Source organism: Pseudomonas sp. EA_105y_Pfl2_R69 (assembly GCF_963970915.1).
Lineage (GTDB): Bacteria > Pseudomonadota > Gammaproteobacteria > Pseudomonadales > Pseudomonadaceae > Aquipseudomonas.
Map to the genome: position 1 here is coordinate 111,001 of NZ_CAXAOO010000003.1, position 112,273 is coordinate 223,273.

General features: G+C 62.1%; 108 protein-coding genes (1 of these 108 cut by a window edge). 50 read left to right on the top strand and 58 right to left on the bottom strand.

Annotated features, from left to right (window positions below):
- Window positions 1-217 precede the first annotated feature (217 nt).
- On the top strand, window positions 218-1,183 hold the full coding sequence (locus AACY13_RS09850; RefSeq protein ID WP_339461118.1) for a hypothetical protein: 966 nt from the start codon (window positions 218-220) through the stop codon (window positions 1,181-1,183).
- A gap of 34 nt (window positions 1,184-1,217) precedes the next feature.
- On the opposite strand, the gene umuC is transcribed toward AACY13_RS09850, so the two are convergent.
- Window positions 1,218-2,492, bottom strand: a complete 1,275-nt coding sequence (gene umuC / locus AACY13_RS09855) for a translesion error-prone DNA polymerase V subunit UmuC (RefSeq protein WP_339461119.1) — start codon at window positions 2,490-2,492, stop codon at window positions 1,218-1,220.
- Window positions 2,485-2,922, bottom strand: a complete 438-nt coding sequence (locus AACY13_RS09860; protein ID WP_339461120.1) for a LexA family protein — start codon at window positions 2,920-2,922, stop codon at window positions 2,485-2,487. The genes umuC and AACY13_RS09860 overlap by 8 nt, the downstream gene beginning before the upstream one ends.
- A 371-nt stretch (window positions 2,923-3,293) precedes the next feature.
- Between AACY13_RS09860 and AACY13_RS09865 the strand changes: the two genes are divergently transcribed.
- Window positions 3,294-4,004 carry a hypothetical protein gene (locus tag AACY13_RS09865; RefSeq protein WP_339461122.1) on the top strand — a complete coding sequence of 237 codons (711 nt, stop codon included), beginning with the start codon at window positions 3,294-3,296 and terminating at the stop codon, window positions 4,002-4,004.
- Complete coding sequence (locus AACY13_RS09870; protein WP_339461123.1) at window positions 4,001-4,663, top strand: hypothetical protein; 663 nt, start codon at window positions 4,001-4,003, stop codon at window positions 4,661-4,663. The genes AACY13_RS09865 and AACY13_RS09870 overlap by 4 nt, the downstream gene beginning before the upstream one ends.
- Before the next feature lie 50 nt (window positions 4,664-4,713).
- On the opposite strand, the gene AACY13_RS09875 is transcribed toward AACY13_RS09870, so the two are convergent.
- From AACY13_RS09875 to AACY13_RS09890, 4 genes are all read right to left on the bottom strand, one after another.
- Window positions 4,714-5,721, bottom strand: coding sequence for a helix-turn-helix transcriptional regulator (locus AACY13_RS09875; RefSeq protein ID WP_339461124.1), 1,008 nt, complete (start codon window positions 5,719-5,721; stop codon window positions 4,714-4,716).
- A gap of 63 nt (window positions 5,722-5,784) precedes the next feature.
- Entirely contained in the window at window positions 5,785-6,456 is a 672-nt protein-coding gene (locus AACY13_RS09880; protein WP_339461126.1) for a hypothetical protein, read from the bottom strand.
- A gap of 9 nt (window positions 6,457-6,465) precedes the next feature.
- Window positions 6,466-6,852, bottom strand: coding sequence for a hypothetical protein (locus tag AACY13_RS09885; protein ID WP_339461128.1), 387 nt, complete (start codon window positions 6,850-6,852; stop codon window positions 6,466-6,468).
- 151 nt (window positions 6,853-7,003) lie between these two features.
- Complete coding sequence (locus tag AACY13_RS09890; protein WP_339461130.1) at window positions 7,004-7,879, bottom strand: WYL domain-containing protein; 876 nt, start codon at window positions 7,877-7,879, stop codon at window positions 7,004-7,006.
- A gap of 218 nt (window positions 7,880-8,097) precedes the next feature.
- Between AACY13_RS09890 and AACY13_RS09895 the strand changes: the two genes are divergently transcribed.
- The 9 genes from AACY13_RS09895 (at window position 8,098) to AACY13_RS09935 (ending at window position 21,426) form a co-directional block, all read left to right on the top strand.
- Window positions 8,098-8,796 carry a hypothetical protein gene (locus AACY13_RS09895; RefSeq protein ID WP_339461132.1) on the top strand — a complete coding sequence of 233 codons (699 nt, stop codon included), beginning with the start codon at window positions 8,098-8,100 and terminating at the stop codon, window positions 8,794-8,796.
- Window positions 8,797-8,839: 43 nt separating this feature from the next.
- On the top strand, window positions 8,840-9,454 hold the full coding sequence (locus AACY13_RS09900; protein WP_339461134.1) for a hypothetical protein: 615 nt from the start codon (window positions 8,840-8,842) through the stop codon (window positions 9,452-9,454).
- 41 nt (window positions 9,455-9,495) lie between these two features.
- On the top strand, window positions 9,496-9,765 hold the full coding sequence (locus AACY13_RS09905) for a hypothetical protein (RefSeq protein WP_339461135.1): 270 nt from the start codon (window positions 9,496-9,498) through the stop codon (window positions 9,763-9,765).
- Window positions 9,766-10,288: 523 nt separating this feature from the next.
- Window positions 10,289-12,439 carry an NERD domain-containing protein gene (locus tag AACY13_RS09910; RefSeq protein WP_339461137.1) on the top strand — a complete coding sequence of 717 codons (2,151 nt, stop codon included), beginning with the start codon at window positions 10,289-10,291 and terminating at the stop codon, window positions 12,437-12,439.
- Between the two features lie 177 nt (window positions 12,440-12,616).
- The gene (locus AACY13_RS09915; RefSeq protein WP_339461138.1) at window positions 12,617-14,101 is read left to right on the top strand and encodes a type I restriction-modification system subunit M; all 1,485 of its coding nucleotides are present in this window, start codon (window positions 12,617-12,619) and stop codon (window positions 14,099-14,101) included.
- Entirely contained in the window at window positions 14,098-15,282 is a 1,185-nt protein-coding gene (locus AACY13_RS09920; protein WP_339461140.1) for a restriction endonuclease subunit S, read from the top strand. The genes AACY13_RS09915 and AACY13_RS09920 overlap by 4 nt, the downstream gene beginning before the upstream one ends.
- 97 nt (window positions 15,283-15,379) lie before the next feature.
- Window positions 15,380-17,269 carry a DEAD/DEAH box helicase gene (locus AACY13_RS09925; protein WP_339461142.1) on the top strand — a complete coding sequence of 630 codons (1,890 nt, stop codon included), beginning with the start codon at window positions 15,380-15,382 and terminating at the stop codon, window positions 17,267-17,269.
- Between the two features lies 1 nt (window position 17,270).
- Window positions 17,271-20,747, top strand: a complete 3,477-nt coding sequence (locus tag AACY13_RS09930; RefSeq protein ID WP_339461143.1) for a DEAD/DEAH box helicase family protein — start codon at window positions 17,271-17,273, stop codon at window positions 20,745-20,747.
- A 427-nt stretch (window positions 20,748-21,174) separates the two neighbouring features.
- A complete protein-coding gene (locus tag AACY13_RS09935) occupies window positions 21,175-21,426 on the top strand; it encodes a hypothetical protein (RefSeq protein WP_339461145.1) in 252 nt (83 codons plus the stop codon).
- Between the two features lie 70 nt (window positions 21,427-21,496).
- Here the strand turns inward: AACY13_RS09935 and AACY13_RS09940 are convergent, their stop codons facing one another.
- The 6 genes from AACY13_RS09940 to AACY13_RS09965 form a co-directional block, all read right to left on the bottom strand.
- The gene (locus tag AACY13_RS09940; RefSeq protein ID WP_339461146.1) at window positions 21,497-22,282 is read right to left on the bottom strand and encodes a hypothetical protein; all 786 of its coding nucleotides are present in this window, start codon (window positions 22,280-22,282) and stop codon (window positions 21,497-21,499) included.
- Between the two features lie 45 nt (window positions 22,283-22,327).
- Window positions 22,328-22,558, bottom strand: coding sequence for a hypothetical protein (locus AACY13_RS09945; protein ID WP_339461148.1), 231 nt, complete (start codon window positions 22,556-22,558; stop codon window positions 22,328-22,330).
- Between the two features lie 53 nt (window positions 22,559-22,611).
- Complete coding sequence (locus AACY13_RS09950) at window positions 22,612-23,508, bottom strand: recombination directionality factor (protein WP_339461150.1); 897 nt, start codon at window positions 23,506-23,508, stop codon at window positions 22,612-22,614.
- Window positions 23,509-23,598: 90 nt separating this feature from the next.
- The gene (locus tag AACY13_RS09955) at window positions 23,599-24,606 is read right to left on the bottom strand and encodes a YqaJ viral recombinase family nuclease (RefSeq protein ID WP_339461151.1); all 1,008 of its coding nucleotides are present in this window, start codon (window positions 24,604-24,606) and stop codon (window positions 23,599-23,601) included.
- Window positions 24,607-24,679: 73 nt separating this feature from the next.
- Window positions 24,680-25,648 carry a DUF932 domain-containing protein gene (locus AACY13_RS09960; protein WP_339461153.1) on the bottom strand — a complete coding sequence of 323 codons (969 nt, stop codon included), beginning with the start codon at window positions 25,646-25,648 and terminating at the stop codon, window positions 24,680-24,682.
- Window positions 25,649-25,741: 93 nt separating this feature from the next.
- Window positions 25,742-26,071: a hypothetical protein gene (locus tag AACY13_RS09965; protein ID WP_339461154.1), complete on the bottom strand. Its 330-nt coding sequence runs from the start codon at window positions 26,069-26,071 to the stop codon at window positions 25,742-25,744.
- 490 nt (window positions 26,072-26,561) lie between these two features.
- Between AACY13_RS09965 and AACY13_RS09970 the strand changes: the two genes are divergently transcribed.
- The 6 genes from AACY13_RS09970 (at window position 26,562) to AACY13_RS10000 (ending at window position 32,678) form a co-directional block, all read left to right on the top strand.
- On the top strand, window positions 26,562-27,605 hold the full coding sequence (locus tag AACY13_RS09970) for a hypothetical protein (protein ID WP_339461156.1): 1,044 nt from the start codon (window positions 26,562-26,564) through the stop codon (window positions 27,603-27,605).
- A gap of 1 nt (window position 27,606) precedes the next feature.
- A complete protein-coding gene (locus tag AACY13_RS09975; RefSeq protein WP_339461158.1) occupies window positions 27,607-28,785 on the top strand; it encodes a hypothetical protein in 1,179 nt (392 codons plus the stop codon).
- Complete coding sequence (locus AACY13_RS09980; protein WP_339461160.1) at window positions 28,782-29,468, top strand: hypothetical protein; 687 nt, start codon at window positions 28,782-28,784, stop codon at window positions 29,466-29,468. The genes AACY13_RS09975 and AACY13_RS09980 overlap by 4 nt, the downstream gene beginning before the upstream one ends.
- Window positions 29,469-29,756: 288 nt before the next feature.
- Entirely contained in the window at window positions 29,757-31,289 is a 1,533-nt protein-coding gene (locus tag AACY13_RS09985) for an AAA family ATPase (RefSeq protein ID WP_339461162.1), read from the top strand.
- Window positions 31,286-32,143: an HNH endonuclease gene (locus AACY13_RS09990; RefSeq protein WP_339461163.1), complete on the top strand. Its 858-nt coding sequence runs from the start codon at window positions 31,286-31,288 to the stop codon at window positions 32,141-32,143. Before AACY13_RS09985 ends, AACY13_RS09990 begins: the two co-directional genes overlap by 4 nt.
- 247 nt (window positions 32,144-32,390) lie before the next feature.
- Window positions 32,391-32,678: a hypothetical protein gene (locus tag AACY13_RS10000; protein ID WP_339461164.1), complete on the top strand. Its 288-nt coding sequence runs from the start codon at window positions 32,391-32,393 to the stop codon at window positions 32,676-32,678.
- Between the two features lie 98 nt (window positions 32,679-32,776).
- On the opposite strand, the gene AACY13_RS10005 is transcribed toward AACY13_RS10000, so the two are convergent.
- The 3 genes from AACY13_RS10005 to AACY13_RS10015 form a co-directional block, all read right to left on the bottom strand.
- Window positions 32,777-33,982, bottom strand: a complete 1,206-nt coding sequence (locus tag AACY13_RS10005) for a tyrosine-type recombinase/integrase (RefSeq protein WP_339461166.1) — start codon at window positions 33,980-33,982, stop codon at window positions 32,777-32,779.
- 201 nt (window positions 33,983-34,183) lie between these two features.
- Complete coding sequence (gene ppa, locus AACY13_RS10010; protein ID WP_339461167.1) at window positions 34,184-34,711, bottom strand: inorganic diphosphatase; 528 nt, start codon at window positions 34,709-34,711, stop codon at window positions 34,184-34,186.
- A gap of 78 nt (window positions 34,712-34,789) precedes the next feature.
- The gene (locus tag AACY13_RS10015; protein ID WP_339461168.1) at window positions 34,790-35,629 is read right to left on the bottom strand and encodes a M90 family metallopeptidase; all 840 of its coding nucleotides are present in this window, start codon (window positions 35,627-35,629) and stop codon (window positions 34,790-34,792) included.
- Between the two features lie 111 nt (window positions 35,630-35,740).
- Here AACY13_RS10015 and AACY13_RS10020 point away from each other — a divergent pair, with 111 nt between their 5' ends.
- Window positions 35,741-37,336, top strand: coding sequence for a protein kinase (locus AACY13_RS10020; RefSeq protein ID WP_339461169.1), 1,596 nt, complete (start codon window positions 35,741-35,743; stop codon window positions 37,334-37,336).
- A 96-nt stretch (window positions 37,337-37,432) separates the two neighbouring features.
- Here the strand turns inward: AACY13_RS10020 and AACY13_RS10025 are convergent, their stop codons facing one another.
- The 3 genes from AACY13_RS10025 to AACY13_RS10035 form a co-directional block, all read right to left on the bottom strand.
- Window positions 37,433-37,900 carry a GNAT family N-acetyltransferase gene (locus AACY13_RS10025; RefSeq protein WP_339461171.1) on the bottom strand — a complete coding sequence of 156 codons (468 nt, stop codon included), beginning with the start codon at window positions 37,898-37,900 and terminating at the stop codon, window positions 37,433-37,435.
- A 128-nt stretch (window positions 37,901-38,028) separates the two neighbouring features.
- On the bottom strand, window positions 38,029-38,853 hold the full coding sequence (eutC, locus tag AACY13_RS10030) for an ethanolamine ammonia-lyase subunit EutC (protein ID WP_339461172.1): 825 nt from the start codon (window positions 38,851-38,853) through the stop codon (window positions 38,029-38,031).
- A gap of 14 nt (window positions 38,854-38,867) precedes the next feature.
- On the bottom strand, window positions 38,868-40,262 hold the full coding sequence (locus AACY13_RS10035; protein WP_339461174.1) for an ethanolamine ammonia-lyase subunit EutB: 1,395 nt from the start codon (window positions 40,260-40,262) through the stop codon (window positions 38,868-38,870).
- 260 nt (window positions 40,263-40,522) lie between these two features.
- On the opposite strand from AACY13_RS10035, the gene mpl reads away from it, so the two are divergent.
- The 3 genes from mpl to AACY13_RS10050 are packed head-to-tail and all read left to right on the top strand — an operon-like array spanning window position 40,523 to window position 42,836.
- On the top strand, window positions 40,523-41,875 hold the full coding sequence (mpl, locus tag AACY13_RS10040) for a UDP-N-acetylmuramate:L-alanyl-gamma-D-glutamyl-meso-diaminopimelate ligase (RefSeq protein WP_339461175.1): 1,353 nt from the start codon (window positions 40,523-40,525) through the stop codon (window positions 41,873-41,875).
- A gap of 3 nt (window positions 41,876-41,878) precedes the next feature.
- Window positions 41,879-42,511 (top strand): flavin prenyltransferase UbiX, encoded by a 633-nt coding sequence (gene ubiX, locus AACY13_RS10045; protein ID WP_339461176.1) that lies wholly within the window; start codon window positions 41,879-41,881, stop codon window positions 42,509-42,511.
- A 49-nt stretch (window positions 42,512-42,560) separates the two neighbouring features.
- Window positions 42,561-42,836, top strand: a complete 276-nt coding sequence (locus AACY13_RS10050; RefSeq protein WP_445262559.1) for a YceK/YidQ family lipoprotein — start codon at window positions 42,561-42,563, stop codon at window positions 42,834-42,836.
- An 86-nt stretch (window positions 42,837-42,922) separates the two neighbouring features.
- On the opposite strand, the gene AACY13_RS10055 is transcribed toward AACY13_RS10050, so the two are convergent.
- The 5 genes from AACY13_RS10055 to AACY13_RS10075 form a co-directional block, all read right to left on the bottom strand.
- Window positions 42,923-43,789: an MBL fold metallo-hydrolase gene (locus AACY13_RS10055; protein ID WP_339461179.1), complete on the bottom strand. Its 867-nt coding sequence runs from the start codon at window positions 43,787-43,789 to the stop codon at window positions 42,923-42,925.
- 206 nt (window positions 43,790-43,995) lie between these two features.
- Entirely contained in the window at window positions 43,996-45,174 is a 1,179-nt protein-coding gene (locus tag AACY13_RS10060) for an acetyl-CoA C-acetyltransferase (RefSeq protein WP_339461181.1), read from the bottom strand.
- A gap of 126 nt (window positions 45,175-45,300) precedes the next feature.
- The gene (locus AACY13_RS10065) at window positions 45,301-47,073 is read right to left on the bottom strand and encodes an acyl-CoA dehydrogenase C-terminal domain-containing protein (protein WP_339461183.1); all 1,773 of its coding nucleotides are present in this window, start codon (window positions 47,071-47,073) and stop codon (window positions 45,301-45,303) included.
- A 69-nt stretch (window positions 47,074-47,142) separates the two neighbouring features.
- Complete coding sequence (locus tag AACY13_RS10070) at window positions 47,143-48,516, bottom strand: solute carrier family 23 protein (RefSeq protein WP_339461185.1); 1,374 nt, start codon at window positions 48,514-48,516, stop codon at window positions 47,143-47,145.
- Window positions 48,517-48,693: 177 nt separating this feature from the next.
- The gene (locus AACY13_RS10075) at window positions 48,694-50,316 is read right to left on the bottom strand and encodes an acyl-CoA synthetase (RefSeq protein WP_339461187.1); all 1,623 of its coding nucleotides are present in this window, start codon (window positions 50,314-50,316) and stop codon (window positions 48,694-48,696) included.
- 244 nt (window positions 50,317-50,560) lie between these two features.
- Between AACY13_RS10075 and AACY13_RS10080 the strand changes: the two genes are divergently transcribed.
- Complete coding sequence (locus AACY13_RS10080; RefSeq protein ID WP_339461188.1) at window positions 50,561-52,864, top strand: PAS domain-containing sensor histidine kinase; 2,304 nt, start codon at window positions 50,561-50,563, stop codon at window positions 52,862-52,864.
- Window positions 52,861-53,511, top strand: coding sequence for a response regulator transcription factor (locus AACY13_RS10085; protein WP_339461189.1), 651 nt, complete (start codon window positions 52,861-52,863; stop codon window positions 53,509-53,511). Before AACY13_RS10080 ends, AACY13_RS10085 begins: the two co-directional genes overlap by 4 nt.
- Window positions 53,512-53,556: 45 nt before the next feature.
- On the opposite strand, the gene AACY13_RS10090 is transcribed toward AACY13_RS10085, so the two are convergent.
- The 6 genes from AACY13_RS10090 to AACY13_RS10115 all read right to left on the bottom strand — a co-directional run bounded on the left by AACY13_RS10090 (window position 53,557) and on the right by AACY13_RS10115 (window position 60,291).
- Complete coding sequence (locus tag AACY13_RS10090) at window positions 53,557-56,151, bottom strand: EAL domain-containing protein (protein WP_339461190.1); 2,595 nt, start codon at window positions 56,149-56,151, stop codon at window positions 53,557-53,559.
- 140 nt (window positions 56,152-56,291) lie between these two features.
- Window positions 56,292-56,903, bottom strand: a complete 612-nt coding sequence (locus AACY13_RS10095) for a class I SAM-dependent methyltransferase (RefSeq protein ID WP_339461191.1) — start codon at window positions 56,901-56,903, stop codon at window positions 56,292-56,294.
- A 16-nt stretch (window positions 56,904-56,919) separates the two neighbouring features.
- Window positions 56,920-57,246, bottom strand: a complete 327-nt coding sequence (locus tag AACY13_RS10100; protein WP_339461192.1) for a DUF5629 family protein — start codon at window positions 57,244-57,246, stop codon at window positions 56,920-56,922.
- A gap of 26 nt (window positions 57,247-57,272) precedes the next feature.
- On the bottom strand, window positions 57,273-57,914 hold the full coding sequence (locus tag AACY13_RS10105) for an oxidoreductase (RefSeq protein WP_339461193.1): 642 nt from the start codon (window positions 57,912-57,914) through the stop codon (window positions 57,273-57,275).
- An 83-nt stretch (window positions 57,915-57,997) separates the two neighbouring features.
- Window positions 57,998-59,731: a C13 family peptidase gene (locus AACY13_RS10110; protein ID WP_445262560.1), complete on the bottom strand. Its 1,734-nt coding sequence runs from the start codon at window positions 59,729-59,731 to the stop codon at window positions 57,998-58,000.
- Window positions 59,732-59,835: 104 nt separating this feature from the next.
- On the bottom strand, window positions 59,836-60,291 hold the full coding sequence (locus tag AACY13_RS10115) for a MaoC family dehydratase (protein ID WP_339461196.1): 456 nt from the start codon (window positions 60,289-60,291) through the stop codon (window positions 59,836-59,838).
- A gap of 222 nt (window positions 60,292-60,513) precedes the next feature.
- Here AACY13_RS10115 and AACY13_RS10120 point away from each other — a divergent pair, with 222 nt between their 5' ends.
- From AACY13_RS10120 to AACY13_RS10130, 3 genes are read left to right on the top strand one after another with little or no spacing between them, the layout of a single operon-like run.
- On the top strand, window positions 60,514-60,873 hold the full coding sequence (locus AACY13_RS10120) for a CidA/LrgA family protein (protein ID WP_339461198.1): 360 nt from the start codon (window positions 60,514-60,516) through the stop codon (window positions 60,871-60,873).
- 2 nt (window positions 60,874-60,875) lie between these two features.
- Window positions 60,876-61,586: an LrgB family protein gene (locus tag AACY13_RS10125; protein WP_339461795.1), complete on the top strand. Its 711-nt coding sequence runs from the start codon at window positions 60,876-60,878 to the stop codon at window positions 61,584-61,586.
- 10 nt (window positions 61,587-61,596) lie between these two features.
- Window positions 61,597-62,193, top strand: coding sequence for an LON peptidase substrate-binding domain-containing protein (locus AACY13_RS10130; protein WP_339461200.1), 597 nt, complete (start codon window positions 61,597-61,599; stop codon window positions 62,191-62,193).
- On the opposite strand, the gene AACY13_RS10135 is transcribed toward AACY13_RS10130, so the two are convergent.
- Complete coding sequence (locus AACY13_RS10135) at window positions 62,187-63,503, bottom strand: bifunctional DedA family/phosphatase PAP2 family protein (RefSeq protein WP_339461202.1); 1,317 nt, start codon at window positions 63,501-63,503, stop codon at window positions 62,187-62,189. The genes AACY13_RS10130 and AACY13_RS10135 overlap by 7 nt on opposite strands.
- On the bottom strand, window positions 63,500-64,216 hold the full coding sequence (locus AACY13_RS10140) for a DNA-3-methyladenine glycosylase (protein WP_339461204.1): 717 nt from the start codon (window positions 64,214-64,216) through the stop codon (window positions 63,500-63,502). Before AACY13_RS10140 ends, AACY13_RS10135 begins: the two co-directional genes overlap by 4 nt.
- 341 nt (window positions 64,217-64,557) lie before the next feature.
- Here AACY13_RS10140 and AACY13_RS10145 point away from each other — a divergent pair, with 341 nt between their 5' ends.
- Entirely contained in the window at window positions 64,558-65,406 is an 849-nt protein-coding gene (locus AACY13_RS10145) for a class I SAM-dependent methyltransferase (protein ID WP_339461206.1), read from the top strand.
- A gap of 139 nt (window positions 65,407-65,545) precedes the next feature.
- On the opposite strand, the gene AACY13_RS10150 is transcribed toward AACY13_RS10145, so the two are convergent.
- Window positions 65,546-66,775: an alpha/beta fold hydrolase gene (locus tag AACY13_RS10150; protein ID WP_339461207.1), complete on the bottom strand. Its 1,230-nt coding sequence runs from the start codon at window positions 66,773-66,775 to the stop codon at window positions 65,546-65,548.
- 294 nt (window positions 66,776-67,069) lie between these two features.
- On the opposite strand from AACY13_RS10150, the gene AACY13_RS10155 reads away from it, so the two are divergent.
- The 11 genes from AACY13_RS10155 (at window position 67,070) to lipB (ending at window position 77,297) form a co-directional block, all read left to right on the top strand.
- Window positions 67,070-68,338 (top strand): glutamate-5-semialdehyde dehydrogenase, encoded by a 1,269-nt coding sequence (locus AACY13_RS10155; RefSeq protein WP_339461208.1) that lies wholly within the window; start codon window positions 67,070-67,072, stop codon window positions 68,336-68,338.
- A gap of 2 nt (window positions 68,339-68,340) precedes the next feature.
- Window positions 68,341-69,015 carry a nicotinate-nucleotide adenylyltransferase gene (nadD, locus tag AACY13_RS10160; RefSeq protein ID WP_339461210.1) on the top strand — a complete coding sequence of 225 codons (675 nt, stop codon included), beginning with the start codon at window positions 68,341-68,343 and terminating at the stop codon, window positions 69,013-69,015.
- Window positions 69,016-69,052: 37 nt separating this feature from the next.
- Complete coding sequence (gene rsfS, locus AACY13_RS10165; RefSeq protein ID WP_339461797.1) at window positions 69,053-69,424, top strand: ribosome silencing factor; 372 nt, start codon at window positions 69,053-69,055, stop codon at window positions 69,422-69,424.
- A gap of 12 nt (window positions 69,425-69,436) precedes the next feature.
- Window positions 69,437-69,904 (top strand): 23S rRNA (pseudouridine(1915)-N(3))-methyltransferase RlmH, encoded by a 468-nt coding sequence (gene rlmH / locus AACY13_RS10170; protein ID WP_339461211.1) that lies wholly within the window; start codon window positions 69,437-69,439, stop codon window positions 69,902-69,904.
- Between the two features lie 24 nt (window positions 69,905-69,928).
- Window positions 69,929-71,818 carry a penicillin-binding protein 2 gene (gene mrdA, locus AACY13_RS10175; protein WP_339461212.1) on the top strand — a complete coding sequence of 630 codons (1,890 nt, stop codon included), beginning with the start codon at window positions 69,929-69,931 and terminating at the stop codon, window positions 71,816-71,818.
- A gap of 38 nt (window positions 71,819-71,856) precedes the next feature.
- Window positions 71,857-72,960: a rod shape-determining protein RodA gene (rodA, locus tag AACY13_RS10180; RefSeq protein WP_339461799.1), complete on the top strand. Its 1,104-nt coding sequence runs from the start codon at window positions 71,857-71,859 to the stop codon at window positions 72,958-72,960.
- A 17-nt stretch (window positions 72,961-72,977) separates the two neighbouring features.
- A complete protein-coding gene (mltB, locus tag AACY13_RS10185) occupies window positions 72,978-73,988 on the top strand; it encodes a lytic murein transglycosylase B (RefSeq protein ID WP_339461214.1) in 1,011 nt (336 codons plus the stop codon).
- The gene (locus AACY13_RS10190) at window positions 73,988-74,995 is read left to right on the top strand and encodes a septal ring lytic transglycosylase RlpA family protein (RefSeq protein WP_339461215.1); all 1,008 of its coding nucleotides are present in this window, start codon (window positions 73,988-73,990) and stop codon (window positions 74,993-74,995) included. Before mltB ends, AACY13_RS10190 begins: the two co-directional genes overlap by 1 nt.
- 124 nt (window positions 74,996-75,119) lie before the next feature.
- On the top strand, window positions 75,120-76,295 hold the full coding sequence (locus tag AACY13_RS10195; protein WP_339461217.1) for a D-alanyl-D-alanine carboxypeptidase family protein: 1,176 nt from the start codon (window positions 75,120-75,122) through the stop codon (window positions 76,293-76,295).
- Between the two features lie 73 nt (window positions 76,296-76,368).
- On the top strand, window positions 76,369-76,644 hold the full coding sequence (locus tag AACY13_RS10200) for a DUF493 domain-containing protein (protein ID WP_339461219.1): 276 nt from the start codon (window positions 76,369-76,371) through the stop codon (window positions 76,642-76,644).
- On the top strand, window positions 76,644-77,297 hold the full coding sequence (gene lipB, locus AACY13_RS10205) for a lipoyl(octanoyl) transferase LipB (RefSeq protein ID WP_339461220.1): 654 nt from the start codon (window positions 76,644-76,646) through the stop codon (window positions 77,295-77,297). Before AACY13_RS10200 ends, lipB begins: the two co-directional genes overlap by 1 nt.
- Window positions 77,298-77,358: 61 nt before the next feature.
- Here the strand turns inward: lipB and lipA are convergent, their stop codons facing one another.
- Window positions 77,359-78,411, bottom strand: a complete 1,053-nt coding sequence (lipA, locus tag AACY13_RS10210) for a lipoyl synthase (protein ID WP_339461221.1) — start codon at window positions 78,409-78,411, stop codon at window positions 77,359-77,361.
- Between the two features lie 80 nt (window positions 78,412-78,491).
- A complete protein-coding gene (locus tag AACY13_RS10215) occupies window positions 78,492-79,199 on the bottom strand; it encodes a winged helix-turn-helix transcriptional regulator (RefSeq protein ID WP_339461222.1) in 708 nt (235 codons plus the stop codon).
- A gap of 123 nt (window positions 79,200-79,322) precedes the next feature.
- Between AACY13_RS10215 and AACY13_RS10220 the strand changes: the two genes are divergently transcribed.
- Entirely contained in the window at window positions 79,323-80,285 is a 963-nt protein-coding gene (locus tag AACY13_RS10220; protein ID WP_339461223.1) for a carbon-nitrogen hydrolase family protein, read from the top strand.
- Window positions 80,278-80,712, top strand: coding sequence for a GFA family protein (locus tag AACY13_RS10225; RefSeq protein ID WP_339461225.1), 435 nt, complete (start codon window positions 80,278-80,280; stop codon window positions 80,710-80,712). Before AACY13_RS10220 ends, AACY13_RS10225 begins: the two co-directional genes overlap by 8 nt.
- 15 nt (window positions 80,713-80,727) lie before the next feature.
- On the opposite strand, the gene AACY13_RS10230 is transcribed toward AACY13_RS10225, so the two are convergent.
- From AACY13_RS10230 to leuS, 5 genes are all read right to left on the bottom strand, one after another.
- Window positions 80,728-82,026, bottom strand: a complete 1,299-nt coding sequence (locus AACY13_RS10230) for a lytic murein transglycosylase (protein WP_339461226.1) — start codon at window positions 82,024-82,026, stop codon at window positions 80,728-80,730.
- Window positions 82,027-82,096: 70 nt separating this feature from the next.
- Window positions 82,097-82,255, bottom strand: coding sequence for an alternative ribosome rescue factor ArfA (arfA, locus tag AACY13_RS10235; protein ID WP_339461227.1), 159 nt, complete (start codon window positions 82,253-82,255; stop codon window positions 82,097-82,099).
- A 192-nt stretch (window positions 82,256-82,447) separates the two neighbouring features.
- On the bottom strand, window positions 82,448-83,494 hold the full coding sequence (gene holA / locus AACY13_RS10240; RefSeq protein WP_339461229.1) for a DNA polymerase III subunit delta: 1,047 nt from the start codon (window positions 83,492-83,494) through the stop codon (window positions 82,448-82,450).
- Between the two features lie 40 nt (window positions 83,495-83,534).
- Complete coding sequence (locus tag AACY13_RS10245; protein WP_339461231.1) at window positions 83,535-84,152, bottom strand: LPS-assembly lipoprotein LptE; 618 nt, start codon at window positions 84,150-84,152, stop codon at window positions 83,535-83,537.
- A 43-nt stretch (window positions 84,153-84,195) separates the two neighbouring features.
- Window positions 84,196-86,802 (bottom strand): leucine--tRNA ligase, encoded by a 2,607-nt coding sequence (leuS, locus tag AACY13_RS10250; protein WP_339461232.1) that lies wholly within the window; start codon window positions 86,800-86,802, stop codon window positions 84,196-84,198.
- A gap of 204 nt (window positions 86,803-87,006) precedes the next feature.
- Between leuS and AACY13_RS10255 the strand changes: the two genes are divergently transcribed.
- Both AACY13_RS10255 and AACY13_RS10260 read left to right on the top strand, forming a co-directional pair.
- Window positions 87,007-87,447, top strand: a complete 441-nt coding sequence (locus tag AACY13_RS10255) for a hypothetical protein (RefSeq protein WP_339461234.1) — start codon at window positions 87,007-87,009, stop codon at window positions 87,445-87,447.
- Between the two features lie 26 nt (window positions 87,448-87,473).
- Window positions 87,474-88,241: a YdcF family protein gene (locus AACY13_RS10260; protein ID WP_339461236.1), complete on the top strand. Its 768-nt coding sequence runs from the start codon at window positions 87,474-87,476 to the stop codon at window positions 88,239-88,241.
- A gap of 102 nt (window positions 88,242-88,343) precedes the next feature.
- Here AACY13_RS10260 and lnt read toward each other — a convergent pair whose 3' ends face one another.
- From lnt to miaB, 5 genes are all read right to left on the bottom strand, one after another.
- The gene (lnt, locus tag AACY13_RS10265; RefSeq protein ID WP_339461238.1) at window positions 88,344-89,864 is read right to left on the bottom strand and encodes an apolipoprotein N-acyltransferase; all 1,521 of its coding nucleotides are present in this window, start codon (window positions 89,862-89,864) and stop codon (window positions 88,344-88,346) included.
- A 166-nt stretch (window positions 89,865-90,030) separates the two neighbouring features.
- Window positions 90,031-90,870: an HlyC/CorC family transporter gene (locus tag AACY13_RS10270; RefSeq protein ID WP_339461239.1), complete on the bottom strand. Its 840-nt coding sequence runs from the start codon at window positions 90,868-90,870 to the stop codon at window positions 90,031-90,033.
- Between the two features lie 41 nt (window positions 90,871-90,911).
- Window positions 90,912-91,385: an rRNA maturation RNase YbeY gene (gene ybeY, locus AACY13_RS10275; RefSeq protein WP_339461241.1), complete on the bottom strand. Its 474-nt coding sequence runs from the start codon at window positions 91,383-91,385 to the stop codon at window positions 90,912-90,914.
- The gene (locus AACY13_RS10280; RefSeq protein WP_339461242.1) at window positions 91,378-92,382 is read right to left on the bottom strand and encodes a PhoH family protein; all 1,005 of its coding nucleotides are present in this window, start codon (window positions 92,380-92,382) and stop codon (window positions 91,378-91,380) included. Before AACY13_RS10280 ends, ybeY begins: the two co-directional genes overlap by 8 nt.
- Window positions 92,383-92,581: 199 nt before the next feature.
- Window positions 92,582-93,910, bottom strand: a complete 1,329-nt coding sequence (gene miaB, locus AACY13_RS10285; RefSeq protein WP_339461243.1) for a tRNA (N6-isopentenyl adenosine(37)-C2)-methylthiotransferase MiaB — start codon at window positions 93,908-93,910, stop codon at window positions 92,582-92,584.
- 135 nt (window positions 93,911-94,045) lie between these two features.
- On the opposite strand from miaB, the gene AACY13_RS10290 reads away from it, so the two are divergent.
- Complete coding sequence (locus AACY13_RS10290) at window positions 94,046-94,369, top strand: DUF1820 family protein (RefSeq protein ID WP_339461245.1); 324 nt, start codon at window positions 94,046-94,048, stop codon at window positions 94,367-94,369.
- 107 nt (window positions 94,370-94,476) lie between these two features.
- On the opposite strand, the gene AACY13_RS10295 is transcribed toward AACY13_RS10290, so the two are convergent.
- From AACY13_RS10295 to AACY13_RS10315, 5 genes are all read right to left on the bottom strand, one after another.
- A complete protein-coding gene (locus AACY13_RS10295; protein WP_339461247.1) occupies window positions 94,477-95,028 on the bottom strand; it encodes a tetratricopeptide repeat protein in 552 nt (183 codons plus the stop codon).
- 91 nt (window positions 95,029-95,119) lie between these two features.
- The gene (locus AACY13_RS10300; RefSeq protein WP_339461248.1) at window positions 95,120-95,776 is read right to left on the bottom strand and encodes a hypothetical protein; all 657 of its coding nucleotides are present in this window, start codon (window positions 95,774-95,776) and stop codon (window positions 95,120-95,122) included.
- Window positions 95,776-97,065 (bottom strand): glutamate-1-semialdehyde 2,1-aminomutase, encoded by a 1,290-nt coding sequence (hemL, locus tag AACY13_RS10305; protein ID WP_339461249.1) that lies wholly within the window; start codon window positions 97,063-97,065, stop codon window positions 95,776-95,778. The genes AACY13_RS10300 and hemL overlap by 1 nt, the downstream gene beginning before the upstream one ends.
- A gap of 54 nt (window positions 97,066-97,119) precedes the next feature.
- Window positions 97,120-97,746: a thiamine phosphate synthase gene (gene thiE / locus AACY13_RS10310; protein ID WP_339461250.1), complete on the bottom strand. Its 627-nt coding sequence runs from the start codon at window positions 97,744-97,746 to the stop codon at window positions 97,120-97,122.
- 27 nt (window positions 97,747-97,773) lie between these two features.
- Complete coding sequence (locus tag AACY13_RS10315; protein WP_339461251.1) at window positions 97,774-98,568, bottom strand: hydroxymethylpyrimidine/phosphomethylpyrimidine kinase; 795 nt, start codon at window positions 98,566-98,568, stop codon at window positions 97,774-97,776.
- 234 nt (window positions 98,569-98,802) lie between these two features.
- Between AACY13_RS10315 and AACY13_RS10320 the strand changes: the two genes are divergently transcribed.
- From AACY13_RS10320 to AACY13_RS10330, 3 genes are all read left to right on the top strand, one after another.
- The gene (locus tag AACY13_RS10320) at window positions 98,803-101,184 is read left to right on the top strand and encodes a hybrid sensor histidine kinase/response regulator (RefSeq protein ID WP_339461252.1); all 2,382 of its coding nucleotides are present in this window, start codon (window positions 98,803-98,805) and stop codon (window positions 101,182-101,184) included.
- 128 nt (window positions 101,185-101,312) lie between these two features.
- Window positions 101,313-101,954: a TetR/AcrR family transcriptional regulator gene (locus AACY13_RS10325; RefSeq protein ID WP_339461254.1), complete on the top strand. Its 642-nt coding sequence runs from the start codon at window positions 101,313-101,315 to the stop codon at window positions 101,952-101,954.
- Window positions 101,951-103,603 carry an acyl-CoA dehydrogenase family protein gene (locus tag AACY13_RS10330; protein ID WP_339461256.1) on the top strand — a complete coding sequence of 551 codons (1,653 nt, stop codon included), beginning with the start codon at window positions 101,951-101,953 and terminating at the stop codon, window positions 103,601-103,603. The genes AACY13_RS10325 and AACY13_RS10330 overlap by 4 nt, the downstream gene beginning before the upstream one ends.
- A 26-nt stretch (window positions 103,604-103,629) precedes the next feature.
- Here AACY13_RS10330 and AACY13_RS10335 read toward each other — a convergent pair whose 3' ends face one another.
- A complete protein-coding gene (locus AACY13_RS10335) occupies window positions 103,630-104,361 on the bottom strand; it encodes a hypothetical protein (RefSeq protein ID WP_339461258.1) in 732 nt (243 codons plus the stop codon).
- A gap of 109 nt (window positions 104,362-104,470) precedes the next feature.
- Between AACY13_RS10335 and AACY13_RS10340 the strand changes: the two genes are divergently transcribed.
- Window positions 104,471-104,806 carry a DUF3703 domain-containing protein gene (locus AACY13_RS10340; RefSeq protein ID WP_339461259.1) on the top strand — a complete coding sequence of 112 codons (336 nt, stop codon included), beginning with the start codon at window positions 104,471-104,473 and terminating at the stop codon, window positions 104,804-104,806.
- Window positions 104,807-104,880: 74 nt separating this feature from the next.
- Window positions 104,881-106,353, top strand: a complete 1,473-nt coding sequence (amn, locus tag AACY13_RS10345) for an AMP nucleosidase (RefSeq protein WP_339461261.1) — start codon at window positions 104,881-104,883, stop codon at window positions 106,351-106,353.
- 4 nt (window positions 106,354-106,357) lie between these two features.
- Here amn and AACY13_RS10350 read toward each other — a convergent pair whose 3' ends face one another.
- Both AACY13_RS10350 and ahr read right to left on the bottom strand, forming a co-directional pair.
- A complete protein-coding gene (locus tag AACY13_RS10350) occupies window positions 106,358-106,798 on the bottom strand; it encodes a GNAT family N-acetyltransferase (protein WP_339461262.1) in 441 nt (146 codons plus the stop codon).
- A 56-nt stretch (window positions 106,799-106,854) separates the two neighbouring features.
- Window positions 106,855-107,889, bottom strand: a complete 1,035-nt coding sequence (gene ahr, locus AACY13_RS10355) for an NADPH-dependent aldehyde reductase Ahr (protein WP_339461263.1) — start codon at window positions 107,887-107,889, stop codon at window positions 106,855-106,857.
- Window positions 107,890-108,360: 471 nt separating this feature from the next.
- Between ahr and AACY13_RS10360 the strand changes: the two genes are divergently transcribed.
- Entirely contained in the window at window positions 108,361-108,930 is a 570-nt protein-coding gene (locus tag AACY13_RS10360) for a pseudouridine synthase (protein ID WP_339461801.1), read from the top strand.
- On the opposite strand, the gene AACY13_RS10365 is transcribed toward AACY13_RS10360, so the two are convergent.
- The 6 genes from AACY13_RS10365 to AACY13_RS10390 form a co-directional block, all read right to left on the bottom strand.
- Window positions 108,931-109,323, bottom strand: a complete 393-nt coding sequence (locus AACY13_RS10365) for a globin (protein WP_339461264.1) — start codon at window positions 109,321-109,323, stop codon at window positions 108,931-108,933.
- 84 nt (window positions 109,324-109,407) lie between these two features.
- Window positions 109,408-109,626: a DUF2788 domain-containing protein gene (locus tag AACY13_RS10370; RefSeq protein ID WP_304866600.1), complete on the bottom strand. Its 219-nt coding sequence runs from the start codon at window positions 109,624-109,626 to the stop codon at window positions 109,408-109,410.
- A 135-nt stretch (window positions 109,627-109,761) separates the two neighbouring features.
- Window positions 109,762-110,241, bottom strand: a complete 480-nt coding sequence (locus AACY13_RS10375) for an Lrp/AsnC family transcriptional regulator (RefSeq protein ID WP_339461266.1) — start codon at window positions 110,239-110,241, stop codon at window positions 109,762-109,764.
- 326 nt (window positions 110,242-110,567) lie between these two features.
- Complete coding sequence (locus AACY13_RS10380) at window positions 110,568-110,990, bottom strand: MAPEG family protein (protein WP_339461268.1); 423 nt, start codon at window positions 110,988-110,990, stop codon at window positions 110,568-110,570.
- Between the two features lie 69 nt (window positions 110,991-111,059).
- A complete protein-coding gene (locus AACY13_RS10385; RefSeq protein ID WP_339461803.1) occupies window positions 111,060-111,938 on the bottom strand; it encodes a cation diffusion facilitator family transporter in 879 nt (292 codons plus the stop codon).
- A gap of 94 nt (window positions 111,939-112,032) precedes the next feature.
- Window positions 112,033-112,273, bottom strand: the 3' portion of a protein-coding gene (locus AACY13_RS10390) for a polyribonucleotide nucleotidyltransferase (protein WP_339461269.1). Its footprint extends 179 nt past the window's final position; only the last 241 of its 420 coding nucleotides appear in the window; the start codon falls outside the window, past its right edge; the stop codon is at window positions 112,033-112,035.

Genomic DNA, 112,273 nt, shown 5'->3' on the forward strand with positions numbered 1-112,273 from the left:
CCGGCTCGGCAATGTTGCTCCCCATTGCCCGGTCTGGTCGGGACGGTCGGTTATGGGCAGGGCTGCATCTATTGATATAGCTATTAACTATCTACTATGCCTATCCAATAGTAATAATCACTACCTATCACCACTGACTACCGCCAGAGGGAAAGAAGACCAGTAAAAAGAAACAGAACACGTACCTCGTATGACAACAATCCATCAGGTACTCACCATGAACAACCGCAAGCTCAACACCCACCTCTCCCAGTCCGACATAGCCCTGCAGATCGAATCACTAGTCCAGGCCATCGAAAAGTCCGACACACCGGCATTTCGCATAACGCAAAGCCGCTCAGGTTACGAGCACGTCGAGCAGACCAGACTCTCCCGGCATTTCAGCAACATTCAACAGATGATCGACCTTTTTGATGATCGCGTTGAGTACCGCTACAGCGAGCACCTACAGGCGTTCAAGGAGGCTTGCCAGGACGTAGGCCTTGTGCGTGATCTTGATGGTCCTGCCTGTCTGAATGAACGGGGTACGGCTTATCTCGACCACCACCACAGCATGAACGTCCTAGTCGCACGGATTCGTCAATTGACCCGTCAGCGGTGGTATCAGCGTAGGCCTGGGGATCTTAGCTGTGACGCCCGTAAGCAGGAGAGGGAGATCGTGGAGTATACGGATGCTCTAATGAGTCTTTACTCGCGCACAACGATCATCCGGCTGAACTTCTACTACCGCCCTGAAGCTCAGGTCAGGCAGCGTGTTGAGCACGTCTTTGATGATCTGGATGCACTAATCAAGAAGCACAGCCGTCATCCGACGTTCGAACATCTCATCGGGCACATCTACTCAGTGGAGCAGGGAGACCGCAATGGCGGGAGGGGCTACCACATCCATGCAGCCTACTTCTTCAATGGCAACCAGGTATGTCGAGATGTCTGGAAAGCCATCGAGATAGGGGTGTTGTGGGAAGTGGTCACGCGTGGCCAGGGTTACATGGAAAGCTGCAACCATGACAAGGGGCAATACGGCGATGAGTGCGGCATTGGCCATATCCGGAGAGAGGATCAAGCGACCCGGCCTCATACGCACAAGGCGATGAAATACTTGGTCAAGGATGCCCAGCACCTGCGCTTGAAACCTGCGGGGGCTCGATGCCTGCGTAAGGGCAATCTGAAACGTCTCCGTTGATGGAGAGTATGGCTGCATACTTCTAGCGGCAATGCTACTTGGCCTTTGCTACCAGCAGGCCTGTCCACTGAGTCGTATACGCAGGTGAAAGCATTTCCCTGCGCATGCCCCAATCAGTGGGCTTGGTTATCCGGCCAGGCTGCAGTGTTCCGCGCCCCCAGCGTCCATTGATCGCATCTAGCGCGCTCATTAGTCGCTCAGTTTTCACTGGTTGTTCGGGGGCAAAGAGATCCTGGGTGTACTCATCCCGTCGGCACAGATCCAGAAGCAATACCTGGGCTTTGGCGTAGCTAAATCCATCCCGGTACAGCCGGCTTATGCCTTCTCGGGCTGCTGCAATAATTAGGCGCGTGTCGTCGGTCGGGTAGGGCAGTTGGCAAAGTAGGCCATTGGCATATTTGGCCTCAGTGGGGTTGAACATGCCGGTGCGCAGGCTGACGCGAATCTGCCGGCACAGTGAGCCCTGCTGGCGCAGTTTCTCAGCAGCCCTTGTGGCGTAAGCTGTGGCGGCTTCCTGAATTGGCTCGATGGTCTTCAAACGCTTGCCAAACGATCTACTGCAGCAGATTTCCTGCTTGGCCGGCGCGGCCTCTTCAAGTTCTAAGCAGGCAGTACCGCGCAGCTCGCGTGCGGTTTTCTCGATGATCACGTTGAAACGCTTGCGCAGTTCCCAAGCGTCGCAGCTGGCCAAATCCCAAGCAGTTTTAATACCGAGTGCGTTGAGATGAACCTGCATACGTCTGCCGATGCCCCACACATCTTCTACAGGCATAACCTTGAGCAATTTGTCGCGGCGGACAGGGTCTCGTAGATCAACCACACCGCCAGTTTGTCGTTGCCAGCGTTTGGCAGCATGATTGGCTAGTTTGGCCAAGGTTTTAGTGCCGGCGATACCGATGCCCACGGGTATGCCGGTTTTCTGTTTGATCTCGTTTTGCAGTGTTCTGGAAAGATGTTCCAGTGATTCCGGCATGCCGGTCAGGTCGGCAAACGCCTCATCAATGCTGTACACCTCAAGTGCAGGCACGCGTGCCTCAATGATGCTCATCACACGCTCGCTCATATCGCCGTAAAACGCATAGTTGCTGCTGAACGCCACTACACCCTGGCGCTTGAGGTCGCCGCGAATCTCGTGGAATAGCGCGCCCATCTTCACGAAAGGCTTGGCGTCTGCTGACCGAGCGATCACACAGCCATCGTTGTTACTCAGCACGACGATCGGCGTGCGCTGTAGATCGGGCCGGAATACACGCTCGCAACTGGCGTAGAAGCTGTTGCAGTCAATTAGGGAAAACACAGGCTCAGGCATGTGAACGGTGATTCCGCAGGCTGTGGCTCACGACGCCCCAAATCATCAGTTCGTCATCGTCCAGCACGTAGCGCGGCGCATAGTCCGGGTGCTCGGACTGCAGCACATAGGACTTCTGGCACTGGCCCAAGCGTTTGACGAATACATCACCGTTTAAGCACGCCACCACGACATCGCCTGGCTTTGCTTCCAGCGCACGACTGACGATCAGGTGGTCACCATCGAAGATACCCGCCCCGGTCATGCTGTCACCGCTGACCAGCACGACGTAGGTGTGCGGTGCATTGATATCTAGCAGCTCGTCCAGGGACAGCTTGTGTTCCATGTGATCCAGTGCCGGGCTGGGGAAGCCGGCCGGTATGTGCGCGTCAAAGAAAGGGAGGCGTATGCTGCTGGCGTGGAGTGCGCCAAGGATCAGGGCGTTGCTCATGAGTAATTGCCGTTAGCTGTATTTATGTACAGTATCCGGCAATTTTGAGATCCAGCAAGGCGCGTCCGTCGGTGTAGATAGGCATGTGCTCTAAATGTTTACGGGTGAAAAGTTTACGTATCGCCTTCAACGTTACAGGTGCCTATGGTTGATTCATCTCAACCCGAGGAGGTTTGCCATGATCATGCTGAGTTCGCTGACTGAACATCTTGTGCTGATAGCTGCTTTAACCCTGATGCTGGGTTTGGCCCGTGTTGCGTATGGCGGTCGGGCTAGTTGATGTTGTAGAAGCTAATTCAGGGTTTGCTGAAGTAGTTGCCCAATAGCCTCATCTGTAGTTCCTCTAAGCAGTCGACCAAACGAGGTAAATCATGCTGCATGCATTCAGTCACAAAAAGTCGAGGCTCTATCGCCGCTACTTAGGTCACCGGGATGACGTCACTGAGCGGCGAGTGGCTGAGGAGGACGAGATTACCTCCATCATCATGGGGCCGCTCGCGTTTCTCTCACCTGCTGCAATCGGTGCCTTCTGGGTAGGCTTGGTTCATTTGCGCAACCCCGAGCATGAGTTTCCTAATGGCTTGCCCACACAGGCGCAGATGCATTTCTGGCCACGCCGGTGCGGAATCGAACCTGATTTGCGCGTCGATTTAGCCTGGGGCTGCGAGACTCGAACTCTTCTGGTCGAGTTCAAATGGCGTGCGCCGTTGAGCGGTGAGCGACAATTGCACGAGCAATGGGGCACCTACATGAAAGAAGAGCAAGATCATGGCCTTCATCTTTTTATTGGATTGGAAACCAGTGCAGCCAGCTACGCTCAGGCTTGCGACGATATCTGGAACGGCAAACTCCTGATGCGATCATGGTTTGATGTGTTGAATACACTGCCGACACTCAAGACCGGGGCTGGGCTTGAGTTGAAACGATGGGGTGAGCAGGTAGGAGAATTCCTGAATCTTCTTGCAGTTCGACCGTTCCACGGCTTTCAAGAGTTGCCAGCTAGCGTTATTGCAGATGTGTCAGTTCCCATTTTCTTTTTCGCAGAGCCAGATCAGTCAACCGTGCGGAGTTCAGAGCAATGAGTAATGTTGGACAAGCGATATCCAAAGGCCTCGAATTCGCATCAAAAGTAGGTCAGGAGTGCGAAGCGCTAAGCCTGTTGTTGAGACAGGAAATCAATCATCTGCTGGAGTATCCTTCGCTGTCGCAGATCTACATGCCGGGTGATAAGTGGTCCCATAGCTACCAGACAGACGACAAAGGCTGGGTCTATACGGGCGTAGCTTGGTCTTTGGAACTCACTCCAAAAAACAAGCAAGACGTTACCCGTTACCTGTCGTTCCAGATTGCGCTGCTGTGTGATAACCCCGAAGGCGGCATGTGTTCGGAGCCGTTATTGCACATCAATTTCTGGAGTGACCCCATCAATTACGCGGGCGACTGTTACATGGGGTTCGAGATGCACGGTATCGCCCCTGCCTGCTTGGCTCTCTTGAAAGAAGGTAAAGCGCGACTCTTTCGCTGGGCGGATAACGAAGGTGGTGCCGGTCAATGGACTTATTCTCTACGCCTTGCGGACGTTAGAGGGCTAGACGATCTTCGTGCATTGATTGCTCGCCCTGTGGAGCAACTGCTGATCGAGCCTGACGAAGATAAGGAACCCTTTGCGCAGCTAGATAAGGTGGTTGTTTATTCGTCTGTGGACGACATGCCTGACTATTATCGGGTTGTTTCGAATTGAGCCGCTGACATTCCCGATTGTGTTTCTCCGCCCGCTGATCTGGAGCAGGCTTAGTCTGCATGCAGCTCCAGAGCAGCCTGGAGTCGGTGCGTGATCTCATCACGTAAATGCTTGGGTTTACGAATCTGAATTGAGCCGGCATGAGAAAGAACCCACCATTTAAATTCCCAACTGTCATTCACAGTGGCAGTCAGACTTGATCCCTGATCTTCTTCAACCAGCAGCATGTCATCTGACAGGGGGGCTTCTTGCAGAAGACGAGCAAGCCCTTCGCTTACCCAGGCCTTGAGCTGAATTTTTTGATGGGTGCCGAATTGCATGGCTCCATTAGCGACATAGCACTGCAGGCTGAAGCCGTCGGGCATTAAACAGGGACTTGTCAGCAGATGTGCCTCTTCAAATCGATGAGCCACGAACTGGCGGACGTCAGCGAACGGTTCGGCTGTAGCAATGAGATAAGTGGTGTGGGCGCGTTGAATTAAGCCCAGCGGGTTAAGGGTGAAACTGTGGAATTGATTCTTGTGTGCTGAGTAGTAGCGGCAGCTGAGCTGGGTGTCGTTCATCAGCGCATGCTGAATGACATCCAGTAGATCCCCTCTGATTTGCGGATGGATCTGTGTCAGTTCTGGTTGAACGCTGGATACCTTATCCAGCCAACGTGCTGACGGGTTCTCTTGGTTCATGGCCTCCAGCTTCTGCCGAGCTAGGTTAAAGCGCGCTTCCAGCGTTTTGAGCATTACCGCGGGTATCAATGGCCGAATGCTGTCTTCAACCAAGCGCAAGGTAAGGGCTTCGCTCAGACTTACCCCCGGTAATTCTGCAGAGCTACCGGGTATCCAGTACCAGCCGTAAGGGGTGCCTTTATCGTTACATTGCAGTGGGAAAATCTGCGACAGCTCAACCAAGTCACGCTCAATCGTGCGTTTAGTCGAATCATGACCTGCATCGCGAAGGCGATTTTGCAGGTCGAGTGCGGTCAGCCCAGGCCCACGATTGGGTAACAGCTTGAGCAGCTCCCACTGACGGGTCAAAGTGCGGCGTGTGGAGTTGGCGGGCAAACGGGGCTTCCTTGTCATGCCGAGGGCAAATGCAGGATGCCGGTTTTTTATATCTGCCGGCAACTAAGGGCAACAGAGATTGCGTTGTGAGTCTTCAGTCTCCCCTAGCAGCATCACCATAGGCGGTTCGCAGGGGTAAATCTTCATCCCTGATTTCAAAACGCTGAGGTTCGGGTTGGCTGCTTCTATAGTCTCGGTCAGCTCGGTCCACATGGTCAGTGAGAGATCGGTCGCGCCGAAGAGAATGGCGAACAAGGTCTTGAACCTGATTTTTTCGAGCTTCGAGTAAGGCACCTGCCATGGGTGATCGTAAGCAATCAGCTCATAGCGCAATAGTCGACTTCGGCTGGTTTTGAGTACCTGTAGAAAGTCAGCAAAATCAGTGCAAACCAATCCAGTACCGAATAGCGACTCACGAAGGAACTGCATCGTGTGCTGAGTCCAGTCGAGAAAGGTATCCGCCCAAGGGCTTGGCGTATACACCAGTTGATAGCCATGCTCCGGCAGCTCTCGCGGATAGGGTTCCGGATCGAGATAGATTAGTGCAGAAGCCTGTATATCCCTGCCGGAATAGCCCAGTGGCGCATTAAGCGCAAAGCAGATATCGCTCTGGCCCAGTTCCGGGGGCGCATTGGTATCCCTTTCTAGACTGGTATGAATGGACTCAATTAGCAGGCTGAAGTCCATTACGTGCATGCGCAAGCTTGCCGGAGTGTGCATCCCTGATTCGTTCATGGAGCTTCCTCAGTCAATCGTCTTCAGGCGGATGATCTTGCGTGTCTGCGCCTGTTTTACCAGCCAGGCAATAAGCTCGGCATAGTTGATGTCTTCGGTTTCGCGGATGGCTTTTCGCGACTCCTCCAGGCTACTGATCATTGATTGAATCGCATGCACGTCGATGAGGTGCGTCAGGCCTGCGCGGGCCATAAGTGTCACGGGCTCCAGCAGGGCATCGAAGGCATCTTGTTGAATCAGTAAACGCGAGAGACGATTGAGTTGTTCGCGAATGGTGGCGGGAGGCTCGCCTGAGCTAAGGAAGCCAGCGAGATTAATAATGCGTCTACCCAAGCGTTTGCTGTGCGAAGCATCTTGCAAAAGAGCTTCGAGGTTTTCTTTGATCAGGCGGTCCATGACAGGCTTCCAGTCGTGTTGATGACCGGAAGCATGGTGGAGCTACGCGACGAAATACGTCGCGATGAGCGCAGGGTAAACTGTTAGGCATAAAGGTCGTGGGGCTAGGCGCAGATGTTTGGATAGCCGAGTCGCCGTTCAGCCCCGGTTTTCAGTGATACAACCACCCTTGCAGCTCATCCAGATTCACCACCACAATCTGCTGCGCCGTCGCCTTGGCGTGCACCTTGGTTGTATCGATTTGATAGCGCTGCAACACGTACTGCACCAGCGCACCGCGAGTTTCGATAACCAGGCGACCGTTCTGCATGCCGTAGTCGGTTTCGATGATGGCTTGCTGCTCGGGTTTCAGGCGTGAGTCCGGCTCGATGATGACCTGCACTTGGCTGGACCAGCCCGGATCTTGCTCGCGGGTATGTTCGGTCTTGTCGTCCATCAGCTCGGGCACGCCACGAAAGCGGCTGAGGACGAAGTCGCGGTAGTCTTTGTTCTTCTCACAATACGCGCGCACGTGCCAGCGCATGCCGGTGTAAATCAGTGTGTGTGGTGCGATCAAGCGGGTCTCCGCGTCCGGCGTGGTGAAGGACACGTACTCGCACTCAAGGCGAAGCCCCTCGCGGCAGGCGCGCAGAAGAGGGCGCAGCAGTTCCGCGCGCACGGTGCGGTCCGGCACTTGCAGTACTTCGGTATGCGCGTAGGCCAGCGCCAAGCCCTCGATATGTGGGGCACGATCATGGTTTTGATTGACCAGGTGCAGATAAGCGCTAGCGCTGTCACCGATAAACAGTGGCGTGAACTGTTTGCTCGGCACATACCCCTTCAGATACTTGTCATATTCCAAGTTCTTCGGCGCGTGCTCGTTGATGTAGGTGTTGATGTCTTTTGAGGCCTGCTGGCGGCTAATGCCAAAGCTCTGCATCAGGTGGTTGGTAGTCAGGCGACCTTCCCACCATACGACTGTCTCGATTAGGCGATAGCGTAGGGCCAAATCCCAGCGTACGGACTCGATCGACTGCATGCGCTTCATCGTGGATTCACCTGCTTTAAAAATTTACCTGTACAGGTAACCACTGTGGATGTGTCTGGTAAAGCGACATATTCTCTCATCCAGTCAACCTCCAGTCTTCCTAGAGCGGCTGCTTGCGAAAAGAACAGTTTTTATGGCCTATCGAAATTGGCTCATAAGCGGACGATCTACGCTGTACGTAGACACTGGAACCTACCGTTGAAGGTAAGAAGTGACACATGAAACGAGTGCATAAATCGAGTCGCGCTATTTTGGTTTTGGAGTGTCCCTGGCATCTCGATGCAACTGACTCCAATCGTTCCAGCGTTCTGCCATTTGTTGAGGGCATCGCTAAGTTTGCCGGGGACGTGGAGGTTTACCACGCCAACTTTTATGACAAGGCCAGCTTGGGTAAGGCGCTGAGTTTCCTTTGTACCCCCCGCGATGGGAACACCTTGGTCTATGTGGCTGCTCACGGGCTTAACCGGAAGGTGGGAGGCGTGGATGTGGGGGAGGTACTGTATGCGGTGGGTGAGTACTCGCAGAGCTGCAATATAACGGGTGTGATGCTGGGCTCATGCTTCGTGGGCAAGCATACGGCGACGCTAGAGGCTTTCTTGCAGGAAACTAATCTACGGTGGTGTGCTGGCTATAGCAGCGAAAGTGACTGGCTCGTAGGTGCAATGATTGATTGCTCCATCCTCGGTCGAATGATTGATCTGGATGACGATGACCTGGCTTGTAAAGAAACTCTGATTGAGCGTTTAGGTGAGGCACTGCAGCCTTTCGCCGCTGACTTCATTATTGGTAACGACAGTCGCGCGCGACCGGTAGCACTGAAAGACTCTATTCAGTTTGTAGTGCAGCCCAAAGGTAAGGGGCAGCGAGCAAAAACGGTCACGGCGGAAGTCTTGGCTTACCCAGGAAATCAAGCCTGAGGCAACGTTTCAGTTTGCGTATTAATTAAGGGAGTAACAATTGATGAGTCTCAGCCAAGCAATGTCCATTGCTAGTGCCTACGAGAGGCGGCGGCAGCTCTTTGACCTACAGCATGAGGTGTTGTCGAAGCTATTCGCAGGAACCGACTTGGTTGCAGATATGCGTGTACTGAAAGAGAAGGTTGCCGACGCTCGGCAGTTCAACGTGGACGCTGGCTGGTTGTCTGTTGAGGATGAGGACGATTACTTCGTATCGATGATCAAGCGCGACTATCAAGGACACCAGATCAAGTCATTGGCAGACGTACCTCAAGCCTTGACGCGTGAGTATGCAGATCTAGATGAGGGCGGTTTTCAAGCGTATATCAAGGAGCAACGTGAGCAATGCCGTCTGGCGTATGAGGAAATGCCGGTTCTATGCGCGAGTCTAGAACACGTGCTAACTGGGGAAGTTTTTTTCGATAATTTGAGAGATCTGACAGACAAGAAAAAAGCATCGGCTATGGAGGCCAGATCGATCGAAACGCTATTGGATAACCTTGAAAGCCTATGGGCAGCCTACAAGCTGCTGGCCATTAGCCTAATGCAAATGGCCAATGAGCCGGCTGATGGCGATTTCGATCCTACATTCATGACAGCCATGTTGTTCAATGAGTGAGCGGCGGTGGCGGTTTAGCTCATCGCGCATGGAGAGAAGCTATGGCACTCATCAGCGATGAAATTCAGCAGGCTGCACGAAGACTTCTTGGTGAAGGTTTTGACACGGCTTTGGATGTTGAAGCCATTTGTGATCGATTCAGCGGTGCTTTCTTGGCTGGTCAGCTACCAGGCGATGCTTGTGAGGCCGATATTGAGTTATTGCTGGATATATCGACCCGCCTCTATTTGGAAATGGAGGTGCCGGAATACCCGGGTGATTCAACCCCCTTTGGCGGTCGTAAAATGCCAGCCTTTTTGAAACCGTGGTGAATGGTCTTGCCGCTTATCGTGAAAATAAGCTGCGCGTTGCGGAGCCTGACCGCCATTACTAAGACGAATATCAATACAGGTGCGGTGAAGTGCTATGCATGCCCAGCAAACGCGGCTCAAGGAAATTGAGCAAATACTCAGGCGATACTTCGAACCGCAAGAGAGTGGGGGGGAGAGTGACTTGAATCGTGTCCTGGCGCTGCTTATCGGGCAGGACGATCTCTTCTTTATGCGTGTAGCAAAAGTTGCTGCGCCTCTTGAGCGGGCAATGTGCTTACAAGTGCCCCACCCACGGCCTGGTAGAGTTCAGCGGATGCTGGCCTATTCCCATATACGGCATTTCTTTCATAACTTTGCAGCTAACTATTCCCTGCAGGAACGGGACTGCCTTCTAAGGGAGTGGGTGGCTGAGTGCGAACTACGGTCGGCAGACTGTGCTGAGCCCTAGCGAGGCGTCTGTAGAGTCCTGGCCTACCGATGGTTTAGGCTCCACCCAGGAATCTATGACTGAAGGGATTCTGGGGTGACAGAAAAAGGAGAACGATGCCGACAGCATTACCAGTCGGTATATGAACGGAATCAGCCAGAACTCAGCAAGGGCCGTGCTCTTGATGAATGCCTGCATCATTTCCTTGATCAACGCCCCGCAGGTAAGAACCTATCTGCCATTGACCGAGCGGCTGGTCTGGCTTCGGCAGAGTGCTGGCTCGATGTTGAGGCAGTGGCCAGTTCGGAGCTCGCCAGCCTGGCCCTTAGCAGGGTGCTGCATTTCGATAGTGCAGTCAGTATCGAGCTACTGTTGCACCTCGCTAGGCATAACCCGGAAACCCTCAGATGGGCGATTCGCTACGCGAAGCTGTTTGAACGTACCCAATCGCCTCTCTGGCTTGCGCTGCGTGCGGCGCTCGCCGGGGATGAGTGGCAAGTTTTCTTTGGTGTCTGTGATCGCTTGCTTGATCAGCTCAAGCCCTTTGATGAGCTGATTGCCAGTGCTGAAAAACAACTCAAGCATTTATCCCTGCTTGAGCTGTTTTCCTACCTCAGCGTACTGGCCTATCAGGCATTGTCCGAAGATGGCTCGAATGACCATTCTGGACAGCAGTGGAAGGTCTACAACCGCATTATCTTGAACAAGCTCCGGATTTGCCCGGAAGAAGATTTCCGTCTGAGCGAGTCACGGCTCGGGCAATCGCTGAAACGTCACCTATCACCAATTATCTTTCCTGAATCCAGTAATTCTGAGGTGGTGGCATGTCGTCAAAACCTCGAATCGTTAGCCGTTCTTATTGGGGCAACCCAAGAACGGATCGACTACGAAGGCTCAATCGACTGGTTCTGCTTCGACCCTGAGTGTCGTTACCAGCTGAAACCCGGTGAACCGGTTATCTATAACCAGTCGGAGGCGGGAACAGAACGGTGGCAGCGAACCGGGCGTAAGAGCGATCTGCTTTGGCACTATTGGATGAACCGTGCCGTGCAAGCATTTATCGACTCCGGCATGGCTGAACAAATCATCGGCTTACCTGAGAATCATGAGCTAAACCAGTTGGCCTATATAAAGGCGGTTCGCAGCAAGTTGCAGTTACAACAGATATACGGCCTGGATGAGCACGTATTGCTCAATGATGGCTCCCAGGTTCATCTTCACCACGTCTTGCTGGCCAGCGAGTTGACTTCGGTTTTCTTTCAGAAAGAGTTTATCCAGCCATTCCAGAGTCATCTGCGCGAATCGGGTGTGCTTGCCCAGGCACTAGGGCGCTTAGCTATGAATGGCATGCTGTCCGGTGAAAACCGGTTCCCCATGACCTGGTCCGAAGAGCAAGAAAAGATCCGCAAGATCACAGGCTGGACTGTTTGCGACGAATACCCGAAAGGCAGCGCCGATTCAGCCAAGGCAATCCTCACGTTCTGGACCAGCGACCTCAAGGCGCTATCACAGCAATTGAGGCAGCAGCCACGCACGCCTGCGCCGCGCATATACGAGCAGCCTTTCTACAAAATAGGCCGCTACAGCTTTCAGTTTCCTTGGGTTGGCGCCCAGCAAAACAACCTGACGGCAGCCATCAATAACCTGCGGCGCGTGAATGCGCGTCGGGCCGATATGCAGGCTGAAACCCAGCGGGTAGAACTCGCGCTAGCCGAGAGCCTTAGGCAGCGTGGCTTTGCTGTTGAAGTGGGCTATCGGCCATTGGCTACCGAAGAGGACGATGCCGGTGAGGTGGATCTGATCTGCCACCAGGATGGCGTAGTGCTGCTTCTGGAGGTCAAGTCGGGGTATATCCGCTCTTCATCCCATGAGGTCTGGCTCCATCGAACCAACACCTTGCGTAAAGCTGCCTGGCAGTTGCGGCGCAAGCAGGTTGCAGTGGCCAGTGCACTAATGACTGATCAAGAGCTGCGCGCCAGATTGGGCTATCAGGGCCTAGAGCCTGAAACGGATATGCGTGCTTGGATCGTCGATACATCTATTGAGCTCGATGGGCAGACAATCGATGGCTTCAGGGTGGTATCCCGTGAAGCGCTTGAGGTCATTCTGCGTGATGAGCAGCATCTTCTCCGGTCGTTAGACCAGCTTGATGAGGATGATCAAAGCTCATTGTTCCCTGATGGGTTTTCAGCCGAGCGTTTCGTTAAGGTCGTCGAGTCCGACCAGCTTTGGCATGGCATCTGTTAGCAGTACACGACTGTGTCCAGCAGCCCCCGCCAAAGTACGGCATACCTGACCAGTCATACTGGCTATTGGTTACACTGCGCACACCTTGTCAGGCCGGCGTTATCGGCTTGGCCTATTGCCCTCAGCTCATCGCAGCCGGGCAATACACCCATTATTTAATTCAGGCAGTCATACACAGTGATTACAGGCGCTATCAAATCCCAAGTTGACCAGATCTGGAACGCGTTCTGGAGCGGCGGTATTTCCAACCCCATGGAGGTCATCGAACAGATGACCTACCTGTTGTTTATCAAGCGCCTCGACGAGTTGCAGACGGTTAAAGAGCGCAAGGCCGCGCGCACTGGGCAGCCGATTGAAAAGCCGATATTCAGTCCCTACCAGGCGCATTTGCGTTGGGCCGCGTTCAAGGCGTTGGGTGATCCGGCCAGTCTGTACGCGCTGATTGCCGACAAGGTGTTCCCCTTTATCAAAACCCTCGGCGGTGAGGATGGCCAGTCCACCTACGCCGCGCACATGAAGGATGCGCGTTTCACCATTCCCAACCCGGCGCTGCTGGCCAAGGTGGTGGACATGCTCGACGCCATCCCCATGGAAGATCGCGACACCAAGGGCGACCTCTACGAATACATGCTTGGTAAGATCGCCAGTGCCGGGCAGAACGGTCAGTTCCGCACGCCACGGCACATCATCAAACTGATGGTCGAGATGATGGCGCCCAAGCCATCGGACACCATTTGCGATCCAGCTTGCGGCACCGCTGGCTTTCTCGTGACGGCTGCTGAATACCTCAACACCCACCACAGCCATGAGCTGTATCAGGATGCGGTCAGCGCCAAGCGCTTTAACCACGACACCTTTCACGGCTTCGACTTCGACAGCACCATGCTGCGTGTCGGTTCGATGAATATGCTGCTGCACGGCGTGGAAAACCCGGCGATTGAAAATCGCGACTCGCTCAGCGAAGGCCATGCCGGTGTGGAGGGGCAATTCAGTTTGATTCTGGCCAACCCGCCGTTTGCCGGCAGCCTGGATTACGAGGCCTGCGCCAAAGACTTGCAGCAAATCGTTAAAACCAAAAAGACCGAGCTGCTGTTTCTCGCCCTGTTTCTGCGCCTGATGAAGGCCGGCGGCCGCGCGGCGGTGATCGTCCCTGACGGCGTGCTGTTCGGCTCCAGCAAGGCGCACAAAGCGCTACGGCAAATGCTGGTGGAAGAGCACAAGCTGGACGGCATCGTCTCCATGCCCTCCGGTGTGTTTCGCCCCTATGCCGGGGTATCCACCGCTATTTTGCTGTTTACCAAAACCAACTCCGGCGGCACCGACCACGTTTGGTTCTACAACATGCAGGCCGACGGCTACTCGCTGGACGACAAGCGCAACGAGCTGGACGCCAGCAAGCACGAAACCAACAACCTGCCCGATATCATCAAACGCTGGCACAACCGCAGCACCACTGCCGGCCTGGACCGCACCGAACAAAGCTTTCTGGTGCCCAAGGCCGAGATTGTCGGCAACGACTACGACCTGTCGATCAACCGCTACAAGCAGGTGGTGTACGAGCAGGTGCAGCACGAAGCACCGCAGAAAATTCTGGCCGAGTTAAAGGCGCTGGAGGCGGAGATTATGCGGGGGATGGATGAGTTGGAGGGGATGCTTTCGTGACCCCTGTAATGAAGCGTTTTTCTGAGGTGGCAAGAGTCGTAACGGGAAAAACTCCATCTACAGCCAATGAGTTGTTTTTTGGCGGCCATATTCCATTTGTGACTCCCGGAGACCTTGATGGCGAAGCCCCTATTGTCGCTACCAAGACGCAACTGACTACCGAAGGAGCTGGCGAAGTCAACCGACTACCGAAAGGAAGTGTGCTTGTGTCATGTATCGGCACACTTGGAAAGGTTGGAATAGCTGGGGTTGAGGTTTGTACCAACCAGCAGATCAATGCGCTGGTGTTTGATGAGTCGTTGGTTGAGCCACGATATGGATATCACTTCTGCAAGACTCTCAGGCCCTATCTGGAGGGGATTGCCCCAGCTACAACACTGCCGATAATCAACAAATCACGCTTCTCTGAAGTTGAGATGCCGCTCCCGCCACTCCCCGAACAACGCCGTATCGCGGCGATTCTGGACAAGGCCGACGCGCTGCGCGCCAAGCGCCGCGAAGCCATCGCCAAGCTCGATCAACTGCTGCAATCCGTGTTTCTGGAAATGTTCGGCGACCCGCTTCTAAATCCCAAGGGTTTTCCGATAAGAAAATTATCGGAGTTCTACGTCAGCCCGCGCGATGGAACAAAGTGTGGTCCATTCGGAAGCGCTCTTAAAAAAGAAGAATTTGTCGATAATGGTGTGCCGGTTTGGAACATGGACAACATCAGCCTAGACGGTCGAATGGTTTTACCGTTTCGGATGTGGATAACCGAGGATAAATATTCTGACCTTGGCATGTATTCTGTTCGCGATGGAGACATCGTTATTTCACGCGCAGGAACTGTCGGGAAAATGTGTGTGGCACGCATGAACGGCAAACCGGCAATTATCAGTACCAATCTGATCCGGCTCAGGCTAAACGACCATTTGCGACCTTTGTATTTTGTTTCGCTGATGCTTTATTGCAAAGGGCGGGTTGGTCGCTTGAAGACGGGGGCAGATGGTACGTTTACACATATGAACACTGGCGTATTGGACTCTCTTGAGTTCCCTTGTCCGCCCATTGAACTTCAGGATCGGTTCATTACGATCACTGATGAAGTTGAACGTATTAAAAGGCGTTGTCAGGAAAGCCTGAACAATATCGAAAACCTTTTTGGTGCGCTTAGCGCGCAAGTTTTTGATATTCACGGCTAGCCCAGCAAGCAAGTAGGGTGGATCACGCTTCACCGATCCACCCTACAAAATCGGTCATAACCAGTGCCCCCGGCACGCCAAGGAACAGGCGATTCACATGGCTCAATTCTTCCCCACTCGCACCACCTGCCGCTTCGACACCCCTGGCGAACGCCGGCTGGCCGACCGTTTGGATAAGAAGCTCGAAGACGACTATCTGTGCTGGTTCAATATCCCGGTGGGGCCAAAGGCCTTGCAGCCGGATTTTGTGCTGATGCATCCGCTGCGCGGGGTGCTGGTGCTGGAGGTCAAGGACTGGAAGCTGGACACCATCCAGAGCATGGATAGAGGCCAGGCGAAGATCTTTGCCGATGGCCTGCTGAAAACCCAGAAGAACCCGATGATGCAGGCGCGGGCCTACGCCATGGAAGTCGTGATGATGCTGCAGAAGGACCCAGCGTTAAAACAGCCCGTCGGCTCGCCACGTGCCGGCAACCTGATCATGCCGTTTGGCTGGGGCGTGGTAATGACCGCGATCACCCGCAAACAGTTCGAGGGCACTGACCTGGCCGAGGTGCTGAACCCGCAGCAGGTGCTGTTTCAGGATGAAATGACCGAGACGGTAGACGCCGAAGCCTTCCAGCAGCGGCTGTGGGACATGTTTCACCATGTTTTCCCGTGCCACTTGAGCCTGCCGCAGATCGACCGCGTGCGTTATCACCTGTACCCCGAGGTGCGGGTAAATGTGCTGCCGGGGCAGTTCGGTTTGTTCGCCGAACAGGACGCGCCGCTGCCAAGCCTGATCAAGGTCATGGACTTGCAGCAGGAGCAACTGGCGCGTTCGCTGGGCGAGGGGCATCGGGTGATTCACGGCGCGGCTGGCAGCGGCAAAACCATGATCCTCGGCTATCGCTGTGCCCACCTAGCGCAGGTGTCGAGCAAACCGGTGTTAGTGCTGTGCTACAACAAATCCTTGGCCGGGCGCCTGCAACAAGTGCTGGCCGAGCGTGGCCTGAGCGAAAAGGTGGTGGTACGCAATTTCCACGCTTGGTGCTCGGACATGCTCACCGCCTTTAACGTTGACCGCCCAGATCAAAAGTTGTCGATCAACGCCAAGATGGCGCAGATGGTGGAGAACACCATCGATGGCGTCGACCGTGGGCAAATCCCCCGCGCCCAATACGCGGCGGTACTGATCGACGAGGGCCATGACTTCCAGCCCGAGTGGTTCAAGCTGGTGGTGCAGATGATCGACCCCGAGAGCAATTCACTGCTGGTGCTCTACGACGATGCGCAGTCGATCTATCGCGGCAAGGGCGGTAAAAGCTCGCTGGATTTCAGCTTCGCCAGTGTCGGCGTGCAGGCCCAGGGCCGCACTACCATTCTGCGTTTGAATTACCGCAATACCGTGGAGGTGTTGTCGGTGGCGCGGGCCTTTGCCATCGAGCTGCTGACCGCCCGCGATGCCGCCGAGGATGGCGTTCCCATCGTTGCACCACAAAGCGCCGGCCGGCGTGGCGCTTTCCCGGAGCTGCTGCGCTGTGAGTCGGATTGGCAGGAACACAACTGCATCGTTGAACGCATTCGTGACGAACAAGGCCAGGGCCGTGCTTTGGATGACATGGCGGTGATCTACCGCAGCACCGCCCAGGCCCAACGTATTGAGCGGGCCTTGAGCGAGGCCGGCATCGCCTTTGCCTCGGGCCAGTCGGCCAAAGGCCGTGGCACGTTGTATGGCAGCGAGGATGCGGTCAAGATCGTCAGCATGCATTCGAGTAAGGGCTTGGAGTTCGGTCTGGTGCTGATCCCCAACCTGGGTGAAATGCCGAAGAAAGGTGAAGACGAAGCCGACGAGGCGCGCTTGCTGTACGTGGCCATGACTCGCGCGATTGATCGGCTGGTAATGACCTATCGCGAGCCTTCCAGCTTTACCCGCAGGATTCAGGACTCAATCGGTAACGTGCGTCAGCACCTGGACGAAATGGACTCACAGAAGGCAGTCGGTTGATATGAGCAACTTTGAATTTCTTATCCCCGAATTCAAAACCCTATCTGAGCCGGCCAAGGGCGCGGAACAGTTGGTGTACTCCGACCCGCGTGCATGCTGCATGCGCACCCGCCATGCCCTGGAACAAGCGGTGCATTGGTTGTACGAGCATGACCGCGACCTGCGCATGCCTTACGACAATGGCCTTAACCTGCTACTGACTCAGATTGAGTTCGTGCGCCTGCTGCCGCCGCAGATCCATCAGAAGGCGCGGCTGATTCAGAAATTTGGCAACCAAGCGGTGCACGCCAATCAGCCGATTAGCTCCAGCGATGCGATGAAGCTGGTGCGCGAGCTGTTTCATCTGTTGTTCTGGCTGGCGCGAACCTACACCCGCGCCAGCGACCCGAAGAGTATCGACGCGGCGTTCGACGAACAGTGCGTGCCGAAACTGGTCAGCGTTAGCGATGCGGCGGCCTTTACCCGTGAAGAGCTGAAGAAACAGGAAGCCAAGTTCCAGCAACAGATTGTCGCCCAGCACGGCACCCTTGAAGCCCGCGAGGCGGCGATTGCTGAGCAGGCCGCAAGCTTAAGCGAGCGTGAAGCGCTGCTGGCCAAGCTGGATGCTGAGCTGGTTGCCACCCGTGCGGCGCTGGCCCAAGCCAAGGCCGCCAATATCGCCGTGCCGGACAGCCATGATTACGACGAGGCCGACACCCGCCGTTTGTTTATCGACGTGCTGCTGCGTGAGGCCGGTTGGGAGCTGGGCAAAAACGCCGACGCCGAAGTGCCGGTCAGCGGTATGCCCAACGCGCAGGGCGAGGGTTTTGTCGATTACGTGCTGTGGGGTGCCAACGGCAAACCGCTGGCGGTGGTGGAAGCCAAACGCAGCCTGAAAGACCCAGACGTGGGGCAGCAACAAGCCAAGTTGTACGCCGATTGCCTAGAGGCCGAGAAGGGCCAGCGACCGCTGATTTTTTACACGAATGGCAACCACACCTGGCTGTGGGACGACCGCCGTGCGCCGCCACGCGAAGTACAGGGTTTTTATACCCGCGATGAGCTTGAGTTGGCGATTCAGCGGCGCAGCCTGCAAAACAAGCTGAACGAGCTGCCGATCAATAGCGAGATTGTTGAGCGCACTTATCAGCACCGGGCGATTCGGGCGATGACTGAATCCCTCAGTCAGGGCCGCCGCGCGGGTTTGCTGACCATGGCCACCGGCACCGGCAAAACGCGGATGTCGATTGCCCTAATTGAGCTATTGATGCGCGGCAACTGGGTTAAGCGTGTGCTGTTTTTGGCTGATCGGGTGGCCTTGGTTAATCAGGCAACCGGCGAATTCAAAAAGCATTTGCCGGACTCCAGCCCAGTCAACTTGGTGACCGACAAGAACGGCCAGGGCCGGGTGTACCTGTGTACCTACCCGACCATGATGGGCTTGATTGAGCAGATGGAAGGCGACCGTCGTAAGTACGGCGTTGGCCACTTTGACTTGATCGTGATCGACGAGGCGCACCGCAGCGTATACCAGAAGTACGGCGCGATCTTCCGTTACTTCGACAGTTATCTGGTCGGCCTGACCGCCACTCCACGTGACGAAGTAGATCGCGACACTTATCACCTGTTTGGCCTGGAAACCGGTGTGCCGACTGATGCCTACGGCCTGAATGAGGCGGTGGAAGATGGCTATCTGGTGCCACCGACGGCGTATTCGGTGCCGATCAAGTTTGTTCGCGAAGGCATCCGTTACGACCAGCTCAGCGATGATGAAAAAGAGCACTGGGAGTCGCTGGATTGGGGCGACTACAGCGCCGAGGGTGATGCGCCCACCGAGGTGCTGGCGTCTGAGGTCAACAAGCAACTGTTCAACGAGCCAACCGTCGACCTGATGCTCAAACACTTGATGCAGAATGGCCTGAAGGTAGAGGGCGGCGACAAACTCGGCAAGACCATTATTTTTGCGGTGAATCAAAAGCACGCCGAATTTATCGCCCGACGCTTTAATCATCACTACCCGCACTTTAATGGTGAGTTTGCGCGGGTTATCACCCATGCCGTGAGCTATGCGCAGACCCTGATCGATGACTTCAGCAGCAAGCTCAACAAGCTGCCGCAGATCGCCATTTCAGTGGACATGCTCGACACCGGCATCGACGTGCCGCAGGTGCTGAATCTGGTGTTCTTCAAAGCGGTGCGCTCGAAGGTGAAGTTCCTGCAGATGATCGGCCGTGGCACGCGGCTGTGCCCGAACTTGTTTGCGCCAGGCGAGGACAAGCGTGAGTTCGCCATCTTCGATTTCTGCGCCAACTTCGAATACTTCAACGAAAACCCCAAGGGCGCATTGGGTGGCGTGGCCGAGCCGCTGGGCAAACGCTTGTTCAAGGCGCGGTTGGATCTGCTGGCGTTGTTGGCCTCGAAGAACGTTCGCGAGCCTGGGGTGCTGGCGGAAACCAGCGGTCAGTACGATGCCTTTGTCGAGATGCGCACGGAAATAACAAACGAGTTGCACGACGAAGTCGCAGCGATGAACCAGGACAACTTCATCGTACGTACCGAGCTTGAACACGTGAGCCGCTTTGCCGAGCGTGACGTGTGGAATGCACTGGATGAGGCGGCGCTGGGCGATCTGCGTAGCCACGTCGCCGGCTTGCCGAGTGAGCGCGCGGCTGAGCACATCACCGCCAAGCTGTTTGATCTGGTCTGCTTGAACCTGCAACTGGCGTTGTTGCGTTCGACCAGCGACTTCATCACCTATCGCGACAAGGTGGTCGAGCTGGCCAGCCAGTTGGAGGTGATGGAGAGCATTCCGGCGGTGCATGCCGAGCTGGCGTTACTGCAGGACGTGCAAACCGATGAATACTGGCAGGACATCCGTTTGCCGATGCTTGAGCAACTGCGCCGGAAAATGCGCGAGCTGATCAAGTTTATCGAGCGCCGCCCAAGTAACCCGGTGTACAGCGTGCTGAGCGATGAGATTGGTGAGCCGACGGTGGTCAATCTGAAAGACTTCAACACCGGTATCAACCTGGAGCAGTACCGGAAAAAGGTCGAAGCCTATATCCGCGCCAACGAGAACCATGTGGCCATCGCTAAGCTCAAATTCAACCGACCGCTGACTCCGAGCGACCTGAGCGAGCTGGAGCATTTTGTCTACGAGTCGGAGCCGGTACAGAGCCGCGAACAGTTCGAGCAGTGCTATGGCGCTGACCAGCCGCTGACCTTGCTGATCCGCTCATTGGTAGGCTTGGACCGCAACGCTGCCAAAGAGGCTTTCGGCCAATTCCTCGACGAGAACCGCTACAGCAGCCAGCAAATCCGCTTTGTTGAAATGATCATCGAACGCCTCACCCGGCAGGGCGTGATGGAGGCCGGGCAACTCTACGAGCCGCCGTTTACTGCGCTGCACCACGAAGGATTGGACGGTGCGTTTGGCGACGCTGATGCCAACGCGATTGTTGCGGTGATCGCCGCTATCAAACGCAGTGCGGCTGCGTGATGGTGAGCAAGGCACACTTCCAGGCTGTTTATTATTTTTATGTTGAGCTTTCTGCACGGTGCGATTCTGAATCGCCCCCTCAAGTCACCCCCTAAGTCGCGGAGCTGCTCAAACGTCCATGAGCCGGTCAGACAAACCAAGCAGCGGTCTGTAGTGCTACTAGCTGACGGTGCTGGGTATTCATGCAAAAAATAAAGGACCGAGTCCAATGTGAGCTTTCACATTGGACTCGGTCTGAACGTTAGTGGCCAAACAGATAGGCACTTGGTTTTAAGGCTTGCTTCAGTAGCTATCCAAGTAGCGCACAAGCCAAAGCTGCGGGCAAAAGTGCGTTTCCAAAAAGCCTAGATACCGCGTCAAGCCGGGTGGCTAGGATGCGACTTCCTAACCACCCTGCAGGACTGACACCAACCAGGTGGCCTTAGCCGTGCATGTGTCCGAGAAGCTCCGCGTCAATAATGTGCTGATGGCCCAGGTACAGAACAACACCATGGAACAGGCGATGAAAGCAGACCTACCCGCACGCGCGATTCAGGCCATTGCCGGGGCGATGAGCAGCCACACCAGCATGGCGACCAAACTACTCAGCGATGAGTCGACGCGGGGTGTGTTCTTGATGGTGGTGTATGAGTTGTTGAAAAGGGATGTAGGGGCGGAGTTGTTCAGCTCAGCTAGGTGACGTCGCCTGTTACGACCCCAAAAATAGTTGCTCATAGGGAAGACGAAGCGTCTCTATGAGCATGGTTATCTCAGTGACCCTCGCGAATACCGACCGGTTTATAGTTCGCGTCGTAGCAAATCGGATATTCGCATGTTCCTCCGTCGGCTTCGACCTCGCTGGGATCTAACGCTGGCAGATACTTGCCCAGTTCAGCCACGGGGACCTTTTTGCCATTGATAGAACAGTCGTCATCCATTCGCGGGTTGCACCATGCTTCTTTTATATCTCCGTTGATTTTGGGCGGAGTGCCGACCGTCGCAGATACGTCCTTCTTCCATTGCGCAAAGCCACCGTGGTAGCGGTTGTCCATTTCCTGAGCAATGTACTGGTCAGGGAGCCCTGCGTTCAGATAGAACTCATGTAGTTTATTTCCCGCCTCGGCATAAGTAACAGCTTTGCCGCCGAAAGCTGGGCCAGTTTTATCAAGGTATGCGACAGCCCTGCCGTCAGTGCTTTCCCCAATGTAGTACCAGATAGATAACAAGAATGGGATTTCCATAGGCCAGTTGCCTACCTCGCCATTGGATACGCGGCAAACCCCGCGCCGACAGGCACCTGGGATCTGGTTGGTATACCGGACGCTTTGTTGCGTCGTGCTGTCAAATATATCGACATGACGGGCAGTGCCCAGCCAGATACAAATGAGGGATTCTTTTCCCGTGAAGTTAGGTTTGATCGTGCACGGAATTGCCTGAGGAAGCCCTTTTGGGCTGGTCTCATCCGGAAAGAAGATCCCACTTCCTTGGTAAGGTGTTATGGCGTTGGCGGCATTTGCCGCAGCCATAAGTGCTATAGCAACAGCTATATGTTTCATGCTGATTTCCAGTTAGGTTCTAGGGGATGAGCGCGGTATCTACTTTTATAGACGATCTTTAGCTTCTTCGTTGCGACGCGGAATTTGATGCGGGGGATTTGATCGGAGCGTGTGCAGCAGTTTGAGCAGACGGTTCAAGATCCAGCACGCCAGGACTACGGCGATCAGCAACGGCGGAAAACGCAGCATCAGCAGAATGCTCAGAACCAGTGCTCCAGCCGCAGCCAGTGCGCCGATGAAGATGAACAGGCACAGAAGAAATCGAAGCAAGACCATGACGGTTCTCCGAAAGAGCCCGACTGGCCGATAGGCTCAATCGGGGGTAGTGGTCAGCTGGCTGATGAGGCGAGCACTTCCAGCTTGCCGGCCAGTGAATTGGGGTTTGGTAGTGGGGCTTCGCCTTGGGTGTTGATGGATGCTGTATCCGGGTTGGAAAAGAACTCCTCGATCACCACACCGCTATCTTCTTCGCTGTCCTCGAACGCACCGTTGCCGAAACCACGGCGGGCGGCCTCATCCAGCGCAACCTGATCGAAACCGGCTGCCTGCAGTTGTGCGTCCTGTTCGTTGGCGGTCAGCAGTGCCTCGGCCATGTCCATACCGCTGCGCACCGTCAGATCTGCGTAGAAGATCGGCGTGCCATGGCTTTGCCGGGTGGACTTACCGCGCAGGCGTAACTCCAGCGGCAGGCACGCCAGCCGATTGCCCGATATGGCCTGGAAGTAATGCAGGCGTGCGGCCAGGGTGCGGATGCTGTTGAAACCGGTGGTGCGGAACACGAAGCTGCCTAACGGATCATCATCACCGATCAGCACATTCAGCCGACCATAGGGCTTGCAGGCACCACCCTTGGCCAATGGACATTCATCCGGCGAAGGGCAAGGCAGTGACTGCATACCGTCCTGGGTAACACGCTTGCAGGTTTCGCCGTTGCCCACGCACAACGGTCGCCCAGACTGCCGATCAAACAGCGTGTAGTCGGCGCGAAAGTTCAGCTCTGGTTCGTTGAATAGCAGGCGTACCGGGATGCTGCGTAGTTTGTCCTCCTGGTTTTTACGCAGCTCATCATTGAGCGGGTGCAGCAGCCAGCCGTCCTTGCCTTGCACCTGGGAGGTGATGGTGAACTGATCATCCTTTTCCGGCAGGCGTTTGCCGTTCTTTTCGATGACCTTGCCGATAGAAATCCGTCCGAGAACCGGCGGGGTTATAGCGAGACCTTTGAGCATGGTGGTTCTCCTGCAAACGAAAAAAAGGCCAGCCACGCAGCGTTAACTGCATGGACTGGCCAAGGGAGGGAATGGTTGAGATTGGGGGCGTCAGCCGATCAGGAAACGTCGGCTGCCTTCCCGCAGCTTGGTGTAGCGAACCTGCAGGTAGGGCTTATCCTTCAGCATGGTTTCAACATCGAGCAAGTTGCTGCCCTTGGCTTTCTTCCAGCTGATAAAGCCGTGACTGAACTCCGCGCGGGTGGCATCACCCATGGCCTGCTGCAGCATCTGCTTGAGCTGGGCCTCACGGGTTTCTTTCTCGGCAATCGATTGACGCACCACCTTCAGCTCGATGTAAGCAGCGGTTAATCCAGCATGTTTGCTGAGGTCCAGCGTCTGGCCATTGTCTTCCGGGTACAAACAGCGCAGCGCCATGTCCGCTGAAGCAGATCCGTCGGCCGGCGGTGGTGTATCGGTTTCCACGTAGTGCCAGAACTTACGTTCTAGTTCGATCAGGCGGGCAATCATCTGCTCGTCACGTTCGATGCGGTGAATCTCCAGCGCCTGGCCACCCAACAATACAGCCACATCTGCAGCCTGCTTGCCGGTGACGGCGAGCTGGTGCATCACCTGTAACTGCACATACTCCGGCACGCCCTCTTTCCAGAGACGTGCCCCGTTTATGCCGGCGGTCTTGCATTCGAGAATCTGCACATCGTCAGCGCCGATCACTTCGCGGTCGATGTTGGCAAGCATCCACGGCAGTTCAGGATCAGGGTGCTGCAGCACGGCGTTGATGCGTCGCACCTTGTTCTTCGTGCGTTTGCTGTAATGCCAGGCCACGACCGGTTCCAGCACATTACCCCAGTACATCGGGCTTTCTTCATCGTGCGGGTCGGCCTTGGGTAGCGAGGTGTCGCGGCCGGTTTTTTCCATCCACAATTCCAGCTGTGACTTGTACGGATTGAGGCCTACTGCAGCGCCGGCATCCGAGCTGCCGATTCCCTGCTTACGTACAGCTAGCCAATCCTCACGGGGCAATTCCTTGGTGCTGATCAGACGCAGTGCTGGACGTGGCTTGCTGGTGCTGCTGCTGGTGTTCGGTTGAGTCTTCATGATGAGTTCCTTGCAGACATAAAAACGCCCGACCAGCACAAGGCTGACCGGGCGTCATTGAGTGGAGTGAGGGCTAAGCTGCAAGCGTGAGTGCTGCATCCAGTGCGCGCTGCTTGATCTGTGCGCCTTGGCCAAACCAAGCCGAGTCCAAGCGGTATTCAGTGCTGCGTGCACGGCGTTCGTGATCGACATACTCCGTGACCGCGTTGAGCAGACCCCATGCAGTACCGCGCGCCGACTCCAGCTGACTGCCACGGCCACGACCTTCGTAAAGCTCCTGCACTTTGCGCAGGGCGCGCTCGTTGGGCAGTTGCTCGGGTAATTGGCTGTTCGGATTGACGTCGCACATGACGTTCATAAAAAAGCCCATCGCCTCATGCCACTGCACCTTGCGTTCAGCCAGGTGGCGCATGCGGTACATAAAGTCATCCCATTGCGAGACGGCGATACCCAGCTGCTTCTTCACTGCCTGGGAATTGAAGCGCGTGTTGTGCGGCACCTTGATGGCGCGGCTGGTGCCGTCCAGGGCGATTGTCAGGGTGTTGTTACACACCACGCGAACGGTGGTTGGCGTTGCCGTGGTGGCCAGCGTGCCGTCACAGGATGTGGCCAGCAGCAAGTAGCCATTCACCTGGTCATTCCCTTTGATCGACGTGCCTTGCCCGGTGCGTGCCAGCGCCCAGAACTTACGGCCACCCTTGAGCACACCTGCAGTCTCCAGCTCGTAGCCGGAAACCTCGGTGAGATCTCGATAGAACTCCAGCACCTCACGTGGCTGCACGGTGTGATAACGCTGGGAAACTACCGACAGCGGGGCCTTGGTGTCCGAGCGGAACAGCACTTTTTGTTCGGGAAAGGAATGGATCGCACCAAGATGGCCAATAGCATCCGACTTGAAATGCACAGGGCTTTCCTGGATCTGCCAGTCCATACCTGCTTCACGTTGCCAGATTTCGATGGGCTGTTTCTTTGGAAGGTTATTGCCCAGACCGTGCCACGGGGTAGCGCCGACGTAGGCCATTTGTTCGATGAGATGAGCCATGGTTGAGATTCCTTTGGGTGCAGGTCGGCATAAAGCACTGCGCGTTGCGCAGCACCGTCCGGGAGATATGGATAGATAAGCGGTTAGGCCAGATCAGGCCGGTAGGTTGAAGCGGTGACCGCAGAGCAGGCAGAGGTTGTGTGCCAGGACGTGGCGGTCGAGCGTGTCGCCCAGTTGCGCGCCGATCGCACAGCCACCAACCCCGCCGGCCAGGCCACCGAGGATGGCACCAGATACATAGCCAAGCGTGATGCCGAAAGGTCCAGCGATGGTGCCGATGAGTGCACCTGCTTGGCCGCCTGCTAGTGCTGCACTTACTCCGCGTGCAACACCGCCTGCGGTGCCGATGGCTGCGCCAACTTTCATGGCGTGATGGAAGGAAGCAACTTTGGGGGAATGACAGCGAGGGCAGTGCAATGACATGGGTCGAGCCTTCTTAGTTGTGATGTCATTGCTGTGATGTATGGCTGAGATTTCTTCGAATCGAATGAGGGTTCTTGTGCGCTACAGAAGCTTTGAAGAGCCGACATCGGCCAGAAGCGATTCAATTAGCCGTTCCTGCTGGCTGACGTAGCGGGTGACACCGCGGTGGAGCGGTTGGCATCCTTGAGTTGCCAGCGCAGCACCGACGGGACGTTGCTTAGCTCCTTTACGACGTGATCGCGGAAGTTTTTACTGCCTTCGGTGGTCTGGTTAAGGCGATAAGTGAAGGCTGCATGGACCTTTCGGGCTCTTCTCCACCGCAGCACGTGATGCACGGGTGATCTCCCATCACCTGATGGCCGGGCACGGAGATTTACGGTACTTTGTGCTGGCATGAAGCCATATTCACAGCAGGACGCACCTCTACGGCTCGGGCCAATATCTCCTTGCCGTACCGTTCCTGCGAATTCATTTCGTGACAGGAACGACCATGTCAGGCGGCGAAACCGAAAAAATTGCGAGGCTCGCGGAGCTCGTTTCAAACGACATCTTCAACTTCTTCCGATGGAAAAAAGAGGGGCCTGCCAACCTCAACTTCGCCTGTGTGAAGAAGGAAACACACGCGCCCTTGAAGAAGTCTGAGCACACGCACCCGACGGACGTGGTGTTCAAGTACGCAGACCCTTACCTGAACAAAGCCATCTACCTTCATACCGATTTGAAGAGCTATGCGGTTGGCTCCATCACTCTGGACTCTATCAAGAAAGCCCTGAAGTCCCTGGGCAAGACCATCGACTGTGCCCGTGCTTCGCCGGAATGGCAGACGCGTTACCATTTGGCAAAGCGTGAGAAGTATGAAATTCGTGGGATGTTGTTCGTCTATAACCACGATGACGAGTACGACAAGAATTTCTACGATCACTTCAAAGATTACAAGGGCGAGAATCTGCACATCAAAGATTCTCAGCAGGTTCATATCGTCGAGCCTTCATTGATCAATTACCTGAAGACGCTGCAGCTTGATGTGAACACCCTAAGGGCTGAAGGGAAATTCCCGAAGGATAATTACACCTTCTATTACCCTGACCTCATCTTGCACAAGGCTAGTGGTGAATACTGGGATCGTGCGGCCACTGCAGAGCTCATCGCCTCGCCGTATATGATCATTCACCACAAAGAAGTGATCTCGTACTGCGAGAAAGCCAAGGAGCTGGCCGAAACGTATAGCGAAGGCTATCTGATCTATTATCGCCGCGATGGCAGCACCGAGATCGAATTCAGGTACCTCTTTGACGCGCTGTCCAGGTTCCAGATCCTTAACGCGAACAAGAACTTGAAGATCCGAATCAGGGTTGCCAATCGCCACCATCACAGCAGCATCATCAGCAACTTCAATGCGGCCATTAACAGCTATGTGACCGAGTGGGGCGAAGACGAAAACCGCAAACGGAAACTGCAGGCGATCGAACTGGAAATCGTGAATCACGCGGTTCCGAACTATAAGCCCGAAGCGATCGGATGGGAGCGAGACTGACATGAGAATGGGTAGTTTGTACTTTGCATCCGACAAAGCAATCTACGATGCGCTTACACAGCGAAGCCTGACGAGCGCTGAGCTCAGGAAGGTCTTCCTCTCCAGAGGTATCGTGATCTCCAATGAATCGGACAAAAAATTCCTGGCCAATCGATTCAGTGCCCTGTTCCATGACTACTACGACTATCGGAATCTGTCGCTCCTGGTCGGTGGCCGTGACAGTCGCGAGAAAACCACCAACGTGGTCGTCACGACAGCGGTGACTAAAGAGCAGCTGACCGACGCTCTCACCTCCGTCAAGGATTGGCTGGTGGATGACCAGCACGAGCAGGCTGAGGTGGCCGTCCACGGTGATCAGCTCAAGCTCACCGTCAAATACCAGAAGCTCGATCTGAGTCAGGCAGAGTTCCGCCAAGTGGTTGAGAAGACGGCGGAGGTGATTCTTGAGAAGCAGGGCAGTGGTTGGAAGATCACTGGCCCCATGAACGAGAAGTTCAAGGACATCACCGATCAGCTGTATTCCCAGATCGAGATCATAACCGATCAGGACGTGGCGACCCGAACCATCTCCCTGGAGGCAATCCCTGATGCGAGCATCAGGACGAATTTTCTTCGCAGTTTGATCCGCAATCTCAAGGACATGGAGGTGGTCGATGTGGTCGACGTCTCCACGTTCAACCCTAAAGATCGAGAAGATGATGACTTGGATCTCAGCGACGATGCGCTGGTGATCGAGGATTCGATTGAGGTTGAGTCAGAAGATGAGGGTGAGGAAGAGGTGGATGGTGACCCTGAAGCCGAACTGGCGAGGCCGCAGCCAGAAGCCAGGATTCACAAGATCATCCGCATCGACAAGGCATCCCTGAAGGGAAAGGGTGTCTTGGAGTCCAAGCAGCTCTTGGAGCTTGAGGGCCACGGTTTTTACCTGTGGAAGATTCGATGGACAGCCCGCGAAAAACTCACAGGGTCAGAGATCGTTCAATTCGAGGCTCAGTTTGGTAACCAGGCCAAGTGCTGCGATTTCTCCTACATCGTCAAAGGTGTCTACAACTACAACAACGGGAAATACACAAAGAACCTAGTACGTGCCGAGCCGGTGTTTGAGCAGAAGCTTAAGCTCCGCTTGGAGGTGGCGGCGCAGAAGACGATAGATGACATCGAAAGGAGTCTGACGACATGAGGTCAAAGCGGCTGAAACTCTGGGTTCTGAACGCTCGCATTGACTTTCAGTCCCTGGTGCATGGGCTTCGGCAGCAGTCGTTCAGCGATCAGAATCGTGTCGGTGTCGAGGCTATTGAGATCAAGGATGGCAAGGCCATCTTTCGGTACCACGAGCAGCGGGATATCACCCAGTCGTTCACGACCCCCCTAGGCGAAACCGTCGAATCGAGTTACTCGACGTTCATCAGCTTCGACATGATGTTCGAAACGCTTGGGCCTGATCGGTATTCGATCTGCATGGGTTCGCCACCGAAGGATTTGAAACCGTTCGTGGAGCTCATCCGAGCTGCAACCGGGACGAGCTTCGCGCTGGAGATCGTGAAGCCGGACATCTCTGCAGTCTATCAGCAGCTCAAGGCTGACAAGCGCTTCACGAGAGTCATGGCTAAACGGATCATTTCTGGAGCGGTGACGTTTGATATCGAAAGCAGCTACCGGGTCGATATTGCGTCGACGGGGAACGCGATGACGAAGTTGTTGGAGATCACGGGTGGCCGCGCGGCCCTGATCGACAAGATTAAAATCGTCTACACGTACGACTCAATACCTGTTCAGATTGAGCTCTCGCGCTCAGGTTCAATTGCAGTGTCCTGGGACGATGAGGAGCATTTGCACCTGCTGACAGGTCTCTTGATCCGGTAGATATGAAGAGGCTTCGAGAGGTCGAACGAGCTTGGCCTAGCCTGGCACTGCGCTTGGGGGCGTTCACCCCGGCCCACTCATTACACCCTTGACTGCCAGTAACTAGAAAGGGGACAGTTTATGCTTTCTAGTGCCCCCTTTTGGCCGATAGTTGCCGGGCGTGACGGGACGTAGTCGACCAAAAGTAGTCAGTCAGATGGTGCGCAAAGTGCGTGCTCACCTCATAGTTGGATATCTGGTTTTAGATAATTCAGTGTTAGTTATCTCTGCGAGTAAAATAAGATAAAAATGGAATTTTTAATAATAGACCGCAATGACAGTATTCCTTTATCCGCTTCGAACACGGTTTTTTTAAGGTACGACAATTGGAATGATTACTCGTACGTCACTATGTTTTATGTGACGCTGTTCGATGCAGGCGGCAGTCGGCATGATTTAGGGAATGTTAAAATTGGATTTAAAGGTCAAGTCAAGTCTATATCAACTCGCTCAAAATTAAACTCGCCGTTTAATAATTTGCCAGAAGATTTTTTCTCTCTTGGTATGGAGTTGGAGTACTACGAAAAATTAGTAAAAATTGAAAGTAAAGAAACAAAAGATGAATATTTAAAATCCCTGTGTGACATTGTGTGGAGTGAGAAGCATCTTGAGGTCGCTATGGGGGAGGATGTATTTAGCACTTCTTTGCTAAGAGGGGTTAGTCTTACCGCTATTAAGGAGCAGTTTAAGAGAGTTTTAGAGGGGGGTGTAATTAGAACCAACTTCTCTTTTTCGTATTTAAGGCTTTCGACTGATAAGCAAGCAGGTCTAGAGCTTACTTTCGATGTGAAGTCAGAGTCCAAGCCGAGTACCAATATCCATGCTCTTATTGGTAGAAATGGAGTTGGAAAAACAACAATATTAAATGGAATGATTCAAGCGGTAACGGGAGGGCTGGGAAGTGGTGAGGGGTTTTTTAAAGATGATTTTTTTGAGAAAGTTCCGATAGGTGCTGATTACTTTAGTAGCTTAGTGTCTGTGTCATTTAGCGCTTTTGATCCATTCACGCCGCCTCCTGAGCAATCTGATCCGGCCAAGGGAACATGTTATTACTATGTAGGCTTGAAAAAAGTTTCTGTTAATAATTCCGAGCTTAAAAATTTAGCAGAAATTCATCGGGAGTACTTGAAAAGTCTGGCCCTTTGTATGAGTCAGCCAGGTAAAAAGTCACGCTGGCTAAGTGCCATTGCGAATCTAGAATCTGACGAGAATTTCGCTGACATGGAATTGTCTCGATTAATGGTCTTGTCAGGGCAAGATTTTAACGCTAAGGCAATGGATCTGATTGCCAGGATGAGTTCGGGGCACGCGATAGTACTTTTGACAATTACGAAACTCGTGGCAACTGTAGAAGAGAAAACTCTAGTCGTAATTGATGAGCCTGAAAGTCATCTTCACCCGCCTTTGTTATCAGCTTTTTTAAGGGCGTTAAGTGAGCTTCTTCTCGATAGAAATGGAGTGGCTATTATTGCCACTCACTCTCCTGTTGTCTTGCAAGAGATACCAACTTCTTGCTCATGGAAAGTTAATAGATCCAGATTAGTAATAGGAACTGAAAGACCTGAGGTTCAAACGTTTGGTGAGAATGTTGGTGTACTGACACGTGAAGTTTTTGGTTTGGAGGTTAGAAAGTCGGGATTCCACAAAATGCTCAAGCTTTCAGTCGATGCCGGCGGATCATTCGAGCAAGTGCTGCATGAGTACGGTGGACAGTTGGGTTTTGAAGCTCAGGCAATAGTTAGAGCGATGATTTCTAGCCGCGACTTAGAGGGCGGGGAATGAAACGTCTTAATTTGCCTGAATATACCTCGATTCAGTCATATAACCTATGTGTGGCATCTGTTTTAGATTTGAGTTTGAAAGATCGCTTGAATAGTATTTCAGGATTTATTGAGCAGGTGTCGGAAACTTATATCAATCTGGCGAGAGTCGGTAGTGTTCATTCTATTCCCCCATTGATACACCCAAGAGGCGAAGATCCAATCGTTATTTCGGGTGTAAGGAAAAGCGAGCTCGTCAAGTTGTATGGGTATTACATGGTCGATAGACAGCCAGGTAGAGGATTATATGATTTGATTTTAGTGGCAGCTAAGGAGCAGTGCCCTTTCTGTGGTGGTATAGGTAGACCTAAAAGCCTAGATCACTATCTACCTAAAGCTAATTACCCTCAGTATGCAGTTCTTCCACAAAACTTGGTGCCTTGCTGTAGGGACTGCAATACCGAGAAAAGTAATGCCCTCGCAGCAGCAGAAGATGAGCAAGCTATTCATCCATATTTTGATGATGATAAGTTTTTTTCAGAGCAATGGGTGTTTGCAACAGTAAATCCTACACGCCCGTGTAGCCTAGAATATTTCACTGAGCCACCCAATGATTGGAGTGATATTGAAAAAAGCAGGGCGTTAAATCATTTTAGGGATTTCAACATTGGTTCCCGTTACAGCATACAGGCTGCAGATGAACTAAGTGGCCTTGTTGATTTGCGCCGTGGGTACTTAGCTAACGTTTCAGCTGAGGAGTTTTCAAGTTATCTGGCATCAGTATCTAGCTCGGCATCATACTTCCCTAATCATTGGAAGAAAGTTATGTACCAAGCATTAGCAAAAGATAGTAATTTTTGTGGATTACCCCTGTAGCTATTGACGTTCCTCCGGTTCGGTAGTCGCTTTGAGTCTCTGCTCTGACCGATAGCTGCCCCGTTGATCAGCGTATCAGATCGACTTTCATGTCCCGATTTCCGTCATTGCCGACACTGGTAGGTTGCCGGTTGCTGCTTCCTGAATATGCTCACTCCACCAGGCAATCATCGGACGCTTGCGCTTAGCGTAGTAGTGCCTGCTAAGCGGCTCGTTTATAGTCCCTCCCTTTGATATGGGAGGTGCTATGCGCGTTAAGCCAGTAGGTGAGCTCGTTTTCGAGATGGACGGTCACGAACATCATATTCCAGCTAGCCAGCTATCTCAGGGTGAGCCGAAAAAGGAGGCCGACGGCATACATGGTGAGAGTGAAGATTGGTCGGTCATCTTTACTGCAGGTTCGCCTTTCGGTGGTTTTGCTTGGTACGTCACTTATACCCTAGGTAATCAGGGGCTCGTCATGATTGATTCAGAAATAACTAAAGCGCCTGTGGGGGCTGAGGTGATCGGGCACATATCTTTCAAATCAGTCTAAATGCTTTCCTTTTTCCAGCTGTCAGCATGTCAGCCCATTGTTGCATCATGATGGTCCGATCGCTTAAGCACTCATGCGCAGTGTCCTGCTAACTTGGGTCATTGATGGCTCGTGCAGAACGAAGCCCACTCGGCCATTAGCGCTCTACGTTTTTCCAAAAGATCCGAGCGAGAATAGGCCGCCTCGGTCTGGTCTCGCTCATCGTGAGCGAGTGCGAGCTCGCAGACTTCACGTGGATAGTGTGTGCATTCGTTTGCCCAGTCCCTGAAGGTAGAACGAAAGCCATGGCGCGTGATATCCGTGTAACCACGCTTGTGCAGCAAGTTGCGTACAGCGTTGTCGTGCATGACTCCGCTTTTTCCTTGGCCTGGAAATAAATATAGCGAGCTAGTCCTTGGCAAACCCTCAATCAACGCCAAAGTCTGGGCCGGTAGGGGGATAACAAAAGGCTTCCGCATCTTCATTCTCTCGGCTGGAAGTGACCAGGTTCCTGCTTTAAGATCAAATTCTGACCATACGGCCGAGCGGATCATGTGATATCTGGCTCCGGTCAAAATCAGAAGTCTAGCGGCCACAGCATCCCGACTCTGCTCTTTGGCTAAGGTGGCGATCAGCGCTGGAACGTCTTTCCATTTCATTGCCGGGAAATGCTGGCGTTGCCGTGCCTTCTTTTTTTCGGTTTTGCTTAGCAGGTTATCCAGGTGCCCGCGCCAGCGAGCAGGATTGTCTCCATCACGTAGGCGTCGAGCTTTGGCCGCATCCAGTACCTGCTCAATCTGGCCGCGAACCTCGTCGGCCGTGCGGGTTTTGCTTGTCCAGATCGGTCGAAGTGCACTTAGCACGTGTTCTGTCTGGATAATGTCAGCAGACAACTTACCCATAGCTGGGAATGCATAAAGCTCAAGTTTGCGTAGCCAGCCTTTACGCCACTTATCTGACCAGCTGCCTCCATGCGCTAGCAGGTAGTCGCGGGCAAGATCCTCGAATGTTATTCGGCGTGCGGTAGCCTGGCGCTCGGCCTCGCGCTTTGCCTCCCTTGCCGCATCGCGGGTGGCTAGTGGGTCGCGGCCGGATGCAAGAATCTTGCGTTGGTCTGCAGCAAACTGGCGCGCTTCGCTGAGTGTTACTGCTGGGTAAGGGCCAAGACCCATCTCGCGGCTTCGCCCATCCAGTTTGTAGCGGAAGATCCAGCTTGTTGCGCCGCCCTTGGATACTTGGAAGTAAAGTCCGTCGCCATCATTGGTTTTTCCTGGCGAAGCTGCTTTGGCCAGGGATTCAACGGTCTTACTCGCTAGTTTACCCATTCTGCGTCCTCGCCGACCCATACTGCTGTACCCACACCCTGACCCACACTTTGGTTGTAGATTCTGCTGGATGGTGATGGGTGTCTTTGGACAAATGCTACGCTTGGACGCCTGTTCTTGCTAGGGCTTGTAGGCTTTGGTGGATTTCTTTAAACAATAAAAAAGCCGGCTTGTGGCCGGCTTTTAGGGGGTAGTCTCAGCTTATTTTTGGTAAGCCGCGACCGCCTTGAGAATCAGACCGCGGGCTTCTTCAGCGCCGCCCCAGCCTTCGACCTTGACCCATTTGCCTTTCTCGAGATCCTTGTAGTTCTCGAAGAAGTGCTTGATCTGCTCGATCAGCAGCGCGGGCAGGTCGGTGTATTCCTGGACGTCTTTGTACAGCACGGTGAGTTTGTCGTGCGGTACGGCAACCAGCTTGGCGTCGCCACCGGCTTCGTCGCTCATATGCAGTACGCCGACTGGACGGGCGCGGATGACCGAGCCTGGAGCCACCGGGTAGGGGGTCACGACCAGCACGTCGAGGGGGTCGCCGTCGTCAGCCAGGGTGTGCGGGATAAAACCGTAGTTGGCCGGGTAGAACATCGGGGTGGCCATGAAACGGTCGACCATCAGGCAATCGATGTCGTGGTCGATTTCGTATTTGATCGGCGCGTGGTTGGCCGGGATCTCGATGGCGACGTAGATGTCATTCGGCAGGTCTTTACCAGCAGGGATCTTGCTGTAGCTCATGGGGCGACTCCCGAGGGGTGGGCCAAAAAAGTGGCGCGATTATAGGCATATTCCCCCGTCGTTGCTATGCCGGGATGCCTAGCCTTTGGTCGCGATGTGTTCGCCTTTTGGTCTGTCGCGATAGTCCGGGTGGTCCTTCTGCAGCGCCTGCAGGCGGGTCAGCGGGTCCTGGCGGTAGAACAGCGCAAGCTGCGCGTAGACCGCCGGGAAGGCCTCGGCCAGCAGGTCGGGGGCGCTGAAGAAGTATTCGCTGGTCACCGCGAAGAACTCGGCGGGGTCTTCGGCGGCGTAAGGGTCGATGGCGGTTTCGGCCTGCGGGTCGGCGTCCAGCTGGGCATTGAGCGAGTCGAAGGCGCTCTGCATGGCCTCGGCCCAGTCGCTGATGCGCATATTGCTGTGTAGCGGCGGCAGACCGTTGGCGCTGCCGTTGAGCATGTCGAGCTTGTGCGCCAGCTCGTGGATCACCAGGTTGTAGCCGTCCCAGCCGCCGCTGGCCTGCACCCCTGGCCAGGCCAGGATCACCGGGCCCTGCTGCCAGGCTTCGCCGCTGTGCGCCCCGTCCCATTCATGCACCACGCCGCTGGCGTCGCGGTGGCGCTGCGGGCTGACGAAGTCGTCCGGGTAGAGGACGATTTCATGAAAGCCCTGGTACCAGTCGAGGTCGCCCAGGTGCAGCAGCGGCAGCTCGGCCTGCACCGCCAGTAGCAGACGATCGCTATGTTGCAGTTCGACGCCGGGCAGGGCGGTCAGGTGCTTGTTATGCAGAAACAGCACCGCGCGAGCCTGCAGGCGCTGCAGATCATCCGGGGTGAGGCCATCCAGCAGGGGCAGGCACCGCAGCACTTCGTTCCAGGTCGCGGCGGCAACCGGGTGGCGGGCAAGGATGCGCTGGCGACGCCAGGCGCGTAACGACCACATGGATTCTGCTCGGGCTGTACGGAGCGCTCACCTTAAGCCGGGCCGGGGTGAGGGGCAAGTCGGCATAAAGGCTGCACAGACCAGGCTGATAGCGACCTGGGAGGGCTGCCGATGTCGATCGAACGATTGGATCATTGCGCTGTGAGTCTGGTGTACGGCCATGGCCTGGACCTGCCCAGCCAGGCTGCGCGGGTGCGCGCCGCCTGGTTGCCCGGGCGCGAAGGGCGTGCGCCGGTGTTGCTGGTCGCCTTGCTGTGGGCGCGCGAATGCACCGATGTGGTGCGCGTCCTCGACGCCCACCTGGATGCCTTGTTTGCCGACTACAGCAGCACCCCCGGTGGCTGGAGTGAAGCCCAGGCCGCCCGGCAGGTGCTCGCGGCCCTCAATGCCCAGCTGTTTCGCCAGCGCCGGGCCGGCCGCGGCCGCTTCCAGTTGGACGCTGGCCTGTTGCTGCTGCAGGGCGACGAACTGCAGTTTCTCCAGGCCGGGGCCATCGGTCTGCTGCGCTACCAGGCGGGTAGTCTGCAGAGCCTGATCGGCCGCGAGGGCATGCAGCTGGGAACCCAGGCCGAATTGGCACTGGTGCAGCACAGCCTGCCGCTGAGCCAGGGCGCGGCCCTGTTGCTGGCTCCGCAGCCCTTGCTGGAGGTCGCCGACCTGCAGAGCTTTCGGCAGGCCTGCGCGCAACTCGCTGCCGCGCATCTGCACAGCGTGCTGCGGCCCTGGCTGCATGCGCCGGGGGCCGCGGTGCTGGTATTGCCCGGCGAGCCGGGGGCAATGCCGCCCGCCGCGCCGCCCGAGTCCTGGCCGGTGGTGGGCGATGCCTGGCCGGGCATGCAACTGGATGGCTGGACGCTGCTTGAGCCCTGCGCCTATGGCCCGCCGGGGCGGATGTTCCGCGGCCGCGACGAAGGTGGTCGGGAGGCTTTGCTGTGGCTGGTCGAGCAGGCCGCGGACGAGGCCTTCTGGCAGCGCGAGTGGGTGCTGCGGCGCAGCCCGGTGGCGAGTTTGCCGCGGGTGCTGTCGTCCCATCGGCCGCGCCGGCATGCCTTTATGCTGTTCGAGTTGCCGGCCAGCGGCATGCGTAGCCTGGTCGCCTGGACGGCGGCCCATGGCCCGCTGGACGGGGCGACCCTGCTGGCCTTGCTGGAACAGTTGATCGCCGCCGTGCGCGGCCTGCAGCGACGCGGCATGCAGGGCTTGTGGCTGGATCCGGGCAATATCCTGGTCGGCGACGGCGGGCATCTGCTGGTGCTGCCCGAATATGCCGCGCTGCTGCCAGGCGTCGTGCGCCAGCGCTTGCCCGCGGCGGCGCAACCCCTGGCCCCGGAGCTGCGCCATGGCCAGGCGGCGGATGGCCGCGCCGACCAGTTCGCCCTGGCGGCCCTGGCCTACTGGTTGTTCTGCGGTCGCTGGCCGGATGCCGCGCGGGTCGATGCCGATGCGCTCAGTCGCTATGTACCGCTGGCGCAGTACGGCCAGCATGTGCCGGCCGGCTGGGACGGGGTGCTGGCACGGGCCCTGGCCCCGCGACCGGAGGCGCGCTTCGAGGCCCTTTCGGAGTTTCAGCAAGCCCTGCAGCAGCCGTTGCAGGCGCATCACGCGCTATTGCACGCGCCCAGGCGCAAGCAGCCCTGGCAGTTCGCCCTGATCGGCGTGCTGCTGGTGCAATTGGTATTGGGGCTCTGGTTGAGCCTGGGCAGCTGACAGGCCGCTGAAAAACCACCTAGGTTTTTACCGGCCTGCTAAAACTGCGAAGCGCCCTGACGGTCTGACCGCAGGGCGCTTCGCAGAGGCTGGCGCTCAGGGCGCGGTGGGGTCGTCGCCGATCGGCAGGACGAAGTTCTTGAACTCGGTGTCTTCGACGAAACCGATGGACTCGTAGACCTTGTGCGCCACCGTGTTGTTGATGCTGGAAGCCACGCGCAGGCGCACCGCGTTGGTGTCCTTGGCCATCTGCTTGGCGGCCTGGATCAGGCGGTCGGCGACCAGCTGGCGGCGGGCGTCCTGGCAGACATAGATGTCGTTGAGAATCCACACGCGCTTGAGCGACAGCGAGGAAAAGCTCGGGTAGAGCTGGCAAAAGCCGAGGATCTTGTCCTCTTCATCGGCCATGGCCAGGTAGATCACCGACTCCTTGCGGCTGATGCGCTTTTCCAGAAAGCTGCGCGAGGAGTCGGGGTAGGGCAGCTGGCCGAACAGCTCGCGGTAATTGACGAACAGCGGCGTCAGTTGGTCCAGATGCTCCAGTGTGGCTTGAACGATGCGCATGGTGAGCCTCGACTTCATTAAGGTGGACGGCTTCGGCAACCGGCAGTGCTGCCTGCGAACCTTGCCGATGCTGCCTAAGGCATTTGGAAAGCGCAATCAAAACAAGCGTTTGGTTTTGTCCCTGATGGCTAACGGCCGCTGCCGCCGAGCAGGAAGTTCTCTGCCTGGCGCGTGCCGGCCAGCAGCGGCACTTCGGCTTCATCCTTGAGATTGACCCCCGACAGCTGGCGGCGGCAAGCCTCGCGCATCAGGTACAGCAGGCGGTGGCCGGCCATGGCGTAGCTCAGGCCTTCTTGGCGCACGTTGGAGATACAGTTGCGGTAGGCATCGGTCAGGCCAACCCTGGGCGCGTAGGTGAAATACAGCCCCAGGCTGTCCGGCGAACTTAGGCCTGGGCGCTCGCCAATCAGAATCACCACCATGCGCGCGCCGAGCAGTTCGGCCACTTCATCGGCCACCGCTACCCGGCCTTGTGTGACCAGGGCTACGGGCGACACGCTCCAGCCTTCGGCAGCGGCCTGTTCCTCGATGCGCTCCAGCATGGGCAGGGCGTTGCGGTGCACGGCCAGGGCGGACAGACCGTCTGCGATGACGATGGCCAGGTCGTAACCGTCAGGGTTGTTCTCGCGATGCTGGCGCAGCAGCTCGGCGGATTCGTGGCTCAAGCGCCGGCCCAGATCCGGGCGCTGCAGGTAGGTGTCGCGGTCCTTGGCGGCGCTGTGCAGCAGCAGGCTCTGGCGTTGCTGACTGGCCAGACCGGCGGCCAGTGCGGCGTGGTCGAAGGGCAGGTGCACGGCATCGCGGGCCTGGGCATGGGCGAACTGGAAATCCAGCTGGGCGCGGGTCGGCATGCTGGTGCCGGCGCGGCCCAAGGCAATGCGCGCCGGGGTCAGGTTGCGCAGTTGCTGCCAGGGATTCTCGCTGGCACCACTGAGCGGGCTGTCATCGTACATCGGCTATTCCTCGGTTAACCCAACTGCGCCAGCGCCTGACGGAACGCCGGCGGCAGGCTGCCCGCCATGCGCGGGCGGCCATCGGCCTGGGTGAAGATGCCCATGCGCTGCAGCCAGGCTTCGAACTCGGGGGCCGGTTGCAGCCCCAGGCTCTGCCGGGCGTACAGCGCGTCGTGGAAGGAGGTGGTCTGGTAGTTGAGCATCACGTCGTCCGAGCCGGGGATGCCCATGATGAAGTTGATCCCGGCCACGCCGAGCAGGGTCAGCAGCACGTCCATGTCGTCCTGATCGGCTTTGGCGTGGTTGGTGTAGCAGATGTCGCAGCCCATCGGCAGGCCCAGCAGTTTGCCGCAGAAGTGGTCTTCCAGGCCGGCGCGGATGATCTGCTTGCCGTTATAGAGGTACTCCGGGCCGATAAAGCCGACCACGGTATTCACCAGAAACGGCTTGAAGTGGCGCGCCACCGCATAGGCGCGGGTCTCGCAGGTCTGCTGGTCGAGGCCATGGTGGGCACCGGCGGACAGCGCGCTGCCCTGACCGGTTTCGAAATACATCAGGTTGTCGCCCAGAGTGCCGCGTTTGAGGCTCAGGCCGGCGTCGTAACCTTCCTGCAGCACTTGCAGGCTGACGCCGAAACTGGCGTTGGCCGCCTCGGTGCCGGCAATCGACTGGAACACCAGGTCCAGCGGCACGCCGCGATTGATCGCCTCGATCGAGGTGGTGACGTGGGTCAGCACGCAGGCCTGGGTGGGGATTTCATAACGCTGGATGATGCCGTCGAGCATCTTCAGCATCTCGCAGATGCTCGCGACGCTGTCGGTGGCCGGGTTGATGCCGATCATGGCGTCGCCGTTGCCGTACAGCAGGCCGTCGAGAATGCTCGCGGCGATGCCGGCCGGCTCGTCGGTCGGGTGATTGGGCTGCAGGCGGGTGGACATGCGCCCGCGCAGGCCGACGGTGTTGCGAAAGCGGCTGACCACGCGAATTTTCTGCGCCACCAGGACCAGGTCCTGCACGCGCATGATCTTCGATACCGCCGCGGCCATTTCCGGCGTCAGGCCCGGGGCGAGGGCGCGCAGGCTGGCTTCATCGGCGCTGTCGCCGAGCAGCCAGTCGCGAAAGCCGCCGACGGTGAGGTGGCTGACCGGGGCGAAGGCGGCCAGGTCATGGCTGTCGATGATCAGTCGGGTGACTTCATCCTCTTCATAGGGGATCAGCGCCTCGTCGAGAAACTGCTTGAGCGGAATATCGGCCAGGGCCATCTGCGCCGCCACCCGTTCGCCGGCATTGCTCGCCGCCACGCCGGCGAGAACGTCGCCGGAGCGTGCCGGGCTGGCCTTGGCCATAAGCTCGGCAAGGCTGGCGAAACGGTAGGTTTCACCGCCGACTGTATGCCGGAATCCGGACATTGAACTTCTCTCCCGCGCAATGACCTTAATCTGCGCCAAATAGGTGCCCGTTCCGGGCGTGCTGCACGCTGGCGGGCGGCGTGCCAGGGCCTAGCATCGGCGCTTGCCCGCCGGCAGTGGTTTTCGTTAACGCTGAGCAACGGCTGTGCCAACCCCCGAGGGCGGCCAGGTTCTGCGCGCCGCCGCCGCTGTGCTAACCTGCGGCGATCTTGTCCAAGGCCAGTTCTGGCCGGTTTTTGAGGGTGCCTTCAAGGTAAATCATGCATATCCATATTCTCGGTATCTGCGGCACCTTTATGGGCTCGCTGGCCGTGCTGGCCAAGGAACTGGGTCACCGTGTGACCGGCTCCGACGCCAACGTGTACCCGCCCATGAGCACTCAGCTCGAAGCTCAGGGCATCGAACTGACCCAGGGCTACGACGCCGCCCAGCTCGAGCCCGCGCCGGATCTGGTGGTGATCGGCAACGCCCTGTCGCGCGGCAATCCGGCGGTGGAGTATGTGCTGAACAAGGGCCTGCCCTATGTCAGCGGCCCGCAGTGGCTGGCCGACCATGTGCTGCAGGGCCGTTGGGTGCTGGCGGTGGCCGGCACCCACGGCAAGACCAGCAGTTCGAGCATGCTGGCCTGGGTGCTGGAGCATGCCGGCATGAGCCCGGGTTTTCTGATTGGCGGGGTGCCGCAGAACTTCGGTATTTCCGCGCGCCTGGGTGGCACGCCGTTCTTCGTGGTCGAAGCCGACGAGTACGACAGCGCCTTCTTCGACAAGCGCAGCAAGTTCGTCCACTACCGCCCGCGCACCGCGATCCTGAATAACCTGGAGTTCGATCACGCGGATATCTTCCCGGATCTGCCGGCTATCGAGCGGCAGTTCCACCATCTGGTGCGCACCATTCCGGGCGAGGGCCTGATCATTCACCCGACCACAGAACCCGCGCTCAAGCGGGTGATCGAGATGGGCTGCTGGACGGAGGTCGCAACCACGGGCGAGGGCGGCCAGTGGCAGGCGCGCCTGCTGAGCGAGGATGGCTCGCGTTTCGAGGTCAGCTTCGAGGGTAAAACCGCCGGTGTGGTGGATTGGCAACTGACCGGCCAGCACAACGTCGCCAACGCCCTGGCGGTGCTGGCGGCGGCGCGCCATGTCGGCGTGGTGCCGGAGTTGGGTATCGCCGCGCTGTGCAGCTTTATCAACGCCAAGCGGCGCATGGAGAAGGTCGCCGAGGTCAATGGTGTGACCATCTTCGACGACTTCGCCCATCACCCCACAGCCATTGCCACCACCCTGGATGGCCTGCGTAAACGCATCGGCACTGCCAAGCTGATCGCCATCGTCGAGCCGCGCTCCAACTCCATGAAACTCGGCGCGCACCGCGATGGCTTGCCCGAGTCTGTGGTGCAGGCCGACTCGGTGTACTGGTACGCGCCGCCGAACCTCGGTTGGGACCTGGCCGGCACCGTGGCCACGTCCACCGTGCCGACCCGGGTCTGCGATTCCCTGGAGGCGATCATCGCCGGGGTCAAGGCCGAAGCCGCGCCGGGCACCCAGATAGTGGTGATGAGCAACGGCGGTTTCGGCGGCCTGCATGGCAAGCTGGCGGCGGCTTTGGAGGGTTAAGAAATGTCTGGGCCTGAACGAATCACCTTAGCCATGACCGGTGCCTCCGGCGCGCAGTACGGTTTGCGCCTGCTCGATTGTCTGGTGCGGGAAGACCGCGAGGTGCACTTTCTGATCTCCAAGGCCGCGCAGCTGGTCCTGGCGACTGAGACCGATGTCACCCTGCCGGCCAAGCCGCAGGCCATGCAGGCCTTTCTCAACGAATACACCGGGGCTTCTCCGGGGCAGATCCGGGTGTATGGCAAGGAGGACTGGATGGCTCCGGCAGCCTCCGGTTCCGGGGCCCCCAGCGCCATGGTGGTGGTGCCCTGTTCCACCGGCACCCTGTCGGCGATTGCCTGTGGTGCCTGCAACAACCTGATCGAGCGCGCCGCCGATGTGGTGCTGAAAGAGCGCCGCCAGTTGATTCTGGTGCCGCGCGAGGCACCGTTTTCCAGCATTCACCTGGAGAACATGCTCAAGCTGTCGAACCTGGGCGCGACCATTCTGCCGGCCGCGCCGGGGTTTTATCATCAGCCGCAGACCATCGATGACCTGATCGATTTCGTCGTCGCGCGCATCCTCAATTGTCTGAATATTCCCCAGGACATGCTGCCGCGCTGGGGCGAGCATCATCAGGTCAGCGGCGATGAGTGATAGGGCGAAAAGCCCATGGGTTACGCCTTCGGCTAACCCATCCTACCGGGTGGCTTGCCTGCTGCTGGTGTCGCTGCTGCCGGGCTGTGCCACGGTCGCCACCCTGGATGCGGCCAAACCCGACGCGCCGGTGGTCTATGCCGGTACCCGGCTGGACCTGTATGCGCTCAAGGGCGGTTGCTGCGCCGTCGAGCGTTTCGGCACCGAGGCCCCGCACTATGCCGCCCTCGACCTGCCGGCCAGCCTGCTGCTGGATACCCTGCTGCTGCCCTTTTCCTGCGCCGCGGCGCTGGGACTCAATCTGGGCGTTAGCGGCGGGCTTTAGGGGGCTGGTGCGCATGGCGCACCCTACAAAGGCATGGCGGCCACTGACCCCGTAGGGTGCGCCGTGCGCACCGCCTTTTGGCCAGGCTATTCGGCCAGCTCACGCACATCGGCCTGGGTCTCTTCCAGTCCGTAACGGCCCTTCGCATCGCACACCACGCGGCCCATGGCCACGGCCGGATCGTGGGTGAACACCAGGCGGCCGCCACGGGCCTGCAGGTCGCTCAGCAGCGCTTGCTTCTCCTCGATCAGGCCTTCGGGAAAACGGTCGTAACCCATGGTGATCGGCAGGTGTACCCAGGGCGCGCCGGGGATCAGGTCGCCGGGAAATACCACCGGGCCGTCCGCCATGGCCACCTCGGGCAGGAGCTGGCCCGGGGTGTGGCCGTCGCTCCAGTGCAGGTGCCAGTCCGCGCCGAGCAGCTCACAGTGCTCGGTTTCATCCACCAGCTGCAGGCGGCCGCTGGCTTCCAGCAGTTCGAGCAGTTGCGGGATATAGGAGGCGCGGTCGCGAGCGTGGGGCTGGCAGGCGCGCTGCCATTGGCGGCGGCCGGTGACGAACTGCGCCTTGGGGAACAGCAGGCGCGCCGGCGCACCTTCTTCCCAGGCGGCGAGCAGGCCGCCGGCGTGGTCGAAGTGCAGGTGGGTGAGTAGCACGATATCGATATCGGCATCACTCAGGCCCAGTTCGGCCAGGCTGTCGAGCAGCACGTGACGCTCTTCCTGAACGCCGAAACGCTGTTTCAGCTCTGGGCTGAAGAAGGCCCCGATACCGGTTTCCACCAGGATATTGCGCCCCTCCTCCTGCACCAGCAGGGCGCGGCAGCCGAGGTCGATACGGTTTTCCGGGTCGGGGGTCATCCAGCGCTGCCACAGGGCCTTGGGCGCGTTGCCGAACATGGCCCCGCCGTCGAGTTTCTGGCTATTGCCGGTTAGGGTGGTCAGGGTTCGCATGCTGGTCTCTTGTCGTTGTGAACGCCGTTGCAGGGTGAATGACGCAGGCGCTTTGGGCCATCACACCTTTGGTTGATAGGTGCTCGATTGATCTGACGAGGCAGTGCTTGGTGGATCGGTAAAGCGTGATCCACCCTACGGATTTACGTGGATGCAGGCGTAGGGTGGATGTCGTTTTTTACATCCACCGGTTCGTCTATTCCAGGCTACCGCTCGATGGCCAGGGCGACACCCTGACCGCCGCCGATGCACAGGGTGGCAAGGCCCTTGCGGGCATCGCGGCGCTGCATCTCGTGAATCAGGCTGACGAGGATACGACAACCGGATGCGCCGATGGGATGGCCGAGGGCGATGGCCCCGCCGTTGACGTTGACCTTGGCGCTGTCCCAGTGCAGCTCGCGGCCGACGGCGATGGCCTGGGCGGCGAAGGCTTCGTTGGCCTCGATCAGGTCGAGCTGCTCCAGAGCCCAGCCGGCCTTTTCCAGGGCCTTGCAGGTGGCGAATACCGGGCCGATGCCCATGGTGGCCGGATCGACGCCGGCGCTGGCGTGGGCCCTGATCCGCGCCATGACCGGCAGGCCGAGGGCGGCGGCCTTGTCGGCGCTCATCAGCAATACGGCGGCCGCGCCATCGTTGAGGGTCGAGGCGTTGCCGGCGGTGACGCTGCCGTCAGCCTTGAAGGCTGGACGCAGTTTGCCCAGCGAGTCGAGGCTGGTGTCGGCGCGGGGTTGTTCGTCCGCCGCGACGATCTGGCAGGGGCCCTTGCGCTGGGGGATTTCGATCGGGCTGATCTCGGCCAGGAAGCGCCCGGCCTCGATGGCGGCGCAGGCGCGCTGCTGCGAGCGGGCGGCGAAGGCATCCTGCTCGCCGCGGCTGATGCCGTATTGTTCGGCCAGGTTCTCGGCGGTGATGCCCATGTGGTAATCGTTGAAGGCATCCCACAGGCCGTCGTGGATCATTGTGTCGAGCAGCTGACCGTGGCCCATGCGCAGGCCGTTGCGTGAACCGCTGAGGACGTGGGGCGACAGGCTCATATTTTCCTGGCCGCCGGCGATGATGACCTCGGCATCGCCGCAGGCGATGGCCTGGGCCCCGAGAATCACCGCTTTCAGCCCCGAACCGCAGACCTTGTTCAGGGTCATGGCCGGCACCGTGTGCGGCAGGCCGGCCTTGAGCGCGCTCTGCCGTGCGGGGTTCTGCCCGCAGCCTGCGCTGAGCACCTGGCCGAGCAGCACCTCGTCGACCTGCTCGGCGGGCAGGCCGCTGTCCGCCAGCAGCTGGCGGATCACCGCGGCCCCCAGGTCGACGGCCGGGACGCTGCTCAGTGCGCCCTGAAATGCGCCGACGGCGGTGCGCCGGGCGGCGACTATTACCACTTCACGCATAGAGTCTCCTCGCCGGGCGCGTGCTGAGCACCCAGCGCAGTTGTCGGGTGCGTACGGCGCACCCGAGGGGTCGAATAAAAAAGCGCGGTGCCTCGGTGCGGGACGCCGCGCAAACGCTCAACGGGTTTAAAACTGCTCGGCTGCAAGGTCATAGAGCGCACTGGAACCGGCGCGGATACTGGCTTCCAGGCCCAGGGTGCGCGGCAGCAGACGGCTGAAGAAGAATCCGGCGGTGGCCAGCTTGCCGGTGTAGAAGGCTTGGTCATCGGCGCGCTTGGTCTCGGCCACCGCGGCCATGCGTGCCCACATATAGGCGTAGGCGACATAGCCGAACAGGTGCAGGTACTCCACCGCGGCGGCACCCACGGCGTTGGCATCGGTCTTGGCCTGTTCCAGCAGCCAGCCGCTGACCGTCTCCAGGCGCTCCAGGGCGATGACCAGCTCGCTGCCGTAGGGCGTTTCGTGCTGGTGGGCGAAGTGACGGATCTCGGCGGCGAACTGGCGCAGCCCGGCACCGCCGTTGGCCACGACCTTGCGCCCGAGCAGGTCCATGGCCTGGATGCCGTTGGTGCCTTCGTAGATCTGCGCGATACGCACGTCGCGCACCAGCTGCTCCTGGCCCCATTCGCGGATATAACCGTGACCGCCGAACACCTGCTGGCCGTGGATGCAGCTGTCCAGGCCGGTGTCGGTGAAGAAGGCCTTGGCCACCGGGGTGAGCAGGGCGACCAATGCGTCGGCGGCCTGGCGCTCGGCGGCATCGATGCTGAACTTGGAGAGGTCCAGCTGCTGGCCGACATAGCAGGCAAAGGCGCGGCCGCCCTCGGTCATGGCCTTCATGCTCAGCAGCATGCGGCGCACGTCGGCATGCACGATGATCGGGTCGGCCATCTTGTCCGGCGCGACCTTGCCGCTGGCGGCGCGGCTCTGCAGGCGTTCGCGGGCATAAGCGGCGGCGCTCTGGTAGGAGGCTTCGGCACAGCCGATGCCCTGGATGCCGATGGACAGGCGCTCGTAGTTCATCATGGTGAACATCGCCGCCAGGCCCCTGTTCGCTTCGCCGATCAGGTAGCCGCTGGCCCCGTCGAAGTTGATCACGCAGGTGGCCGAGGCCTTGATGCCCATCTTGTGTTCGATCGAGCCGCAGCTCACCGCATTGCGCTCGCCCAGGCTGCCATCGGCCGCTACCAGCACCTTGGGCACCAGAAACAGCGAGATGCCCTTGGGCCCGGCCGGCGCGCCCGGCAGCTTGGCCAGCACCAGGTGAATGATGTTTTCGGTCAGGTCCTGCTCGCCGCCGGTGATAAAGATCTTGCTGCCGCTGATGCTGTAGCTGCCGTCGGCCTGGGGTTCGGCCCTGGTGCGGATCAGGCCCAGATCGGTGCCGGCGTGGGCCTCGGTCAGGCACATGGAACCGGCCCAGCGACCCTCATACATCGGCGGCAGGTAGGTGCTTTTCAGCGCTTCGCTGGCATGGGCGTCGATGGCCAGACAGGCTCCGGAGCTCAGCGCCGAATACAGGGCGAAGCTGTTGTTGGCTCCGTAGAGCATTTCCTCGAAGGCCACCGCGAGCATCTTCGGCATGCCCATGCCGCCATAGGCCGGGTTGCCGGACAGGCCAACCCAGCCGCCTTGGATATAGGTGGCGTAGGCCTGCTTGAAACCGGCCGGAGTCTGCACCGCGCCGGCGACCCACTGCGCGCCTTCCTCGTCGCCGCTGCGGTTGAGCGGGGCGATCAGCGTGCCTGTGACCTTGGCCGCTTCTTCGAGGATGGCGTCGGCGGTGTCGGCGTCCACGGTTTCGCTCAGGGCCGGCAGGCGGGCCCACAGGCTGGAGGCGTCGAACACTTCATGGAGGACAAAGCGCAGGTCGCGCAGGGGGGCGTTGTAGTCGGGCATGGGGCACCTCAAAACAGAGTGCCGCAGGCGCACCTGCGGCGTGGGCAAGATAAGTAGGGTTATAGCGCGTCAGTCGATTTCGGGGGCACCGCTGGTCTTGTCCTTGCTCGAGGCGAACCTGAGCAGGTGGGTGCGTTCTACCAGGATATACAGCGCCGCCCCGGCGGCCAGGCCCCAGCCGGCACCGTAGACGGCCAGGACCACGCCCATGGTGCCGGCGACGCCGCGTTCGGTGTTGTTGTTGAGCTGCTCGAAACCGACCATCAGGCAGATATAGCCGGTGAGGATCAGGGTCAGCGACAGGGCGATCGGCAGTACCGGTTGGAAGAAGCTCACCAGCGGGAGGGCGAACAGGGCGATAAATCCGGTGATCCAGAAGGTCCCCGCACCGCTGTAGATCGAATCCATGGCCTTGCGCCCGTACTTGTAACGCTCGGCCATGGTCGCCGCGACGGCGGTCCACAGCGGTCCGGCCAGACCCGGATACGGGGCGAAGAAGGCGTGCAGGGCGTTGCGCAGGGCGGTTACCAGGTGCACACGGTCGATATTGTTCTCGATCACTTCATCGGTGCGCAGTTCGTCGGCGCGCTGCATCAGCGACTGGCCGACGATGATGTCGCCGAAGGCGATGATATAGGCGATCACCGCGGTGGGTACGGCCAGCAGGAACACGTCCAGGCCGGGGAAGCCGACGTTGAACGGCAGGTAGTTCCACATCTCGGCGAAGGCCGGCGCGGTGATGCCGAAGCGCACGTCGGGCATCTTGTACTCGCCGACGGCGATGCCGATAAAGATGGCGATCAGCATGCCCGGGACCATGCCGTAGTTGACGATCTTGCGCGCCAGGGGCAGGCGCTCGGTAAGGCCCTTGAACGACACCGAGAACATCAGGTAGAGGCAGATCAGGCTGCCCAGCACCAGGGAGATCGGGGTGTTGGCCAGGCGTCCGCCGGTGGAGATTTCCCCCATCAGCGCGGCGATGCCGGCACCGATGATGATGCCGCCCTTCATCGAGTTGGGGATGATCTTCACCAGGGTGCTGCCCAGGCGGGTGACGCCGAGCACCAGAAAGATCACGAACACCAGAAACTGCAGGGCGAACAGCGCCTGAATCGCTTCCGGGCCAGGCTCGAAGTTACCCAGAAACAGCAGCACCACTGGAATGCCCGGGGTGATCCAGCCAGGCACGAAGGGCACACCGAGCAACGCCGGCAACATAAAGCCCACACCGCACACCACCACATAGGCCAATGCCACGTCGTAGGGCAGGCCGAGGTATTTTTCCAGCAGCGGAATCATCGCCAGGCTGACCACGAACATGATCAAGGCCTGGAGCATTTCCGCGGTTTCCCAGCGGTAATGCACGAAGGGCAGGCGGACCTTGAACGGACCGAGGGGCCAGTAGGGTTGCTCGTCGCCGTCACGGCGCTTGAAAATTTGCATAAGGGTTCTCCGTCGGCCGCCAGGGCCGGTTCTTGTTGTTGTGCAAACGGTGGTCTTGTTCTGTGTGTTGCCTGCTGTGGGAGGCGCTTTCGGCTCTGGCATCCTGCTTCGCTCTACCTCCTGCATCCATGCAGTCGAAGCGGCGACAGTCGCGGCTTAAGCCCCTCCCTCAAAGAGTCAGAGCGTCTTGGCCATATCGCGCAGGACGAATTTCTGGATCTTGCCGGTGCTGGTCTTCGGCAACTGGGTGAAGACCACGGTCTTGGGCACCTTGAAGCCGGCCAGGTGCTCGCGGCAGAAGGCGATGATCTGGGCTTCGCTGGTGGCCTGCTGGTCGACCTTGAGGGTGATAAAGGCGCAGGGCGTCTCGCCCCATTTCTCGTCCGGGCGCGCCACCACGGCCGCTTCCAGCACCGCCGGGTGGCGGTAGAGCACGCCTTCCACCTCGATGGTGGAGATGTTCTCGCCGCCGGAGATGATGATGTCTTTGAGCCGGTCGCGGATTTCCACATAGCCGTCCGGGTGGCACACGGCCAGGTCGCCGGTGTGGAACCAGCCGCCCTCGAAGGCCTCGGCGGTGGCGCTGGGGTTCTTCAGGTAGCCCTTCATCACGGTATTGCCGCGCATAAAGATCTCGCCGATGGTTTCGCCGTCGCGCGGGGTCGGCTCCAGGGTCTTGGGATCGCCGACCATCAGGCCTTCCAGGGTGGCGTAGCGCACGCCTTGGCGCGACTTGATCCGCGCCCGCTCATCCAGCGCCAGTTCGTCCCATTCGGCATGCCAGGCGCAGACGGTGACCGGGCCATAGACCTCGGTCAGGCCATAGACGTGGGTGACCTTGATGCCCATTTCTTCCACCGCGCCGATGACCTTGGCCGGTGGTGCCGCGCCGGCGACCATGGCGTTGACCGGGTGCTCGATGGCGGCCTTGGCCGACTCCGGCATATTGACCAGGGCGTTGAGCACGATGGGCGCGCCGCACATATGGCTGACCCGGTGCTCGCGGATCAGGTGGAGGATCTTCTGCGGGTCGACCCGGCGCAAAAACACATGCACGCCGGCCAGGGCGGTGATGGTCCAGGGGTAGCACCAGCCGTTGCAATGGAACATCGGCAGGGTCCAGAGATAGACCGGGTGGTTGCCCATGGCCCAGGTCATCTGGTTGCCCAGGGAATTGAGGTAGGCACCGCGGTGGTGGTAGACCACGCCCTTGGGGTTGCCGGTGGTGCCGGAGGTGTAGTTGAGGCTGATCGCCTGCCACTCGTCCGTCGGCCACTGCCAGGCGAACGCGGGGTCGCCCTCGGCCAGCAGGGCCTCGTAATCGAGGTCGCTGACGGCCTGGCCTTCGCCGTATTCCGGGTCGTCGACATCGATCACCAGCGGCGGGTGGTCGAGCATGCCGACGGCGGCGTGGATCACCTCATGAAACTCGCGGTCGGCGATCAGCACCTTGGCTTCGCCGTGCTGCAGCATAAAGGCGATCGCCTCGGCATCCAGGCGCACGTTGAGGGTGTTGAGCACCGCGCCGATCATCGGCACGCCGAAGTGGGCTTCGAGCATGGCCGGAATATTCGGCAGCATCACCGCCACCGTGTCGCCCTTGCCGATGCCGCGGCCGGCCAGGGCCGAGGCCAGGCGGCGGCAGCGTGCATAGGTCTCGCTCCAGTCGCGGCGGATCGAGCCATGGATCACCGCCGGGTAGTGCGGATAGACGCTGGCAGTGCGCTCGAGAAAGCTCAGGGGCGAGAGGGCGATATGATTGACGGCGGCGGGGGCGAGGCCCTGTTCGTAGATCGACATGCGAATACCCATGGCAGGTTGTTTGCTCTTGTTGGCCGGTTCGGCGCACGGCAGGCGTGCCGCTGTTTTGGCTTGGACTATTTATAGCTTTTAATAGCTTTATATGGCAACTAAGCCATAGTCTTATAGTATATTTACTAGTGTTGTTTATCGACTATAGCCCTTGGTCGCTTTGCATTCGGACGGTGTTGCCGCGATGCTCGCGTCTGGCCAAGCGCAAGGCCGGCGATAAGGAAGCGATGCGATGAGTGAGATCCGCGTGCAGTTGCACAGCTGGCTGCGGTTACAGCGCGAGGCGTTGCCGCTGGCGGTGCGTGCCGACGCGCTGCGGCGTACCCTGCAGGCCTGCCCCGAGGTGCGTCAGGCGTTCTTTCTCGGCTGGCAGGTGGGCACTGGCATTTACAGCCATGAAGGCGCGGCGGCCCATCTGCCGCCGGGCTTCGGCGACCCCCTGCAGGCCAGCGATCTGCTGTTGTTCGAGCGTTTGCAGGACGAGCCGCGGCTAAGCCTGGGAGAGTTGCGCCAGCTGCCCTGCTGGCTGGCCGGGCGGGTGCGCCGCGCGGCCATCAGCCATGGCCAGGCGCTGAGCCTGGAGCTGGACCCCGGGCAGCCCGGCCTGCTGCTGATCGAGTTGCAGGACGGGGTGGGCCTCGACTGGCTGGGGTTTATCCACGAGCTGCTGCTGGCTCTGCTCGCCAGCCTGCCCGCTCAGGCTCGCGGCAGTGCCCTGCTTGGCAGCGATCCGCAACCCAGCCTGCTGCTGGATGCCCAGGCGCGGCCGCTGCAGTTGAATGCGGCCATGCTCAAGCTGCTCGACGAGCGGCCCCTGCCGGCGGCGCTGGAGCTGTTGCCGGTCAACGCCGCGCAGCTGGTGCGGGCCTGCCTGCAGCAGGGGCGGGCGATCGATGGGGTCGAGGCGCAGGTCGAGGGGCAGATCCTGATCTGGCTGTTTATCCCCGATCCGCAGGAGCGGCAGGTGCTGGCCCGCTGTCGCCTGGCTACCGAGCAGGTGCAGGCCGAGCGCGAGGCGGCCAAGGCCAGCCGGCTGTACCGGCTGATTACCGAGAACACCACCGACCTGATCTCCCGGCACACCCCGGAGGGGCGCTTTCTCGATGCCTCGCCGGCCAGCTGGACCCTGCTCGGTTACTGGCCCGAGGAGCTGCGCGGGACCCTGGTGCAGGCGCTGTTCCACGAGCAGGACCAGCTGCAGTTGGTGCAGAGCACCCGCGAGGCCCTGGAGCAGGACGGTTATCACACCATGACCTATCGCATCCGCCATCGCGCGGGTCACTACCTGTGGTTCGAGACCGCCAGCCGGGCCATTCGCGAAACCTACACCGGGGCGGTGGTCGAGGTGGTCAGCGTGTCGCGCGATATCACCGCGCGGGTGCAGGCCGAGGAAAACAAGCGGCGACTGGCCGAAGTGGTGGAAGCCAACACCGACCTGGTGCTGTTTATCGACTCGGGCGGGCGTCTGACCCATCTCAACCCCTCGGCCCGGCATGCCCTGAATATCGCCGAGGCGCAGGCGCTGCCGGCCCTGGATGCCCTGCTGGCGGCGGACGACCTGGGCGAACTGCAGCGCAGCGGCTGGGCCACCGCCGATGCCTGCGGGGTATGGAGCGCCGAGGTGCGCCTGTTGCCCCTGGGGCCGCGCGCGCCGCTGCCGGTGTCGCTGGTGCTGCTGGCCCATCGCGGCAGTGGCGGCGAACATTACTACTCCCTGGTGGCCCGCGACATGACCGAGCGCGAATTGCGCGAGGCCCAGCAGCGCCGCCATCAGGACGAGCTGGCGCATACCGCGCGGCTGGTGACCCTGGGCGAGCTGGCCTCGGGGATCGCCCACGAGATCAATCAGCCGCTGGCGGCGGTGGTCAATTACGCCAGCGCCAGCCAGCGTTACCTCAAGGCCCTGGGCACTAATCCGCAGGCGGCGGACAAGGTGGCCCAGGGTCTGGAACGTATCACCGAGCACGCCAACCACGCCTCGGAAGTGATCAAGCGCCTGCGCGCCTTTCTGCGCAAGGGCCAGCGCCGCACCCAGGCCCTGGACATGGCCCAGGTGGCCCGCGAGGCGGTGCGCCTGTGTCAGTGGGAGGCGAGCAATTGCCAGGTGACCATCGCCGAGCAACTGGCGGACAATCTGCCGCCGGTGTATGCCGACCGGGTATTGCTCGAGCAGGTGCTGCTCAACCTGCTGCGCAACGCCATCGACGCCAACCGCGAAGCCCATCCGGGCCAGCCTTCGCGTATCGAGCTGACGGCCGGGGAACGCGGCGGCCAGCTGTGCGTCTGGGTCCGCGACCAGGGCCCGGGGGTGGCGGCGGCGCAGCTGGGGCATATCTTCACGCCCTTCTACACCAGCAAGGCCGAAGGCCTGGGCCTGGGCCTGTCGATGAGCCGCAGCATTATCGAGGGCTTCGGCGGGGCCCTGGAGGCCCGGCCAGGAGAACGCGGCGGCCTGTGCCTGGAGTGCCGCCTGCCCCTGGGGCGCAGCGACGAGAGCCCGGGCGAGACAGACAACAATAAGAGGACTAGCCAGTGAGCACGCAACAGCAACAACGGGTCTATGTGGTCGATGACGACCAGGGCATGCTCGATTCCACCGTCTGGCTGCTGGAGTCGGTGGGGCTCAAGGCCTTGCCCTTTACCAGCGGCCGGGCGTTTCTCGACGCCTGTGACGGCCGGAGCCAGGGCTGTGTGCTGCTGGATGTGCGCATGCCCGGCATGGGCGGCTTGAACGTGCAGGAAGCCCTGCGCGAGCGCGGCATCGACATGCCGATCATCTTCGTCAGTGGCCATGCCGACGTGCCCATCGTGGTGCGCGCCTTTCGCGCCGGCGCGGTGGACTTTATCGAGAAGCCCTACAACGAACAGCTGCTGCTCGACAGCGTGCAGCAGGCCCTGAATCGCGCCTCGGCCGCCCCGGCCGCCGATCCGCGTCTGCTCGAGGTGCAGGCGCGCCTGGCCAGCCTGACTCCGCGTGAACGCGATGTGCTGCTGCCGCTGGTGCGCGGCTGCACCAACCGCGAAGTGGCCGAGCAGCTGGCCATCAGCGTCAAGACCGTCGACCTGTACCGCTCGCGGGTGATGAAGCGCATGCAGGCCGAAACCCTCGCCGACCTGGTGGGCATGGCCATCGCCGCCGGGCTGGTGGATGCCCTGCGCCTGCGCGAGGCCGCGCCGACCTGAGGTGTCGGCTACCGGGCTGGCGGAGGGGCTGGCGACGGGCTGGATTCAGACGGTGATATCGCGGCTGCCCAAGGCCAGGGGCCACTGCTCCAGCAGTTGGGCCGGCCCCGGTCGGGCGAACAGGTAGCCCTGAAACTTCTGGCAGCCCATGGCCAGCAGCGCTTCGCGCTGTTCGAGGGTTTCCACGCCCTCGGCGGTGACGGCCAGGTCGAGGTTGGCCCCCAGGGCCAGGATGGTGCGCACGATGGCGGCATCGCTGGGCTGCACGAGCAGGTCGCGAACAAAACTCTGATCGATCTTCAGCTGGTCCAGCGGCAGGCGCTTGAGGTAGTTGAGCGAGGAGTAGCCGGTGCCGAAATCGTCCAGCGAGAGGCGCACGCCGTGGGCCTTGAGCCGGGTCATCTTGGCGATCAGGGTTTCCACGTCTTCCACCAGCTGGCTTTCGGTCAGCTCCAGTTCCAGGCGGGCGGGGTTGGCCCCGGTTTCCGTCAGGGTCGCGAGCACGTCGTCGACGAAGTCGCGGTGGTGGAATTGGCGGGCGCTGACGTTGATCGCCAGGTTGATATGGCGCAGCTGGGGGTGCGCGGCCCAGGTGACCAGCTGGGCGCAGGCGCTGTGCAGGATCCAGCGGCCCAGGGGCAGAATCAGCCCGGTGCTTTCCGCCAGGGGGATAAAGTCGTTCGGCGCGACCAGACCGCGCCTGGGGTGCTGCCAGCGCACCAGCGCCTCGGCCCCGATCAGCTGGCCCTGCAGGTCGACCTGGGGCTGGTAGTGGAGGATAAAGTGACGTTCGCTGAGGCTCTGGCGCAGGTCGTTTTCCAGGGTGGCGCGGGCATTGGCTTCGGCCTGCATCCGGGGGTCGAAGAAGCGCATGCCGTTGCGCCCCGCCGATTTGGCCTGGTACATGGCCAGGTCGGCGCGCTTGAGGATTTCCTCGACGCTGGTCTGGTCCTCGGGAAACACGGCGATGCCGATGCTGGCCGTGCTGGTATGGCTGCGCCCCCCCAGGCTGTAGGGCGCGGCCAGGGCGGCCACGACCTTGTTGGCGACGGTTTCCACCTGGCGTGCGGCCTGCTCCGGGTCGGCGCTGAGCTCTTCGAGCATCAGCACGAACTCGTCGCCGCCGAGGCGGGCCAGGCTGTCCTGGGCGCGCACATGGCTGCGCAGGCGCTCGGCCGCCTGTTGCAGCAACTGGTCGCCCATGTCGTGGCCGAGGGTGTCGTTGAGGTCCTTGAAATTGTCCAGGTCGATAAACAGCAGGGCCCCCTGCTGCAGGCCGCGGGCATGCTTGGCCAGGGCCTGTTGCAGGCGGTCGAGCAGCAGGCGGCGGTTGGGCAGGCCGGTGAGTGGGTCGTAGAAGGCCAGTTGGTTGATCTTCTCCAGGTTCTTGCGGTGTTCGCTGATGTCGGTGGAAATGCCGCACAGGGCATAGATCTGTCCGGCGGCATTGCGCAGCGGCAGCTTGACCGAGAGGAAGGCGCGTTCGGTGGCCCCATTGAGGCCGCGGTTGACTTCCTCCTCCTCCACCCGTTCGCCGAATTGCAGGACCCGGCGGTCATTCTCATGCAGGTGGGTGGCGGTATCGATATCGAAGAAATATTCGTCGGTCTTGCCGATCACCCGCTCGAGGGGGTGGCCGAATAACTCGCAGACCTTGCGGTTGGCGTACTGGTAACGCAGCTGGGTGTCCTTGATATAGATATAGGCCTCGACGCTGTCGAGAATGGTGTTCAGGCGCTCTTCGCCGGCCTGCAGGTGGCGGGTTTTCTCGGCGACCTGGCGGCGCAGGATCAGCGCCCCGCCGAGGGCCAGCAGGAGCAGCGCGCCGAGGCCGCCCAGGCCCCACCAGACCGCTGTAGGGATCAGCAACGTGGGGCGCTCGCCGCCCCAGCGTTGCAGGGTCTGGTAGTAGAAGGAGTCGGGCGCGCCTTGCCAGCGTTGCAGGTGTTTGTCGATGCTGGCCAGCAGTTCGGCATTCTGTCCTTTGCGGGTGGCATAGAAGAGTTGCGCGGGCTGAAACATGATGGGGGTGCTGTACAGCCGGTAACGCGGGGCGTGAAAGTCGCCGAATTGCTGATTGGCCACCACCGCATCGGCCGCGCCACTGGCGACCTGCTCGAAGCCTTGCAGCAGGCTTGGCACGCCGATCAGCTCGGCGTTGAGGCCGAAACTCTTGAGCAGGTCGCGCAGATAATTCTGCTGGATGGAACCCTCCAGCACTGCAATACGGCGGCCTTCGAGGTGCAGTACCGAGGCCAGTTGCAGCCCTTCGCTGCTGTACAGCTGCGACCAGCTGTACAGCGACGGCACCTGGTGGAAGTCCAGGGAGAGGGCGCGGGTTTCATTGAAGGCGACATCCGGCAGCAGGTCGATCTCGCCGTTCTGGGTCCGCTCCAGGCACTGTTGCCAGTCGCAGGGCACGGCGTTCAGCTGCCAGTCTTCCTGGCGCGCCACCTCCCTGAGCAGTTCGCCGAGGATGCCGGAGATCTGGCCGTCCTCGCCCAGCACGATCTTCGGTTCGTTGGCGTACACCCCGACACTGACCTGGCGCTGCTGGGCCAGGACCTGGCTGGCGGGGGCCAGGATGCCGGCCAGGCACAGGAGCAGGGCGGTGCTTGCGCGTAACTGCAGACGCTTCATGCGTGAGCCGGCTTCCATTGGATAAGTCCAGAGCCTTAACGATAGCCAGAAATTCGGGAGGCCGCCGACACCTGCTGGCAATTTGCCAGAAGCCAGGCGTGGCGAGGGCGTGTCCGGTTTATCCGCAGCAGGACAGGCTCCTAGTGCGCCCAGCCCTGGTAGAGGTAGGTCATGGCCTTGGGCCCTTTCAGGTAGCGGTGCTGCAGCTGGCCGATGCTGAAGCCGCCGGCGCTGATCAACGCGGCGATATCGCGGTTGAGGTGGCAGCCGCCGGCCAGGGGTTTCCATAGTGGCGTCAGGCGATTCTGCCAGCGCTGCACGGCGGCGTCCGGGGCCTTGCCGTGCTCGCAGAACAGCAGGCGACCGCCGGGCTTGAGCACTCGGCGCATTTCCGTGAGGGCGGCCACGGCGTCGGGGATGGTGCACAGGGTAAAGGTGCAGACGATGCTGTCGAAGCTGGCGTCCTCGGCCTGGATCTGGCCCAGTTCGAGGGCAATCATCTGCACCGGGATGGCGATGGCCGCGGCGCGCGCCTTGGCCAGCTTCTGCATGTCGGCGCTGGGGTCGACGCCGACTATCGTGCTGACCCGGGCGGCATCGTAGAACTCGAGGTTGAGGCCGCTGCCGATGCCGATTTCCAGCACCCGGCCATGGGCCTGGGGCACCGTCTGCGAACGGGCCTGCATCACCTCGCCCATGCCGCAGGCGAAGTCGATCAGGTGCGGCAGCAGGTAGCGGTCATACAGGCCCATGGCGGTTCCCAGCGGGTTATTCGTCGTTGGCAGCGTCGTCCGGCGCGTCGTCATTGTCGCCGCTGATGGCGGCAAAGCACTTGAGGCGATGCGGGCTGGCGGCGCTGTCCAGCGTCCAGCAGTCGGCCGCGGCGTCGTAGCGGGCGGCCTGCACCTGGGCCAGGCTGAACTGCCATTTGCGCAGGGCGCGGCCGTCCATGCATTCGATGCTGAGCACGGGGGCGTCGCCGCTGCCTTGCAGCTGAGCCTCGTCGAGGCGGAATTGCCAGGCGTGCAGGTCATCGATTTCCAGCATGTCGGCAGTCGCCAGGGCGGCGATCAGGTTGTCCGGGTGGGGGCTCATAAGGTGTCCGTTAGTGTCCGTAGCGGTTAGCGGCCAAGGCGGCGCAGTTGGCCGGATTCGATCACGCGGATGCCGTCGTTCTCTTCCAGGGCCAGACGCCACAGCGCTCTGGCCAGCACCGTGGCCTTTATGCCGCGGTACTTGCCGGGCAGCCAGCGCACAAAGGGCGCGGCCAGGCGCTCGCCGAGGCGGAATTCCTGACGTGCGCCGAGCAGCAGGGAAGGCCGCACCAGGGTCAGTTGCGGCCAGTCCATGGTGCGCAGGGCCTGTTCCATTTCGCCTTTGACCCGGTTGTAGAACACCGCGGAGCCAGGGTCGGCTCCCAGGGCGCTGATCACCAGCAGGTGGCGCGCGCCGAGTTCGCGGGCGCGCCGGGCGAAGGCCAGGACCAGGTCGTGGTCGACGGCGCGGAAGGCTTCCTGCGAGCCGGCCTGCTTGAGGGTGCTGCCCAGGCAGCAGAAGGCGGTGTCTATCGGGCCGCGCAGTTGCGGCAACAGGTCCAGCAGTTCGCCCTGGGGGTTGTCCAGGTGCGGGTGTTCCGCCAGCGCGCGGCGGCTGGGGGCCAGCACCCGGGTAACGGTGGGCTCGCTGAGCAGGCGGTCCAGCAGGTGTTCGCCGGTCAGGCCGGAAGCGCCGGCGAGAAGGATGTGCTGGGGCGTCAAATACATGGTCTAGGGCTCTCCGCTGATATCAATCAGCTTAACAGGCGTTGGCAAAACGTGCGGTGCGGCAGGCAGGCTTTCTCTGCGGGTTATGGACTGGGTGCGGGTTTTTTCTCGGGACTGTTATCCGGCGCACGCGCCTGCTGTTCGCGCAGTTTGCGCCATTGCGCGAGTACCGCTGCGGCGGACCAGATCTGCGGTTCGGAGGCCTCGAAACCCTCGCTCTGCTCGCGTTCGGCGACGCTGGCTCGGGCCAGCTCGAAGGCGCGCTGCAGATCGTCGGTCTGCTCCAGGGCCTCGGCGAACAGGGCGCGGCCGAAGTAGGTGAAGTCGTTTTCCTCCGAGCAGCCGAAGGACACGCGGTCGGCGCGGGCGGCGGTCATGATCAGGGTCTTGTCGTCCTGCAACTGGGGGATAAAACCGCCGGAATAGCAGGCGGAAATCACCAGCACCTTGTGCCGCGCCTTGAGCGGTTCGAGCACCGTCGCCAGGGCGCTGGCGGGCAGGTCGTTGAGTTGCAGGCGCGGCTGGTCGAGGTTCAGCTGGTGGTCCGCCGAGCCGTGGCTGGTCAGGTAGATAAAGATCAGGTCTTCCGGACCGCTGCGCTCGGCCAGGGTCTGCACCGCACGGCTGAGGTTTTCCCGGGTGGCCAGGGGGCGTTCGGCCAGGTGGTCGCGGTGGTTGACCAGAGTGATGCGACCATGGGCGGCGAAGCGTTCGTCGAGCAGCTTGGCGACGTAATCGGCTTCGCGCATAAACACGCTCTGCTTGCCGTCGCCGGCCAGGGTCAGGGCATAGAGTTCGATGGCCGGGGTCGAGGCGGGCAGGGCCGCGAGGGCGGCATCGAGCAGGCGGCCCTGTTCCAGCAGGCCGACCTCCAGCGGGTCGGGCAGCAGCACGTCCTGCTCGTCGCGCAGGCGCTGGCCGGCCTGCCAGGTGCCGCCGAGGCTGCGCCCGTCAGTCAGGGTCAGGCGGCCTTCGCCGTTGTATCGGTCGCGGGCGAAACGGCCCTGGTAGACGCTGCCGTCGGCCAGGCGCAAACGACCCTCGCCGTGGTAGCGCCAGTCGCGGAACTGACCCTGGTAGAGGCTGCCGTCGCTGCCGTGGAATTCGCCGGCTCCGCTCAGGCTGCCGCGCACGAAGTGGCCGCTCCAGACATCGCCGTCCACGCTCTGGTAGCGGCCCTTGCCGTGGAACTGGGTGTCGAGAAATTCGCCGCTGTAGTGATCGCCCTCCGGGCTGGTGAAGCTGCCCGGGCCCTTGAGCTGGCCCTGTTCGAACTGACCGCTGAACTGGTTGCCCTCCGCGTCGAGCAGGACGCCCTGACCGTGGGGTTCGCCGCGGCTGAACTGGCCCTGGTAGCTGCTGCCGTCGAGCCATTCCAGCTTGCCCGGGCCGTGGTACAGGCCGTGTTTGAATGTGCCGCTGTAGTTCAGCTCGGCGCTGCTGAAGCGGCCTTCGCCGCTTGGCTGGCCGGCACTGAACGCGCCCTGGTAATGGCTGCCGTCGCGGTGCTGCAGGCGGCCCTGGCCGTGGAAGCTGCCGTGATGGAATTCGCCGCTGTAGTGTTCGCCATCGACCCCGTGCCACTCGCCTGCGCCGTGGAACAGGCCGTCCTTGAACTCGCCCTGGTAATAGTTGCCATTGCGGTAGTCCAGGCGGCCCTGACCTTGCAACAGGCCATCGACCAGTTCGCCGCGGTAGCGGCTGCCATCGGGCAGCACGGCGTCTGCCGGCAGCCAGGGTTCGCCGCTGCCGCAGGCGCTCAGCAGCAGGGCGAGGCTCAGCGGAGCCAGGTGAACGAGGCGGCGCATGACAAACATCCAGAGCGATAGGTTGTGGGCGAGTATGCCTTAAAGGCAAAGCTGCAGGCCAAGAAGCAAGGCGCGTGAGCCGAGGATCGCGCGCCTGTTTGTTGCGGGCGGGGTCAGACGAAGCAGAGGGTCAGGGGTTCGGCGATATAGGCCGGTTTTTCCGAGCCTTCGATTTCCAGCACGGCCTTGGCCTTGAGCAGCCACTGGCCCGGATTCTTCTCGTTGGCGTCGGTCAGGGTGACCACCAGGCGCACCTTGGAGTTGACCTTGACCGGCTGGATAAAGCGCACGCTGTCCAGGCCGTAGTTGACGGCCATCTTCAGGCCCTGGGGCATGATCATGATGCCTTCCATCAGCTTGGGGACCAGCGACAGCGAGAGGAAACCGTGGGCGATGGTGGTGCCGAAGGGGGTGAGCTTGGCTTTTTCCGGGTCGACGTGAATGAACTGGTGATCGCCCGTGCATTCGGCAAACTGATTGATGCGTTCCTGGTCGATGGTCATCCAGTCGGAACGACCGAGTTCTTTGCCGATATAGCTTTGCAGTTCTGCGGTGGGTACTAAGGGCATGGTTTCTCCTTGAAGACGCGGGTTTTGTTGTTTTTCGGGGTGCGTAAATCCTTCTGCCCTAAGATCATCATGGCTGCGCTTCGCGGTCAAGAGGCTTGTGGGCACTCGCGCGGAGGCTCTGAAACGCCCGTGCGGCCGCTGTAAACCGGTCGTTGCGCGGCGCTTCTGCTTATAATGCGCGGCAGTGCACCTAGGCATTATACGATTCGGAGATTGTCCATCATGCTGCTTCGCGGCCTTTCCTGGCTGGTGCTTTGTCAGCTGCTCGGCACTGTCATCAATGTCCTGCTCCTGCCGATGTTGCCGGGGCCGATCATCGGCATGCTGCTGCTGTTTACCTTCCTGCTGTTGCGCGGCGAGGTGGGCGAGTCCCTGCATCTGGCCTCCAGCAGTCTGCTGAAATACCTGCCCTTGCTGCTGGTGCCGCCGGCGGTCGGGGTCATGGCCTACGCCGAGGCCATCGCCGCGGATTTCTGGGCGGTGGTGGGGGCCTTGCTGCTGTCGCTGCTGGTGTCGGTGGTATTCGCCGGCTGGCTGATGCAGAAACTGATCGACCGCCAGCAGCGCCGGGAGGCCCCATGACCCTGGAATGGCACGCCGCCTGGCAGGCGCTGATCCATCACCCGCTGTTCGGTGTGGGCATTACCCTGGGGGTTTATCAGCTGGCCATTGCCGGGTACGAGCGCACCCGTTGGGTGCTTCTCCAGCCGGTGCTGGTGTCGATGCTGGCGGTGATCGGGATTCTCCTGGTCTGCGGACTGAGCTTCGCCGAATACCGCGACAGCGTTGCCCCCCTGACCCTGTTCCTCGGTCCCGCCACCGTGGCCCTGGCGGTGCCGCTGTTTCTCAACCTGCGGCGGATTCGTCAGCTGTTCTGGCCGACCCTGATCACCCTGCTGGTTGCCGGGGTGTTCGCCACTGTCATGGGGGTGAGCCTGGCCTGGGCTTTCGGGGCCGAGCAGATCATGTTGATGAGCATGGCACCCAAGTCGGTGACCTCGCCGATTGCCATGCTGGTGGCCAGCCAGATCGGCGGCATCGCCGCACTGGCGGCGGTGTTCGTGATGCTGACCGGGGTGATCGGCGCAATAGTCGGGCCCTCTCTGCTCAAACGCTGCGGCGTTCGTCATCAGGCCGCCCTGGGCATGGCGCTGGGGCTGACGGCCCATGCCGTGGGCACCGCCCGGGCCCTGCAGGAAAGCGAGGAGTGCGGGGCCTTTGCGGCCCTGGCAATGAGCCTGATGGGCGTGTTCACCGCGGTCTTGCTGCCGCTGGCGATTCTGTTGTGGCTATAAGGAGGTGCCTATGACCCTGCCGCTTTTTCCACTCAATACCGTGCTGTTTCCCGGCTGTACGCTGGATTTGCAGATCTTCGAGGCGCGTTATCTGGACATGATCAGCCGTTGCATGAAACAGGGCGAGGGCTTTGGCGTGGTCTGCATCCTCGAGGGTGCCGAGGTGGGCGAGGCGGCCGGGCAGTTTGCGGCGATCGGCTGCGAGGCGCTGATCCGCGACTTCCAGCAGCTGCCCAACGGCCTGCTGGGCATTCGTGTCGAGGGCGGGCGGCGCTTGCGGGTGCTGCGTGCCCAGGTGCTGCCCGACCAGCTGACGGTCGCCGAGGTCGAGTGGTTGGAGGAAGAGACCGAGCAGCCGCTGTTGGGTGAGCATGCCGATCTGGCCGCCTTGCTCGGTGCCCTGAGCGAGCACCCCATGGTGGCCGCCCTGGGCATGCAGGCCGAGCCCGTGGGGCAGGCCGCGCTGGCCAACCAGCTGGCTTATCTGTTGCCGCTGGAGGCCGAACAGAAGCTGCAGCTGCTGGCGCTGGATCAGCCGCTGCAGCGACTCGACCTGCTGCATGAGTTGCTGGAGCAGTTGCAGGGCCAGGCGGGCGCGACTCAGTAGGCGTAGCGCAACAGCTCGGCCGACCACTGCCAGGTGGCAATGCCGCCGAGCAGGCCCAGGCTGGCCGGCAGCAGCAACCACCAGAGTCTGGCCGGTAGCGCCGGCAGTGGCGTGCGCCATTCCACCAGGGCCAGGCTCAGGGCGCAAAAACTGGCGGCCAGCACGGCCCCGGCGATGATATCGCTGGGCCAGTGCACGCCCAGGTAGATCCGCGAGCCGGCGATGGTCAGCGCCGGCAGGCTGCCCAGCAGCAACCAGGCCAGGCGCATGCGCGGCGGCTGACCGCGGCCGGCCAGCAGCGCCAGCACCAGGCAGAAGGCAAAGGCCGCCGAGCTGTGGCCGCTGGGGAAGCTGAAGCTGTTCAGCGGCTCCAGCAGCACCTCGGGACGGCTGCGGGCGAAGAAGGTTTTCAGGGTGCCATTGGCCAGCGCCGTGCCGAGCAGCGCGGGGAAGGCAAAACTCAGCGCCCGCCACTGGCGGCCGAGCAGCAGCAACAGGCACAGCAACGCGGCGGCGGCCAGCTGGGTGTGGAAGTCGCCGAGGCGGGTGATCAGCACCATCGGGCTGTCCAGCGCTGTGCTGCGTTGCGCCTGGATCAGGGCCAGCAAACCCTGGTCGAGTTGGCTCAGGTGCGGCCAGCCGAGCATCAGGCCGAGCAACAGCAGCAGGCCGCAGGCGGCCGCGAGCAGGCTGGCATGGCGTTGGCCGCTCAGGCTGCTGTGGCAGCTCAGGGCGACGCCCAGGGCCATCGCGCCGCCTATGGCCGCCGCCTGCGGCCAGAAGCCCGGCGGCAGCGGCAGGCGTAGCGCCGCACCGGTGGCCCAGCCGGGCAGCAGGTAGGCGACGACCCAGCCGGCCGAGGCCAGCAGGCTGACCAGAATAAAGCGCCCCGCGGGCATGTCGAACATGCCGGCCACCATCGGCAGCATGGGCCTGAGCGGGCCGATAAAGCGCCCGACCAGCAGGCTGGCGACGCCGTAGCGCTGAAAGTAGCCGTGGGCCCCGGCCAGCCACTGCGGGTTGTGGCGCAGCCCGGGCAGGCGGCGAATGTCCTGGTGGAAATAGCGCCCGCAGGCGTAGGACAGGCAGTCGCCCAGCACGCCGCCGCAGTAGGCCAGCAGCAGGGTTTCACCGAGGCTCAGGGCTCCGCTGCCAGCCAGCACGGCGACGCCGAACAGCAGAGCGACCCCAGGCACCAGGATGCCGACAATCGCCAGGCATTCGACGCAGGCGATCAGGAAGATCGCCAGGCCCAGCCATTGCGGGTTGCTACCGAGCCATAGGCTCAGGCTGTCGAACCACTGGCTCATAGCGGTGCGTCCCAGGGGGCGAGGAGGTGGAAGTCGCGGCCGGCGACTTGGCCGCGGCGCAGCGGATTGCGCGTGCAGTAACGGGCCAGGTCGGCGTCGACGAAACGGTAGGGCAGCTGTTCGTCGCGGCCCAGCGGGATGCCCAGGCGCGTGCATTGCACCACCTGGGCGGGGCGGATGCCCAGGTCCTCGACAAACAGGCGCTGGGGGTCGAAGCGCTGGCCGTTCCAGTCCGGCACCTTGAGGCCCATGGCCCGGCACAGCAGGGTCTGGCCGGCGCAGAGCGTTTCCGTGGGACGTGCCCGGCCCTGGGCGTCCGGGTTGTTGGCCTGCATCTGCGCCAGGCTGGCGGCGTCCGAATGGGTATCCAGCCAGGGCTGGGCGGACTTGATCAGCACCGCGTTGCCGGGGCCCCTGGCGCTGAAGTTCAGCGAGTCGCCGCCGCGGGCGTAATACATATAGATATGCCCGCCCTCGGCGAACAGCGCGCGGCGCTTATGGGTATAACCGAGGGAGGCGTGGCTGCCTCTTTCCGCCAGATAATAGGCTTCGGTCTCGATGATCCGTACGCTCAGCCAGCGTTCGCCGTGCTTGTGGCGGATCACCTTGCCGAGCAGTTCACGGGCGAGCAGGCGGGCATCGCGGTCGAAGAACGCGTCGTCGAGCGCGCGTCCCTGGGGCCAGGGCAAACTAAGGTTGGGTTCGTGTGGCATCCGGTGTCACTGGTGGGCTGCAGGGCATAGGCTGGGGGTCTGTTACCGCTTCATTCGTGGCCGCGCCGGAGCCTGTTTTAGCGCGAAACCAGGCACGAGACACGATGTTTGGTGCTTCAAATGAGTGTCGAGAAACGCAGTATCGCGCTAAAACAGGCCCGGCCCTATGGGTTGCGCGGAAAATCTCGCCATGCGTTGTTGTGGGACTTGGCAAGGAAACGCCATTCCCTGCGTCCCACGCCTAGCGGAGCGCCGCCCGGCCATGGCGAGATTTTCCGCGGCAACGCGGCTCACGAATGAAGCGGTAACAGACCCCTACGATAACAGTAAGAGCCTGAATCATGTCTGAACGTGCCAGCAGCGCCCATATCAGTCCCAGCGCCCATTACACCGGTTATGTCTGGTACCTCCATCGCCTGGCGGAGCCGGCTTTCGTGACCGGCTTCGGGCGTTTTGTACATGGCCTGCTAGCTCCCATCAGCTGGGGCGCGCGGGTGGCTTTCGACCTGGATATCGAGCAGTTTCTGCTGCAGCGGCATCTGCAGATCGACGCGCAGCTGAGCGCGGCGATCGAGCACGGCGGGGTCTGTCAGGTGGTGGAAATCGCCTGCGGCCTGTCGCCCCGGGGGCGGCGCTTTACCGCGCGCTACCCGCAGCTGCGCTACCTGGAGGCCGACCTGCCGCTGATGGCCGCGCGCAAGCGGCTGCTGTTGCAGGCCCAGGGCTGGCTGGGTACTCGTCATCGGGTTCGCGCGGTGGACATCCTGGCCGCGGACGGCAGCCAGAGCCTGGCCAGCCTGTTCGCCGAGCTGGATCGCAGCCAGCCGGTGGTGGTGATTACCGAGGGCCTGGTGAACTACTTCGAGCTACCACTGATCGAGTCGTTCTGGGCGCGCCTGGCCGAGCAGTTGCGCCAGTTTCCCCGGGCCACCTACCTGACCGAGCTGTACCCGGATCTGCGCGAGCATCCGCGCTACCGCCAGTTGCGCTGGGGTGTGGGGCTGGTCGGCCGGCTGACCCGTGGCAGCTACCCGCTGCATTACCGCAATGAGGCGGCCATAGTGGAAGGCTTTAGCCGTTGTGGTTTCACCTCGGTCGAGGTGTTCGACCCGAGTCGCGCGACCCTGGCGCTGGGGCTGCCGCCAAGCAAGAGCGAGGGGCTGGTCCGGGTGATCGAAGCCCGTATCTGAGGCGCTGCTGCCGCCCTTGGCCGGTCGCCGAAAAAACTATCTGCGTTGTCTGGGTGCGCTAGCCGTTTCTCAATGCCAGGGTTTTGCCAGGAATCAGCGGCCGACCCTGGTGCGCGCGGCGCACCCTGCTCATTGGCTGTCAGGCGCAGGCTGCCGCGGGCAGGCTGTGGGGCTGGAACAGGGTGACCATGGCCTGGCTGGCCTGCTGGTCGCTGTGGGGGAAGACAAAGGCCAGGCCGTTGGCATCCTGGCGCAGCGGCAGCAGGGGTTGCGCCGGCAGGTCCCGGTGCAGCAGTTGCCAGCCGCGCGGCGGCAGGCCCTGGGGTAGGTCGCCGCGCAACAGCCCGCCGAAAAAGCCCAGTTCGCGTACCTCCACCGTCCATTCGCCGCCCTCGGCATGACGCAGCCGGGCCTGGCGCTGGTTGGGCGGCTGGCGCGGCTCGTGGCGTCTTTCCAGTTGGCGCAGCTGTCCGCGGGCCAGCAGGCTGCTGCCCGGGCTGTGCTGGGGCAGCGCTTCACCGCGCAGAAACGGGCTGTACAGGCCGGCGCAGGCGGCGCGCTGCTCGAACTGGGCCAGGTGGTCGGCATTGTGGATCAGGGCGCAGCTGGCGCTGGCGCAATCCGCGGCGAACTGGGCGTGCTCCCAGGGCTGGGTGAAATGATCGTATTCGCCGGCCAGGACCAGGGTCGGGCAGGCCGGATGCTGGCGGAAGCCCTGGAAGTCCAGCAGGCGCTGGCTGTTCTGCCGATAGCGTTCCACGTCGGCGGGCGACAGGCGCTGGATTTGCCGCAGCAGGGCCTTGCGAAACACCGCGCCGACGCCGGTCTGCTGCAGGCGTAGCGGGTTGAGCAGGCCGGTCAGGGCACCGTGGGCAAAGGCTTGGTTGTCGCCTTCGGCGAGCAGCGCCAGCCCTTCCTGCAGCAGCAGGCGGGCTCCGGGGCGGCCAAAGGCGGTGATGCCGGCGAGCAGCAGGCGGGCGCAGTGGCGAGGGTGGCGTGCGGCGAACAGGGCGGCCAGGGCAGAGCCGTAGGACAGGCCGATGGGCAGCAGCGGCGGCAGTTGCAGTTCGTCGGCAAAGGCGGCGATCAGGTCGGCCAGCTGTTCCAGGCTCAGTTCCGGCACCAGTTGCAGATTGCCGCCCTGACTGGGCAGGTCGAGGAGGATCACCGGGTGTTCGCCGAGCAGCTCGTCGACTTCGCTGGCAAACGAGCGAAAGCTCTGAAAGGCACCGCCCAGCAGCAGCACGGGGGCGCGCCGATCGTTGCTGCGGCTGGCATAGGCCTGGTAGTGCAGACGCCACTCGCCCAGTTGCAGCACCCGGGGGGCGGAGGTCAGCAGCGCGGGGCTGTAGTCGGTACGGTAGTGCATGGCTCTCTCACCCCGGCGCTTGGCCGCCTGTGCTGGTTTTCCTAGCAAGGTAAACATTCGGACGGTTTTTGTTTACCTAACCTTCGGGCGGCTGAGCGGGGCAGGTGTCACTGTTTCGCGCGGTGCCCGGGCGGCCGTGGCCGGGCGGCGTTACCGGCGGGGCGGGCGGACAGGCTGTTTACCACTTGTCAGCGGCGCTCGATTAAGCGCGGCGGGCTCCCGGCAGCGCTGGGCGTGAGGGCGCGCGACCGTTATACTCAGCGACTTTTTCCAGCTGCCAGACCTTCGTTGCCCATGACTGAGTCCGTGCTCGACTATATGACCCGCCTGGGACAGGCCGCCCGCCAGGCTTCGCGCGTGGTGGCCGGTGCCAGTACCGCACAGAAGAACCGTGCCCTGCAGGCCGCTGCCAGCGCGCTGGACGCGGCGCGCGCCGAACTGACCGCGGCCAATGAACTGGACCTCGCCGCCGGTCGCGCCAGCGGCCTGGAGCCGGCCCTGCTCGACCGCCTGGCGCTGACCCCGGCGCGCATCGACGGCATGATCGAAGGCTTGCGCCAGGTCGCCGGCCTGCCCGATCCGGTGGGGGCGATCCGCGACATGAGCTACCGCCCGTCGGGAATTCAGGTGGGCAAGATGCGTGTGCCCCTCGGTGTGATCGGCATCATCTACGAGTCGCGGCCCAATGTGACCATCGACGCTGCCAGCCTGTGTCTGAAGTCGGGTAACGCCACCATCCTGCGCGGCGGTTCCGAGGCCATCCACTCCAATCGCGCGATTGCCGCCTGCATTCAGCGTGGCCTGGCCGATGCCGGGCTGCCGGCGGCGGCGGTCCAGGTGGTGGAAACCACCGACCGCGCCGCGGTGGGCGCGCTGATCAGCATGCCGGAGTTCGTCGACGTGATAGTGCCGCGCGGCGGCAAGGGCCTGATCGAGCGCATCAGCCGCGACGCGCGGGTGCCGGTGATCAAGCACCTGGACGGCATCTGCCACGTCTATGTCGACGCCCTGGCCGAGCTGGGCAAGGCCCAGGCGATCGCCTTCAACGCCAAGACCTATCGCTACGGCATCTGCGGTGCCATGGAGACCCTGCTGGTCGACCAGGCCGTCGCGGCGCAGTTTCTCCCGGGCATGGCGCAACTGTTCGTCGACAAGGGCGTCGAGCTGCGCGGCTGCGCCCGCACCTGTGCGCTGATCGAAGCCAAAGCGGCGACGGAAGAAGACTGGAACACCGAATACCTGGACGCGATCCTGTCGATTCGCGTGGTCGATGGCCTGGAGCAGGCCATCGAACACATCAATCATTACGGTTCGCACCATACCGATGCCATCGTCACCGAGCATCAGGGTCGTGCCCGACGCTTCCTCGCCGAAGTGGACTCCAGCTCGGTGATGCTCAATACCCCGACCTGTTTCGCCGACGGCTTCGAGTATGGCCTGGGCGCGGAGATCGGTATCTCCACCGACAAGCTGCACGCCCGCGGCCCGGTCGGCCTGGAGGGCCTGACCTGCGAGAAGTATGTGGTGATCGGCGACGGTCAGCTGCGCGGGCAGACCGTATAACAGTGGCCAGGCGTAGCGACGCCCGACGTAGCGACGCCCGACGCATCGGCATTCTGGGTGGCACCTTTGACCCGGTGCATATCGGCCATTTGCGCAGCGCCGTGGAAGTCGCCGAGTTTATCCAGCTCGACGAGTTGCGTCTGATCCCCAGCGCGCGGCCGCCGCATCGCAGTGCGCCGCAGGTGGGGGCCGGCGACCGCCTGGCCATGGTCGAGCTGGCGGTCGCCGGCGTGCCGCAGTTGCGGGTGGATGATCGCGAGCTCAAACGCGACAAACCGTCCTACAGCATCGACACCCTGGAGTCGTTGCGCGCCGAGTTGGCGGTCGACGACCAGCTGTTTCTGATTCTGGGCTGGGATGCCTTCTGCGGCTTGCCCAGTTGGCACCGCTGGGACGAGTTGTTGCAGCACTGCCATATTCTGGTGCTGCAACGCCCGGATGCCGACAGCGATGCGCCGGAAAGCCTGCGCAACCTGCTGGCGGCGCGCAGCATCAGCGACCCGTTGGCCCTGGAGGGACCGGCGGGACAGATTTCCTTTATCTGGCAGACGCCCCTGGCGGTGTCCGCTACCCAGATCCGCTCATTGTTGGCGAGCGGAAAGTCGGTGCGTTATCTGGTGCCCGACACGGTGCTGGCCTATATCCATGCCCACGGCCTTTACCGTGACGCGAATTGAACACGAGGCAAACGAGTTACTTATGACAAAGGCAAAAATGTTGAGCGAAGATCTGGTCAAACTGGCCATCGCCGCCCTGGAAGAGATCAAGGCGCAGGACATCACCACCATCGATGTGCGCGGCAAGACCAGCATCACCGACTTTATGCTGATCGCCAGCGGCACCTCCAGCCGTCACGTCAAGTCGCTGGTCGATAACGTGCTGGAGAAGGTCAAGGAGCAGGGTGTGCGCCCGATCGGTACCGAAGGCATGGATACCGGCGAGTGGGCGCTGCTTGACCTGGGCGATATCGTCGTCCACGTGATGCTGCCAACCGCGCGCCAGTTCTACGACCTCGAGCGTCTGTGGCAGGGTGCCGAGCAGAGCCGTGCGCAGTTCAGCGCCGAAGCCGGCCCCGAGCAGGAATAAGGACGCTCTGCGGTGCGCATCAAACTGATCGCCGTTGGTTCGCGGATGCCACGCTGGGTGGAGGACGGCTGGCAGGAATATGCCAAGCGCATGCCGTCCGAGCTGGCCCTCGAACTGGTCGAGATTCCCCTGACCACCCGCGGCAAGAATGCCGATGTGGCGCGGATGATCCGCCAGGAGGGCGAGGCCATGCTGGCCAAGGTCGCGCCTGGGGAACGCATCGTTACCCTGGAAGTCGAAGGACGGCCCTGGAGCACCGAACAACTGGCGGTCGAGCTGGACAAGTGGCGCCTGGATGCGCGCACCGTCAACCTGATGGTCGGTGGCCCGGAAGGGCTGGCACCTGAGGTACAGGCGCGCAGCGAGCAACGCTGGTCGCTGTCGCCCCTGACCCTGCCGCACCCGCTGGTGCGGATTCTGCTTGGCGAGCAGATTTATCGTGCCTGGACCGTTCTGTCCGGCCACCCCTATCACAAATAACCAGCCAGTAATCAGCAGCCACCGATGCCGCAGCCCATTCGCCTGAAGGACCATGAGAAAGACGCTCGCCTGATTCGTCGGCGGACGCTGGTCGGCGCTGCGTTCTTTTTGCTGCTGACCGCCGTGCTGGCCGCGCGCATGTACTACCTGCAGGTGGTGCAGTACGAACACCACAGCACCCTGGCGGAAAACAACCGCATCCATGTGCAGCCGATTCCGCCGACCCGCGGGCTGATCTTCGACCGCAACGGCGTGATCATCGCCGACAACCGCCCCAGCTTCAGCCTGACCTTGACCCGCGAGCGTGCCGGCGACTGGGGCCAGGTGCTGGACGTGATTGTCGAGGTGCTGGAGCTGAGCGACGATGAGCGCGCTTTGTTCGAGAAGCGCGTACGCCAGGGCCGTCGTCCCTTCGAGCCGGTGCCGGTGCTGTTCGAACTCTCCGAGGAGCAGATCGCCCGGGTCGCGATCAACCAGTTTCGCCTGCCGGGGGTGGAGGTGGTGGCACAACTGGTGCGGCATTACCCGCAGGGCGAGCATTTCGCCCATTCGGTGGGCTATGTCGGGCGGATCAACGAAGCCGAGCTGGAAAAGCTCGACAAGGTCTCCTACAGCGGCACCCATCATATCGGCAAGACCGGTATCGAGCGCTTCTATGAGGACGAGCTGCACGGCGAGGTGGGCTACGAGGAAGTCGAGACCAATGCCCGCGGTCGGGTGCTGCGGGTGCTCAAGCGCACCGACCCGCTGCCGGGCAAGGACATCGTGCTGAGTCTCGATGTGCGTCTGCAGGAAGCCGCCGAAGCCGCTCTGGATGGCCGCCGCGGGGCCATCGTGGCGATCCAGCCGCAAACTGGCGAAGTGCTGGCGATGGTCAGTCAGCCGAGTTTCGACCCCAACCCCTTCGTCACCGGTATCGGCTTCAAGGCCTATGCCGAGCTGCGCGACTCCATCGACCGGCCGCTGTACAACCGGGTGCTGCGCGGCCTCTACCCGCCCGGCTCGACCATCAAGCCGATGATGGCGGTGGCCGCCCTGGATGCCGGGGTGCTGACGGCCTCGACCCGGGTGTTCGACCCCGGCTTCTATCAATTGCCCAACCTCAGCCACAAATACCGCAACTGGAACCGCAACGGCGATGGCTGGGTGGATATGGAACTGGCGATCATGCGTTCCAATGACACTTATTTCTATTCCCTGGCCCACAAGATGGGCATCGATCGCATGCACGAGTACATGAGTCGTTTCGGCCTCGGCCAGCGGGTCTCTCTGGACATGTTCGAGGAAACGGCCGGTTTGATGCCGTCGCGCGAGTGGAAACGGGCGCGCTATCGCCAGGCCTGGTACCCGGGCGAGACCCTGATTCTCGGTATCGGCCAGGGCTATATGCAGACCACGCCGCTGCAGCTGGCCCAGGCCACTGCGCTGATGGCCACCCGCGGCAAGTGGATTCGCCCGCACCTGGCCAAGAGTATCCAGGGCGAAACCCCGGTGGATACAGACCCAATGCCGGACATCGTGCTGCGCGATCCGTCCTATTGGGACAGCGGCCGCTTCGGTATGGAGCAGGTCATGCACGGTCCGCGCGGCACCGCGCGCAAGGTCGGCGACGCCTCGGTCTATCGTATCGCCGGCAAGAGCGGCACGGCCCAGGTGGTGGCGATCAAGCAGGGCGAGCGGTACGACCGCAGCAAGGTCCAGGAGCGCCATCGCGACCACGCCCTGTTCGTCGCCTTCGCCCCGGCGGACAACCCGCAGATCGTCGTGTCGGTGATGGTGGAGAATGGCGAATCCGGTTCCGGCGTGGCCGCCCCGGTGGTCAAGCAGGTGATGGACGCCTGGCTGCTGGACGACAACGGCCAGCTCAAGGCCGAGTTTGCACCGCCTGTGGCGGCCAAGGTGAGCCAGCGATGAACAGCAGTTTTGACCGCAATCTGTCCACCGAGGACCTGCTGCGCCGACGCGCCAGCCTGCTGCAGCGCGTGCATGTCGACGGCATTTTGCTGCTGCTGCTGCTGGTGCTGGCCGCCGGCAGCCTGTTTATTCTGTATTCGGCCAGCGGCAAGAACGTCGAGTTGCTGGTCAAGCAGGCCAGTTCCTTCGGCATCGGCCTGGTCGGCATGTTTATCATTGCCCAGTTCGAGCCGCGCTTTATGGCGCGTTGGGTGCCCCTGGCCTATCTGGTCGGGGTGGGGCTGCTGGTGGCGGTGGACGTGATGGGCCACAACGCCATGGGCGCGACGCGCTGGATCAATATCCCCGGGGTGATTCGTTTCCAACCCTCGGAATTCATGAAAATCATCATGCCGGCGACCATCGCCTGGTACCTGGCCCGGCGCAGCCTGCCGCCGCGCTTCAAGCACATCCTGGTGAGTCTGGCCCTGATCGTCATCCCCTTCGTGCTGATTCTCCTGCAGCCGGACCTGGGCACCTCGCTGCTGATCATCACGTCCGGCTTCTTCGTGCTGTTTATGGCCGGCCTGCAGTGGCGCTGGATCATCGGCGCGGCCGCTGCCGTGGTGCCGATTGCCATCGGCATGTGGTTCTTCGTGCTGCGCGAGTACCAGAAGCAGCGGGTGCTGACCTTCCTCAACCCGGAAAGCGATCCGCTGGGCAGTGGCTGGAACATCATCCAGTCGAAGGCCGCCATCGGTTCGGGTGGGGTGTGGGGCAAGGGCTGGCTGCTCGGCACCCAGTCGCATCTGGACTTTTTGCCGGAAAGCCACACCGACTTTATCATCGCGGTGCTGGCCGAAGAGTTCGGTCTGGTAGGGGTGTGTTTGTTACTGCTGGTGTATCTGCTGTTGATCGCGCGCGGCCTGGTGATTACCGTGCAAGCGCAGACGCTGTTCGGTAAGCTGCTTGCCGGCGCGCTGACCATGACGTTCTTCGTCTATATATTCGTCAATATCGGTATGGTCAGCGGCTTGTTGCCGGTGGTCGGCGTGCCATTGCCCTTTATCAGCTATGGCGGCACTTCGCTGATCACCCTGCTGGCAGGGTTTGGAATTTTGATGTCGATCCACACTCACCGTAAGTGGATGACACAGGCATGATTGGGGTTGAGGGTTCAATGCACAAAGCGCGTGGTTGGGCAGTACGCAATACGCCCTGGCTGGTTCTGGCGGGGGCCTTGGGGCTAACTCAGCCGGCGCTGGCCGGGGACTATCAAGAATCGCCGCAGCTGGCCGAGTTCGTCGCCGAGATGACCCGCGACTACGGCTTTGCTGGCGAGCAACTGACCGGGCTGTTTGCCGATGTCGAGCGCAAGCAGGCGATTATCGACGCCATCTCGCGCCCGGCGGAAAAGGTCAAACCCTGGAAGGACTATCGGCCGATCTTTATCACCGATGCGCGGATCAACAAGGGGGTCGAGTTCTGGAAACAGCACGAGGCGACCCTGGCGCGCGCCGAGGCTGAGTATGGTGTAGCGCCCCAGGTGATCGTCGCGATCATCGGGGTGGAAACCTCCTACGGCGGCAACACCGGCAGCTACCGGGTGATGGATGCGCTATCCACCCTGGCCTTCGATTATCCGCCGCGCGCGCCGTTCTTTCGCAAGGAGCTGCGCGAGTTCCTGATGCTGGCGCGCGAGGAGCAGGTCGATCCGCTTGGCCTGAAAGGCTCCTACGCCGGGGCCATGGGTTTGCCGCAGTTTATGCCGAGCAGCTTCCGCGCCTATGCGGTGGACTTCGACAACGATGGCCACATCAATATCTGGACCAATCCGGTGGATGCCATCGGCAGCGTCGCCAGCTACTTCAAGCGCCACGGCTGGCAGCCCGGGCAGCCGGTGGTCAGCGCCGCCAGCGTCGAGGGCGCTCAGGCCGAGCAGGGTCTGACTGTTGGCTTGGACCCGGTGAAGAATGCCGCTGAACTGCGTGATCTGGGATGGACCAGTGCCGACCCGCTGAGCGACGAGTTGCCGGTGACGGCCTTCCGTCTGGAAGGGGCCGAGGGCGACGAGTACTGGCTGGGCTTGCCCAACTTCTTCGTGATCACCCGCTACAATCGCAGTGTCATGTATGCCATGGCGGTGAATCAGTTGGCCGAGCTGATGGTCGACGCGCGGGGTAATAATTGATGTCGAGTCTGTCTTTCAAGTTGGCTGCGGCGGGCAGCCTGGCGCTGATCCTGGCCAGCTGTTCGTCCACGCGTGCGCCGCAGCCGGTGGCTCCGGCGGGGCAGCCAGGCGGGGCAATTTCCGGGCCGGCCGACTTCAACCGCCCGCACAAGGATGGCGCGCCCTGGTGGGACGTGGATGTCTCGCGGATCCCCGACGCCACCCCTATGCCCCATTACGGGCGGGTCAAGGCCAGCCCTTACACGGTATTCGGCAAACAGTACTACCCGATTGCCGATGCCCGGCGCTATCAGGCGATCGGGCCGGCTTCCTGGTATGGCACCAAGTTTCATGGTCAGGCCACCGCCAACGGCGAAACCTATGACCTGTACGGCATGACCGCCGCGCACAAGACCCTGCCGCTGCCCAGCTATGTGCGGGTGACCAATCTGGACAACGGCAAGAGCGCGATCCTGCGGGTCAACGACCGCGGGCCGTTCTATTCCGATCGCATCATCGACCTGTCCTTTGCCGCGGCGAAGAAGCTCGGCTATGCCGAAAGCGGCACGGCGCGGGTCAAGGTCGAGGGTATCGATCCCCACGAGTGGTGGGCCCAGCAGGGGCAGCCGGTGCCCATGGTCCTGGCGCAGCCGCAGCAGGTCGCGCAGGTCAAACCCGTGGCCCAGCCCGTGGTACAGCCGCTCGAGCAGTACGCGCCGCCCCCGCAGCAGCACGCCGCGGCCGTGGTGCCGGTGCAGATCGACGCAAAAAAAAACGATTCAGTCGCAGCCTCTGGCCTGTATCTCCAGGTGGCAGCCTTCGCCAATCCGGACGCTGCGGAGCTGCTCAAGGCCAAGCTGAGCGGGGCCGTGGCTGCCCCGGTGTTCATCAGCTCAGTGGTGCGCAACCAGCAGATTCTGCACCGCGTACGACTGGGGCCGCTGAACAGCCCGAGCGAGGCTGAACAGCTGCAGGACAGTGTGCGCCTGGCCAATCTCGGCCAACCGAGGCTGGTCCGGGCGGATTGAGGCGGCACTTATTGTCCGCCAGCGGGACTAAGCACCCATGCACCGCCGGCAGCCTTGCTGCGGGGCGTGCCACTTGAACTGGCCCGTTGGGGCCTGTTTGACCATTAGCAACCTAGAGAGACGGATGAATATCACCTGCTTTGCGCAACGCGTTTTCTTGTCACTTCTCCTGCTCGGCGCACCGGCGGCCTGGGCCAACCAGCAAGCGATTCCGGCACCGCCGCAACTGGCCGCCAAATCCTATGTGCTGCTCGACGCCGCCAGCGGCAAGGTGCTGGTGGAGGACAATGGCGACCAGCGTCTGCCACCGGCCAGCCTGACCAAGCTGATGACCGCCTACATCGCCACCCTGGAAATCCGCAAGGGCAAGATCGGCGAGCAGGATATGGTGCCGATCAGCGAGCATGCCTGGCGTACCGGCGGCGCAGCCTCCGGCGGTTCCACCATGTTCCTGCCGTTGAACAGCCAGGCCAGCGTCGACGACCTGCTGCACGGCGTAATCATCCAGTCGGGTAACGACGCCAGCATTGCCCTGGCCGAGTACATTGCCGGCAGCGAAGACGCCTTCGCCGACATGATGAACGAAACCGCTGCGCGTCTGGGCATGAGCAACAGCCACTTTATGAACGCCACCGGTCTGCCGCATCCGGAGCACTACTCCAGCGCCCACGATATGGCCATCCTGGCACGCGCCATCATCAACGAAGACCAGACCCACTACGCCATCTACGCGCAGAAGGAGTTCCTCTGGAACAACATCAAGCAGGGCAATCGCAACCTGCTGCTGTGGCGTGACAAGACCGTCGACGGCCTGAAAACCGGCCATACCCAGGAAGCCGGTTACTGCCTGGTGGCTTCGGCCGTACGTGATGGTGCACGGATGATCACCTCGGTGTTCGGTACCGACAGCGAGTCGGCCCGCGCCGCCGAAACCCAGAAGCTGCTGACCTATGGTTTCCGCTTCTTCGAAACCCGCACCTTCTACAAGCAAGGCCAGGAACTGGCCCAGACCCAGGTCTGGAAAGGCACCACGCGTCAGCTCAAGGCTGGCCTGGCGCAAGACCTGAGCCTGACCCTGCCCAAGGGCCAGCTGGAAAAACTCCAGGCCGGCATGACCCTGAACCCGCAACTGATTGCACCGATCGCCCAGGGCGATGTGATTGGCAAGGTGGAGGTCAAGCTGGGTGACGAGGTGGTGCACAGCGCCGACCTGGTGGCCCTGGAAGCCATCGAGGAAGGTGGTTTCATGCGCCGTCTGTGGGATAGCATTCGCCTGTTCTTCTTCGGCTTGTTCAACTGATATCGTGACCAGCACGCCCCTGCCGACCCGCAGGGGCGCTGTTGTTGCCACGGCTTACGAGGCCGTTACTGCCATGAGTCAACCTGACGTCAAATCGCACAAAATCGAATTTCCCTGCGCCGATTACCCGATCAAGGTGGTTGGCGACAGTGGTGCCCATTACAAGAGCACGGTGATCGAAATCCTCAGCAAGTATGCCAAGGTCGATCTCAGCACCCTGGCCGAGCGCCAGAGCAGTAATGGCAAGTACACCACTGTGCAGCTGCACATCGAGGCCACTGGTGAAGACCAGTTGCGCGATATCAATAGCGCCCTGCGCGCGACCGGTATCGTCCACATGGTGCTCTGATGAGCCTGCCGCTCGGCTTTCGTGAGCTGGGCCAGGTCGACTACCAGCCCACCTGGCATGCGATGCAGCGCTTTACCGACACGCGCGGTGCCGATACGCCAGACGAGATCTGGCTGCTCGAACACGCCCCGGTATTTACCCAGGGCCAGGCCGGCAAGGCCGAGCATCTGCTGTTTCCGGGGGATATTCCGGTGGTGCAGGTCGATCGCGGCGGCCAGGTGACCTATCACGGCCCCGGCCAGCTGGTGGCTTACCTGCTGCTGGATGTGCGCCGCAGTGGTATCGGTGTGCGCGAACTGGTCAGCCGCATGGAGCGCAGCCTGATCGACCTGCTGGCCAGCTACGGCGTCAGCGCCACCGCCAAGCCGGACGCGCCCGGGGTGTATGTGGATGGGGCGAAGATCGCCTCCCTGGGGCTGCGTATCCGCAACGGTCGCAGCTTCCATGGCCTGGCGCTGAATGTGGATATGGACCTGCAGCCGTTCCGGCGCATCAATCCCTGCGGTTATGTCGACATGGCCATGACCCAGCTGGCCGATCAGGTGACGGGGCCGATAGACATGTCCGAGGTCAGTGCGCGCCTGCGTGAGCAGCTGGTCAAGCACCTCGACTATGCGCAGCAGCAGACCCTGCCGGGCGCAATAGACGGCTAGATGCGGATAAACAAACGCCCGACCCCAGGCATAGCCCAGGGGCAGGCGTTGTGTGGCCTGATCAGTTCAGGTTGAGGGTCGGAATCAGGCTGCTGTCGAGCTGCTGGCCCGGCACGGGCACCGGGGCGGCCAGGCCCAGGTTGTTCTTCTCGAACACCTTGTCGGCGCGGTAGCTGGAGCGTACCAGTGGGCCGGCGGCGACCTCCATAAAGCCTTTCTGCAGACCAATTTCGCGGAAGCGATTGAACTCTTCCGGGCTGACCCAGCGCTGCACCTTCAGGTGGTTGCGTGTCGGTTGCAGGTACTGGCCGAGGGTAAGGATGTCGACGTTGATGGCGCGCAGGTCATCCATGGTCTGGATGATTTCTTCGTCGGTCTCGCCCAGACCCAGCATCAGGCTGGTCTTGGTTAGCACGTCCGGACGGTGGCGCTTGGCGTGCTCGAGTGCGCGTAGGGTCTTCTCGTAGCCGGCACGCGGGTCGCGAACTTCATAAGTCAGGCGCTTGACCGTCTCGACGTTCTGCGCGAACACCTCAAGGCCAGAATCCACAACGCGCTCGATGGCTTGCAGGTCGCCGTCGAAGTCCGGGGTTAGGGCTTCAACCACCACGTGTGGCGTGTTGTCTTTGATCGCCCGCACGCAGGCCGCGTAATGGCTGGCGCCACCGTCATCCAGATCGTCGCGGTCCACCGAGGTCAGCACGATATAGCGCAGGGCCATCAGCTCCACCGATTTGGCGGTGTTCTGCGGTTCTTCCTGGTCCAGCCAGCCGTTGGGGTTGCCCGTGTCCACCGCGCAGAAGCGGCAGGCGCGGGTACACACCGAGCCCATCAGCATGATGGTGGCGGTGCCGTTGGACCAGCATTCGCCCATGTTCGGGCAGTGCGATTCCTGGCACACAGTACTCAGGCGGTGTTCGCTGACATTGCGTTTGACCGCTTCGAAACGGCTGCCGCCGGGGGCCTTGACCCGCAGCCACTTAGGCTTGGGTTCGAACACTTGGGGTTCGCTGGAGGCACGGCGCTTCTGCCCGTCCTTGATCGCGGTGATGCCCTGGGTGGTGCGGAATTTTTCGCCGCTGGCGACGGTTTTGGGCGGGGAGGTATCGGACATCGGCAATCTGGGCTCCGCTAGAGGCTCCGTGGACGAGGCGGCTTGTGGCCGCCGCGCAGTTTATCACAGAAGCTGACCGTTCAGTCTGGCTGCTGCCGTGCGGCCTGAAGGGCCTGGCGGCGGGTGATGGCGAAGGCGCTGGTGCCGAGCCAGCGCCAGAGCTGTTGGGCATCCGCGGGTGGCCCCAGCACCCGCACTTCACCGCTCTGCAGCACTTGCTGGGGGCTGCGCTCGCCGCTCCAGACGTCGGTCAGGGCGCGGACGCTGGCATCCACCACCAGGCCGGGGATGCGGCCGGGATCGTCGCGGCACAGGTCGGCCACGCCCTGCTCGACCAACAGCCACCACGCGGATTCGCCAGGCCGTGCGTCGCGGAAGCTGAAATGGATGACCACCGGTCGCGGCGGAAATTCGGCGAGGCACACGAAGCGGCGCACATCCCACATCAGCAGGCCGGCGTCGAGTTCGTCGTCGCGCAGGCGGCTGCCGATCCAGCACGCCCCCCAGTGGCCGAGCGCCATGATGATCGGGCGCAAATCCTCGCCCGCCTCGGTCAGGCTGTACTCCCAGGCCTTGCCATTGGCCGTGTGCCGCACCACGCCGAGCGCCTCCAGGTGGCGCAGGCGCTGGCTCAGCAGGCTGGTGGACATGCGCGGTACGCCGCGGTGCAGGTCGTTGAAACGCTTGCTGCCGCACAGCAGCTCGCGCACCACCAGCGGCGTCCAGCGTTCGCACAGCGCCTCGGCGGCGCGTGCGACCGTACAGAATTGCCCGTAGCTGTCATCCATCCTGAGCTCCCACCGTTGGAACGCCTGGAGTTCAACACTTCAGATTCTGGACTAGTCTGCTCGATACGTCAGGCGCAGGCTGAGGCTGTCGATAGTCGATAGCGTCCCGCACAGGAGAGCATCATGACCATGATTGCCATCATCCAGCGCCCCCCCGTTCTGCTCGATCGCGCCGCGACCCTGGCGCGAGGTGTGCAGTCGGTTGCCGAAGCCGCGGCGGCGGGAGCCACGCTGGTGGTCTTGCCCGAGTTGTTCATTCCCGGTTACCCCTCGTGGATCTGGCGTCTGGCCCCCGGGCGCGATGGCGCGTTGCTGAGTCAGCTGCATGGGCGGCTGCTGGCCAATGCCGTGGACCTCGCCAGTGCGGACCTCGATCCCCTGTACCAGGCGGCCCGCGAACATGGCGTTACCCTGGTCTGTGGGCTCAATGAGTGCGAGCGGCGCCAGGGCGGCGGCACCCTCTACAACAGCGTGGTGGTGATAGGTGCCGACGGCGCGCTGCTCAATCGCCACCGCAAGCTGATGCCGACCAACCCCGAGCGCATGGTGCACGCGCCCGGCGATGCTGCGGGGCTGCGCACGGTGGACACCCCGGTCGGCCGCCTGGGGATGCTGCTGTGCTGGGAGAACTACATGCCGCTGGCACGCTACGCGCTCTATGCCCAGGGTGTGGAGATCTACATCGCGCCGACCTACGACAGTGGCGACAGCTGGATCGGCAGCCTGCGCCATATCGCCCTCGAAGGCCGCTGCTGGGTGCTCGGCAGCGGCACCCTGCTGCGCGGCAGTGACATTGCCGAGGACTTCCCCGGCCGCGAGCAGCTGTTTGCCGATCCAGAGGAGTGGATCAATGACGGCGATTCGCTGGTGGTCGATCCCATGGGCCGGCTGGTGGCCGGTCCGTTGCACCGCGAGGAAGGCATTCTGTATGCCGACATCGATGTCGCCCAGGTAGCACCGGCCTGGCGCACCTTCGACGTCAGCGGGCATTACGCCCGTGCCGACATCTTCGAATTGCAGGTGCTGCGGACGCCGGCGACAAGCCTGCGCCTGGACAACGATATAGAGGAGGGCAAGCATGAGTAGCCAGCAGCTTTACCAGGGCCGCTGCTTCTGCGGTGCGGTCGAATTCACGGTCAGCGGCGAGCCGGTGGCAATGGGCTATTGCCACTGTCAGTCATGTCGGCAGTGGTCGGCAGGGCCGGTCAATGCCTTCAGCCTGTGGCCGCCCGAGGCGCTGAGCGTGACCCGCGGTGCCGACAATATCGACTGCTACAACAAGACGCCGGGCAGTAGCCGCAAATGGTGCAAGCGCTGCGGCGGCCACCTGTTCACCGACCACCCGGGCATGGGCTTGGTGGATGTCTATGCCGCGCTATTGCCGCAACTGGCCTATGTGCCGGCGCTGCATGTGCACTATCAGGAGGCGGTGTTGCGGGTGCGCGACGGCTTGCCCAAGCAGCGCGACCTGCCCGAGGCCATGGGCGGCTCGGGCGAGATCGTGGCCGAATAGCCATCTGTCGCAGGGTTACAGCGAGGCGCGTAGGCGCACCAGCAGTTCCTGGGTCGGGTAGCCATCGGCGGGCTGCCCCAGGGTCTGCTGGAAGGCGCGCACCGCCTTGCGCGTGTTGGCCCCGATGATGCCGTCTGCCGGCCCCAGTTCGTAGCCTTTGCGGGTCAGCAGTTCCTGCAGCTCGATGCGTTCGCTGCGGCCCAGTTGGCGGTCGTTGCGCGGCCAGGCGGCCTGCACACCGGGGTTGCCGTCCAGCGCATCGCTGAGCAAGCCGATGGCCAGGGCGTAGGAGGTCGAGTTGTTGTACTTGAGGATGCTGCGGAAGTTGTTCAGCAGCAGGAAGGCCGGGCCGCGGTGACCGGCAGGCAGGAACAGCGTCGCCAGGTTTTGCTCGTTGGCGTCGATGGCTCTGACCGGGTTGACCCCGAGGGCACGCCATTGCGCCAGGCTGCGGCGTACTTCCGGATCGGCCAGGGCGTAATCGAAGCCCTGCGGCAGGTTCACTTCGAAGCCCCAGGGTTGGCCGTTATCCCAGCCCGAGGCTTGCAGATAGTGCGCGGCGGAGGCCAGGGCGTCGGGGGCGGAACTCCACAGGTCGCGGCGGCCGTCGCCGTCAAAATCCACGGCATGCTGACTGAAGGTGGTCGGCATGAACTGGGTCTGGCCCATGGCTCCCGCCCAAGAGCCGATCAGCCCCTGCGCAGGGCCGTCGCCGGCTTGCAGGATCTGCAGGGCGGCCAACAACTGGCTGCGCCAGAATACCTGGCGGCGGCCGTCGTAGGCCAGGGTCGCCAGGGAGCGGATGACGTTATGGCTGCCGATATTGCTGCCGTAATTGCTCTCCATGCCCCAGATGGCGATCAGTACCTCATGGTCCACGGCATAGGTGCTGCGAATGGCTTTCAGGGTCGGTCGATGCTGTGCCTTGAGCAGGCGACCCTGGGCGACGCGCGAGACGGAAACGGCACCGTCGATGTATTCCCACACCGGGCGGGTGAACTCCGGCTGGCTGTTGTCGGCGGCGATGATTTTGGGATCAAGGGTAATGCCGGCGAAGGTGCGGTCGAACAGCTCGGCATCGATACCGGCGGCGATGGCATCGCTGCGCAGCAGGCTGCGCCATTCCTCGAAACTCAGCAGCGGGCGACTGATGGCCGCGATTACCGGGCTGGGGATTGCCGTGGCGGTAGGGGCCGGGGCCGGGGTCGGGGCCGTCGACAGCGACTGCGCGGGGGCTTCGGCACAGGCGGTCAGGAGCAGGAAGATGCAGGCTGAGGCGGTGTGGAGCACGCCGCGAAGAAGCAGGTAAGGCATGGTGGTCTCGGCACATTTTGCAGGCCGCTACCTTAGCATGAATGAGGCCATAGGCGGCTGCAGCGCAGTTTCAGGCGGCCAGAACGGATGAAGCCTCCCAGTTTTGCTGGGAGGCTTCGCGGCGGTAGCTGCCTTTGCCTTTGCCCGGCTGTTCCTGGCGACAGCGGAACAGGGGTTGGGCGACCAGGGATTTGGCCCTGTTCGGGGGCGCTTTGCGTTTCTTGGCCATGCTCTATCCTCATTTGCCACCGCAGAGGTTGCGGCGAGGGGATGATGAGCGTCTGGTTAAAAAATGTCCAGTGGGCGGCGCTTTAGCAGTCCGTTGAAAATGTAGGCGAGGCCGACAAGGCAAGGCGCTACGCCAGTAACAGCCTCTGGCGGGGCAAACAGGTGAGAAACGCCGGTGGTTTTCAGCGGCCCGCTAGAGGCTATTGTCGCTGGCCAGCCCTAGCCGCTGGCCGCACATGGTCAGGCTCAGCAGGCTCAGGCCGCGCCACGGGTCGCCGGCCGCCTGGCCCTTGATCTGCGCATCGATATGCTGGGCATCCTGCAGCAGGGCGGCCCAGCGCGCCGCGGATAGACGCTGCAGAGCTTTGCTGACCAGGGGGCGGCGCTTGTCCCAGACCGGCGGCCGCGCGGAGCTGAAGGCCTTGTCCAGAGGGATGCCCTGGCTGTACTGCTGGGCGATATTGGCCAGCAGGCGGAGCTCCCGGGCCAGGGCCCAGAGAATCACCGGCGGCTCGACGCCTTCGCCGCGCAGGCCGTCGAGCATGCGCAGGGCATGGGCGGCTTCGCCATTGAGGATGGCGTCGATCAGGCCGAACACATCGAAACGGGCGCTGTCGGCCACCGCGGCATGCACGGTGTCGACATCGATCTGGCTGCCGTCGGCCAGCAGCTTGAGCTTTTCGATTTCCTGGGCGGCGGCCAGCAGGTTGCCTTCCACCCGCACGGCGATCATCTCCACGGCTGGCGCGCTGGCGCTGAGGCCGGCCTGGGCCAGGCGCTGGCGAATCCATTGCGGCAGCTGGTGGGCGTCCACCGGCCAGATCTGCAGGAACTGGGTCTGCGCGCCCTCGATCAGCGCCTTGCCCCATTTGGTCTTCTGCGCGCTGCCGTCGAGCTTGGGCAGGCTGATCAGCAGCACGGTGTCATCGGCGGGGCGCTTGAGGTATTCGAGCAGGGCGGCTGCGCCCTTGTCGCCGGGCTTGCCGCTGGGCAGGCGCAGTTCCAGCAGACGTTTGTCGGCGAACAGCGACATGCTGGCGCAGGCCTGGAGCAGATTGCCCCAGTCGAAGCTGGCGTCGGCGTTGAACACCTGGCGCTCGCTGAAGCCTTGCTGGCGGGTGGCGCTGCGGATGGCATCGCAGGCTTCCTGGCAGAGCAGGGGCTCGTCGCCACTGACCACATACACCGGGGCCAGGTTGCCCTGCAGGTGTTTGCCGAGTTGTGCGGGGTTGAGTTTCATTGGTTGCCGACAGTCGGGCCGCCTGGGCGGCCCGGCGCGCTTACTGGGCGGGGATCGGCAGTTGCACGGGCGACTGCTGGGGTTGCGCCGCACGCTGCTGGCGCGCCGCTTCCAGGGCCTGCGCTTCGGCCTCGGCCTGAGCTTCGGCGGTCTGCTGCAGTTGCTCCAGCTGCTGCGGCGTGACCTGCTGCAGGCGCTGCACCAGTTGCTGGATCAGCTCGCGGCGCATTTCATTGCGCGCCTGCTGGGCTTCCTGATCGCCGCCAGCCAGGTTGTTGCCATCCTGGGTGTAGTAGCTCTGGGCTTCCAGCTTGTTGCTGAGCAGCAGCAGGTTCTTGCTGCCGCGAATCTCGTATTCGAGGGTGTTGGTCAGCTCATATTCGGCGGTACGGGCCGAGCTGGTGAAGCTGGCGGCGCGGCGGCTCTCTTGTTCGTTGCTCAGCACCAGCTGGTATTGAGCCCCCGGGTAGACCCGTACGCCGCTGTTCTGCAGCACTTCACGCAGTTCCTGCACGGTTTCGCCATGGGCGTTGCGCGCGCTCACGGCCAGCTCGCCGAGGGCAAAGTCTGCCGCCGCGCTGCCGGTGCCGCGCAACTGAAAGCCGCAAGCGCCGAGCAGGGTGGCCAGGCCAATTACCAACAGATTCCGTTTGATCATCTTTGTTATCCCCTTGGCGAGTCTTGCGGCGCGCCGTACGTAATTAGTTGGCGACTATGTTAACCAGCTTGCCCGGCACCACGATGACCTTGCGGATGCTCAGGCCTTCGGTAAAGCGCAGCACGTTCTCGTTGGCCCGTGCGGCCGCCTCGATTTCCTCGCGGCTGGCGCTGGCCGGCACGTCGATCTGCCCGCGCAGCTTGCCGTTGACCTGGATCACCAGGGTCAGGCTGTCCTGTACCAGCGCCGCGTCATCGACCTGCGGCCACTGGGCGTCGATGATCGCGCCCTGGTGGCCCAGTTCCTGCCACAGCTGGTGGCTGATATGCGGGGTGATCGGGGCCAGCAGCAGGGCCACGCTTTCCAGGCCCTCCTGGAGCAGAGCGCGATCCTGTGCGGTTTCCTGGGCGGCTTTTTCCAGCACGTTCATCAGGGTCATCACCTGGGCGATGGCGGTGTTGAACTTGTGGTGCTGGCCGATATCGACGCTGGCCTGCTTGATCGCCAGGTGGATGGCGCGGCGCACCTCTTTCTGGCTATCGCTCAGGGCTGCCTTGTCCAGCGCACCGGGCAAGCCCTGGCTGACATGGGTCTGGGCCAGACGCCAGACGCGGCGCAGGAAGCGGCTGCCGCCCTCGACGCCGGAGTCGGACCATTCCAGGCTCATGTCTGGCGGCGAGGCGAACATCATAAACAGGCGGCAGGTGTCGGCACCGTAGGCGTCGATCATGGCTTGCGGGTCGACGCCGTTGTTCTTCGACTTGGACATCTTCTCGGTGCCGCCGATCTCCACCGGCAGGCCGTCGCTTTTCAGCTTGGCGGCGATGACCTTGCCCTTGGCGTCACGCTCGATTTCCACGTCGGCCGGGTTGAACCAGTCCTTGCCGCCGTTTTCCAGTACACGGTAGTAGGTGTCGGCCACCACCATGCCCTGGGTCAGCAGGTTCTTGAACGGCTCGTCCGAGGACAGCAGGCCCTCGTCACGCATCAGCTTGTGGAAGAAGCGCGCATACAGCAGGTGCAGGATCGCGTGTTCGATACCGCCGATATATTGATCGACCGGCAACCAGTGGTTGGCCGCTTGCGGATCGACCATGCCGCCGGTGTAGTGCGGCGAGGCGTAGCGGGCGAAGTACCAGGACGACTCGACGAAGGTGTCCATGGTGTCGGTTTCGCGCTTGGCCGGCGCGCCGCAGGTCGGGCAGGCGCACTCGTAGAAGTGCGGCATGCGCGCCAGGGGCGAGCCGGCACCGTCGGGTACCACCTCTTCGGGCAGCACCACCGGCAACTGGTCTTCCGGTACCGGTACGTCGCCGCAGCTGTCGCAATGGATGATCGGGATCGGGCAGCCCCAGTAGCGCTGGCGGCTGATGCCCCAGTCGCGCAGGCGGAACTGGGTGCGCGACTTGCCCAGGCCCCTGTCCAGCAGGGCGACTTCGATGGCGTCGAACGCGCCTGGGAAGTCCAGGCCGTCGAACTTGCCGGAGTTGATCAACTGGCCGTGCTCGCCGTAAGCGTCCTGCCAGGGGGCCGGGGTTTCGTCGCCGGCGGCTGTGCGGATCACTGCCTTGATCGGCAGGCCGTATTTATGGGCGAACTCGAAGTCGCGCTCGTCGTGGGCCGGCACGGCCATGACCGCGCCGTCGCCGTAGTGCATCAGTACGTAGTTGGCGACCCACACCGGCAGTTTTTCGCCGCTCAGCGGGTGCTCGACGCACAGCCCGGTGGGCAGGCCTTTCTTTTCCTGGGTGGCGATATCGGCTTCGGCGACGCTGCCGCTTTTGCATTCGTCGATAAAGGCCTGCAGCTCGGCGTTACCTTGCGCGGCAAGCGTGGCCAGCGGGTGCTCGGCGGCGACGGCGACATAGGTCGCGCCCATCAGGGTGTCGGGGCGAGTGGTGAAGACGTTGAGTTTGCCTTCGCTGCCGATCGAGGCCAGGTCGTAGGGGAAGCTGACTTCCATGCCGCGGGATTTGCCGATCCAGTTGCGCTGCATGGTCTTGACCTGTTCCGGCCAGCCATCCAGGTCGTCCAGGCTACTCAGGAGTTCTTCCGCATAGGCGGTGATCTTGAAGTAGTACATGGGGATTTCGCGCTTCTCGATCACCGCGCCGCTGCGCCAGCCGCGGCCGTCGATGACCTGCTCGTTGGCCAGCACGGTCTGGTCGACCGGGTCCCAGTTGACGGTGCCGTTCTTGCGGTAGATCACGCCCTTCTGGAACAGGCGGGTGAACAGCCATTGTTCCCAGCGGTAGTAGTCCGGCTTGCAGGTGGTGACTTCGCGCGACCAGTCGACCGCCAGGCCCAGGCTTTTCAGCTGGGTCTTCATGTACTCGATGTTCTCGTAGGTCCACTTGGCGGGCGCGACCTTGTTCTTCATCGCGGCGTTTTCCGCCGGCATGCCGAACGCATCCCAGCCCATGGGCTGCAGCACATTTTTGCCCTGCATGCGCTGGTAGCGGGCGATCACGTCACCGATGGTGTAGTTGCGCACATGGCCCATGTGCAGCTTGCCGCTCGGGTAGGGGAACATCGACAGGCAGTAGAAGGTCTCTTTACCTGGCTGCTCGCTCACTACAAAGGATTGTTGCGAGTCCCAGTGGGACTGCGCAGCGGCTTCGATTTCACGTGGCTGATACTGTTCGTGCATGGCTACCGGCGCTAAGAATAGGGGCTTGCGGAAAACGCCGTAGCATACATGACCCCCCCTTGCTGAGGGAAACCCTGATTGCACGGCCGAGCGGGCGGCAAGGCCCGCAGAACCGCCGTTTGTCGCGGCGCGGCGCTGCTTGAAGGGGGGCCGCTAAGCTTGTTATATGGGCTGCGTTCAAGGGGCCCGTCGTGAGGTGAATGGATGGGCGAATTAAGGCGGGCAGGAACTGGCGGCGGACTCTACGAACGGCTATTGCAACGCTTAGCCCTGGCGCTGGAGGAGGCTGACGGGCTGAGCGATCAGGCTGCCGCCGCCTCGCAGGACCTAGAATTGCGGGACCTGACGGCGGCCGAAATGGAGCTGATCAGAGCCTACCTCAATCGAGACCTCGAGTGGCTGCGCGGCTGGCATGCGGCGGCCCAGGAAATGGCGCAGATCGAACAGATGCAGGTGCGGCGCGAGGTTGCTCGGCCAGGGCAGAAGGTCGTGGTCTCATTGCCGAATCCCAAACCGCTGCTGCGCCGCCCGCCGCGCCTCTGCTGTGCGCTCTGCGGGACTCTGGCCGGCAGCCACCTCGGGCAGGGCGTGCAGGTGTGCCGGACCTGCGGGTCGCAGCTGTTCCGGGCGAGCAATCCCCGTTAGGCTTTGGGCACCCCTGGAGATGCCCGATGCCGATTCGCTACATCCTCAAACAACTGCTGATGCCGCCGGGTATTTTCCTGCTGCTGCTACTGATCGCCTGGTGGTTGCGCCGGCGCGCCCCGCGGCTGGCGACGGCCTGCTTCTGCCTGGCGCTGGGCGGCTTGTGGCTGATGAGCCTGCCTGCGGTGGTGGAATGGTCGGCGCGGCAGCTGGAAAGCGAGCCGGCCCTGGGCGAATTGCACTGGCCCCGGTTGGCCGAGCAGGCGCAGGCGATTGTCGTGCTCGGTGGCGGGCGCGAGCAGAATGACCCGGCCTGGGGCGGCGATCAGCCCAGCCTGATGGCCTTGGAGCGGGTGCGCTATGCCGCGCGACTGGCCAAAGCCTCCGGCCTGCCGCTGCTGATCAGTGGTGGGCTGCATTACGGCGCGCCGCCCAGCGAGGCGGCGTTGATGGCCGATGTGCTGGCGCGCGATTACGGGGTCAGGGTGCGCTGGCAGGAAGGACTAAGCCGGACCACCTGGGAGAATGCGACTTTCAGCGCTGAAATTCTGCAGAAAGAAGGCATCAAGCGGGTCCTGCTGGTCACCCAGGCCTGGCATATGCCCAGGGCGCGCTGGTGTTTCGAGCAGGTCGGCTTTCAGGTGCTGAGCGCGCCCATGGGCTTTCTCGGCGCGGCAACCAGCCGCCCGGGAGGCGGCTGGTTGCCGGAAAGCAAGGCGTTCTGGCAGAACGGCCTGTTGCTTAACGAGGCCGTTGGTTTGTGGGCGTATCCCCGGGTGTATGGGCGGGAGTAAGCGGCAAACAAAGGCGGCTCGCAGCCCGGATAAACTGCGGAGCGCGGCGCAGTCCGGGGCCGCGATCCCGGATTGCGCCAAGGCTTCTGCGGGCTACAGCTGTTACAGGGTCTTGGCCATACGGCTGGCCAGCAGGGCCCAGGCAAACAGCAGCAGGCAGAGGATCAGCAGCGGCCAGCCGCGCCAGTAGAGGTAGGGCGTCAGCTGTTGCATGGGGACTACCTCGCCATACAGCACGCCCTGTTCGAACTGTGGCAGCTGCTCGGTGATCTGGCCAAAGGGATCGATCAGGGCGGTGACGCCGTTGTTGGTGGCGCGGATCATCCAGCGGCCGGCCTCCAGGGCGCGCATCTGCGCCATCTGCAGGTGCTGCAGCGGGCCGATGGAGCGGCCGAACCAGGTATCGTTGCTGATGGTCAGCAGCAGGTCGCTCTGGGCGGCGAGCCCGGCGGCGAACTCGGGGTAGACCACCTCGTAGCAGATATAGGCGGCGATCCGGTAGCCATGCGCCTCCAGCAGCGGCTGTTCGGCCGAGCCGCGGGCGAAGTCCGACATCGGCAGGTCGAAGAAGGCGATCAGACCGCGCAGCACCTCCTGCAGCGGCACGTATTCGCCGAAGGGCACCAGCTTCTGCTTGAGGTAGTCGCCGCTGCCCTGGCCGACCACGCTGATGGCGTTGTAATAACGCAGCTCGCCGCGTTCGTTGGCCTGGCGGATCGGCACCCCGGTGATCAGCGCCGCTTGGCGCTGGTTGGCAAATTCGGTCATCGCCGCGAGGTAGCCCAGGGCGTGTTCCTTGAGGACGGGTACGGCGGTTTCCGGCCAGACGATCAGGTCGGTCGGCGTGGCGTTGAGGCTCAGGTCACGGTACAGCGCCAGCTGTGCGTTGAGCTGCGCCGGGTCCCACTTGAGGTTCTGCTCGATATTGCCCTGCACCGCGGCCACCGTCATGGGTGCGCCGGCGGGTTGGGTCCAGGCGTGCCCCTTGAGGGCCAGGCCGGCGATCCAGGGGGCCAGCAGCAAGAGCATGCCGGTGGCGAGAAAGGCCTTGCGCGTGCGCAGTTGCGCCAGGTTGACCAGCAGTGCGGCACTCAGGGCCAGAACCAGGGAGATCAGCCAGACGCCGCCGACCGGGGCCAGGCCGGCCAGGGGGCCGTCGAGCTGGCTGTAGCCGGCGTAGAGCCAGGGGAAACCGGTGAGGAACCAGCTGCGGAAGGCTTCCTGGGTCAGCCACAGGGCGGCGAAGGCCAGGGCGTCGGCCAGCGGCGCTTCCACCCGGCGCAGCCAGCGGGTCCAGACCCAGGCGCAGAGGGCGAACAGCAGGCCGAGGCCGGCGACAAACAGCAGGGTGAGGAAGGCGGCCAGGGGCGGCGAGGCCGCGCCGTAATCGTGAATGCTGACGTAGACCCAGCTGGTGCCGGCGGCGAACAGGCCGAAGCCGTAGCACCAGCCGCGCAGCGCCGCCTGGCGCGGGCTGAGGTCGCGCAGGCCGAGGTAGAACAGGGCGATGGACAGCAGGGCCAGCGGCCAGAGGTCATAAGGGGCCAGAGCCAGCGGAGTGATGGCCCCCGCCAGCAGGGCGATCAGGTTGCCGGGCCAGCCAGCTCGGGTTATCCAGTGCATTGCATGCAGATCCTTGGATTGGGGTGGCGCAAGGGTAGAGCGGAATGCGCAAGGGGGGAAGGCGGATGCAGTCGCTGTAGGAGCCAGGGGGACGCCCAGTTCTTGCAGGCGACTCTCTTCGCCGCTGGTCGCCAGCAAACTGGCTCCTACAAAGGCGCGCAGGGCCTTAGCGCAGCAGCGGCGTCAGGCGCAGCAGGTGAATGCGCCGGCTGTCGGCGCTGATCACGCGGAAGCGGAATTCGCCGATGTCGGTGACTTCGTTGCGCTTGGGCAGGTGGCCGAAGGCGCTCATCACCAGGCCACCGACGGTGTCGAATTCGTCATCGGAAAACTCGCTGTCGAAGGACTCGTTGAAGCTGTCGATCGGGGTCAGCGCCTTGACCAGGAAGTCGCCCGAGGGCAGCGGTTTGACGTAGCTGTCTTCCTCGACGTCATGCTCGTCCTCAATGTCGCCGACGATCTGCTCGAGCACGTCCTCGATGGTCACCAGGCCGGCGACGCCGCCGTACTCGTCGATGACCACGGCCATATGGTTGTGGTTGGCACGGAACTCGCGCAGCAGCACGTTGAGGCGCTTGGATTCGGGCACGAAGGTGGCCGGGCGCAGCAGGTCCTTGATATTGAAGTTGGGCTGTTCGCCGGAAAGGATCAGCGGTAGCAGATCCTTGGCCAGGAGGATGCCGATGACATCGTCGAGGGCCTCGCCGACCACGGGATAGCGCGAGTGCGCGGCTTCGATGATCGAGGGCAGGAATTCCTTGGGCGTCTGGTTGGCCTTGATGCTCATCATCTGCGAGCGCGGCACCATGATGTCGCGTACCTGCAGGTCGGCGACCTGAATCGCGCCTTCGACGATGGCCAGTGCTTCGCTGTCGAGCAGCTTGTTCTGGTGCGCTTCGCGCAGCACTTCCAGCAATTCCTTGCGGTTCTTCGGCTCATGAGCAAAAGCCTGGGTCAGTCTGTTAAACCAGGACTTCTGCTCGTTGCTCGATCGGTCTTCGCTCATGGTGGTTACTCGGGAACCTTTTGTATTTTCTGTAGTGGGGATTATTCGTGGTCGGCGTAGGGGTCGGCATGACCCAGTTCGGCGAGCAATTCTCGTTCCAGTGCTTCCATCTCCTCGGCCTCCTCGTCCTCGATATGGTCGTAGCCGAGCAGGTGCAGGCAGCCGTGGATCACCATGTGGGCCCAGTGCGCTTCCAGGGGCTTGGCCTGTTCCAGCGCTTCTCGCGCGACCACCGGCACGCAGATCACCAGGTCGCCGAGCAGCGGAATATCCAGCAACGGGATGCCGCCCAGCTCGTCGGGCACATCGGCGGGGAACGACAACACATTGGTGGCGTAGTCGCGCTGACGGTAGGTGTGGTTGAGTTCGCGGCCTTCGGGCTCGTCGACCAGGCGGATGGTCAGCTCGGAGTCGGCGCTACGCTGGCGCAGGGCGAGCTCGCACCAGGCGCGAAACTGCGCCTCGCTCGGCAGGTTGGCGGCGTCGCTGGCACGTTGCAGGTCCAGTTCAAGCATTGCCGTTGTCCGACTCGTCGATCAGCTTGCCGTGAACCCGATCGTCGTAACGCTCGTAGGCCTCGACGATGCGCTGGACCAAGGGGTGGCGCACCACGTCCTTGGGCTTGAAGTGGGTGAAGCTGATGCCCGGCACGTCGCGCAGCACGTCGATGACGTGGGTCAGGCCGCTCTTGGTGCCGCGCGGCAGGTCGACCTGGGTGATGTCGCCGGTGATGATCGCGGTGGAGCCGAAGCCGATGCGGGTGAGGAACATCTTCATCTGTTCCAGGGTGGTGTTCTGGCTCTCGTCGAGGATGATAAAGCTGTTGTTCAGGGTGCGGCCGCGCATATAGGCCAGGGGCGCGACCTCGATCACCTGCTTCTCGATCAGCTTGGCCACCTGCTCGAAGCCGAGCATTTCGTACAGCGCGTCGTACAGCGGACGCAGGTAGGGGTCGATCTTCTGCGACAGGTCGCCGGGCAGGAAGCCGAGCTTCTCGCCCGCTTCGACCGCCGGGCGCACCAGCAGGATGCGGCGGATCTGCTCGCGCTCCAGGGCGTCCACCGCGCAGGCCACCGCCAGGTAGGTCTTGCCGGTACCGGCCGGACCGATGCCGAAATTGATGTCGTGCTCGAGGATGGCCTTGACGTAGCGCTGCTGGTTGACCCCGCGTGGGCGAACCATGCCCTTGCGCGTACGCAGGGCGACGCTGGCTTCGGCTATGGGGTTGGCCAGCTCTTCGACGCCGGACTCCTGCAGAAACAGGTGGACCAGATCGGGCGAGAGCTCGGTGTTCTTGCTTTCGCGATAGAGGCGGCGCAGCAGCTGCTCCGCGGAAGTGGTCTGCTCCGGCGTGCCGATCAGCTCGAACTGGTTGCCGCGGTTGCGGATTTCGATCCCCAGGCGCTGCTCGATCAAACGCAGATGCTCGTCGAGTTGGCCGCACAGGTTAGCGAAGCGGCTCGCCTCAAAGGGTTCAAGGATAAAACGATGGGGTTCTGTGGGTGTGTTCAAGGTCGTTTGATGGCCGCCAGTCGGCTGGGTAGTGAGGCGAAGAATAGCGCTAGGTGTCCGCGTGGGAAAGCTCGGACTGTTGCGACTTTAGCATTGCCTTTATATGGATTTGATTTCCGCTCGCAGGCTTGGCCCGTAGCCCGTGCCGCGCCGGCTGTCGGATATTGCCGGCGGGCTCGATCCCGGGTGCGCCTGCGCGCTAGGTGAGCAGGGTGCCGCGCAGCGAGTTGGGCATGGCTTCGTCGATATGCACATCGACAAACTGGCCGATCAGGCGCGGGTTGTCGCTGCGGAAGTTGACCACCCGGTTGCTCTCGGTACGGCCCTGGAGCATGCCAGGGTCCTTCTTCGAGTAGTCGCTGACCAGGATGCGCTGCACGGTGCCGGCCATGCGTCGGCTGTTTTCGAAGCCCTGCTGGGTGATGCGGTGTTGCAGCAGGGCCAGGCGCTGTTTTTTCAGCTCCAGCGGGGTGTCGTCGGCCAGGTCGGCGGCCGGGGTGCCGGGGCGCGCGCTGTAGACGAAGGAGTAGCAGAAGTCGAAACCGACATCCTCGACCAGTTTCATGGTCTGCTCGAAGTCTTTCTCGGTTTCACCGGGGAAGCCGACGATAAAGTCCGAGCTGATCAGGATGTCCGGCACCGCGGCGCGCAGCTTGCGAATCCGTGACTTGTATTCCAGCGCGGTGTGGTTGCGCTTCATCGCCGCGAGAATGCGGTCCGAACCCGATTGCACCGGCAGGTGCAGGTATTTCACCAGCTCGGGGATCTCGGCGTGGGCCTGGATCAGCGCGTCGGAGAACTCCAGCGGGTGGCTGGTGGTGTAGCGGATGCGGTCGATGCCGTCGATGGCCGCCACCGCATACAGCAGCTCGGCGAAGTCGGCGATCTGCCCGCTCTGGGTCGCGCCGCGGTAGCCGTTGACGTTCTGCCCGAGCAGGGTGACTTCGCGCACGCCATGTTCGGCCAGGTGGATGATCTCGCCGAGCACGTCGGTCATGGGGCGGCTGACCTCTTCGCCGCGGGTGTAGGGCACCACGCAGAAGGTGCAGTACTTGCTGCAGCCTTCCATCACCGAGACATAGGCGCTGGGGCCGTCGACGCGAGGTTCGGGCAGGCGGTCGAATTTTTCGATCTCGGGGAAGCTGATATCGACCTGGGCGATCTTGGTGGTGCGCGCGGCGTCGATCATTTCCGGCAGGCGGTGCAGGGTCTGCGGGCCGAAGACCACGTCGACATAGGGCGCGCGGTCGCGGATCGCCGCGCCTTCCTGGCTGGCCACGCAGCCGCCGACGCCGATCACCAGGTCCGGGTTGGCAATCTTCAGCTTTTGCCAGCGGCCGAGCTGGGAGAACACCTTGTCCTGGGCTTTTTCACGGATCGAGCAGGTGTTGAGCAGGATGATATCGGCGTCCGCCGCTCGCTCGGTGACTTCCAGGGCTTGATGTTCGCCCAGCAGGTCGATCATGCGCGAGCTGTCGTACTCGTTCATCTGGCAACCGTGGGTTTCGATATAAAGCTTCTTGGTCATGCGCGCTCAACAAGGGGGATCGAAGAACCGCGCATTATAGAGGCCAAGTGGCTGGCTTCCTAGCGTTGCCTGTCCGGCGGCTATGCTATGATTTGCGCCCTCCCAAATTAACCCCCCGGTGCGAACTGCATAGCCATGAGCAAACGCGAGCCTATCTACAAGGTGATCTTCCTCAATCAGGGTCAGGTGTACGAGATGTACGCCAAACAGATCTTTCAAAGCGATCTGTGGGGCTTCCTGGAAGTGGAGGAGTTCGTCTTCGGTGAGCGCACCCAGGTGGTGGTCGACCCCAGCGAAGAAAAGCTCAAGGCCCAGTTCGACGGCGTGGTGCGCAGCTTTATCCCCATGCATGCGGTGATTCGCATCGACGAGGTGGAGCGCCTGGGTACGCCGAAGATCAGCGAGGCCAAGGGTGGCGGCAATGTCATGCCCTTCCCCATGCCGATGCCGGATAAATAAGCAGTTTTAGGTTGTAGGATGGGGTGAGCCTGCGATACCCATGCGGCGAAATGATGGGTATCGCTTCGCTCAACCCATCCCGCGGTGTTGGCCGCAACCGGCCTGAATCAGGGCAGCGGCGCGAAAGGCGAGGTGAGGGTGTCGGCGTTCTGCAGCTCCAGCAGGTAGCTGCGAAAGATCTGCCCGAGTATCTGGCTGGCGATTTCCAGTTCTTCTCGCGGCATCTGCGCGGCAATCAGGTCGGCGCTGTCCATGGCCTCGTCCGAGCCATTCACTGCCGCCATCTTCAGCACGATATAGGCCTGGACGTTGTTCGCCGGCACGCCTTCGCCGCGGAAGAACATCATGCCCAGGCGGTATTGCGACTGGGCGTGGCCTTGCAGCGAGGCCAGTTCGAACCATTTAAGTGCCTGGTCCAGATCGCGCTCGGTGCGCTTGCCGTCGTAATAGAACTCGCCCAGCTCGTACTCGGCCTGCAGGTCGCCGTTCTGCGCGGCTTGCTGGCAGGCCGCGAGGGCGTCGGGCAGGTCTTCGGGGGCGGTATTCAGCGAGCAACTGCCGGGCGCAGGAATCAGCAGGGTATTGCCTCCCGCCAGTGCGAGCAGGGGGAGCAGGAGCAACAGGCAGCCCAGGGACAGGGTGCGGCCGGTGCGTTTCATGAAAGTCCATTTACCTCGAGTGCAGAGCAGGCGGTGTGCCTGGCCGACGAAGCGCGTCGGCCGTCACATTATGAAATAAGCAGCGGCGTTCTTACAAAGTCTTTACCGGGTTTTCTCCCAGGTCAGCTGTTTTGGCGCTGCCCGGCAGGCTCAGCAGCAGCCAGGCCAGCAACGGATAAGCCGGTGTAAGCAGGCCGTGAAACAGGTCGACGCGGCGTAGCGGGCCGATAAAGCCCTCGGTGCCGACTGCCAGCCCCGCCAGCAGAAACAGGCCGACGACCCCCGCCGCCGCGGCGACGGGCAGACGGCGTGGCCATTGCACCGCGCCGGCATAGAGAATCAGCAGCAGGGTCGCCAGGTTGAGCAGCAGACGGTAGTCGTCGAGCAGGTTCATCTGCCGGAACAGCTCGAAAAAGGCGCACAGGCCGAGCACGATGCGGCCCCAGTTCGGCCGGCTCCAGGCCCAACCGCGAGCCAAGGCCAGGGCCGCGGCCCCCAGCAGCGGCAGGGCGAGAAAGCTGCTGGCCTGGCTTAGCCACAGGTGCGCGGCCTGCCAGTTGAGGTCGACGCCGTAGCGCATCACGCCGACCGCCGCGGCTGCGGCCGGCAGCAGAAAGCCCAGCAGGGCGCAGAACAGCGCCGGCTGGTCGCCTTCGCCATAGCGCCTGCGGGCTGTGCCGATAGCCACGGCGCAGGCCAGGCAGGCCAGGGCTAGCAGGCCATCGGACAGTGCGGTGCTGTACTGCATCAGGCCTTCTTCAGCTCGGCGAAGGCGCGCTCGGCGGCGTCCAGGGTGATCTGCAGCTCGGTTTCGCCGTGGGCGATAGAGGTGAAACCGGCTTCGAAGGCGCTCGGGGCCAGGTATACGCCGCCATCCAGCATCAGATGGAAGAAACGTTTGAAGCGCTCGGCATCGCTGGCCATCACGTCGTCGAAGGTGACGATATCGTCGGCCCCACTGAAATACAGGCCGAACATGCCACCGGCCTGGGTGGTGACGAACGGGATGCCGGCGGCATCGGCGCGCTCCTGCAGGCCTTGCAGCATCAGGCTGGTGTAGTCGCTGAGGGCGGCATGGAAGCCTGGCGCGCTGATCAGCTTGAGGGTGGTCAGGCCGGCGGCCATGGCCAGCGGGTTACCGGACAGGGTGCCGGCCTGGTAGACCGGGCCGAGCGGGGCGATGCAGGACATGATTTCGCGCTTGCCGCCGAAGCAGCCGACCGGCATGCCGCCACCGATGATCTTGCCGAAGGTGGTCAGGTCCGGGGTCACACCGTAATGGGCCTGGGCACCGCCGAGGGCGACGCGGAAACCGGTCATCACCTCGTCGAAGATCAGCACCACGCCATGCTTGTCGCACTGCTCGCGCAGGCCTTGGAGAAAGCCCGGGGCCGGCGGCACGCAGTTCATATTGCCGGCCACCGGCTCGACGATGATGCAGGCCACTTCGTTGCCGACTTCGCCGAGCATCTGCGCGACCGCGTCGATGTTGTTGAACGGCAGGGTCAGGGTGTGTTTGGCGAAGGCCGCCGGCACCCCCGCCGAGCTTGGTACGCCCTGGGTCAGCAGGCCGGAGCCGGCTTTCACCAGCAGGCTGTCGGAGTGGCCGTGGTAACAGCCTTCGAACTTGATGATGCTGTCACGGCCGGTAAAACCGCGGGCCAGGCGGATGGCGCTCATGGTCGCCTCGGTGCCGGAGCTGACCATGCGCACCATCTCCATCGACGGCACCATGGCGCAGACCAGGTCGGCCATCTCGGTTTCCATGGCGGTCGGCGCGCCATAGGACAGGCCGTGCTGCAGCTGGCGGCGCACCGCATCGAGCACGTCCGGGTGGCCGTGGCCGAGGATCATCGGGCCCCAGGAGCCGACGTAGTCCACATAGCGCTTGTCGTCCTCGTCGGTGACGTAGGCACCTTCGGCGTGCTTGAAGAACAACGGGGTGCCGCCGACGCTCTTGAAGGCGCGCACCGGCGAGTTGACGCCGCCGGGGATGTGCTTCTGCGCGTGAGTGAACAAAATTTCGGAACGGGACATGGCTGGGCCTCTCAAGCTAGGAGTCGGGGCGAGCCGGGTCGCCCTCAATCGATATTAATCAGTGGTGAACAGGTCGCTAAAGGCGCGGGCGCGCCGCTCGACCTCGCTGGCCGAGTCGGCCGCGAACAGGCCGTGGACCACCGCGACCATGCTGGCACCGTGGGCGATCAGGGCGGGGGCGTTGTCCAGGGTCACGCCGCCAATGGCGACGATCGGCAGGTTGACCTTGGCTTTTGCCGCCGCCAGCAGTTCGAGCGAGGCGGCCGGTGCGCCGGGCTTGGTGTTGGAGTTGAAGAAGCGACCGAAGGCGACATAGCTGGCCCCTTCCCTGGCGGCGGCCTCGGCCAGCTCGAGCTGGGCGTGGCAGGTGCCGCCGATGATCGCCTTGCGTCCGAGCAGGGCGCGGGCGACGGACAGCGAACCGTCGGTTTGCCCCAGGTGCAGGCCTACACCGAGGCGGGCGGCCAGTTCGGCGTCGTCGTTGATGATCAGCGCAGCACCATAGCGGTTGCACAGCTCGCGCAGGGTCTCGGCTTCGCGCAGGCGGCGGGCGTCGTCGGTCGACTTGTCGCGGTATTGCAGCAGCGTCGCGCCGCCCTTGAGGGCCGCTTCGACATAGGGCAGCAGCTTGCCCTTGAGCAATTCGCTGTCGGTGATGGCATACAGGCCACGCAGTTTCATTGGGAGCGCTCCATCAGCTGCTTTCTATTAATAAGCATCCAGCGGCAGGCGGCGCGGAATGTACTGGCCGTGGCCAGGCTGTTCGGCGTCGCGCAGGGTGCGCCAGGTGTAGTCGAGGGCGAACTGCACGGCGCTGACCAGTTCCTGGCCCAGGGCCAGGCGACCGGCCAGGGTGCTGGCCAGGGTGCAGCCGGAGCCGTGGTAGCTGCCGGGCAGGCGCTGGCAGACGAAGGTGTGACGGCTGCCGTCGCGGCTGTAGAGGCGGTTGTGCACTTCGTGCTCGTCGCCGTGGCCGCCGGTGATCAGCAGGTGCTGGATGTGGGGCAGCAGCTTTTCGGCGCACTCATCGGCGCTGCCGTCCGGCAGTTCGGCAAGGATGCGCGCTTCCGGCAGGTTCGGCGTGGCGATGGTCGAGACGGCGAACAACCGTTCGCGCATGGCATAGCCGACTTCATCCTTGCCCAGCGCGCCGCCGCCGCCGGCGCGCAGCACTGGATCGCAGACCAGGGGAATGCCCGGCAGGCGCTGCATGATCTCGAGTACGGTGTCGACCATCTCGACCGAGCCGAGCATGCCCAGCTTGACCGCCGCGATCGGCAGGTCGGCGATCACCGCATTGGCCTGGGCCAGTACCCAGGCGCGGTCGAGCACGCGGAAGTCGGAGACATTCACCGTGTCCTGCACGGTCAGCGCGGTGACGGTGGGGGCGGCATGACAGCCCTGGGCGAGCAGGGCTTCGATATCGGCTTGCAGGCCGGCACCCCCACTGGGGTCGTGACCGGACAGGCACAGCACTACGGGGCGAGAAGTAGGCGTTTTCATGGTGCGCGAGCTTACCACCAAACCGGCGCTTGCAGACCCCGCAACGGCAGGAAAGCGCCCGGGCAGACGACCTGTGCAGCGCCCGCTGTTGGCGCGGGCAGTGCTGAAGAAGTCTGCTCGGTTGAGGTTTTCTCTGAGGCTCTGGCGCAAATGCCTATGCTAGAGTGCCATTCATCCGAATACACCGTTCCGGCGGCGCTCTTAGGCGTTGCTGGCTTACTCTGGCTGAGCTGCATGCACTACATCCTTCTCTGTCTCTTTATGCTGCTGCCGGGATTGGCCGGGGCTTCGGTGTTCGACGAAACCACCCGCAGCCTGCCGCTCGGCAAGGCCATGTCGGTATTCGAGGATGTCCGCGGCGATGCCAGCATCGAGGACATTACCTCGCCGGCGCTGCAGGCCAGTTTTCGCCCGCATGACAAGACGGTGCTGAATGCAGGCTACTCGCGTTCGGTGTTCTGGTTGCGGCTCGACCTGCATTATCAGCCGGTGCAGTTGGAGGGCGTGCAACCCTGGTTGCTGGAGCTGGCGTACCCGCCCCTGGATCATCTGGAACTCTACCTGCCCGCGCCCGAGGGCGGTTTCCGCCTGGCCCAGCGCACCGGCGACGCGCTGCCGTTTGCCAGCAGGGAGATCAAACAGCACAACTACCTGTTCGAGCTCAAGCTGCCGCCGAACCAGCCGCAGCGCATCTACCTGCGCCTGCAGAGTCAGGGGTCGATCCAGGCCCCCCTGACGCTCTGGGCCCCGAATGCCTATCTGGAAGAGCAGCCGGCGCGGATCTATGTGCTGGGCATCATCTATGGCGTGCTGCTGGTGATGCTGATCTACAACCTGTTTATCTTTCTCAGCGTGCGCGACACCAGCTACCTGTATTACATCTTCTATATCGCCTCGTTCGGCCTCTACCAGGTCTCGGTCAATGGTGCCGGGATCGAGTATTTCTGGCCCAATAACCCCTGGTGGGCGAATGCCGCCACCCCCTTCCTGATCGGCTCGGCGGCGCTGTTCGGTTGCCAGTTCGCCCGCAGCTTTCTGCATACCGCCGAGCACAGCCCCTGGGTCGACCGCATCCTGCTGGTGATGATGGCCTGCGGTGCCGGGGTGATGGTGCTGGCGGTGACGGTCAGCTATGCGCTGGCCCTGCGTCTGGCCACGTTCCTGGCGCTGACCTTTACCGTGGTGATCTTCGTCGCCGGGGTGCTGGCCTGGTTGCGCGGCATGCGCGTGGCGCGCTACTTCATCATCGCCTGGAGCGCCTTCCTCGCCGGTGGGGCGATCAACACCCTGATGGTGCTGGGCTATCTGCCGAATATCTTCCTGACCATGTATGCCAGCCAGATCGGCTCGGCCCTGGAGGTCGGCCTGCTGTCCCTGGCCCTGGCCGACCGGATCAATGCGATGAAGGAGGAGCGCGCGCGCATCCTGCATGACGCCGGGCTCGAACTGGAGGCATTGAACCAGGAGCTGGCCAACAACAACCGGCTCAAGGACGAATTTCTCGCCACCCTCACCCATGAGCTGCGCACGCCGATGAACGGGGTGATCGGCTCGCTGGAACTGATGCAGATGGTCCGCCTCGACGGCGAGCTGGCGCAGTACCAGAAGACCGCGGCCAGCTCGGCGCGGGACATGATGCGCATGGTCAACGACATCCTCACCCTGACCGAGCTGCAGGCCGGCAAGCTCTACCCGCGGCGCGAGCCCTTCAGCCTGCGCGGCCTGTTCGACGGCCTGCGCGCGCAGTATGCGCCGCGCGCCGAGGACAAGGGCCTGCGCTTCGAGCTGCAGCTGGATGAAAGCCTGCCCGATACCCTGGAAGGGGACGCCGGCAAGCTGGCGCAGAGCCTGGGTTGCCTGCTCGATAACTCGATCAAGTTCACCAGTCATGGTGCGGTGCAGTTGCGGGTCAGCCGGGTGGGCAACGGCTCCGACAACCTGCCGCTGTGCATCGAGGTGGTGGACAGCGGCGTGGGCTTCGCGACACCGCCGGACGTGCGCCTGTATCAGCGCTTCCAGCAACTGGACGGCTCCATGACCCGCGAATACGGCGGCCTGGGTATCGGCCTGGCGATCTGCCGGCAACTGGTCGACCTGCTTGGCGGCAACCTCAGCCATGAGTCGCAGCCGGGGCAGGGCAGCCGCTTCCGCCTCGAAGTGCCGCTGGCCCTGCCGGTGCAGGCTCCGGCGCAGGCGGCCGTGCCGCGGCCTGTGAATGCGCCGGCGCTGCGCCAGCCGCAACAGTGCCGGGTGCTGGTGGTGGAGGACAATGCGATCAATCAGCTGGTGACCCGCGGCATGCTGCTCAAGCTGGGTTACCAGGTGCGCACCGCCGACAACGGTGCCGAGGCCCTGGAGTTGCTGCGTAACGAGCCGGTCGACGCGATCCTGCTGGATTGCCAGATGCCGCTGATGGATGGTTTCGCCACCTGCCGGGCGCTGCGCAACCTGCCGGGCTGCGCCGAGGTGCCGGTGCTCGCGATCACGGCCCATAGCCACAGCGGTGATCGCGAGCGCTGCCTGGCTGCAGGGATGAGCGACTACCTGGCCAAACCGGTTAAATTCGAGCAGTTGCGCCGTCTGTTGCATGACTGGGTGCTCTGCCGCGAGGCCTAGCCCTGTGCAGCCTCCAGGCGATATACGCCAGTAGCTGGCCAATATGCCTGCTGTTGTGCCCGGAATCGCCCTTTAGCCAAACGCTGAATCCTGATTCACTTGAACAATAGTGAATCAGGATTCAGATCATGGCTTATCGCACCACCGCCCTGCGTCTCGACCGCGACCAGGCCCTGCGTGAACGCATCCTCGCCTGCGCCCTGGCACTGGTGGTCGAGGGCGGGTTCGCCGCCCTGACCATGCAGGCCCTGGCCGATGCCGCAGGCGTCGCCACCGGCAGCCTGTATCGGCACTTTCGCAACAAGGGTCAGTTGGCCGCCGAGGTGTTTGCCCTGGCCAGTCAGCGTGAAGTGGCGGCCCTGGCGCTGATCCTGGGCTCGCCGGGGCGTCCGCCCGAGCGCCTCGCCGCGGGGCTGCGGGGCTTTGCGGCGCGGGCCTGGCAGAGCCGCCAGCTGGCCTTTGCCCTGATCGCCGAACCGGTGGAGCCCGAAGTCGATGAGCAGCGCCTGCGCTACCGTGAAGCGTATGCCGAGCTGTTCGTCGAGCTGCTCGACGAGGGCGTCGCCCAGGGCCTGTTCCCGCCGCAACCGAGTCATCTGGTCGCCGCCTGTCTGGTCGGGGCCATTGCCGAAGCCCTGGTCGGCCCGCTATCGCCACCGGCCCGCGCCGCCCGCGAAGCCGGTTATCCCGCACCGAGCCTGGAGGACGTCAGCCAGGCACTTGTCACCTTCTGTCTAGGTGCCATTGGCACCAAGGAGCCGCAGCCATGAATGCCAGTCAGTACGCCGAAACCCATGAAGTGTTCAATCAGGTGCCGCCGCTCGACGGGGCCAACCTGTACCGCCTCGACCTGCCCCTGCAGGAGTGGACCAAGCGTTTCGGCGGCGGCTGGGCCGAACAGCGCCTGGAGGCCTACGGGGCCCTGGCAGGCGGTGAACTGATGGCGGCGGGTTTTCTCGCCAACGAGAACAAACCGCTGTTCAAGAGTCACGACCGTTATGGTCATCGCCTCGATCTGGTGGAGTTCCACCCGGCCTATCATCAGCTGATGAGCGCGGCCATCGAACATGGGCTGCCGTCCATGCCCTGGACCGAACCGCAGCCAGGTGCCCAGGTGGCCCGCGCCGCCATGAGCTATCTGCACAGCCAGGCCGAGGCCGGCAGCGGTTGCCCGTTGACCATGACCTTCGCCAGCGTGCCAGCGTTGAAGCTGCAGCCGAATCTTGCCGAGATCTGGCTGCCGAAAATCCTTTCGAAGCAGTATGACCCGCGCAACCTGCCGATCGAGCAGAAGAACGGCGCGACCATTGGCATGGCCATGACTGAAAAGCAGGGCGGCACCGATGTGCGTGCCAATACCACCCGCGCCTATCCGGTGGGCCTCGGCGGCCCAGGCCAGGCCTACGAGTTGGTCGGCCATAAATGGTTCTGCTCGGCTCCCATGTGCGACGCCTTCCTGACCCTGGCCCACACCGACAAGGGCCTGACCTGCTTTCTGCTGCCGCGCCACCGCCCGGACGGCACGCGCAACGAGTTCTATATCCAGCGCCTGAAGAACAAGCTGGGCAACTGGTCGAACGCCTCCAGTGAGGTGGAGTTTCGCGGTGCCCTGGCCTGGATGGTCGGTGACGAAGGTCGCGGTGTGCCGACCATTATCGAGATGGTCGCGCTGACTCGCTTCGACTGCATGATCGGCTCCAGCGCCCTGATGCGTCAGGCCCTGACCCAGGCCGCCCACCACTGCGTCCATCGCCAGGTGAGCGGCCGGCTGCTCAGCGAACAGCCGCTGATGCAGAACGTGCTGGCCGACCTGGCTCTGGAAAGCGAGGCGGCACTGGCCCTGACCCTGCGCATGGGCAAGGCCCTGGACAACCCCGCAGACCCACAGGAAGACAAGTTCGCCCGCCTGGTCACCGCCGTGGGCAAATACTGGATCTGCAAACGTGCGCCGGCCATGATCAACGAGGCCGCCGAGTGCATGGGCGGTGCCGGTTATGTCGAGGACAGCATCCTGCCGCGGCTGTACCGCGAGGCACCGGTCAACTCGACCTGGGAAGGCTCGGGCAACGTGCAATGCCTGGACGTGCTGCGCGCCCTGTCCAAGGAGCCCGGCGTACTCGATGCGCTGTTCCATGAGCTGGGCGACGGCCATGGCGATGCGCGTGTGCAAGCGCATATCGCCAAGCTGCAGGCGGATTTCCGCGACACCGCCGATATCCAGTACCGCGCCCGCCAGCTCACCGAAGACGTGGCCCTGGCGTTGCAGGCCAAGCTGCTGCTGGAGGCGGGCAACGCGGTGGTGTCCGACGCCTTTATTGCCAGCCGCCTGGGCGGCCAGGGCGGACGGGTCTACGGCACTCTGCCGCGCGGCATCGACGTCGAGGCGCTGGTGGCGCGCAGCTCGCCGGCTGGGCTCTGAGGGCGGGGGCCGGTTTTTCGGCGGGCTCAGCGCTTCTGCCAGATCAGCTTGCCGGTATTGCTGTCGGTCACCAGATACTGCTCGCTAAAGTGATAACGGGCGGCGGGCTGGTAGTCGCTGTGGCCTTGCAGCTGCACCATCAGCAGGCCATCGACATTCTGCCAGCGGCCGCTGTATTGCAATTCGCCGGGGCTGTCGTGGTGCCAGTCCGCGCCGCCCGCGACGCTGCGGGTCCACTGCGACACGCGGCCGTCGGCGCTCAGTTGCAGGATCATCTGGGTGCTCATGGCGGCGAAGCTGGCTGCGCCGCTATTGATCTGTTGCTCGTGCACCCAGGTGCCGACCAGTGCCGGGTCGCGAGGCTGTTTCTGCGCCTCTGCCGCTGCGGTCTGCGGGCTGTGGGTCTGCCGGTGGAACAGCGCCTCGCGCTCCAGCACCTCGCCGCTGCGTGGGCTGCGGGCGGCAATGCGCACATTGAGCATGCCGTTGGCGTAGTTGGCATTCATGTTGGCGATCAGCAAGCCCGAGCCCGGCTCGCTGATCTGCGCCGTCAGTGACTGGCCGTCAAAGCGGCCGCTGATGTTCAGGCGCAGGTTGTTGCGCTCCACATATTCGCCTTCGACCTGCTGGCCCTGGCTGCGCAGGATCATCTCGGCCGGCTGGCCGTCCAGGCGGGCGAGGTAGTGGCCGTCCAGCTCGGCGGCGGCCAGTAGCGCGGGCAGCAGGCCAAACAGGCCGATTATCGGTAGGCGCAGCATTCCGTGATCCTTGGGAGTGGGCTGTTGAACAGATTAGCCGTTGGTGCTTGACCTGGGGGCGGCCCCGCAGTTGCAGACTGGCCGCGAATCGATGCAGAGGAGTCCGGCAATGAACCGTCAGCAAGCCTTTTGGCATGAATACCGGCAGGCCCGGCTGCAGCGCGGCCGAAGCCCCGCGGCCGAGCTTTACCACCTGGAGCGCGCGCACATTCTAGGCCAGTCGGTGTTCCTTGAGCACCTGCGCAGCCATCTGTGGCTGCTCGCCTGGGCCTGGCGGCAGCGCGACTGGGCCGAATGTGCCGCGCAACTGCTGCGCGTGCCCGGTAGCCTGGGCTCGTTGCTCGGCCTGTATCCCCTGGGCAATCCCGGGACACGGCGGGTCGGGCCGCTGACGCCGCAGGCCCTGCCCGAGGATTTGCGGGCGCTGCTGATGGTGCGCGAGTAAGCGATGTCGCGCTATCGCAATTGCGCCTGATCAGGGCAAGATAGAGCCATTGAGATCAGCCAGGAAGGTGCCCCGTGAACCCTTGTTCCGAAGACTTTATTGTCGCCAACACCGCTGAAGAAGCGGTGGATCGTCTGGCCGCCTTGCACCTGCAGGCGACCACGGGCTTGAGCCAGGCGCTCAAGCGCTATCTCAAGGAACGTATCAAGCCGGATGCCGAGCAGCAGTCGCGTTTCCGCTACCCGGAGCTGCGTCTGATCTATCTGTGCCAGGGCGAGGTGCCGACCACCGTGCGCGCCTATGCCAAGGTGCAGGTGCCTGGCACCTACAGCATCACGGTCACCCACCCGGCGGCGTTTCGCAAATACCTGCTGGAGCAGCTGCATCCGCTGATGAACGACTTCACCGTGCGCGTGGAGGTGGGCGTCAGCCAGCAGAACATCCCCTATCCCTATGTGGTCGAGCAGGGGGATGAGCTGGCTGGCAGCGGAGTGACTGCCGCCGAACTGGCGCGGGTGTTCCCCAGCACCGATCTGTCGGCTGCCACCGACGGCACCGCCGATGGCCTGTACGACTGGGAAAGCACCGACCCGCTGCCCCTGGCGCTGTTCGATGCCGCAAGGGTGGACTTCTCCCTGCGTCGCCTGGTGCATTACACCGGCAGCGACTGGCGGCATGTGCAGCCGTGGATTCTGCTGACCAACTACCACCGCTATGTCGACCAGTTCATTCGCCATGGCCTGGACATGCTGGTGGGAGAATCGCGCTTCACCCGCATGGTGCTGCCGGGCAACGTGGTGATCGAACGCGGCATGGCCGAAGGCGAAATGCAGGCGATCATCGAGAATGTCATCTGGCACCGTTACCAGATGCCGGCCTACCACCTGCAGGCCGAGGACGGCCATGGCATCACCCTGGTCAATATCGGCGTCGGCCCGTCCAACGCGAAGAACATCACCGACCACCTGGCCGTGCTGCGTCCGCACTGTTGGCTGATGATCGGCCACTGCGGTGGCCTGCGTCAGTCGCAGACCATCGGCGACTATGTGCTGGCCCACGCCTATATGCGCCGCGACGGCATCCTCGATCGCGTGCTGCCGCCGAACATACCGCTGCCGGCCCTGGCCGAAGTGCAGCAGGCGTTGCAGGAAGCGGCCCGGCAGGTGACCGGCGAACAGGGCGACGAGCTGAAGAAACGCCTGCGCACCGGCACCGTGCTGACCTACGACGACCGCAACTGGGAGTTGCGCTGGGCCCAGGAGCGGCCGCTGATCAACCTCTCCCGCGCGGTGGCGGTGGATATGGAAAGCGGCACCATCGCCGCCCAGGGCTATCGCCTGCGGGTGCCCTACGGCACGCTGCTGTGTGTATCCGACAAGCCGCTGCACAGCGAGATCAAGCTGCCGGGTGCGGCGGGGGCCTTCTACGAGCGGGCGGTCACCCAGCACCTGCATATCGGCATCGCCGCGCTGGATCTGCTGCGCAGCCAGCTCAACTCGCTGCACTCGCGCAAGCTGAGGAGCTTCGATGAGCCGCCGTTCCGCTAAGGCGTCAGCCGCGGCGCAGGTGCAGAATCGGAAACGGCCGCCCGCCGCCGTCCAGCGGTGAGCGGCCTTCTACCACGAAGCCCTGGCTCAGGTAGAAACCCAGCGCCTTGGGGTTCTGTTCATTGACGTCGACCTGGGTTGCGCCGAGGCGCACCACCGCATCGTTGAGCAGTGTTCGACCAATGCCTGTGCCGTGCTCCAGTGGGTCAACGAAGAGCATCTCTACCTTGCCCTCGGCATAGCCGAGAAAGCCGGTGATCTTGCCATCCTCGCCACGGATGCAACTGAGCTGAACCTGGGGGAAGTACTGCTCGATCAGTAAGGGTTTGAGCAGCTGAATGTCGTGTTCTTCGAGAAAATCATGGGTGGCGCGTACTGCCGCCTCCCAAACCTCAAGTAGGCGAAGCAGGTCGGCGATACCTGGGGTTTCGATCTGGGGTGGCATGGGGGCTCATAAGGTGGTGAAAAGGGGCAAATCATGCGACTGATTTGCCCCTGCTGTCACTTGCTGGCGTCCAGCACCACGCGATAGCGCGCTTTGCCGGCGCGCAGGTGGTCGATGGCCTCGTTGACGCGGCTCATGGGGAAGTGCTCGACCTGCGGCAGGATCTGATGGCGCGCGCAGAACTCGAGCATTTTCACCATATTGGCGGGCGAACCAACGGGCGAGCCGGACAGGCTCTTTTGTTTCGGGATCAGGTTGAACACATGCACCGGGATCGCGCTGGGCACGATGCCGACGAAGTGCAGCCGGCCTTTGCCCTTCAGAGTGCCAAGCATGGCGTTCCAGTCCAGGTCGGCGCTGGCGGTCACCAGAAGAAAATCCAGGCTGCCGGCTATGGCCTTGAGTGCCGCGCTGTCTGTGGACGCCACCACCTTGTGTGCGCCCAGGCGTTTGGCTTCTTCCTGTTTGCTCAAGGACGAGGTGAAGGCGGTGACATCGCAGCCCCAGGCATTCAAGAAACCGAGGGCCAGGTGGCCGAGGCCGCCGATGCCGACCACGCCGACCTTGTCGGTGGGCTTTACATTAAAATCCAGCAGCGGGCTGAACACCGTGGAGCCGGCGCAGAACAGCGGGCCGACCAGGGCCGGGTCGAGGCCGTCCGGCAGCGGCACGGCCCAGGCCCAGTGGCTGCGCAGGCGGTCGGCGAAACCACCGTTGCTGCCGACTATGGTCGGTTTTACCGTGCCGCACAGCTGGTGCGAGCCTTCCATGCAGGAGCTGCAATGCATGCAGCTGCCCTTGTACCAGCCAATGCCCACCCGCTGGCCGAGCTTGAGGCCGCGCGCCTGCTCGCCCAGGCGCACCACGGTGCCGACCACTTCATGGCCGGGGATAAAGGGGTAGCGGGCATTGCCCCATTCGTTGTCGATCATCGACTGGTCGGAGTGGCAGATGCCGCAGTATTCCACGGCCACTTCCACCTCTTCGGCACCCAGCGGGCCGGGGTCGTAGCTGTGCGGTTCGAGGGGCGCGCCGGGGGCCTTGGCGGCCCAGCCGGTAAAGGTATCGACGATGGATTCGGACGAACTCATAACAATGGCCTCGGGACGGGATACACAATCTAGGGTCTGTTGCCGTTTCGTTCGCGGCCGCGCCGGAGCCTGTTTTAGCGCGAGGCAAGGCACGAGACACGAAGTTTGGTTGTTCCAAATGAGTGTCGAGAAACGCAGTATCGCGCTAAAACAGGCCCGGCCCTTCGGGTTGCGCGCAAAATCTCGCCATGCGGTGTTGGAGGACTTGGCAAGGGAACAACCATTACCTGCGTCCTCCGCCTAGCCTGGCGAGATTTTTCGCAGCAACGCGGCTCGCGACGAAGCGGCAACAGACCCTAGCCAGCATAGCCCGCTAAGCCTGCGAAGGCTGTGCGGATCACTCAGCCTGATAGTCCAACCTTGGCCTCGGTTACACTGGCGGCCTCGTAACCTGCTGCTGGATCACCTATGTCGCGCCCACCTCGTCCTGCGTCCTCCCGTCCGCACAGCGGCAAACCTGCCGTGCGCCGCGTGGCCAAGGCACCGCCCGCCGAGCCGCGTTTGCTGCTGCTGAACAAGCCGTTCGATGTGCTGACCCAGTTCAACGACGAGCAGGGCCGCGCCACCCTCAAGGACTTTGTCAGCGTGCCCGGCGTGTACCCGGCCGGGCGCCTGGACCGCGACAGCGAAGGCCTGCTGCTGCTGACCAACGACGGCGGCCTGCAGGCGCGCATCGCCGATCCCAAGCACAAGCTGGCGAAAACCTACTGGGTGCAGGTGGAAGGCGAGCCGAGCGAGGCGCAGCTGCGGCAACTGTGTGACGGCGTGCAATTGAATGACGGCCCAACCCTGCCGGCCGAGGCGCGGTTATTGGAAACGCCCGAACTATGGGCGCGCAACCCGCCGGTGCGCTTTCGCAAGAGCATCCCGACCGCCTGGCTGGAACTGGTGATCCGCGAGGGGCGCAACCGCCAGGTGCGCCGTATGACTGCGGCCGTGGGCCTGCCGACGCTGCGCCTGGTGCGGGTGCGTATCGGCCCGTTTGGTCTGGATGATTTGCAGCCGGGGCAGTGGCGCGAAGTGCCGCCTCGGCTGGATTGATCAGTAGCCGGCTTTGATAACGGCGATACCTTTATCCAGTACTTCATTCCAGGCGCTGCGGGTTTCGTTGCAGTACTGCTGATCATGCTCGCCGATGGTTTGCAGCAGCGCTTGCTGCCATAGAACGTAAAGTTCAGGGCGAATATCCATGGCGGCGCGGGAGTGACTGCAGCCCAGGGCGCGCAGCTTGGTGTCGGGCATGCCACGCGCATGCATCACCAGATTGAGAATGCCCTGACGCAGAAGTAGCTTTTGCCCGTTCATCTCGGTATTGGCGAACTTTTCGCGCACCTCAGGTGAGCTGGCGAGGAAATGCCGGTAAAAACTATCGAAAAAGTCTGGGCTGGCGCAGCAGCGGCCATAGCTCTGCATCACCCGGTCGGCGGTGGACATGAATACTCCTAGGAAACGGCGGAAAGCCGCATTCTAGCGCGGTTGGATGCACTGGGCGTGCAGTAGTCGGCGCGGAGCAGCTTTCTAGCCGTGGATGCCGCGGCTCGCTTCGATGATGTAGGTGATGATCGGCTTAGCCAGGAAGGCGAACAGGCACAGACCCAGGCCGAGGAACAGGATCGCCGTACCCAGGCGGCCGGCTTTGGAGGTTTTTGCCAGGTCCCAGATGATAAAGAACATAAACACCATCAGCCCGCCGACCAGTGCGTACATCATCAGGGATTCGAACTGTTCGGTTTCCATTCGGGCCTCGTGAACCTGCAGGTGCTCGGCTGGGTGCCGACAATCGTTGTGCGGCGTCGCGGTCGCCGCCACAGAGGGCGCGATTATACGCGCCAGCGGCCGCTCTGCCAGCCGACCACGGCCAAGGTGCGGCGATCAGCCGCGCAAATGCTGCAAGGGCAGCTGGGTGCTGGAGAGAATCTGCTGCAGCACGAAGCTGGAGCGCACGCTGGACACCCCCTCGATGCGGGTCAGGGTGCCCAGCAGCAGTTTCTGGTAGTGATCCATATCCGGCACCACCACCTTGAGCTGATAGTCGGCGTCCATCCCGGTGACCAGGCAGCATTCGAGTACTTGCGGGCATTTGCGGATTTCTTCCTGAAAATGCTCGAAGCGTTCCGGGGTGTGCTTGTCCATGCCGATCAGCACGTAGGCGGTCAGCGTCAGGCCCAGCTGCTTGCGGTCGAGCAGGGCGACCTGGCCGAGGATATAGCCATCGTCCTGCAGCTGCTTGACTCGCCGCGAGCAGGGTGAGGGCGACAGGCCGATGCGTTCGGCCAGGTCCTGGTTGGACAGGGTGGCGTCGCGCTGCAATTCGGCGAGGATATTCAGGTCGTATCGGTCAAGTCTGTTCATCTATGCCACGCTATCGTTTTTTTCTTGTGCTAAAGCATGCGCTTGTGGCTATTAATTGCGCAAGCGCCGGGTATCTCAGCAATATTCGCAATCTTCTGCTGCGCGGCTGCGGGTAAGCTTTACCTCAGTTTCAAGGCCCGGACGACAGGTCCAGCCGCTTCGCCCAATCAGGTGAGCGGACGCCGCCGATCCCACCGGATCGTCACGGCACCCGGGTCCGCACTGCCCAACCAGGCGGGCGAAGAAAAAGGCGTTATCCTCGCCAATCGCGGACACACGAAAAAGGGAGGCCTGCAGGCCTCCCTTTTTCGTTGCACGCGGAATAATCAGCCGTCGAGCCCGGCAAACTGCCACAGCCACCAGGCGAGAATCGCCAGTTGCACGAAGAAGCCGGCAAAGCGCAGCCAGACAAACAGCGGGCCGGTGCTGATCAGGTGCATCAGGCTCTGGAACACGCGTGCGCCAAGCAGCACCAGGGCCAGCGGCTCGGTGATCGCGGTTTGCAGGGTGGCGATGGCATAGAGCAGCAACGCTGCCTGTAGCGGCAGGTTCTCGAGGCAGTTGGCGTGGACCCGCACCAGGCGTTGGCCAAAACCGCCTGGGGTGTTGCTGCCATCGGGATTGAAGGCGTTGACCGCCATCTTGCCGCTGAATACCAGCAAGCCGCGCTGGTTGACCAGCAGCACACTCAGCAGCAGGGGCCAGGTGATCAAGCCAAGCAGGGCTGCTGCGCTTGCAGTCAGGGACATGTGTTCGCTCCTCGGGTTTTGTTGTTGTGGCTGGGGCGAAGCGAGTCTATGGCTTTTAGAGTATTTGCTCTAGTTTTCTGTGGATGCAGCTGTCGAGTGTTTTGCCGCGCTGTATGGGTCGGCATGCACCAGCACTTCGGCCCGGGGGAACTCGGCGCGAATCGCCGCCTCCACCTGCTCGCACAGCCGGTGGGCTTCGCGCAGGCTCAGTTCGCCCGGCAATTCCACATGCAGTTGCACAAACCAGTGGGTGCCCGACAGCCTTGTGCGCAGATCATGGGCACCGCGCACGCCGGGCACGGCGCAGGCCAGGCTGTGCATGCGCGCGCTGATCTGCGGGTCGAGTTCCTGATCCATCAGTACCGCGGCGGCTTCGCGGACGATTCTGATGGCGCTCCAGAAGATATACAGGGCGATGCCGATGCCGAAGATGGCGTCCAGTTGCGGCCAGCCGTAACTGGCCAGCAGCAACGCCAGGAGGATGCTGCTGTTGAGCAGTAGGTCCGAGCGATAGTGCAAGGAGTCGGCGCGGATGGCGGTGGAGCCGGTCAGCTTCACCACGTGGTTCTGGAACAGCAGCAGGGCGATGGTCACCGCCAGAGACAACAGCATCACCGCGATGCCCAGGGCCGGGGCACCAATCGGCTGGGGGTGCAGCAGGCGGTCGATGGCGTGGCTGCCCACCAGCACGGCGCTGGCCCCGATAAACAGGGCCTGACCCAGCCCGGCCAGGGCTTCGGCCTTGCCGTGGCCGTAGCGGTGATCCTCGTCGGCCGGGCGCAGGGCGTAATGCACGGCGATCAGGTTGAGTAACGAGGCCGCGCCGTCGAGCAACGAGTCGGTCAGCCCCGCCAGTAGGCTGACCGAACCGCTGAGCCACCAGGCCACGGCTTTGGCCATGGCCAGGGTCAGGGCCACCGCCAGTGCGGCAAAGGTGGCCTGGCGCATCAGGCGGGCGTGGTGCGGCAATGTGGTCACAATCGATCCGCTAGGTCGGGGCTCTACCCGACAAAGATAGTTCAGTGCAGCGGCGCTGCACGGCTTACGCCGCGGGGCGCAAGCCGTAGGCTGCCAGTTGTTCGGCGCTGCCGCTGTGGTGGATCAGGCGCGGGTCGTCGAGCGGCAGGCTATGGCCGGTTTGCACTTCGATCAGGGCCTTGAGCTTGGCCGGGTCGATCTGGCCGTCGGCGTCGACCAGGTTCTGCAGGTCGGCGGGGTTGACCTGGGAGGTCATGCCGCCGGGCAGATAGATCGCGCCGGTGGCGAAGTCGATGCCGAAGGCG

Excerpts from the sequence above, each read along its gene's own strand:
- AACY13_RS10380 (WP_339461268.1), bottom strand. The coding sequence starts at position 110,990 with ATGTCCCTGACTGCAAGCGCAGCAGCCCTGCTTGGCTTGATCACCTGG.
- AACY13_RS10365 (WP_339461264.1), bottom strand. The coding sequence starts at position 109,323 with ATGTCCACCGCCGACCGGGTGATGCAGAGCTATGGCCGCTGCTGCGCC.
- AACY13_RS10135 (WP_339461202.1), bottom strand. The coding sequence starts at position 63,503 with ATGAGCCAGTGGTTCGACAGCCTGAGCCTATGGCTCGGTAGCAACCCG.
- AACY13_RS10150 (WP_339461207.1), bottom strand. The coding sequence starts at position 66,775 with ATGCACTACCGTACCGACTACAGCCCCGCGCTGCTGACCTCCGCCCCC.
- mrdA (WP_339461212.1), top strand. The coding sequence starts at position 69,929 with ATGCCGCAGCCCATTCGCCTGAAGGACCATGAGAAAGACGCTCGCCTG.
- AACY13_RS10300 (WP_339461248.1), bottom strand. The coding sequence starts at position 95,776 with ATGCAGTACAGCACCGCACTGTCCGATGGCCTGCTAGCCCTGGCCTGC.
- AACY13_RS10220 (WP_339461223.1), top strand. The coding sequence starts at position 79,323 with ATGACCATGATTGCCATCATCCAGCGCCCCCCCGTTCTGCTCGATCGC.
- AACY13_RS10090 (WP_339461190.1), bottom strand. The coding sequence starts at position 56,151 with ATGAAGCGTCTGCAGTTACGCGCAAGCACCGCCCTGCTCCTGTGCCTG.
- AACY13_RS09885 (WP_339461128.1), bottom strand. The coding sequence starts at position 6,852 with ATGGACCGCCTGATCAAAGAAAACCTCGAAGCTCTTTTGCAAGATGCT.
- leuS (WP_339461232.1), bottom strand. The coding sequence starts at position 86,802 with ATGCACGAACAGTATCAGCCACGTGAAATCGAAGCCGCTGCGCAGTCC.
- ubiX (WP_339461176.1), top strand. The coding sequence starts at position 41,879 with ATGTCTGGGCCTGAACGAATCACCTTAGCCATGACCGGTGCCTCCGGC.
- AACY13_RS10295 (WP_339461247.1), bottom strand. The coding sequence starts at position 95,028 with ATGAAACGCACCGGCCGCACCCTGTCCCTGGGCTGCCTGTTGCTCCTG.
- AACY13_RS10055 (WP_339461179.1), bottom strand. The coding sequence starts at position 43,789 with ATGCGAACCCTGACCACCCTAACCGGCAATAGCCAGAAACTCGACGGC.
- AACY13_RS10020 (WP_339461169.1), top strand. The coding sequence starts at position 35,741 with ATGTCGATCGAACGATTGGATCATTGCGCTGTGAGTCTGGTGTACGGC.
- AACY13_RS10105 (WP_339461193.1), bottom strand. The coding sequence starts at position 57,914 with ATGTATTTGACGCCCCAGCACATCCTTCTCGCCGGCGCTTCCGGCCTG.
- AACY13_RS10290 (WP_339461245.1), top strand. The coding sequence starts at position 94,046 with ATGAGCAAACGCGAGCCTATCTACAAGGTGATCTTCCTCAATCAGGGT.
- lnt (WP_339461238.1), bottom strand. The coding sequence starts at position 89,864 with ATGCACTGGATAACCCGAGCTGGCTGGCCCGGCAACCTGATCGCCCTG.
- AACY13_RS10330 (WP_339461256.1), top strand. The coding sequence starts at position 101,951 with ATGAATGCCAGTCAGTACGCCGAAACCCATGAAGTGTTCAATCAGGTG.
- AACY13_RS09955 (WP_339461151.1), bottom strand. The coding sequence starts at position 24,606 with ATGAAGACTCAACCGAACACCAGCAGCAGCACCAGCAAGCCACGTCCA.
- holA (WP_339461229.1), bottom strand. The coding sequence starts at position 83,494 with ATGAAACTCAACCCCGCACAACTCGGCAAACACCTGCAGGGCAACCTG.
- AACY13_RS10025 (WP_339461171.1), bottom strand. The coding sequence starts at position 37,900 with ATGCGCATCGTTCAAGCCACACTGGAGCATCTGGACCAACTGACGCCG.
- AACY13_RS10110 (WP_445262560.1), bottom strand. The coding sequence starts at position 59,731 with ATGTTTGTCATGCGCCGCCTCGTTCACCTGGCTCCGCTGAGCCTCGCC.
- AACY13_RS10335 (WP_339461258.1), bottom strand. The coding sequence starts at position 104,361 with ATGCTGCGCCTACCGATAATCGGCCTGTTTGGCCTGCTGCCCGCGCTA.
- AACY13_RS10350 (WP_339461262.1), bottom strand. The coding sequence starts at position 106,798 with ATGCCACCCCAGATCGAAACCCCAGGTATCGCCGACCTGCTTCGCCTA.
- AACY13_RS10035 (WP_339461174.1), bottom strand. The coding sequence starts at position 40,262 with ATGTCCGGATTCCGGCATACAGTCGGCGGTGAAACCTACCGTTTCGCC.
- arfA (WP_339461227.1), bottom strand. The coding sequence starts at position 82,255 with ATGGCCAAGAAACGCAAAGCGCCCCCGAACAGGGCCAAATCCCTGGTC.
- AACY13_RS09940 (WP_339461146.1), bottom strand. The coding sequence starts at position 22,282 with ATGAAACATATAGCTGTTGCTATAGCACTTATGGCTGCGGCAAATGCC.
- AACY13_RS10015 (WP_339461168.1), bottom strand. The coding sequence starts at position 35,629 with ATGTGGTCGTTACGCGCCTGGCGTCGCCAGCGCATCCTTGCCCGCCAC.
- AACY13_RS10065 (WP_339461183.1), bottom strand. The coding sequence starts at position 47,073 with ATGCCCGACTACAACGCCCCCCTGCGCGACCTGCGCTTTGTCCTCCAT.
- AACY13_RS09975 (WP_339461158.1), top strand. The coding sequence starts at position 27,607 with ATGAGAATGGGTAGTTTGTACTTTGCATCCGACAAAGCAATCTACGAT.
- AACY13_RS10370 (WP_304866600.1), bottom strand. The coding sequence starts at position 109,626 with ATGGAAACCGAACAGTTCGAATCCCTGATGATGTACGCACTGGTCGGC.
- AACY13_RS10190 (WP_339461215.1), top strand. The coding sequence starts at position 73,988 with ATGTCGAGTCTGTCTTTCAAGTTGGCTGCGGCGGGCAGCCTGGCGCTG.
- AACY13_RS09860 (WP_339461120.1), bottom strand. The coding sequence starts at position 2,922 with ATGAGCAACGCCCTGATCCTTGGCGCACTCCACGCCAGCAGCATACGC.
- AACY13_RS10140 (WP_339461204.1), bottom strand. The coding sequence starts at position 64,216 with ATGCCACACGAACCCAACCTTAGTTTGCCCTGGCCCCAGGGACGCGCG.
- AACY13_RS10340 (WP_339461259.1), top strand. The coding sequence starts at position 104,471 with ATGAACCGTCAGCAAGCCTTTTGGCATGAATACCGGCAGGCCCGGCTG.
- AACY13_RS10225 (WP_339461225.1), top strand. The coding sequence starts at position 80,278 with ATGAGTAGCCAGCAGCTTTACCAGGGCCGCTGCTTCTGCGGTGCGGTC.
- AACY13_RS10005 (WP_339461166.1), bottom strand. The coding sequence starts at position 33,982 with ATGGGTAAACTAGCGAGTAAGACCGTTGAATCCCTGGCCAAAGCAGCT.
- AACY13_RS09930 (WP_339461143.1), top strand. The coding sequence starts at position 17,271 with ATGAGCAACTTTGAATTTCTTATCCCCGAATTCAAAACCCTATCTGAG.
- AACY13_RS10255 (WP_339461234.1), top strand. The coding sequence starts at position 87,007 with ATGGGCGAATTAAGGCGGGCAGGAACTGGCGGCGGACTCTACGAACGG.
- AACY13_RS10075 (WP_339461187.1), bottom strand. The coding sequence starts at position 50,316 with ATGTCGATCTACGAACAGGGCCTCGCCCCCGCCGCCGTCAATCATATC.
- mltB (WP_339461214.1), top strand. The coding sequence starts at position 72,978 with ATGCACAAAGCGCGTGGTTGGGCAGTACGCAATACGCCCTGGCTGGTT.
- AACY13_RS10320 (WP_339461252.1), top strand. The coding sequence starts at position 98,803 with ATGCACTACATCCTTCTCTGTCTCTTTATGCTGCTGCCGGGATTGGCC.
- AACY13_RS09945 (WP_339461148.1), bottom strand. The coding sequence starts at position 22,558 with ATGGTCTTGCTTCGATTTCTTCTGTGCCTGTTCATCTTCATCGGCGCA.
- AACY13_RS10270 (WP_339461239.1), bottom strand. The coding sequence starts at position 90,870 with ATGAGCGAAGACCGATCGAGCAACGAGCAGAAGTCCTGGTTTAACAGA.
- AACY13_RS10230 (WP_339461226.1), bottom strand. The coding sequence starts at position 82,026 with ATGCCTTACCTGCTTCTTCGCGGCGTGCTCCACACCGCCTCAGCCTGC.
- AACY13_RS09960 (WP_339461153.1), bottom strand. The coding sequence starts at position 25,648 with ATGGCTCATCTCATCGAACAAATGGCCTACGTCGGCGCTACCCCGTGG.
- AACY13_RS10315 (WP_339461251.1), bottom strand. The coding sequence starts at position 98,568 with ATGAAAACGCCTACTTCTCGCCCCGTAGTGCTGTGCCTGTCCGGTCAC.
- AACY13_RS10215 (WP_339461222.1), bottom strand. The coding sequence starts at position 79,199 with ATGGATGACAGCTACGGGCAATTCTGTACGGTCGCACGCGCCGCCGAG.
- AACY13_RS10200 (WP_339461219.1), top strand. The coding sequence starts at position 76,369 with ATGAGTCAACCTGACGTCAAATCGCACAAAATCGAATTTCCCTGCGCC.
- AACY13_RS09990 (WP_339461163.1), top strand. The coding sequence starts at position 31,286 with ATGAAACGTCTTAATTTGCCTGAATATACCTCGATTCAGTCATATAAC.
- AACY13_RS10325 (WP_339461254.1), top strand. The coding sequence starts at position 101,313 with ATGGCTTATCGCACCACCGCCCTGCGTCTCGACCGCGACCAGGCCCTG.
- AACY13_RS10375 (WP_339461266.1), bottom strand. The coding sequence starts at position 110,241 with ATGAACAGACTTGACCGATACGACCTGAATATCCTCGCCGAATTGCAG.
- AACY13_RS10260 (WP_339461236.1), top strand. The coding sequence starts at position 87,474 with ATGCCGATTCGCTACATCCTCAAACAACTGCTGATGCCGCCGGGTATT.
- ybeY (WP_339461241.1), bottom strand. The coding sequence starts at position 91,385 with ATGCTTGAACTGGACCTGCAACGTGCCAGCGACGCCGCCAACCTGCCG.
- AACY13_RS09870 (WP_339461123.1), top strand. The coding sequence starts at position 4,001 with ATGAGTAATGTTGGACAAGCGATATCCAAAGGCCTCGAATTCGCATCA.
- AACY13_RS10100 (WP_339461192.1), bottom strand. The coding sequence starts at position 57,246 with ATGAGCCCCCACCCGGACAACCTGATCGCCGCCCTGGCGACTGCCGAC.
- AACY13_RS10130 (WP_339461200.1), top strand. The coding sequence starts at position 61,597 with ATGACCCTGCCGCTTTTTCCACTCAATACCGTGCTGTTTCCCGGCTGT.
- AACY13_RS10120 (WP_339461198.1), top strand. The coding sequence starts at position 60,514 with ATGCTGCTTCGCGGCCTTTCCTGGCTGGTGCTTTGTCAGCTGCTCGGC.
- mpl (WP_339461175.1), top strand. The coding sequence starts at position 40,523 with ATGCATATCCATATTCTCGGTATCTGCGGCACCTTTATGGGCTCGCTG.
- AACY13_RS09900 (WP_339461134.1), top strand. The coding sequence starts at position 8,840 with ATGAGTCTCAGCCAAGCAATGTCCATTGCTAGTGCCTACGAGAGGCGG.
- lipB (WP_339461220.1), top strand. The coding sequence starts at position 76,644 with ATGAGCCTGCCGCTCGGCTTTCGTGAGCTGGGCCAGGTCGACTACCAG.
- AACY13_RS10195 (WP_339461217.1), top strand. The coding sequence starts at position 75,120 with ATGAATATCACCTGCTTTGCGCAACGCGTTTTCTTGTCACTTCTCCTG.
- ppa (WP_339461167.1), bottom strand. The coding sequence starts at position 34,711 with ATGAGCTACAGCAAGATCCCTGCTGGTAAAGACCTGCCGAATGACATC.
- AACY13_RS10070 (WP_339461185.1), bottom strand. The coding sequence starts at position 48,516 with ATGCAAATTTTCAAGCGCCGTGACGGCGACGAGCAACCCTACTGGCCC.
- AACY13_RS10060 (WP_339461181.1), bottom strand. The coding sequence starts at position 45,174 with ATGCGTGAAGTGGTAATAGTCGCCGCCCGGCGCACCGCCGTCGGCGCA.
- AACY13_RS09890 (WP_339461130.1), bottom strand. The coding sequence starts at position 7,879 with ATGAAGCGCATGCAGTCGATCGAGTCCGTACGCTGGGATTTGGCCCTA.
- AACY13_RS09950 (WP_339461150.1), bottom strand. The coding sequence starts at position 23,508 with ATGCTCAAAGGTCTCGCTATAACCCCGCCGGTTCTCGGACGGATTTCT.
- AACY13_RS09895 (WP_339461132.1), top strand. The coding sequence starts at position 8,098 with ATGAAACGAGTGCATAAATCGAGTCGCGCTATTTTGGTTTTGGAGTGT.
- miaB (WP_339461243.1), bottom strand. The coding sequence starts at position 93,910 with ATGACCAAGAAGCTTTATATCGAAACCCACGGTTGCCAGATGAACGAG.
- AACY13_RS10000 (WP_339461164.1), top strand. The coding sequence starts at position 32,391 with ATGCGCGTTAAGCCAGTAGGTGAGCTCGTTTTCGAGATGGACGGTCAC.
- AACY13_RS10115 (WP_339461196.1), bottom strand. The coding sequence starts at position 60,291 with ATGCCCTTAGTACCCACCGCAGAACTGCAAAGCTATATCGGCAAAGAA.
- AACY13_RS10095 (WP_339461191.1), bottom strand. The coding sequence starts at position 56,903 with ATGGGCCTGTATGACCGCTACCTGCTGCCGCACCTGATCGACTTCGCC.
- umuC (WP_339461119.1), bottom strand. The coding sequence starts at position 2,492 with ATGCCTGAGCCTGTGTTTTCCCTAATTGACTGCAACAGCTTCTACGCC.
- AACY13_RS10080 (WP_339461188.1), top strand. The coding sequence starts at position 50,561 with ATGAGTGAGATCCGCGTGCAGTTGCACAGCTGGCTGCGGTTACAGCGC.
- AACY13_RS10245 (WP_339461231.1), bottom strand. The coding sequence starts at position 84,152 with ATGATCAAACGGAATCTGTTGGTAATTGGCCTGGCCACCCTGCTCGGC.
- hemL (WP_339461249.1), bottom strand. The coding sequence starts at position 97,065 with ATGTCCCGTTCCGAAATTTTGTTCACTCACGCGCAGAAGCACATCCCC.
- AACY13_RS09880 (WP_339461126.1), bottom strand. The coding sequence starts at position 6,456 with ATGAACGAATCAGGGATGCACACTCCGGCAAGCTTGCGCATGCACGTA.
- AACY13_RS09965 (WP_339461154.1), bottom strand. The coding sequence starts at position 26,071 with ATGTCATTGCACTGCCCTCGCTGTCATTCCCCCAAAGTTGCTTCCTTC.
- AACY13_RS09970 (WP_339461156.1), top strand. The coding sequence starts at position 26,562 with ATGTCAGGCGGCGAAACCGAAAAAATTGCGAGGCTCGCGGAGCTCGTT.
- lipA (WP_339461221.1), bottom strand. The coding sequence starts at position 78,411 with ATGTCCGATACCTCCCCGCCCAAAACCGTCGCCAGCGGCGAAAAATTC.
- AACY13_RS09865 (WP_339461122.1), top strand. The coding sequence starts at position 3,294 with ATGCTGCATGCATTCAGTCACAAAAAGTCGAGGCTCTATCGCCGCTAC.
- AACY13_RS09980 (WP_339461160.1), top strand. The coding sequence starts at position 28,782 with ATGAGGTCAAAGCGGCTGAAACTCTGGGTTCTGAACGCTCGCATTGAC.
- AACY13_RS09850 (WP_339461118.1), top strand. The coding sequence starts at position 218 with ATGAACAACCGCAAGCTCAACACCCACCTCTCCCAGTCCGACATAGCC.
- ahr (WP_339461263.1), bottom strand. The coding sequence starts at position 107,889 with ATGAGTTCGTCCGAATCCATCGTCGATACCTTTACCGGCTGGGCCGCC.
- eutC (WP_339461172.1), bottom strand. The coding sequence starts at position 38,853 with ATGTACGATGACAGCCCGCTCAGTGGTGCCAGCGAGAATCCCTGGCAG.
- AACY13_RS09985 (WP_339461162.1), top strand. The coding sequence starts at position 29,757 with ATGGAATTTTTAATAATAGACCGCAATGACAGTATTCCTTTATCCGCT.
- thiE (WP_339461250.1), bottom strand. The coding sequence starts at position 97,746 with ATGAAACTGCGTGGCCTGTATGCCATCACCGACAGCGAATTGCTCAAG.
- AACY13_RS09905 (WP_339461135.1), top strand. The coding sequence starts at position 9,496 with ATGGCACTCATCAGCGATGAAATTCAGCAGGCTGCACGAAGACTTCTT.
- AACY13_RS10385 (WP_339461803.1), bottom strand. The coding sequence starts at position 111,938 with ATGCGCCAGGCCACCTTTGCCGCACTGGCGGTGGCCCTGACCCTGGCC.
- AACY13_RS09925 (WP_339461142.1), top strand. The coding sequence starts at position 15,380 with ATGGCTCAATTCTTCCCCACTCGCACCACCTGCCGCTTCGACACCCCT.
- AACY13_RS10155 (WP_339461208.1), top strand. The coding sequence starts at position 67,070 with ATGACTGAGTCCGTGCTCGACTATATGACCCGCCTGGGACAGGCCGCC.
- AACY13_RS10145 (WP_339461206.1), top strand. The coding sequence starts at position 64,558 with ATGTCTGAACGTGCCAGCAGCGCCCATATCAGTCCCAGCGCCCATTAC.
- rsfS (WP_339461797.1), top strand. The coding sequence starts at position 69,053 with ATGTTGAGCGAAGATCTGGTCAAACTGGCCATCGCCGCCCTGGAAGAG.